This window comes from Arthrobacter sp. TMN-49 (assembly GCF_054511095.1).
Genome location: NZ_JBTNDH010000017.1, coordinates 1 through 89,494 on the forward strand (window position 1 = coordinate 1; position 89,494 = coordinate 89,494).

The following is an 89,494-nucleotide window of genomic DNA, read 5'->3' on the forward strand; positions in this document are numbered from 1 at the left end:
CTTGGCCACGGGAGTGCTCACGTCCCTGGGTGGGTGCGTTGAGGGGGTAGGTTTCGATCCCGACACTGTGGATCAGCTTTCGGGTGCGGTCCTGATAGATGTCATTGCTGTCCTGGAGGAAGCCAAGAATGCCATGGCTGCCGCCCAAGCCCACGCGCAGACGCTGTTTGTTGCCCAGCAGCGCCTTGACCAGGCTCGTGCAGGAGTTCCCAAGGACAAACTGGGCCGCGGTATTGCCCATCAGCTGGCCCTGGCCCGCCATGAATCTCCCCACCGTGGCCGCCAGCTAGGTGAGTTCTCTGAAGTGTTGGTGCGCGAAATGCCGTACACCATGAGGGCCTTCGCCCAGGGGCGGATCAGCGAGTACAAGGCCGGAATCATTGCCAGGGAAACAGTTTTCCTTTCCCTAGCGGACAGAGCCCACGTGGATCAGTCCATCTGCGCGGACCCGGACACTGTCGGGCTCCTGGGTAATAGGGAACTGGGCGCCGCAGCAAAAAAGGCCGCCTACACCCTGGATCCTGAAGCCTTTGTCAAGCGCCATGAGAAGGCTGTGGGGGACAGGTACGTCTCGCTCCGGCCGGCCGCCGACGGCATGACCTACCTGAGCGCACTGATACCGCTGAAACAAGGGGTGCGTATTCTGGCCACCCTGACCAGGGTTTCCGACAGCCTCAAAGCATCCGGTGATGAACGGGGCAAGGGACAAATCATGGCTGATGCGCTCATGCACCGCCTGCTCCAGCATGCCCCGTGCGATGACGGTGCCGGTACGCTCGGTGACCACCGGGGCGTGCCGGTAGGAGACAAAGCAGTCACCCAGGCACGTTTACAGGCCGCAGATCCACGGGGCAGCACACCCAACCAGTCGTTGTGCACCACGGTCGATGAGGCCAACATATCCCTGGAACTGGTCATGACCGACAGATCACTTTTTGGCAGTGCCAACGAACCAGCCGTGCTCGTTGGCTACGACCCCATTCCTGCACCCCTTGCACGCAGCATGATTCTTGGTGATCGCGGATCCACGCCGGAAGTGTGGCTCAAGAGGCTATTCACGCATCCGGACACCAACCAGCTGCTGGCCATGGATTCCCACGCCAGATTCTTCCCGGAGGGCATGAAGGAGTTCCTTCGACTCCAAGACCAACACTGCCAAACACCGTATTGCGACGCACCCATACGCGAATACGACCACATCAAAGCCTACGCGGCCGGCGGCACCACATCCCTGAACAACGGCCAAGGCCTGTGCTCGGACTGCAACCAAGCCAAGGAAGCACCAGGCTGGACCTCCACCAAAGACACCAAGGCAACAGCCCCCGGCCAAGGCCCTCCAATCACCGAAATCACAACACCAACAGGCCACCGATACATCTCCACAGCACCCCCACTACCAGGCCCCCAACCACGCCACAACAAACACCAGCACTAACTCACCCCCGTCGGGTGGCTCGCAGGACCTCGTCGTGGATGGTGATGGATTCGCCGTCGTGTCCTGCCGCACTGCGTGGACGCGATTCGGCAACCACCACGTCCCACTGTGTGGGGTCCAGGGAGTCAGCGATCTCCCGGGCCGTGAAGAACATGTCCTTGCCTAGGGCCCTGTGGGCGCCGGCTTCAATGTCCGACGGTGCGTGCCCCACGATGATGAGCGTCCCACCGTGGGCAACAGCTTCGTCCAGCCGGGCGAACAACGTTTCCCGATCCGGGCGCGGCAGGTGCATGAATTGGGCCGAGACCAGATCGAAGGAGGCGGCCGGAGGGGCCCACGCCAGCAAGTCGTGTTGCTCCCAGGTGACGGCTCCGGCCAATTCCAGCTCGGCAGCGTGGGCAGCGGCCCGCTGCAGCGCCACAGTGGAGATGTCCACACCCGTCACGTGCCAGCCCTGATGGGCCAGCCACATGGAGTCGGCACCTTCACCGCAACCAACGTCAAGTGCTTTCCTGGGCTGCTGTGGCGAACCGGAATTGAGAGCGGCAGCTTCGGCCACAAGTTGCGGATTGGGGTTTCCGCTCCAGATCTTGCCGCTGTTTCCGTAGCGCTCGTTCCAGTAAGTTTCATCAAAGATTGTGGTCATGCGTTCAGGCTATACCCGATGCCAACCCACGATGAGAACAGCTGTGCCCGGCACGACGGTTCAGGGTGCCCACCAGTGAGCCGTTGAATTCGCTCCCGCGTAGATGAACCAGTCCGGGGCAGCTCGGCCATGACTTCGACCCGGCAACGCCGCCCAGGCCCACCTTAAACGTCGGAAGAAACCTCGTAAATGGACAGCCGCTAGGGCGTGAGTGCGGCACGTTCGTCATCGCGTGGTGCGAAGACGACGGGGTTGCTTTCGCCGTCGAACGTTTTGACGGGCCGCCGAGTGTCCCAGGACTGCCAGCCCGGGCTGCCCGAGACGGCGAAGTCCACCCACGCCTTGTGCATTTCGGTGGCGAGGCACTGCGGGGCCGTGTGCCCTGCCAGCCCCAGCGAATCGGCGGAGCCCAGGTCATCGAAGACAAATCCAAGGTCCACGGCATGTGCGGCTCGCAGATACTCCACGGGGCTCTGCCAGGCGAATTCGTAGACGAAGGTGGGTGCTGTGGCGTTCAGGCGAGCATCGGCGAGCTGGTTCACTGGCACGCGCAACAGCTTGTCAGTGGCCAGGGCGCCAAGGATTTCACCTGTGATTGAGTATGGGCGGTTGCGTTTGAATAGCTTGACGGCCGCGGCTGAGATACCAACTTTGCGCCGTGCAAGGGCCAGATGCAGGCCCTTGAGTTTCATGACCAGGCCGGTGGGAACTAGCCAGAGCCGGGCCTCGTCGGTGGTTGTTCCGATGAGCAAGGGGATTTCCGCACCGGCCCCGGAGCACAAGGCGTCGAACGGGTTTGTGGGCACCAGGACGGGGTCCAGGGCCACGGCGAACCCGGCACCGCCGGTGATGGGAGTCGAAGCCGCCGTGACGCGTGCTTGGGCGGCGAGAAGTTCGGCAGGGGTGTGCCGGGAAAAGTCCTCGACGGTGGCGGAAATCTTCAGGTCCTTGGCGATCTTACGGGTGATCTGCCCGGCCTTCACCTCGGCTTGCGCCGTCAGTGGCCCGCTTTGAATGATGGCCCGGCTCAACAGTGACGACGCCTGTGGATGCGCCAACAGGGCCGCCACCGTGTTGCCGCCAGCCGACTGGCCAAAAACTGTCACCCGCTCGGGGTCGCCACCAAAAGCGGCGATCTCGGCCTGCACCCAACGCAGTGCCGCAAGCTGATCCGCCAACCCCAAGTTCAGGGGTGCGCCCTCAAGAACGGAGAATCCCTCGGCACCGAGCCGGTAATTCGGGGCCACATACACCACACCGTCCCGGGCGAAAGAGCCGCCCCGATACCCGGCCAAGGCGTTGGAGCCATGGTGCAACGACCCGCCGTGAAGCCAGACCATGACCGGTAAAAGATCGGTTCCACGCCGGGCCGGGGCTGCGATGTTGAGGTTCAAGTAGTCATCGCCTGGGATGGTCACGGTGGGCAGAATCCTGGCCATGGCACCGGCGTACGGGTTTTGCGGCGCCGTGGGCCCCAACTCCGTGGCCTCGCGCACACCGGCCCACGGCGCCATTGGTGCGGGCGGGGCAAACCGCAGCGGGCCCGTTGGCGCACTTGCGTAGGGGATGCCCAAATAGTATTCGACGCCGTGACTGAGTGTTCCGCGCACCTCACCGCAGCAGGTGGAGACTGTGGGGGATTCGGCATCGAGATTTATCACAAGAAACTCCTCATTCTGCGGCAATCAGCACAAGGTGATTGTCCTGATTGTGATGATCACTGTACAGGGGCGTTGTGAGTGACCTGAACTTACTGGGGGAGGTTTTTCGTGTGCCTGATCAGGCGCTGATACCAGTAGTAGGAGTCCTTGGGGGTGCGTTGCTGGGTTTCGTAATCAACATGCACCAGTCCGAACCGCTGGGAGAAACCCGCTGCCCACTCAAAGTTATCCAGCAAGGACCAATGGAAGTAGCCCCTGACGTCTACCCCGGCATCCATGGCGGCTTTGAGTGCGTGGAGGTGCCCCAGGGTGTAGTCGATCCGGCGCTGGTCCGGCACCCGTCCTTTGCGATCCGGGCCGTCATTGATGGCAGCACCGTTCTCGGTGATGTAGATGGGCGGCAAGGCGTCTCCATAGCGTTCCTTGAAACTGAGCAGCAGTTCGGTGAACGCCCCGGGCACCACCGGCCAGTCAAAGTCGGTGCGGGGGTAGCCTGACAACTCCCGCAGTGAGAACGGCAGGGATGCGTCCAGTGCGTGCCCGTCAATCAGCGCCGCCTGCGCCGCCACGGGCGCACCAACAAGTGTGGGGTTGTAGGAGTTGATGCCGTACCAGTCAAGGGGTGTTGCAATGATGGCCAGGTCACCCGCCGGAATCGGCGGCAGGAAGGGCGTCAGCTCTTCGGGGTAGGCGCCTGTGAGGATCGGGTCGGCAAAGAACCAGTTGGCAATGTTGTCGTAGAGCCCGGCGGCCCGCAGATCCTGGTCCTGCTCACTGGCCGCCCACGTCGCGGCGTGGTTGTTGGCGATGCCAATATTCTGCGCACCGGCGGAACGTAGTGCCTGCACGCCCAGGCCGTGGGCCAGCAATAAGTTGTGCGCGGCGGGTAACGCGTCAAAGCCCAGCGAAAGCCCCGGTGCCTGGATGCCTGCCCCGTAACCGAGCATGGTCAGGACCACCGGTTCGTTGATGGTGATCCATCGGGTAATCCTGTCGGCGAAGTGCTGCCCCACCATCTGGGCGTAGTCGGCAAATCGGGCCGCGGTGTCTCGATTGAGCCAGCCGCCTGCAAGTTCAAGGTCAAGCGGGGTGTCCCAATGAAACAAGGTGGGGGTGGGGGCGATACCCGCCGCCAACAATCCGTCAATCAGCCTGTCATAGAAGGCAACGCCGGCCGGGTTCACTGCCCCGGAACCGCCAGGTTGGATCCGGGACCAGGAGAAACTAAAACGGTATGCGTCAACACCGAGCTCCTTCATGAGATCGGTGTCTTCTTGGTAGCGGTGGTAGTGGTCGCAGGCAACGTTTCCGGTGTCGCCGTTGACGATTCGGCCAGGTTCTGCCACGAACGCATCCCAGCTCGAGGGGCCCCGGCCGCCGTCGTTCACGGCGCCCTCAATTTGGTAGGCGGCGGTGGCGACACCCCACACAAAACCGGGCGGAAAGTTCGGAAACGTGAGCTTGTCCATGGAAACCTTTCATTGACGCCGTGGGCATGAGCCTCATGGATGAAAGGGTGGAAGTCAAGGTTTTTGTGCCGCCGAGGCTGCCCTACAGATTGAAACTGGTGCGGATGGCCAAATGGTCGCTGGCCCCGGCGGGCAACACGGAGTTGGCGGTGACAGTCATGCCACGGTGCAGAATGTGGTCCGGCCGGGTGAGCGGCAGTGGCGACGCCGGCCACGTGAATCCGGCCAAACCGCCGTCTTGTGCGGGCTCACTGAGCTGGCGGGTTAGGGCGGAAAAATACCTGTCGGTTGACGTTGCGTTAAAATCACCCACCGCGATGACGTTCTCGCTAGGGTCCTCGGCTATGGTCTGGGCGAGGGTGGCCAGCATGGTGTCCCTGTCGGAATGCTCCCATGGCCGTGCCGATGCCGCGTGCACCACGTAAATGCGGACAAGACCTGTGGGCGTGTCAAGATCAGCCGACAGTGCCCGGTTCCAGCCCAGGCCCAGGGCCTGCGGTGTGGCGTTAAGAATTGGGTAGTTGCTCCACAACCCAACCGTGCCAATGCTGTAGGAAAACTCGTAGTGGGGGTTGAGCGCGGCGTCCACGGAGCCCCGGGACGTGCCGTCGATCTCCTGCAGGGCAACGACCTGGGCGCCGGTGGCAGCAAGGCTCTTCGCCGAATCGCCTGCAGTCCCCGATTCGGCCCGCACATTTTGGCTGACCACCGTCAGCGACGTTTCTGACAGTGCCGGAGCGGACCAGGCCAGCGGCACCATCCCCGGGGCGAAGACCAACACCCAGACGACTGCCGGGACCAGGACCGCCACGGCTAGCTGTTTGCGGCGCCCGGCGAGAGCCAGGAGCCCCAACACTGGAACCAGGGCGCCAAACCAGATCAAGCCCGAGTCCACCAGGAGCCCCAGACCGGCAATGTCCGGAAGCCAGGAGTGGGCCAACAAGACAAACGTGACGGCCAGGGACCCGAACACCACAATAAAGCTGCGCACCGGGCGGGGCTTGGCCCTGCGTGCCGGGTTTGGTTGTTGGTGGAGTGTCGCCATCACAGCAACGGTGTCACGGATTGGTGAGCGAAAGCTGAGAGAGCTGGCGGCTCACGGTGGGCCGTGCACCTGGCGCCGGTAGCTGCTGGGAGTGAATCCGAGGAATCGTTGGAAGTCATTGGCCAAGTGTGCTTGGTCGGCATAGCCAAGATCCGCAGCGATCTGGGCCAGGTCGGCACCGGGATTGACTCGTGCCGTGTCAGCAGCCTCTTGGAGACGACGTCGTCGAATCAAAGCGGAGGGGCTAAGCCCAACGTACTTCTTGGCCAACCGTTGTAAGGTCCGGGGCGAGACGGCCAGCAGTTGTGCTGCGTCCTCGACCCGAACCACCTCCGGCGACGAAGCGAAAACATCCATCATGGAATTGGCCGACAAAGCCTCGGCGGAGACCGGGGGAATGACTTCGATGAGCCACGCCGTGAAAGCGTTCACTGCGTCGGCCCGGCGTTTGGTGGGGTCTGTGCCACCCATAGCCGCAACCACAGACGACTGCAAAGCCGGGAAGTCAAAAGCCACCTCGAGGTCACGAAGGCTCTCTGGGTTCGTGGTGAATGCGGGGATCGCGGCTGGCCGCAACAGTGCTCCCACAGCCCAGCCTTGGCCTGTGAGGTCGCGGTGCGAGGTGCGGGTGGTCGGGCCGGAGAAATCAACAGCGTGGGACTGCACCACAAGGTTCGATGCGGGGAACGCTATCAACTGCTGACGCGAGGAGCGGCCGGGATCGAGGTCCCATTCCGGGATCCAAAACCATTGCACCAGGTCCTTGACGGACTCTGGTGCGGGCAGACGATGAAATGTTGGCAGCCGGGTGGGGTACAGGATGCCTTTGAAATGACTTGCCATCCGATGAGTCTACTTTTGCGGGCTGTCGCGAATCTACAAGCTTTAGCATCTTGGCCTGAGTAGTGTCACCTTTATGACTGAAAACAAGAGCCCAGACCTGACCGCTGCAGCCGATGGCGCATTTACCAACAATGGGATGCCACACGGTTTCACGTCCCTGACACCCTTCCTTTCCATCCCGGGAGCCAAGGACGCGCTCGCATTCTATGAAGAAGTATTTGGCGCCCGTCCATCGGGTGTCACCGAGTTCGACGGCGTGGTGGTGCACGCCGAGCTCGACTTTGGCCAAGGCCGCCTGCAGATCGGGGAACCGAACCCTAGCTACCATCTGGTGCCAGCCCCCGACGGCGACGACGACTGCTATTCGATGGGTTTCTACTGCCCTGACGTTGACTCCCTTGTGCAACGCGCGGAGCAGGCCGGGGCAGTGATCCGGGAGCCTGTGACCAGCTTTGTCTCCGGTGACCGCTACGCGAGCATCCGGGACCCCTTCGGTGTCCGTTGGTCCATCATGACGCGGGTGCAGGACCTCTCCGAGGCTGAAAGCGCACAGCGGGTTGCAGAGTGGGCTGCCACGAACATGTAACCCGGGGGTGCCGCGGACTACGCCGTTAAGAGTACTCAGGTACTAGTCGGGGAACTTGGGCTTCAAATATCGAGTACTAACCACTCGGGTCGCCCTCCGTGGCAACAGCCTAGTTTTGAGGTAGCACACACTGGTGTGTCGGCATTCGCAAGGATGCCCGAGCCCGATTGACTGGACGGTGGAGACGGTGGAAGCTGGGGTGCACAATGCCTCACTCGTCTGACGATGGATCTTGATTCACTGAATGTCCCGGCCAGAATGCACAGACCAAGGCGGTCGAAGACCGTCGGTCCGTTGATATGGAAACAGAGTTCAGAACGAATAAGGAGTCATGGACATGAAGAAATTGTTGGCAGCCGGCGCCGTTGCCGGTCTTCTCTTGGTGGGCGGTGCCGCATCTGCAACTGCCTCTCCGCCGCCGGATCACCAGGTCACCTACTGCCATGCAACGGGAAGCGCAAGCAACCCGTTCGTGGTCATCACCACGGACGAGCTCGCTGTCGTCAGGGGACACCAGAACCACCAGGATTTCGAGGATGTCATCCCTGCCTTTGACTGGGCGCTGCCCAATTCCAGTGGTCACTTTGATGGCCTGAACTGGTGGCCCGGAGCCGGGAACTTCATCGCGAACGGCTGCGTTAGCAGCGGGCCATACAGCTAAACGGGCCCTGACTGCACTGCCACGCTCTCGGGCATGTGCAATGGCAGTTTGGCCGCAATGGCAAAAAAGAATCACCCCGGTCCGAAGACCGGGGTGATTCTCTTGTGTTCCCACATGTTGTGGGAACGATGTCTGGCGACATCACTTTTGTGCCCTCGATAGGATTCGAACCTACGACCTTCCGCTCCGGAGGCGGACGCTCTATCCCCTGAGCTACGAAGGCGCGGCAACCGTGGCTGCCAAAGGGAACGAGAAAGAGCTTAGCAGGTGCAGGGCGCCCAATGTAAAACCGGGGACACTGCGGCACTGAGCACGTGGCAAACATCATCCATTGGCCCGCAGGGAAACACCGTCAGGACCTTCAATCTGGGAGTAACGTTGGGGCAATGGTGAACACATGGTAGGCAAATTGCGGCCCTCCGCATGGATCGTCGCGGCGGCCATAATCCTGACGGCTTTGACGCTGAGATCCGCTGTGACGGTGGTGCCGCCGCTCATTACCAGCATCAACAACGACCTCCCGCTCAGCGCCACCTCGATCGGCATCCTGGGTATGCTTCCCACAGCGGCGTTCGGGCTTTTCGGCTTTCTGACCCCCTATGTGATCCGCTGGGCCTCCCTGGAAAAGCTCATCATCCTGTCCATTCTGGTGGGGATCGTGGGTCAGATTGCCCGGGTCTTGGCACCCAACACTCCACTCTTTTTGGTCTTTTCGGTGATTGCCTTTGGCGGCCTGGGCGCCGGCAATGTGCTCCTGCCGCCACTGGTCAAGAAGTACTTCCCCGCGAAGGTGGGCCTCATGACGGCCCTCTACGTGACAGCACTTTCGCTCGGCACGGCCATTCCGGCACAACTCGCGGTCCCCATCGCCGACGCAAGCAACTGGCAGTTGTCGCTCGCCGCCTGGGCCGGGATCAGCACCATCGCCCTCATCCCGTGGCTTGTGGCCATCATCGCCCCGCGCACGACGGCGAATCCAGCCCCGCCCGCCGCCGGCCTGTCTGACCTGGTGATCCAGTCAGCCTCAAGCGGAGCCGGCCCAGCGGGTGGATCACCGGCCAGGGCGCCGAAAATGAACCTGTGGCGCTCACCCACCGCCTGGGGACTGACCCTCATGTTTGGCTGCACCTCGCTGAACACTTACGCGATGTTCGCCTGGTTGCCAGCCATCCTGACAGAGGCTGGACTGGACAGGGGAGCGGCCGGTTCCATGCTGGCACTCTTTGCGGCCCTTGGCTTGCCGCTGAGTCTTGCCATTCCTCTCATCGCAGCCAAGATGCGCAATCCATTCCCGGCTGTTTTGGTGATGCTTGGCTGCTTCATCGCCGGGTATCTGGGGCTGCTGCTCTCGCCGGCGTCGGGCACCTGGATTTGGGTGTCGCTGGCCGGTTTGGGCCCCGGCACGTTCCCGTTGTCGCTGCTGCTGATCAATCACCGCACCCGCACGCAGCTCGGCGCCGGGGCGCTCTCAGGATTTAGTCAGGGGATGGGCTACACGTTCGCGTGCACCGGTCCGCTGTTCTTTGGCCTGCTCCACCAGTGGACCGGCTCGTGGACAGTGCCGTTCATCTTCTTGTTCGCCACCTTGTTGCTGCTCGGTGCTGGAGCGTACGTCATCTGCCGGCCCAGGATGCTCGAGGACGACTTCGCCCCGGCGGCGTAGCTAGTCCGCAGCAGATTTGCCCCGTTTTCGAGGCGCGGGGGCCGCTGTGGTCATCGGATGCTGGCCCACCACGGGCGAATGTCCGGAGCGGCCCCCCGAGCGGCCCTGGGCGTCCGGAGCGGCCCCCGGCACACTTACTGCTCGGCGGAATGATGTGCTCGGCCAGCCATCATGTGGCCCAGAATGCCGCGGATTGGGGCGGGTGCGGGCGGAACCGTACACTTAGGTACGTGACTCCTGAAGAACTTTCTGCCGCCATTACCACCTGCCTCAAAGAAGCCGTCGACGCCGGTGAACTCACGGTTCCCGCCGAGGCTCTACCCACGGAAGTCAAGGTGGAGCGGCCCAAAAGCCGCGAGCACGGCGACTGGGCCACCAACATTGCCCTTCAGCTGGCCAAGCCAGCGGGAATGCCGCCGCGCAAAATCGCCGAACTGCTCAGCACGCGCCTGGCCCAAATCCCCGGCGTTTTACGGGTTGACATTGCCGGTCCCGGCTTCTTGAACATCGTCCTTGACGCGGCCGCCGCCGGTGAACTGGCCAAGGCAATCGTTGACGCCGGTGAGTCCTTCGGCACCACCACGGCCATGGCCGGCACCAAGATCAACCTTGAATTTGTCTCCGCGAACCCCACCGGACCCATTCACCTGGGCGGCACCCGCTGGGCAGCCGTGGGCGATTCCCTGGCCCGCATTTTCCAGTCACAGGGCGCAGACGTCACCCGTGAGTACTACTTCAACGACCACGGCAACCAGATTGACAAGTTTGCCCGCTCCCTGCTGGCCAGCGCCCAGGGCGAGCCCGCGCCGGAGGACGGCTACGGTGGGGACTACATTGAGGACATCGCCAAGGCTGTCGTGGCGAACAACCCCGGCATTCTGGACGCCCAGGACCCGCAGGAAGAATTCCGCGCACAGGGTGTGGAGCTCATGTTTGCCGCCATCCGCGCCTCGCTGCACGAATTTGGTGTGGACTTTGATGTGTACTTCCACGAAAACTCCCTGTTCGAGGACGGCGCCGTGGAGAAGCTGCTCGATCAGCTCAAGGGCTCCGGCAACATGTACCTCAAGGACGGTGCCTGGTGGCTGAACTCCACCGACTACGGCGACGACAAGGACCGTGTAGTCATCAAGAGCGACGGCAACGCAGCCTACATCGCCGGGGACATCGCCTACTTCAAGAACAAGCGCGACCGCGGCTTTGACCTGTGCATTTACATGCTTGGTGCCGACCACCACGGCTACGTGGCCCGGCTGAAGGCGGCGGCGGCAGCCATGGGCGAGGACGCCAACCGTGTTGAGGTCCTCATCGGCCAGATGGTGAACCTGGTCCAGGACGGCAAGCCCGTGCGCATGTCCAAGCGGGCCGGCACCGTGGTCACCATGGAAGACCTCGTTGAAGTTGTTGGCACTGACGCTGCACGTTACTCGCTGGCCAGATTCTCCAGTGACTCCAACATTGACATCGACCTGGACGTGTTGACGAAAAAGTCCAACGAGAACCCCGTGTTCTACGTGCAGTACGCCCATGCCCGGACCCGCGCGGTGGGCCGCAACGCCGAAGCCGCAGGCGTGGAACGCGCCGCCTTCGACGCCGCAGCCCTGACGCACGCCACGGAGTCCGAGCTGCTGGCAGTTCTGGGCCAGTACCCGGGCGTGCTCAGCCAGGCTGCCTCCTTCCGTGAACCGCACCGTGTGGCCCGCCACCTAGAAGTCATCGCCGGCGCCTACCACCGCTGGTATGACGCCTGCCGCGTGACCCCCATGGGCGAGGAGGCCATTACTGACACGAACCGCACCCGCCTGTGGCTCAACGACGCCGTGGGTCAGGTGCTGGCCAACGGACTGTCCCTGTTGGGTGTCTCAGCTCCGGAACGGATGTAGGCAATGACTGACACCACGCAGCAGATTCCCGGCGCCGAGCTGGCCCCCGCGTGGCTGCCCGCAGCCGGTGACGTCAATGCGCTGCTGCCTGCCTTGTGGGCGCACGACGTCGAACGCGGACAAGGCGGGGAAGTCACCGTCGGCGGCATCCCGGTGAGCGAATTGAAGGCACGGTTCGGCACACCGCTGTTCGTCATGAGCGAGGACGACTTCCGGGCCCGGGCCAGGACGTTCAAGGACGCCTTTGACGAGGCGTTTGCGGACCTTTGTGGCGGCGTGGACGTGTACTACGCGGGCAAAGCCTTCCTGAGCACCGATGTGGCCCGCTGGGTTGACTCCGAGGGTCTGCGCCTGGACACCTGCTCCGGCGGCGAGCTGGCGGTGGCCCAGCGCGCCGGTTTGAAGGGTGAAAACATTGGTTTGCATGGCAATAACAAGTCAAGCGCCGAGATCAACCGTGCCCTGGACATGGGGCTGGGCCGCATTGTTGTGGACAGCCTGCATGAGCTCGCACGGGTTGCCGAGCTAGCAGCGGCACGGAACACCCAAGCCAACGTCTTGTTGCGCCTGACGCCGGGCGTGCACGCCCACACGCACGAATCCATTGCCACAGCCCACGAGGACCAAAAGTTCGGCCTGAGTTTTATTGCCGAGGACCCGGACGCACCCGGGATGAGTGCCGCCGAGGCCGCCGCGAAGCTTGCTGTGGAGGCGGAGAGCATCAACTTTCTGGGCTTCCACGCCCACATCGGTTCGCAGATCTTTGAGGCCGAGGGCTTTGAAATTGCTGCCCGCAAGCTGTTGGCGTTCACCCATGAAATCCAGACCAAGTACAGCATCACGCTGCCTGAATTGGATCTGGGTGGCGGGTACGGCATCGCCTACACGGCAGTTGACACCCCCCGTCCGGCCGCCGAGGTTGCCCAGGCCATGGCCGCCGTCGTCCGCGAAACATGTGCACAGCTGGGCATGAGCTGCCCGCGCCTGTCCATTGAGCCGGGCCGCGCCATTGTAGGCAGCACCACCTTCACCCTGTATGAGACCGGCACGCTGAAAACCGTGCAGGTTGAGGTGGACGGCCAAGAAGATGTGACGGCGCCGCGCCGCTATGTTTCGGTCGATGGTGGCATGAGTGACAACGCCCGTCCGGTGCTTTATGACGCTGATTATTCGGCAGTTGTGGCCAATCGGGCCTCCGCAGCGACTCCCGCTTTGTCCCGAGTAGTGGGCAAACATTGCGAGAGTGGTGACATTGTTGTTAGAGATGTATATCTGCCCAATGACGTGGCGGCCGGTGATCTGCTTGCAGTTCCCGGAACGGGTGCGTACTGCTGGGCATTGGCCAGCAACTATAACTATGTGCCCCGTCCGCCCGTCGTCGCCGTCAAAAACGGCACCGCACGCTTGATGGTGCGGGGCGAAACCGAAGCTGATTTGCTGGCACGCGATTTAGGGGCCTAGAGAGACTTTGACTGAGCGCAACACTGTGGACACTGACGTGTCCGCCAATATCAAGACCCTGAAAGTGGCGCTCCTTGGCGCCGGGAATGTGGGCTCGCAGGTGGCCCGCATTTTGCTGGCCGACGCCGACGCCTTGGCTGCCCGAACAGGTGCCCGTTTGGAGCTGGTGGGCATCGCCGTGCGGAACGTTGATGCCCCCCGTGAGGTTGAGCTGCCCCGTCAGCTGTTCACCACCGACGCGTCGGCGTTGGTGCGCGGAGCCGACATTGTCATCGAGCTCATGGGCGGCCTGGAGCCGGCCCGCACGCTGATTCTGGAAGCCATTGAGCACGGCGCCACAGTTGTCACCGGCAACAAGGCGCTGCTGGCGGTAGACGGCCCCACCCTGTATGAGAAGGCCGACGCCGCAGGTGTGCAGCTTTCCTTCGAGGCGGCCGTGGCTGGCGCCATCCCCATTCTGCGCCCCATCAATGACAGCCTGGCCGGGGACAAGATCACCCGCATCATGGGCATTGTCAATGGCACCACCAACTACATCCTGGACGCCATGGATTCCACCGGCGCCCAATTTGCCGACGCCCTGGCCGAGGCCACCCGGCTCGGCTATGCCGAAGCTGACCCCACGGCCGACATTGAGGGCCACGACGCCGCCGCCAAGGGAGCCATTTTGGCGTCGTTGGCCTTCCACACCCGCTTTGCGCTGGAAGATGTTCACTGCCAGGGCATCACCGAGGTGACGGCTGCCGACATTGCAGCGGCCAAGGACTCCGGCTATGTCATCAAGCTCCTGGCGATTGCCGAGAAGCTTGGCAGCGGTGTCAGCGTGCGCGTGCACCCGACGCTGATTCCCCGCGAGCACCCGCTCGGTGCCGTGCGTGGCGCCTTCAACGCTGTGTTTGTTGAGGCTGAGTCTGCCGGTGAATTGATGTTCTACGGCCGCGGCGCCGGGGGAACCCCCACAGCGTCGGCCATCATGGGCGATGTTGTCTCGGCCGCCCGCCGCATGGTCTTGGGCGGCCCGGGCCGCACCGAATCCACCATTGAAGTGTTGGAGGTGCTCCCGATCGAGGCCGTCTCCACCCAGTATTACATTGGCCTGGACGCGGCCGACCAGCCAGGTGTGCTGGCGAAGATTTCGGCGCTCTTTGCCCAAAATGGTGTCTCCATTGAGACCATGCGGCAAACAGTGCACAGCGAACGCGATGAGCAGGACGGGCCCGGCTCGGCCGAGCTGCGCATCGTCACGCACCGTGCCAGTGAGGCTGCCCTGTCAGCAACTGTTGAGGCCATCAAGGGTCTTGACATCATTAATTCCGTAACAAGTGTCTTGAGGGTGGAGGGAGTCTAATGGCTCACCAGTGGCGCGGAGTAGTCCGCGAATATGCAGAGCGTTTGCCGGTCACGGCAGAAACCAAAATCATCACCCTGGGTGAAGGTGGCACACCGTTGGTGTTCGCCCGGCACCTTTCGGAGCTGACAGGGTCCACGGTCTACCTGAAGGTGGAGGGCATGAACCCCACCGGTTCCTTCAAGGACCGCGGCATGACCATGGCCATGACGGCGGCCGTGGCGGCCGGCGCCAAGGCTGTGGTGTGCGCCTCCACCGGCAACACCTCGGCATCCGCTGCAGCCTACGCCAAGGCTGCCGGACTCACCTGCGCGGTGTTGGTGCCGGAAGGCAAAATCTCCATGGGCAAGCTCAGCCAGGCTGTGGCGCACGGCGCCACCATCTTGCAAGTTGACGGGAACTTTGACAACTGCCTCGATGTTGCCCGCAAACTGGCCGACTCCTACCCGGTGTTCCTGGTGAACTCGGTCAACCCTGCACGCATTGAGGGCCAGAAGACGGGCGCCTTTGAAGTCGTTGACGCCCTGGGCGACGCACCGGACTACCATGTGCTGCCCGTCGGCAACGCAGGCAACATCAGCGCCTACTGGAGGGGCTACCGGGAATACTGCGCACCGTACGAGTCGGCGGAAAACGGCACACTGCCTGCAGTCTCCACACACACCCCCATCATGTGGGGCTTCCAGGCTGCGGGCGCCGCGCCGTTCGTTGCCGGCCACCCCATCACCGAACCGGACACCATCGCCACGGCCATCCGCATTGGCAACCCGGCGTCCTGGGACATGGCCATTGCGGCCCGCGACGAGTCCGGCGGTCTCATCGAAGCCGTGAGCGATGACGAAATCCTGGCCGCCCACCGCTGGCTTTCAGCCAAGGAAGGCGTCTTCGTGGAGCCGGGCTCGGCAGCCGGTGTGGCGGGCTTGATCAAGAAGCACGCAGCGGGCGAGGTGCCGGCAGGGAAAACGTTTGTCATCACCGTCACCGGCCACGGCCTGAAGGACCCCGACTGGGCCCTGAAGAACGCCGACGGCAGTTCCGTCACCCCCACCTCGGTGGCCTTTGACGTCGTCACGGTAGCCAACGCACTGGGTCTGACGGACTAGGCGCACACCATGGCAGCCCCGCTTCTGAAAACTCCTCTGCAAGGGTCCACGGCGACCGTGCGCGTCCCCGGCACCAGCGCAAATCTTGGCCCCGGCTTTGATTCGCTGGGCTTGGCGGTGTCCCTGTATGACACCTTAAGCATCACCGTGCTGGCGACGCCGGAACTGGAGTTTGAGCTGAGCGGGGAAGGGGTGGAGCAGCTACCCCTGGACGCCAGCCACCTGGTGGTTAAGACCTTGGACATTGCCTGGGCTCGCCTGGGCTACAGCCGTGGTGGGGTGCGCGTGGCGGCGAACAACGTACTCCCACACGGCCGTGGCCTTGGCTCCTCGGCATCGGCCATCGTGGCAGCCATCATGGCGGCCAACGCCTTGGTCGCTCCGGCCGATCAACAAGACGCCGCATGGGTTTTGCAATTGGCGTCCGAGCTGGAGGGCCACCCGGACAATGTGGCTCCGGCGATCTTCGGTGCCGTTGCGCTCTCATGGCAGGAAGGCACAGGATTTGCCAGCGCCAAGCTCACGCCGTCGGGCCGTGTGATTCCCGTGGCTGCCATTCCCGATGTGGAATTGAATACGGCACGTGCCCGCGGCATGCTGCCAGCCACCGTGCCGCACGCAGATGCCGCAGCGAATGCGGGCCGGGCAGCGCTGTTGATGCACGCTTTAAGCGCCGAACCGCGGTTCCTGCTCGCCGGCACCCGGGACTATCTGCACCAGGACTACCGCGCCGAGGCCATGCCCGGCAGTGCCGCGCTGGTGGCGCAATTGCGTGAGGAGGGCCATGCTGCCTTCATTTCAGGTGCCGGACCAACCGTGATGACACTCGCCAATGGCGTCGATGAAGCCGAGCAGATAGTGCGCCGCATCACAGAACTGGGCGCAAACGCGTCCATGCCAGCGGTTTCCGGCGTGTCTTGGCGTGTTCTTCGGCTCCAGGTGGACCTTGAAGGTGCTAAAGTGGAAGTGCATCCCAGCTCATAAACACCTTCCCCAGGTAGCTTTCAATTAGCTATTGTGGAAATGAAATATGTTTATTGGCCTTTGGTGCCGCTCTTACGGCCCGCGTTATCTTGCGCGGTGCCTGCTGGATTGGGCAACGGTAGCCGCCGAAGCGATCCAGAGAATCACACCATTTGAGATTTGATTCAAAGAGTGAATTTCACCATTCCATTTCACCCCTTGCTTTGTGGGGAAACGGAATGGAACCTCAGATTTTTCCCTGTGAGCCTGTGCGGCAACAACAGAGGAATCTGTCACTAATCATCGCGGCCCCAATAATTGGGCCCGCCATCGAGGGGGAAGGATCCTTCGTGACCGAAACCATTACTTCAGCCGCTGCTCCCACAGCTGCTGATGCGGACACCACAACGCAAGCACCTGCCAAGTCCGCCGGACTGGCCGGGCTGAAGCTGGCCCAGTTGCAGGTTCTGGCTGGCCAGTTAGGTATCACTGGCGGTTCCAGGATGCGCAAGGGCGATCTTGTTGAGGCCATTTCAGCTCACCAGCGCGGCTCATCCGTTGCCGACCGGCAGGGTCGGAGCGCAAAAGCTCCCGCAGCGTCGGCACCGGCCAAGACGGCCGAGCCCGTTGCCGAGGCCAAGGTAGCTGCCGAGGCCAACGCTGGTGCCACGGATGCCCCCGAGCGTCCCGCCCGTGGCCGCGGCCGCACCCGCCGTGCCGCCAGCAGCGACGGCATCATCACCACTGACGTCAGCGCCCAGGCCGGCGTGGTTGCCCAGGCCCCGGCCGCCGTCGAGCTGCCTGAGCCCGCCGTTTCCGAGAACGACGGCGAGAACCGCCGCCCGACGCGCACTCGCAACCGCCGTGCCCAAGGTGGCGGACGCCAGCAGGACGGCGCCACCGAGGCTGCTCCCGCCGTCGAATCCGCTCCGGTCGAGACCACCGAGGCCGAGAACGCCCCCGGCGAAAACGCTGAAGGCAACGATCGCAACCAGCGCACCCAGCGCAACAACAACGATCGGGGCCAGCGGAATCAGCGCAACTCCGGTGACCGCAATGCTGCGGAGCGCACCACCGGAGATCGCAACACCAGCGATCGCAACGCCAGCACCGACGACGAAGACGGCTCGCGCAACAACCGCAACCGCCGCAACCGTCGTGACCGCAACGTCAACGACTCTTCCGAGCGTAACGACCGCAACGACCGCGGTGGCAACAACAGGGGCAACGATCGCAACGACCGTTTCCGCGACAGGAATGAGCGTCGCCGCGGCCGCAACGCTGGTCCCGACTTCGATGACACCGAGGTCACCGAGGATGACGTGCTGCTGCCCGTCGCCGGTATCTTGGACATCCTGGAAAACTACGCCTTTGTGCGTACCTCCGGCTACCTGCCCGGCTCCAACGATGTTTACGTTTCCTTGTCACAGGTCAAGAAGTACAACCTGCGCAAGGGTGATGCGGTGGTTGGTGCCATCCGTGCACCGCGCGAAGGCGAAGATCGCAGCCAGGCGCAGACCGCGCGCCAGAAGTTCAACGCCCTGGTGCGCGTCACCAGTGTCAACGGCAAGAGCCCGGACGAGCTTAAGGACCGTGTTGAGTTCTCCAAGCTGGTGCCGCTGTACCCCTCCGAGCGGTTGCGCCTGGAAACCGATCCCAAGAAGATCGGCCCCCGCGTCATCGACTTGGTGGCTCCCATCGGCAAGGGCCAGCGCGGTTTGATCGTGTCCCCGCCCAAGGCCGGTAAGACACTGATCCTGCAGTCGATTGCCAACGCCATCACGATCAACAATCCTGAGGTTCACCTCATGATGGTTCTTGTTGACGAGCGTCCCGAAGAAGTCACCGACATGCAGCGCACCGTCAAGGGAGAGGTTATTGCCTCCACCTTCGACCGCCCCGCCGATGACCACACCCAGGTTGCCGAGCTGTCCATTGAGCGCGCCAAGCGCTTGGTGGAAATGGGCATGGACGTTGTTGTTCTCCTGGACTCCATGACCCGTTTGGGCCGTGCCTACAACAACTCCGCCCCGTCCTCCGGACGTATCCTCTCCGGTGGTGTGGATTCAGCGGCCCTGTACCCGCCCAAGCGTTTCTTCGGTGCTGCCCGCAACATTGAAAACGGCGGCTCACTGACCATCTTGGCCACGGCACTGGTGGAAACCGGTTCCAAGGCTGATGAGGTCATCTTCGAGGAGTTCAAGGGCACGGGCAACATGGAACTGCGCCTGTCCCGCCAGCTGGCTGACAAGCGCATCTTCCCGGCCGTGGACGTCAACGCCTCCGGTACTCGTCGCGAAGAGAACCTGCTCTCCCCGGAAGAGGTCAAGATCATGTGGCGCCTGCGCCGCGTACTCTCCGGCCTGGAAATGCAGCAGTCGCTTGAACTGCTCACCTCCAAGATCCGTGAAACAGGCTCCAACGTCGAGTTCCTCATGCAGATCCAGAAAACAACTCTGGGCTCCAAGGCCGAACAAGACAAATAGCTACTCACACTAATCCGCCTTCGTGATGATGGGGGCCCGCCGCTGTGCTGGCGCCCATCATCACCTCGGGCGGATTAGTGCGTTAACTGCCATTGCGTGATGGCACCGCCAGCGGACCATCTTGAAGTTATTAGACTTGACTCATGTCGAGAGAGGTTTTGAAATGTTTGAATCAATCCATGGGCTCCTAGATGAGCACGCCGAGTTGCAGATGCGCCTCAGCGAGCCCGAGGTGCACGCCGATCAGTCACTGGCACGTAAGCTGGGGCGCCGCTATGCGGAACTGAGCAACGTGGTCGAAGGCTACCACCAGGTTGAGTCAATCAGTGATGACCTTGAGGCTGCCAAGGAAATGGCCGCCGAGGACGCGGAGTTTGCCGCCGAAGTGCCCGTTTTGGAACAACAACTGGCGGCCGCGCAGGAGAAACTGCGCCGCCTGTTGATCCCGCGTGATCCGGACGACGCCCGCGACGTCATCCTTGAAGTGAAGGCCGGTGAGGGTGGCGATGAGGCCGCCTTGTTCGCTGCCGACCTGGTGCGCATGTACACCCGCTACGCCGAAAACCGTGGCTGGAAGACGGAGATCATCTCGGCCACCCATTCGGATCTTGGCGGCTACAAGGACATTTCCATCGCCGTCAAGGGCCGTTCCAACGACCCGGCGGAAGGTGTTTTTGCCCGCCTGAAGTTTGAAGGCGGGGTGCACCGTGTGCAGCGCGTGCCGGCCACCGAGTCTCAGGGACGCATCCACACCTCAGCAGCAGGTGTTTTGGTGCTGCCGGAAGTTGATGAGCCCGAAGAGGTGGACATCAACCAAAACGACCTCAAGATTGACGTTTACCGTTCCTCCGGCCCCGGTGGCCAGTCGGTTAACACCACCGACTCCGCCGTACGTATCACGCACTTGCCCACGGGCATTGTGGTTGCCATGCAGAACGAGAAGTCACAGTTGCAGAACCGTGAAGCCGGCATGCGCGTGCTGCGGGCCCGCATCCTGGCCCACCAGCAGGCCATCATCGACGCCGAGAACTCAGCCGTGCGCAAGTCGCAGATTCGCACCATGGACAGGTCGGAGCGCATCCGCACGTACAACTACCCGGAAAACCGGATCGCCGACCACCGCACCGGATACAAGGCCTACAACCTGGACGCCGTCATGAACGGTGACTTGGAAGCTGTTGTTCAGTCGGCCATTGTGATGGATGAACAAGCCCGGTTGGATGCTCTGGGTGACCAGTAGCCTCGCTGACGCTGTTGCGAGTGCGACGGCGGCCCTCGCGGCCGCCGGCGTGCCCTCACCGGCCGTTGACGCCCAGCTGTTGGCCGCGCACCTTCTCGGTGTGAGCCGGGGTGAGGTGGCGGCCATGTTATTTGGCACAGCTGTAGCACCTGACGGGTATGCGGGGCTGGTGGCGCGGCGTGCCGCGCGTGAACCCCTGCAGCACATCACGGGCATCGCCTACTTTAGGCACCTTGAACTGGCCGTGGGCAAGGGCGTGTTCGTGCCGCGGCCGGAGACCGAATCGGTGGTTCAAGTGGCCCTCGACGTATTAGCACAGCTGCGCCAAGAAAGCGGTGTCGAGGCTGAACTTCTCGCCGTGGACCTTGGCACGGGATCCGGTGCGATCGCCGGGGCTCTGGCCACGGAATCGGCGGGAACCACCGTGTACGCCGTCGAACTTAGCGATGACGCTTATCCGTGGGCTGCGAAGAACTTGGCCAACACCGGCGCCACCTTGGTCCACGGTGACATGTGCGACGCTTTGGCCGAACTGGATGGCAGCGTTGATGTGGTGGTGTCCAATCCGCCGTATATTCCAGCCGATGCCATCCCGCGGGATCTCGAAGTTCGCCTGCACGATCCGCAGATGGCGCTTTACGGTGGGGGAGCGGACGGCATGGAAATGCCCAGGGCTGCCGCGGCCGCTGCAGCCCGGCTACTGCGTCCGGGTGGGTTCTTCGTCATGGAGCATGCAGAGGTGCAGGCTGCGCAAATGGCGGAGTTGTTTGAACGCAGCGGCCATTGGGACAAGGTGCGCACACACCTGGATTTGACCGGGCGGGACCGGGCCACCAGCGGCTATCGGCGCGAGAATATTGCGCGCTAACTTCATGATTGGCAGTTCGCGTTCAAATCTTTGGGCGCCGTGATGAAAGAATGAACTTGTGAGTACCACATCTTATGACTGCACCAATGATGAGCAACGCGCGCAGGGTCTGGCCCACGCACAGAAAGCCATCGCCGCCAAGCAAGTAATCGTCCTGCCCACGGACACTGTCTACGGCGTGGCCGCCGACGCGTTCTCTCCGCAGGCTGTGGCCACCTTGCTGGCTGCCAAGGGCCGCGGGCGCAACATGCCACCTCCTGTGTTGATGCCGCGCATAGGCACCATGGAGGGCCTGGCCACGGAGATTCCCGACGATGCCCGCAAGCTGGCGGAAAAGTACTGGCCAGGTCCGCTGACCTTGATTTTCCATGCCCAGCCTTCATTGACGTGGGACCTGGGTGACACCGTGGGAACCGTGGCCTTGCGGGTCCCCGATGACCAGCTGGCTCTTGATCTGCTGACGCTCACCGGTCCCCTTGCCGTATCAAGCGCCAATCGGACGGGGCAGCCGGCGGCGCAGACGGCCGACGCGGCCCGCAGCCAACTGGCCGAATCAGTGGAAGTGTACTTGGAAGGCGGCGTCAGGCCGTTGGCGGGAGCCGACCCCGTCCCCTCCACCATTGTTGACGCCACGGGCGTGCGCCTGCGGGTGGTCCGGGAGGGTGCCATTACCCTGGCCGAGATTCAAAGGATTGTGCCCAGCGCGTTGGGCTCCGAACCGGAACCCGAGATGTGGTCCCCGCCGAGCCTGGCCAAGGACGAACCGGTCCCGGCCGAAGCCGAAGAAGCCGACGCCGAAACAGCTGATGAAACCGACACGGTTATCGACCTGAGCAAGCCCGAGACCGAAACTGCGGCGGCATCAGACGCCGCCGTCGAGTCTGACACTGGTGTTGTGGCAGAAACCTCGGCAGAATCCGTGGATCTGGACAAGAAGGATCCTGAGACCACGGCTTAGGCACCAACTCTTGCGGTGACTGGACAGATAATGCCGCTTTGCCACTGGCAAAGCGGCATTATCTGTCCAGTCAGGGTTGTGTTTCCTTAGCCGAGTTGGACGTGCTCGCCCCGTTCGGTTTCCGGCCCGTCCTGGCCCTCGCCCAGCGATTCCCACATGGCCAGGTGGGCCATGAAGTGTTCGGGTACGGCGCCGTGCCAGTGCCAAACGCCCGGGGGTGTAGCCGGTGTCGCCCTGGCGCATTTCAACGATCTCCCCGCCGCGGGACTCGACAAGCCCCGTCCCGTCAGTGACATGGAGCGTCTGGCCGTTGGCATGGCGGTGCCATGCTGTGTGGGCGCCCGGAGCGAAGCGAACCAGGTTTACGCGCAGCCGGGAAGGGAACTCGCGGACCTCGGATCTTGGTCCACGGGCACAACCGTATGTCAGGACTGTGAATTGTGGCAGGCGCTGTTGGTACCTGTTGCGCTGAGTGCGCATTGGGCCGAGCGTTACAGGGTCAGGCTGACGCTTTCCAGCAGTGGCCCGATGGTGGCTGTGGGAACCAACCCCACCTGCTCTGCCCAGCCGGGCGTTTGCGCCTGGCCCAACCACATGAGTTCCACCCGGCGAAGGGGACCGTGCAGGCGTTCGCCCAGGAGTGCCGACACAAAATAACCTGAGGCCAGAAGTGGCCGGCACAGCCAGGCCGGAACCACCATGGGTGCCTGTCCGCCGGCGGCGGCAAGGACGTCAGTGACGGAAAGCCCCTCCCACGGCTGCAGCACAACTGCCGGAACGGGGCCCGGGAATGCGCCGGTCTCCACGACAAACCACGCTAGGGCGTCAATGGAGCTCACGGGCGTGGGGGCCGTTCCGGGGGAGGCCACCGAGGCAAGGGGTGAGGCAGCAATTTTGGCCAGCGACAAAGTCGTGGCCCGGCTCGGTCCCTGCACGGAGGTGGCCCGAATAGTTACCACGGTCAGGGTTGCTGCGCCGGATTGCGCAGAGTCGTCAGCGAGTACTTCCAGAACTTCCTCGCCAAGTGCCTTGGTACGTGAGTACGCCGAGAACGGTGCCCTGTCTGGTGTTTCGTCAATCACCCGGCGATGACCCTGAACGGAGGCGCTGCTCAGATGCACCAGGCGTTTCACCCCGGCCGCTTGTGCCGCCACAGCAAGGACGGCAGGCAGGAGAGCGTTGGCCCCTGTCAGGGACGCAGATCCGGGGTCGCCGGGAGTTGCGAGTCCTGCGGCATTGATGAGGACATCTACGCCGGCCAGTGCGTCAAGCAGGGCGGCATAGTCCGTGCCAGCCACCCCGGAGGTGACGGGCGAGGCGGCGAACTGGCGCGCCTGCTGGGCGAGGTCCTGTGCAGTGGTTGCAACGCTGCTCAGTCGTGGCGCGGCAAGAATGCCCACCTCCAGGCCGCGGTCGCGGAGCTCGCCAACCACTGCCCTGCCCACAAAGCCGGAGGCTCCCACCACCAGCCAGCGCAGCCCTGGTGCATCACCGCTCACGGGAGTTCACCGCCGCTGTGGCGTTGCGCCAACACGGGCATCGGGTCAAAGTCTGTTGCGGCGAGAATCCTTCTGGACTCCAGCCAGCCTTGCCAGAGCTTGCCGCCGCCACGCAGGGTCCTTTCCACAGCTATCAAGCGCAGGACCTCCTTGGCGGCCGTCAGGGCGGTGCCCAGAGCGAAGCCAACGGTGTTGAAGCGGCCGTGGACGCGCAGGTATTGCCCCACGAGCCCCCGGTTGCGCATGACGTAGTAGCGGCTCAGATCGGAGGAGTCATTGAGGTGCCGGATGCCCAGATCCACGCTGCGCTGGGCGCGTGCCTTGTGCAGCACAAACTCGTTGACGTACCGCACGGGCCGTTGGCGGGAAATCAACCAACCATAGGTGGTGTCATCCCAATTGAGGAAGAAGCGTGGGTCGGGCAGGCCAACGGCCCGCACGGCGTCGGCGTGCACCAGCATGCCCTCGAAGCAGCCCACATTGGTGGCAAATTCGTTGGAGTGCCTAAAAACGTCCCCGCGCACGGGCAACGGGAAGCCCAGGAAGGTGCTGAAGTTGTGCTGCCAATAAAACGGCGCCCCCGATGCGTCGTAGCGTCGCCCGATGATGGCGTCGTATTTCTCCATCCACGGGGCGAAGGCGCCGATCGCGCCGGGAACTGTGGTGACGTCGTCGTCCATGAGCCACATCCATTGGGCGCCCTCGGCCAGGGCGCGCTCCACACCGGCACAGAAACCGCCCGAGCCGCCCGAATTCACGCCCAGCTCGTGATGAATCACGGTGATGGGCGGCGTCAGGGCGGCAAAGTGCGCGCCGGCCTGCTCAATGACCGACACTGTGCCGTCAGTGCTGGCGTTATTGACAACAATCACGCCATCCGGGGCCGGATCCAGGACGGCAATCGAGGACAAAAGATCGGCAAGGTAGTCCGCACGGTTATACGTGGTGATGACAATGAAAAACTGTTCCCGCCGGCTCAAACTCAAAACGTCTGATCCTTCACGGGGCCAAACTTTGCTCCACGCAGCCCGGCCCCGTACGTGCTGGCCCATTTCGCCAGACCCTTGAAGTCGCCCTTCTTGAGGAAGAACAGCGGATAGCCGACGGCGTCGGCCACCAAGGAGCGCACGCGGCGGTGCTTGCGCGTGAGGAAGCCGCGGTTGCGGTAGTAGTAAAAGCGTTTGAACGGTGTCTCCGGCACCAACACGTGCAGGCGGTCGCCCAGGACCTCCTGCACCTCGCCCCAGCCGGCCGGATGCGTCAGGGCCACGGAGGTGACGGTGCCAAACTTCACCTTGGCTTCGCGAAGGCGCAGCATAAAGTCTGTCTCATCGCCGCGGATGAACAGGCGCAAATCGGGCAGCCCCACTTTGAAGAAGACATCGCTGCGGATCAGGGCGCCGTTGAAGAACTGGCCAACGTTGTCAATGAAGCCCAGCGGCTCCACCACCGCGCGGTCATGCGTCAGGTGGCCCTCAATACGGAACGGAAAAGATAACTTGGTGGGCTCGCCGGGAGCCACAATCAGGGGCACCACCACCTCAAGATCCCGGGCCTTGGCCGCGGCCAACAGCGTGGCCAGACAGGCGGGATCTTCGGGATGGGCGTCGTCGTCCATGATCCACACCCACTCGGCACCGGAGGCGATCGCGTTCAAGATGGCCAGCGAGAACCCGCCGGCACCACCCAAATTGGCCAGCGAACGCACATAGTTGACAGGAGCTGGTGCCTCGGCGGCAATGTGGCCCACGGGCTGGGTGCCGGAATCAATCAAGGCAATGGCGTGTGGCGTGTGGGTTTGCTGTGAAAGGGCCCCCAACAATGTGCGTACGTCATCGGGCCGGTCAAAGGTGACGGCGGCGACGGCTACGGTATCGGTCAAGGAGGGTCCTCTCGGGCGGTGCTCGCGGCGATACGCGGCATCCGGCACGGCTAAACAGTGAGTAATCATCGGAAGGCATTACTATTCTTGTGTAGCCTCCACTTTAGTACAGTCACCATCTTGTGAGCTGTTGCGCCGTGGACAAGAGGGCCTTAGTCAGCAAGAACCGGGCAGAATACGGAAACACGAATCACGTTGAATACCTCCAGCACGCAGGCAGGCGGGAAGCCCGCAGTCACTTCCGGGGACGGTGAACGTAAACCGCGTTTGTGGCTTTGGTCACAGGCAATTCTCGATTCCCTCGCGTGGGCGGTGGCCCTCTTTCTGGCTGTTCTGCTGCGCTACGAGCTTGATATAGCCCTCATTAACTTTGTTGGCCTGGCCGCACTGATAGCTGTTGCTGTTGCCACGCAGCTCATTGCCGGCTGGTACATGGCCCTGTACCGGGGCCGGTACACCTTTGGCAGCATCCACGAGGCCCGGGTGCTCATCGCCGTGACGTTGATAGTGGGCGTTGTCACCAGTGTGGTCCTGTCACTTTTCATCAACGAACTCCACATTGCCCGTTCAGTGGCCATCATTGCCTTCCCGTTCGCGGCCCTGTCCATGGCGGCCGTGCGGTACGCCAAGCGGCTCTATGTTGAGGGCAAACCGATCTTTGGTGAAGAAGCCCAAAGGACACTCATCTACGGTGCAGGTTTTCTCGGCAACTCCTTGGTGACGCGCATGGTCCAAGACCCGGAATCACCCTATGTCCCGGTGGGTCTCATCGACGACGATGCCGCCAAGAAGCACCTGCGCCTGAGCTCGGTGGGTGTTTTGGGCGGTGGGCGTGAGCTCCCGGACATCATCAGGCGCACCAAGTCCACGGTGGTGGTCCTTGCCGTGGCGCACATCAGTGCCAAGCGTATCCGCGAGATTTCAGACAGTGTGGCGGGCCTGGGCGTGAAGGTCCTGGTGCTCCCGCCGCTGCAGGAGATGCTCAGCAGCAACGCCAATCGCGACAACAAGGGCGGGCTGACTGATTTCCGTGAGATAGACGTTGCCGACCTCATTGGCCGCACCCCTGTGGAAACCCAGGTGGCGGAGATTGCCGGCTACATCAAGGGCAAGCGGGTGCTTGTCACGGGCGCCGGCGGCTCCATCGGCTCCGAATTGTGCCGCCAGCTGCACAATTTTGAGCCGGCCGAACTCATCATGCTGGACCGTGACGAATCAGGTCTTCAGCACACGCAAATGTCCATTGTGGGCCATGGCCTGCTGCAGGATGCGAACATTGTTTTGGCTGACATCAGGGACGCTGATTCGCTGAACGAAATTTTCACCCAACGCCGCCCCGAGGTGGTGTTCCACGCCGCAGCCCTCAAACACGCCCCGTTGTTGCAGATGTACCCCAAGGAGGGTTGGCAGACCAACGTTCTGGGCTCCCTGAACGTGCTCCAGGCCGCCCGCAGTGTTGACGTTGAAACGTTCGTCAATATTTCCACCGACAAGGCCGCCAGCCCCACCACCGCCTTGGGCCATTCCAAACGCGCAGCCGAGAAACTCACCGCCTGGATGGCCGGGGAGACCGGCAAACGCTATGTTTCGGTGCGTTTTGGCAATGTGATTGGCAGCCGCGGCTCCATGCTGCCGTTGTTCACTGACCAGATCAACAACGGCGGTCCCGTCACTGTCACCCACCCGGAGGTGACGCGTTTCTTTATGACCATCCCCGAAGCGTGCCAACTGGTGATCCAGGCCGGTGCTATCGGCCATGGCGGTGACGTCCTGATCCTGGACATGGGGGAGCCGGTGCGCATCATGGATGTTGCCGAACGCATGATCGCCATGTCGGGGCGGGACATCAAGATCAAGATCACCGGCCTGCGCCCCTCGGAGAAACTGCACGAACAGTTGACGGGTGAGGATGAAGTTCAAGATCCTGACGGGCACAAGAAGATTTCGCACACCCAGGCCCGGCCCCTGAACCCTGCCGAGCTGGATCTGGCGCTGTGGCTGCAGCGGTGCCGTGATGAGGCGGGCGATGACGCCCCCAGCATTGATGACTCCGACGGCGACGTTGCGGCGGGAGCGTAATGGAACTCTGGGCTTTTCTAACAGTCGGCGCCCTCGCGTTGGTCCTGGCCGTGCTCCTGCCGCTGGTGGTTCGCCCACTCCTGGCCAAGGCGGGCGTCCTTGACGTCCCCAACGCGCGCTCCTCGCACCAGATTCCCACGATCCGCGGCATGGGAATTACGACGGCGGTCGCGTTGCCTGCCGCCGTGCTCGTGGCAATCTTCCTGCCCCAGTCCGGAAATACACGCCAAGGCGCACTGACGCTTGTGGTCATTCTGGCGCTCATGCTGGCCGCGGCAGCCATTGGCTGGTTGGAGGATATCCGCGGCTTGAGCGTGAAAGTCCGGGCCAGCTTGCAGCTCCTTGTGGGCGGCGCGGCGACGGCGGCCGTGGCCATTATTGATCCGGGTCAGCAACAGCTCTGGCTCATTCCGGCCGGCGCCATTGCCGTTGCCGCCTACATCAACGTGGCCAATTTTATGGACGGCGTCAACGGAATCTCCGGGATGCACGGCCTGCTGGTGGGTGGCCTGTACGCCTACGCCGGCTACGCCACGAACCATGCCTGGCTTGTCTATGTGGGCATTGCCATCGCCATGGCTTTTGCCGGCTTCCTGCCCTGGAACCTTGGCCGCAACAATGTGTTCTTAGGCGATGTGGGCAGCTACTTGCTCGGCGCCTCCATAGCTGTCACAGCCATGTGCGCCTTCCTTGCCGGCGTTCCGGTGGAGTATGTTTTCTCCCCGGTACTGATCTATCTGACGGATACCTTTGTGACGTTCCTGCGCAGGCTGCTGGCCGGGGAGCGGTGGTATGTGGCGCACCGTGAACATGTCTACCAGCGCCTGACAATTGTTGGGCTCAGTCACCGTGCGGCAACTGCTGTGGTGTCCCTGGCAACGCTGTTGGTGAGTGTTCTGGGCATTGTTGCGGCCCAGGGCGGGGAACTTGTCCAGCTCCTGGCCACGGCTGCCGGGTTCGTGATTGTGCTGGCCTATTTGCGCTCCCCAACGCTGTTTCAGAGCTACCTTCGACGACGCGTCCAACGCAGCCGCTAAACTTGGGCGACCCGCGCGTCGTCATGAACTTCTATCTCGTGTAGAATTCCCTACGGCGACAACCACCCAATCTTCCCCACCTTGGAGTTCCCATGAAGGACAAAAACGCCCAACATGGCGCTGCGCGAGGTCATGTTGTGGCCTCCGGTCCCACTGCGAGCCCCAGTTGGAACATCCTGAAAAGATGCCTGCTGGTGGGTGGGATGGCACTTGCGGTCATGGTGGTTGTGGCGTTCTTCTTCACCGACACTCACGGCGTACTGAGCGTGCTGTTTGGCTCGCTGCTGGTCATGGCCTTCTTTGGGCTGAGCCTGTTAGTGGGCCACCTTGTCAGCAGGCGGATGCCGTCAGCTGTCATGGGCGTGTTTGTCATGACGTACTTTGTCAAGGTTGTGGGTTTCGCAGCAGTGCTTTTTGCTCTCGGCACCCCCACCTGGCTGAACAAGCCCTGGTTCGCGGCAGCCGCCGTCGTCAGTGTCTTGTTGTGGCAGGCCACCGAGGTGGTCATCTTCAGCAAGCAGCGTTTCTTGTTCTTTGACGAACCGGCAGCGGTGGATCCGCAGGACAAAAACGATGCAAAGGATCTTCCACATGGCGAATAAGAACCCGGCCGACCACGAGCCACACCACGCGGTTGTCCCACCCAAGTCTGATGCCGCAAAGCTGGACTACACCTACATTATTGGCGGAATCCTGCTCTGGGGTTTGATAGGGTGGGGATTGGATAATTTGTTGCATACTGGTTGGATTCTGTTCGCTGCCCTACCTGTTGGGGCGGTGTGCGGATATTTTCTGGCCCGGCATCATCAAAGGCATGGTCGCCGCGATGATACGCCGCAACAATGACTCCCACCATCAGACTTTCTCACGGTGCTGACCATCTCTTGATGGGCCGCCACACTTGCCCTATGACCGAAACTGCAGAGAGGACAGCGCGTTGACCGCGTTTGCGCTTCCGATGGCCTCGAATGACGGTGGCTTCATCCCACCGACGATTAGTGACACCCACCTCCCAGACATCCTTCCCTGGATGGCCGAATACGGCACTGGGTTTGGCAAGCAGATGGTAATGATCATCTTGTCGGTGGTGCTGATCACTTGGTTCTTTATGGCCGCGATCCGAAACCCGAAACTGGTTCCGGGTCGAGTCCAATACTTCGCCGAAGGCTTCTACAGCTTCGCGCGCAACACAGTTGGCCGGGACATCATGGGTGAGAAGAACTTCCGCCCCTGGGTACCGTTGCTCTTCTCCGTGTTCATGTTCGTGCTGCTGAACAACCTCTTTGGTGCTATTCCGTTCTTGCAGCTACCGTCCTTCTCCCACGCCGGCAGTGCTTATGCAATTGCTTTGATCATCTACTTCACGTGGATTGGTGTTGGCGTGCAGAAGCACGGTATCCGGTTCTTCAAGCTGGCAGTTGTTCCCGCCGGTGTTCCCGGCTGGATCCTGCCGCTGCTGGTGCCGTTGGAAATCATTTCCAACTTCATTGTTCGCCCGCTGACGCACTCCTTGCGTTTGATGGCGACAATGCTTGCGGGTCACATGATTGTGGTCCTCGCAGCTAGCGGTGCACGGTACTTGATCACGGAACAAGACAACCTCCTGCTCAACGGCACCGGCGTTGCGGTGATCCTCGGTTTTGTGGCCATGTATGGCTTGGAACTGTTGATCATGGTGCTGCAGGCGTTTGTGTTTACCCTGCTGACAGCTATCTACATCCAGGGCAGCCTGGAAGCTGACGCACACTAATTTTTCCTCGCATCACCATAGTTTTTCTCGAATAAAGAATCACCTCACAACCTGCCGGCACAATGCCGGTATCTTGAAAGGAACGAAATGGAACTCCACGGCTCGCTCAACATGATTGGCTACGGCCTGGCAGCAATTGGCTCGGCTATTGGTGTGGGTATGATCTTCGCCGCCTACATCAACGGTGTAGCTCGCCAGCCGGAAGCCCAGCGCATCCTGCAGCCCATCGCTCTGCTTGGCTTCGCCCTTGCAGAAGCACTGGCCATCCTTGGTTTGGTCTTCGCCTTCGTCGTTGGCGTCTAGTCCAAAGACTTGTGGGTCTTTTTCAAACGAGGCCCGTTGTTCATGGACGAATATCAGATTAAGGATTAGTGAGAAATGATTACCGCAGAAGTAATCCTCGCTGCTAGTGAGGGTGCAAACCCACTCCTGCCTAACCCGTGGGAAATTCTAGTCACGGCTGTCGCTTTCGCTGTCCTGCTCTTCGTGGTGAAGAAATTCATCGCCCCCACCTTTGAGAAGTCATACACGGATCGTGTAGAAGCCATCGAGGGCGGGATTGAGAAGGCAGAAGAGGCTCAGGCCGAAGCTAACGCCCTCTTGGAGCAGTACAAAGCGCAACTGCTGGACGCTCGCACGGAAGCTAACAGCATCCGCGAGAGTGCCCGCACAGAAGGCGCACAGATCCTGGCCGACTTGAAGGCGAAGGCTGCAGAGGAATCTGCACGCATCACCGCTCAGGCCCAGGTTCAGATCGAATCCGAGCGTGTTGCCGCGGTGAACTCCCTCCGTAGTGAGGTTGGCACACTGGCAACACAGCTGGCAGGCAAAATCGTGGGCGAAGCCCTTAACGATGATGCGCGTTCCAACCGTGTGGTTGAGCGCTTCCTGACCGATCTGGAAAACCAGGCGAACGCGGGTGTGTCGAAGTAATGGCAGGTGTATCGAGCAAGTCATTGGCAGCGGCTTTGGAGTCGTTGGAACCCAAGCTTGCCACTGCGTCGATCGCATTGGCTCAGGACCTCTTTTCCATCTTGGAGCTCCTTGACAGCAACGCCGGCCTACGCCGCGCCCTGACTGATCCCACTCGTGAGAGCGCGGATAAGGCAGCACTCGTTGCCAAGCTCCTGGCAGGCAAGGTGAGTCCGGAGGCACAGCACGTGTTCCTGGAACTTGTTGCCTCACGATGGAGCTCGGCACGTGACCTTGGCGATGCACTAGAAGTCTTGGCAGCAACGTCGGCGATTGCGGTTGCTGAAGGTCAAGGTGACGGCTCTGCCAACCTGGACAAGCTTGAAGAGGAACTCTTCACGTTTATCCGAGTTGTTGGGTCCAGTCATGATCTGCAGCGTGCGTTGGACGACACGCAAGCCACAGGATCGGCAAAGGGCGCCTTGGCGCTTCGCGTTGTTCCGGCGGCAAGTGGCGTCTCCGCGCTGTTGATCCGCCAGGCCGTAGTAGCCCCTCGCGGGCTCAAGCCCACGGCCTTGGTGCAACGTTTCGTGGAATTGGTTGCCAAACGCCAGCAGCGTTGGATTGCCTACGTCAGTGTCACTCGTGAACTGAACGTTGAGCAGTTGACCCGACTGCAGGCCGGTTTGAACAATCTCTATGGTCGCGAATTGAAGATCAATGTCAATATCGACCCGACATTAGTCGGCGGAATCAAGGTTGTTGTGGGGGATGAGGTTGTTGACGCAACCGCAGCCACCCGACTTGCCGAACTTCGCCGCCGGTTGGCAGTCTAAGGAACTTTTCGTTTCTTAGTAGCCAGTCCACAACAGACTGAATCAAACATTTAGGCTACCGCCGCCCACAATTTATGCGGCGGTATCCACAACTTAGGAGAGCAGGGACTGCAGATGGCCGACTTGACCATCAATGCCGACGACGTCCGCAATGCCTTGAATGAGTTCGCAGCGTCCTATGAACCGGGCAACGCAGAGCGCGTCGAGGTTGGCCGCGTCACCACGGCAAGTGACGGCATTGCCAAGGTAGAGGGACTTCCCTCTGTCATGGCCAACGAGCTGCTTCGTTTCGAAGACGGCACACTGGGCTTGGCCCAGAACCTGGACACACGCGAGATCGGCGTGGTTGTCCTTGGCGACTTCGCCGGCATCGCCGAAGGTCAGCAAGTCCACCGTACCGGGGAGATCCTCTCCGTGCCGGTTGGCGATAACTTCCTTGGCCGCGTCGTTGACCCCTTGGGTCAGCCGATTGATGACCTGGGCGAGATCGAATCCGAAGGCCGCCGCGCCTTGGAACTTCAGGCACCTGGTGTTACCGAGCGCAAGTCGGTTCACGAACCGCTGCAGACCGGTTTGAAGGCCATTGACGCCATGATCCCGATCGGCCGTGGCCAGCGTCAGCTGATCATTGGTGACCGTCAGACAGGCAAGACGGCTTTGGCCGTTGACGCCATCATCAACCAGAAGGCCAACTGGGCTTCCGGAGATGTCAAGAAGCAGGTTCGTTGCGTTTACGTAGCAATCGGCCAGAAGGCATCCACGATCGCTGCTGTTCGCCAGACCCTGGCTGACCACGGCGCGTTGGAGTACACCACCATTGTGGCTTCTCCGGCATCTGACCCGGCCGGTTTCAAGTACTTGGCACCGTACACCGGTTCGGCCATTGGCCAGCACTGGATGTACGCCGGCAAGCATGTTCTGATCGTCTTTGATGATCTGTCCAAGCAGGCTGAAGCCTACCGCGCAGTTTCACTGCTGCTGCGTCGCCCACCGGGACGCGAAGCCTACCCCGGTGACGTGTTCTACTTGCACTCCCGCCTTCTGGAACGTTGTGCCAAGCTCTCTGACGAGCTCGGCGCAGGTTCAATGACCGGCTTGCCGATCATTGAAACCAAGGCGAATGACGTTTCGGCCTACATTCCGACAAACGTTATTTCCATCACCGATGGCCAGATCTTCTTGCAGTCTGACCTCTTCAACGCCAACCAGCGTCCCGCTGTTGACGTGGGTATCTCCGTATCCCGCGTGGGTGGTTCGGCACAGGTCAAGGCCATGAAGAAGGTTGCCGGTACTTTGAAGCTGGAACTGGCTCAGTACCGTGACATGCAGGCTTTCGCCATGTTCGCCTCCGACTTGGATGCTGCTACCAAGCAGCAGCTGACCCGTGGTGCACGCCTGATGGAACTGCTCAAGCAGGGTCAGTACGCACCGTTCCCGGTCGAGAACCAGGTTGTTTCCATCTGGATGGGCACCACCGGCCACTTGGACAACGTCCCGGTGGAGGATGTTCTCCGCTTCGAGACCGAGTTCCTTGACTACCTGCGTCACCGCACGTCGATCCTGACCACGTTGGCTGAAACCAACCTGCTGGAACCCTCGACTGTTGACGCGCTCAAGTCCAATATTGACGCCTTCAAGAAGGGCTTCTTTGCGGAGGGCGATGACCACTTGGTTGGCGCCGGCCACGAAGAGTTCGGTGCTCTTGCCGCCGAGGACGTTGACCAGGAAAAGATCGTCAAGCAGAAACGCTGACACCATCTTTGATTTGGGTTGTTGGCCCTTAACGGGCCAACAACCCAAACAAGGATAAGGAAAGGACAAACATGGGAGCCCAGATACGGGTTTACCGCCAGAAGATCTCATCGACCACGTCGATGCAAAAGATCTTCAAGGCGATGGAACTTATCGCTGCGTCCCGCATTGGAAAGGCACGTGTACGTGTCGCGGCATCCTTGCCGTACTCCAATGCGATCACCCGTGCCGTTTCTGCCGTTGCGTCCCAGTCCGAGGTCGACCACCCGCTGACAACCGAGCCGGATCAGATCCGCCGGGCCGCAGTATTGGTGATGACTTCCGACCGTGGTCTTGCCGGTTCCTACTCCGCCAGCGTTATGAAGCAGGCAGAGCACCTCATCGAATTGCTGCACGGAGAAGGCAAGGACGTCTCGACCTATTTGGTCGGCCGCAAGGCACAGGCATACTTTGACTTCCGAGGTCGCGATTACGCCAAGGTGTGGACCGGTGGAACGGACGCCCCGGAATTTGAAACTGCACGTGAACTGCGCGTCGCCCTGCTACAGGACTTCGCAACAGACTTTGAAGTGGGTGGTGTGGATGAAATCCACGTCGTTTACACCCAGTTCAAGTCAATGATTCTTCAGGAGCCGACAGTAATTCGTCTGCTGCCGCTGGAAGTTGTTGAGGAAGAAGTTGAATCCTCGGATGACCTGTTGCCGCTGTACGAGTTCGAGCCGCAGGCTGAAGACGTCCTGGACGCCTTGTTGCCGCGGTACATCGAATCACGGATCTTCTCGGCATTGTTGCAGGCCGCAGCTTCCGAGCTCGCGGCACGTCAGCGGGCCATGAAGTCCGCAGGTGATAACGCCAGCGATCTGATCAAGAAGTACACGCGTCTTCGTAACAACGCCCGTCAGGCTGAGGTTACGCAGGAGCTCTCCGAGATTGTTGCGGGCGCTGATGCGCTCAACGCGTCTTAGTAGCCCAATTCATACTTATTCAATGCCATCTACACAAGTGAAGTGAGAGAGATGACTGCCCAACTTAACGAGCAGGGAACCGCAGCGAAGGCCGGTGCCACAGGCCGCATTGCGCGCGTCATCGGCCCGGTTGTCGACGTCGAATTCCCGGCTGACGGCATTCCCGCCATTTACAATGCACTCACCACCGAGATCACTCTCAACGGTGAGACCAAAACCATCACCTTCGAAACCAGCCAGCACCTTGGCGACGGCCTCATTCGCGCCATCTCCTTGCAGGCTACCGACGGACTTGTCCGCGGTACCAGCGTGCAGGACTTGGGATCACCCATCACCGTGCCTGTTGGCGACGGCGTCAAGGGTCATATCTTCAACGTTTTGGGCGAACCCCTGGACGTGAAGGAATCGGAGCTTAACATCTCCGAGCGCTGGCCCATCCACCGCAAGCCCCCGCCCTTTGCCAGCCTCGAGGGCTCCACGGAGATGCTCGAGACAGGTATCAAGTCCATTGACTTGCTCACCCCGTACATCAAGGGTGGAAAGATTGGTCTGTTCGGTGGTGCCGGTGTCGGCAAGACCGTGTTGATCCAGGAAATGATCACCCGTGTGGCACGTAACTTCGGTGGTACTTCGGTATTCGCCGGTGTGGGCGAGCGTACCCGTGAAGGTAATGACCTGTGGGTTGAAATGGAAGAAGCAGGTGTTCTTAAGGACACCGCGCTGGTCTTTGGCCAGATGGATGAGCCGCCGGGAACGCGTCTGCGCGTCGCCCTGTCAGCCCTGACCATGGCCGAGTACTTCCGCGACGTGCAGAACCAGGACGTGTTGCTCTTCATCGACAACATCTTCCGTTTCACACAGGCCGGTTCCGAAGTTTCCACGCTGTTGGGCCGTATGCCTTCAGCCGTGGGTTACCAGCCCAACCTTGCCGATGAGATGGGTCTCCTCCAGGAGCGCATCACCTCGACCAAGGGCCACTCCATCACGTCAATGCAGGCCGTTTACGTGCCCGCTGATGACTACACGGACCCGGCCCCGGCCGCAACGTTCGCCCACTTGGATGCGACCACGGAACTTTCCCGTGAAATTGCTTCTCGTGGACTGTACCCGGCCATCGATCCGCTGACGTCCACGTCACGAATCCTTGACCCGCAGTACGTCGGTCAGGCTCACTACGACACGGCTGTCCGCGTCAAGCAGATCCTGCAGAAGAACAAGGAACTCCAGGACATCATCGCGATCCTCGGTATCGACGAGCTCGGTGAAGAAGACAAGATCGTTGTCTCGCGTGCTCGCCGTATCCAGCAGTTCCTCTCGCAGAACACCTACACGGCCAAGCAGTTCACGGGCGTCGAAGGCTCCACGGTTTCCATTGCGGACACCATTGAAGGCTTCACCGCCATCTGCGACGGCGACGTTGACCACATTGCCGAGCAGGCGTTCTTCAACATCGGTGGCATGGATGATGTTGAGCGTCAGTGGGCTGCAATCCAGGAATCGACGAAGTAATCATGGCTAACCTCGAAGTTGAAATCGTAGCGGCTGACCACGCTGTGTGGTCAGGCGCAGCGACCCTTGTCAAGGGGTTTACCAGCGAGGGCGAGATCGGGATTCTTCCCGGCCACTCCCCGTTGCTCGCGGTTTTGGCGCCGGGCTTGCTGGAGATCGCACCAGAGAACGGCAGCCGTTTCACGGTGGACGTTGATGGCGGCTTCTTCTCCGTTGACAGCAACCGGGTCGTGATCGTTGCTGATGGTGCTCGTCTCCACGAGGGTACCGCAGCAAACGCAGGGATTCGCTAGCAATCAATTGATGAACGAACTAGGTTTTGCGTTCATCGCTCTAGCAGGAGTCTTTCTGCTAGTTGTTATTTCACTGTGTCTGTTCGGGGTGCGCCGCGTAGTTTTGCGGCGCACCTGGGGCACAGTGGACTCCTCCATTTCCACAGCGAACAATCGCTGGGCAATGGGGGTTTGTCGTTACCAGGAGTCGGACCTTGAGTGGGTTCGGCTTCTGTCGTTAAGTCCCCTCCCGGCCAAAACCATGCAACGCAACAAGATTGTGTTGCTGGGCCGCCGCGGGCCCACGGAAAGCGAGCTGACGCGCGTCCCACCGGGAGTTGTCGTGGTCATGCTCAACTATGAGGGCAAGGAAGTGCTGCTGGCCATGAAGTTTGCCGCCTATGCAGGCCTGTCCTCCTGGCTGGAAGCCGGCCCCCAGCCAGGCTCCGGTCGCTTGCCCTAACTGACGCTAGGGAGATATCGGCCGCGGTGGTGCGTAGCAGGCTCGCAAGTACGCGGCAGCGGCTCGAAGCACCTGCGGCCTGCTCAAGAACTGCACGTAGTCGCCCTGGTTGACGGCCACTGCTGAGGCAAATTGCTGCGCGTCCGCGGCAATGGACTCCCCGTATTCCACCCACTGGAGTGTCTGGTCTAACGAGGTACGCGTCCAGCGCTGGCTCAGTTTCTGGATCACCTTGAACGCGGGGTTGGTCTCCGCGGCGCCGTCGCTGCCGCCGTCGCTTGGCCTGGCCGGCGGTGCAATCGAATCCAGCACCAGCTCGCAGCCCTGTTCTTCAATGACTTCCTTGGTGGCTTGCTTCAGGTCCGCAAAAAAGCTCGCAGGGGAGTTCGGCGGGGCAGCGTTCTCGGCCAAACGGCGCGCAGCGACGGTGGCTTCTGCTCGGGCGACGGCGACGCTGGCATCCAGTTCCGTCGTGGTGAGGGTGGCAAGAAGAGTGTCGCTGCTGCGGTAGAGGCTGACCCGGAGAGCTTGCTCATCCGCTGTCAACACGGTCTCCGGGAGATCCACGACCCGTTTCCGATACTTCAGAAAGTCATCCAGCTGCACCGAGGACGACTTGGTCAATACCTCGAACTCCTTGAGCGCAACATTTCCTGCCTGCTTCGCTCCGCAGGAGAGAGTGCCCAAGCACAGAACCGTCACCGCGACACTGCTAACGAGCATCCTGATTCGCATGGCACACCTCACTGCGGTATTCCCCGAGCAATGACGTAGCAAGTCTATTCCGCCGCAGCGGTTGGCGCCATGGCCGCGAGAGCCGCCATGACAGCGCCGGGAACTGGTCCTACCCGAACCGCACGATGGTTGGTATGCTCGGCCGTATGAGAAGGCGCGTCCTTGTCCCGGTGGTGCTGGTCATGGCGACTGTTGTGGCTGCTGTTGGACTGTACTTTTTCCAGCCGTGGCGGATCTTCACCAGCTCGACGGTGACGGAGGGCATACCGACCGCCGCGCCGCCCACCGCGGCGGCATCTGCGCAGGCCACCGAGCAGACCTCGGAGCAGCCCACCGCGGCGGTTCCTCAAGAGTTGGCCATGGGCACACTCATCAGCCATGAACATGCCAGCTCGGGCACCGTGCGGATTCTTGAACTGCCCGACGGCAGACGGATCCTGCGGCTCGAGGGCCTTGACACCTCCGACGGCCCGGACCTGAGAGTTTGGCTCAGCGACGCCCCCGTCATTGAGGGAACGTCAGGTTGGCGTGTCTTCGATGACGGGGCGTATCTGGACTTGGGAGCGCTCAAGGCCAACAAGGGCGATCAGAATTACGAGATCCCGCCCGGCGCGGAGCTGGCCGACTATAGCTCGGTCAGTATTTGGTGCGCGCGGTTCACTGTCTCCTTCGCCGCGGCAGAACTAAGACTGTAGATAAGAAACAGCCCCCGGGCTCACGCCGGGGGCTGTTTCTTATCTGAACTTTTGGGGCACGAAACGTTAGATGATTGTGACGCCCGTGGCCTGCGGGCCCTTGGTGCCTTGGCCGACCTCAAATTCGACGCGAGCATTTTCATCCAAGGTTTTGAAGCCGCCGCTTTGGATTTCCGAGTAGTGGACAAACACATCCGCCTCGGCGTTATCCGGGGTGATGAAGCCGAAGCCCTTTTCAGCGTTGAACCACTTGACGGTACCCTGTGCCATACTTTTCTCCTTGTGATAACAGCGCATATGTACTGCGCTGTGTATTGCCTAGCCGTTGGCATCTTGAGATTCTAGAGGCCGAACCCAGCATGACATGAGTCACATGCCAGGTCAATGAGGTGCACCAAAGAGACGTGTTTATTAACTAGTTCAGCCACTGACCGGCACGCATGACGCGTTGGAGCGCCAACTCGGAATCAACTATCAAGAAATCCGCCCGCAAGCCCCGGCGCAGCGAGCCAACCTCGTCGGTGAGTCCCAGCACCCCGGCCGGGACCACTGTGGCAGATTTGAGGGCGTCGGTGAATTTAACCCCCGCCGCTGTGGTCAGGCGCACCACCTCAAGCAAGGTGGCCGTGCCGCCGGCAATGGAGCCGGTGGCGTCAAGGGTTGCCACCCCGTCGGTGACGCTCACCGGGGACGGGCCCAGCATGTACTGGCCATCGGCCAACCCCGCCGCGGCCATCGAATCGGTGACCAACACAATGTTGGCGGCCCCTACCAGCTCAAAAACTGTCCTGACTGTTTCGGGGTCCAAATGCGTGTTGTCGGCAATAAGTTCAATAGCTGCATCGCCGGCCTTGGCGATGCGCAAACAGGCGGCCACGGGGCCGGGGGAGCGGTGGTGCATTGGAGGCATGCCGTTGAAGAGGTGAGTCACCGTGGGGCGGCCGGAAACGCCGTCGAACCCGGTGGAATCCAGGCCTTCACGGGCCTGCTCCAGCGAGTCTGCAGCAGTTGCGGTGTCGCAATCGGTGTGACCCAAAGACGGGGTGATGCCATGGCTTGTCATCAGGTCAACCAGTTCGGGCGCACCCGGAAGTTCGGGTGCGTACGTCATGGTGATGATGGTGCCGCGGCCGGCCTCGATCAGCTCCGACATGACCTCCAGATCCGGTTCCAGCAAGAAGGCCGGGTTCTGTGCGCCACAGCGTGCGTGGGAGAGGAAGGGGCCCTCCAAATGGATGCCCGCCAACAACCCCTCATCCGTCATGTCGGCGTAAATGCCAATGCCCTTGATGAGGTCCGCCGGGGCCGCCGTCACCATGCTGGCCAGCAACGTGGTGGTCCCTGAACGGTGCAGGAAATCCACGGCAATACGGGCCGAATCCTCGTTGCCGCTGGGGAAGTCGCCGCCGTTGCCGCCGTGGTTGTGGATGTCGATGAGGCCGGGAATGATGAGCTGGCCGGCCGAGAGGGAAATGATGTTGGCGGCGTCCAGCGAGTCCTGAGTGAAATCGGGCTCATCGAAATGGTCAGCCCGTCCGGCGTACACAATCCTGTCGCCAGCGATGGCGAGCAATCCACCTTCAATGAGGCCGTGGTCTGTCACGACGGCACCTTGGATGAGATATTTGGTGGACACGGGTGCGGGATCGGGAGCAGTCATGGAACAAGTCTAGTCAGGATGAGCGAAGGCTCGCTTAGAACAGCCGTGACGCGCTGTCATCTACCCCGCGCATCGCGTCGTAATCAAGGGTCTTGCATTCAATACCCCTGTCGCCGGCCAGCGTTTTTGCCTGCGGCTTGATTTGTTGGGCGGCAAAAATACCGCGCACCGGAGCAAGCAGCGGGTCGCGGTTGAGCAGTTCCAAATACCTGGTGAGCTGCTCAACGCCGTCAATGTCGCCGCGGCGTTTGAGCTCGATGGCCACAGTGGCCCCGTTGGCGTCCCTGGCCAGAATATCGACGGGACCGATGGCCGTGAAATATTCGCGGCGAATCAAGGTGAAACCGTCACCCAGCAGCCCAATTTGTTCAGCCAGCAGGCGCTGCAGATCGGCTTCAACGCCGTCCTTGATCAGGCCCGGATCCACGCCAAGGTCATGGCAGGAGTCGCTGATGTGCTCGTGGATGTTGATGATGAGCCTGTCGTCAGTCTTACTTGACTGCACGATCCACTGATCGATCACGCCGTTCTCAAGGTCGACGTCGTCCGGGGTGAGCGTCCGCATGGTGGCGGGCGGGCTCATCCAGTTCAACGGCTTGTAGGAGCCGCCGTCCGAGTGCACCAGAACGGAGCCGTCGGCCTTGACCAGCAAGAGCCGAACGGCGAGGGGAAGATGGGCTTTGAGGCGTCCGACGTAGTCGACGGAGCACTTGGCAATCACTAAACGCACGCCCCCCACTGTAGCCGCTCGGCGTGGCACATGAGGGGCTGCGCTCGCTTCGCGCTCGCTTCGCCCGTGCGGCACAATGGAAACATGCCCCGCTCAAACCGTCCGCGCCGTCGTTCCGCTGCTCCCAAGGGTTCGCCGGAGCATGAGGAGCCGGATCTCGACAGGGCGCGGATGGGTGTGCCGTCCCGCGAGTCGGCGCCCGACGGGCAGTGGGCCGTGCGCTCCATCACAGCCAGCAATGCGCAAAAGGTGTACACGTGCCCGGGCTGCCACCGTGCAGTCCCGGCGGGCGTGGCACACCTGGTGGTGTGGCAGGAGGACGCCATGTTTGGCGCGGAGGCGGGCTTGCGTGATCGCCGGCACTGGCACAGCAACTGCTGGCGCGGGCGCAGTTACCGGTACAGATAGGCCGGTAGGCTAGAGGACATGGTTTTTGACCCCGCAACCCAAGACGTAGTTGATGTCCGCGCCGGCACCATTTTGCCCGCCGTCAGGGAAAACATTGAGCTGAGAACGGCCGACGGTTTGACCCTGGTGGGGGAGCTGGCGTTGCCGGCCGACGGCGTGGTGAAGGCGACGCTGATCACTCTCCATCCGCTGCCCACACACGGCGGCTTCATGGACTCGCACGTCTTCAAGAAGGCCTCCTACCGTCTGCCGGCCATGACAGGAATTGCCGTGCTGCGATTCAACACCCGGGGCACCTCCTCGCCGCGGGGCACCAGCGACGGGGCCTTCGAGGAGGGTCTGGGGGAACGGTTGGACGTCGAGGCAGCCCTCAGGTTTGCCGTTGACCGTGGACTGCCCCACCGCTGGCTGGTCGGGTGGTCCTTCGGCACGGAACTGGTGTTGAAGTACGGCGCCGTGGCTCCCGTGGCGGAGTCCATTGAGGGTGCCGTGCTCCTTTCGCCGCCGCTGCACAGGGCCACGGCTGCTGACCTGGGCGCCTGGGCCAGCTACGGCAAACCCCTGCGGGTGCTGGTGCCTGAATTTGATGACTACCTGCAGCCCGTGGCTGCCGCAGCGCGCTTCGCCGTGATTCCTCAGGCGCAGCTGGTGGCTGTTGACGGAGCCAAGCACCTCTGGGTGGGGGAGAAGTACGCTGCACGGGCCTTGACTGAAATAGCGTCGGCAGTTTTGGGCCACCCGGTGGAGCTGCCGGCCCAATGGCCTGCTGCTGTGGCGTCGCTTCCGGCCTAGGCGTTGGCATGCGGCCACGGGCAGCTCTGGACGCGGGGGCCGTTGTGGACATTCGAGGATGGCCGACCATGGGCGAATGTCCACATCGGCCCCCGCACCTGCCGGTACGGGGGCCGATGACCACTTTGGCCCCGGGAGGCGGGGGTGTGGGTGGCTAGTTCTTGTCCTGACGGGCAATGAAGACTTCGCGCACCAGCAGCATGACCGCCGCAGCTGTGGGGATGGCTATCAACGCACCCAGCACGCCCAACAAGCTGCCACCGGCGATGACTGAAATAACAGCCACTGCACCGGGGACGGCCACGGCTTTTTGCATGATGCGAGGGGAGATGAAGTACGCCTCAAACTGCAGATACGCCAGGTAGCAGATGGCATAGATGAGTGCCACTTGCCAGCCGCCCGTCAAGCTCACGGCAATGACCACCACCGCAGCGATCATGCCACCCACCAGCGGAATGAAAGCCAGCAGTGCCACCACAAAGGTCAGCAGGATGCTGAACGGCACGTTTAAAATGGTCATGATGATGAACGCGAAGCTGGCGTTGAGAACAGCAACACAAACTTGGCCAATGACGTAGTTGCCCACGCCGCGAGTGATTTCTTCGCTCAACTCTTCAACACGTGCCCGGCGCGAGCGTGGTGCCAAACGGTAACCCCACTTCTTGATCCCGGGCAGCGACGCCAGGAAGTACAGGCTCAATACCAACACGATCAACGTGCCAAAAAGTGCGTTGGCAATGGTGGTGCCCACACCGACCACGCCGCCGAAGATTCCGCCCACAGCCTGGGCGTCCTGGAAGAACTTGGCAACCTGGTCGTTGATGGTGTCCAGTACGTGGTACTGGACATCGAGTTGTTTAAAGAAGTCCGAATTCAAGAAGTCCTTGGTCCAGACCGGAGCCTTGTTCACCAGCTGGGTTGTCTGCTCAATGATGGTGGGAATCAGCGTGGCGAAGAAAATGGCCACAAGTCCCAGCAGAGCGCCCAGGACCAGGACTATGCCCAACGGGCGCGGCACTCCGCGCCGTTCCAGCCAACGGACCACAGGGTCCAGCCCCAGCGCAATGAAGAGGGCTGTCACTATCCACAGCAGCAACGACTCAGTGTTCTCCAGCATGTAGCTCAGGAACAAGGCGATGCCCACACCAACGGTGCCCATGAAGCCAAAGTAGATGGGATGGCGAAAAAGACTCGAGCCGGGCGCCGCATCGATGATGGCCTGGGTCGCCACGGCCTGCTCCTCCTGGCTTGTCTCAGCTGGCAGGTCAAAGCGCACCCGAGGCTGGGCGCCCGGAATCGGCTGAAGCACCTTTTTAGCCACCCAGGCCCGCCACCCTGTGGGGTGGGCCGTGCCATGGCCTGCCCCGGCCGCCGCCGCAGCAGCCACGGGGGCAGGGGGGAGCGACTGGTCCTGCGCATCGTTGGGCGCCGTCCGGGAGGTGCCGGAATCGGACTTTTCCGGCACCGCAGGGTCGGGGTGGGCTTGTGAAGAATTGGCCGCGTCTTCAGGGACGGGGCCACTTGCGCTTGATTCGGAGGACGAACTCACGGGTATTGCCTTTGCATCCAGGATTTTTTGCGGATGATTGGCTCCGCACCACAATTGTGACTAGACAGTACCAGCGCAGCCCGGCTGCGCCAGCATGCCACGGGTGTACCAACGTGAGATTGGTCAAATGGGAATGCCCTAAAGATAACGGTTCGGTTACCCTTGAAGTAACGATCACAGTAGTGTTCCGCCGATGTTAGGTAAGTTCTTGCGTTCAAAAATTGCAATTGTCCTGGCTATTTTGGGTTTGTTGGTGTTGGGTTCCGGGATTGGCCAGCGCACCATCTGGCTCCCTCCTGCCACGCTCACAGCGACCACAGCAGCTGATGTGAGCGCTGCGCCGCTGACAGTGATCAGCCCAGAGATGCTCAAATCCCGTGACGGCAAATTCACCCTCACCGTTAAAAGTGACGGCCCCATCCAGCTTGCTGTTGCGCGTGAGCGCGACATCATCGGCTGGATCGGCGATGCCGCCTATACGCAGGTGGAGGGCGCCAATGACGATTTCACGGCCCTGAGCGCACAGAGCAAGACCGGTGCCGCCACTGTTCCCAATCCGGCCGGTTCGGATATGTGGGTCAGCGAGGAAAAGGCCACCGGCGAGTTGACTTACACCTGGCAGGCCCCCGGTCATGGTGACTGGGCGTTGTTGCTCTCCTCCGACGGCAAGGCGCCCGCTCCGACAAATATTGCCATGACGGTTGACAATCAGGCCGGAACCCCTTGGGCCGTCCCACTGATGATCATCGGCTCGGCCATGCTGACAGTAGCTGCCTTGCTGTTCCTGGTGGCACCACGCAAGCCCAAGAGCGGCGTGCCAGCCCCTGCTGGCCGACGCTCAGCAGGCAAGGCCCCCGCCGATCCCGGCACGGGTGCCCTGGAAGTTGACAAGCTCGTGGCAGCCCGTGAGGCAGCCTCCCTGGCCGAGGCCAAGAAGGCCGAGCGGCCGGTTGAAGGCACCCGGAGCAGCGATGAGAAGACCCCGCCCGCTTTTGTCAGTGACGCCACCTCGGCCCTGCCGGCCCTCCTTCAGCCGCCCGCCGCCCAGGACGCCGCCGCGGACCAGGAGACCACCGTGGACGCCGGGCTCGAGCACGACCGGCACGGCAACGACGACAAGAACGGTACCGGGCGCGACGGTTCGGACGACGACTTCGCCCAGGGCCCCGGCAGTGATGACGATTCGGGTAGTGGCGAAGCAGACCCGACCACCGACGCTGCAGGGACGCCGGCCAAACCCGGTGCCACGCGGCAAGCCAAGAAGGACGCCAGGAAGAAGGGCAAGACTGACTTCAACGCCACCCCGGCTCCAACACCTACCACGCTCAGGAAAACCATGAACCACAAGTCCCGTTGGGGCGCGGCACTGGCAGTGGTCTTGGTGGCGGGCAGTGTTGGCCCGGCCGTTGCAGAAGATGCCACCAGCACGCCGCCCGCCAGCAGTGCAGCACCGAGTGCTGCCGCAAACGCCCCGGGCGTGCCGTCGCTGCTGGACAGTCAGGTTCAGCGCATCACCGCCTCTGTGGCCACTGTTGTGGCCTCCGGGGACAACGCCAAGAACGCCAAGGAATTGGAGTCCCGGGTCACCGGCATGGCGCTGGAAACGCGCACAGCCAACTACAAGATTCGCTCCAAGGTTGCCAAGCACGCCGCACCTGAACCCGTCAACGCAACACAGTTGCTGGCCAAGGTAGTCACCACCACCGAGGCTTGGCCCCGGACAGCGATGTTTGTCACCAAGGGTCAGAACAATGCGCTGCCGCAGTTGCTGACCTTGGTGCAGCAAGGCCCCCGGGATAACTACAAGCTGATCAAGGCCACACCCTTGTTGCCGGGCCAGACTTTCCCCACAGTGGATAAGGAAGGCACCAAGGAAGTAGCCGTGGGTGAGAGTGAGGGCCTGAAAATGAGCCCCACCGACGCCATCGCAGCCCTGAGCGACCGGTTGACCAAGGCCGACAGCAAGTTCAAGGATTCCTTCGACGACAGCGTCTACATCACCAGCGTGCTTGATGCACAGAAGAAGATCGTGTCCGACACCAAGGATGCCACCAACGTCTTCAGCCATACGGCCGACACCAAGACAACTGTTGCCATGCGCACTGCCGACGGCGGCGCCATGGTGGTGGTGGGCTACACCTTCGGTATTGATGCAACGTCCAAGGAAGATGCAACACTCACCGTGCCCGCCGACGCTGCCGTGTTCACCGGTGGGACCACAACCACCAAGGGCTTCTCCTTGAGCTACGCCGAACCTGTTGTCATGTACATCCCGCCGGCCTCCGACGACGGAAAGATCACCCTGCTTTCGGCCACCCGGGAACTTGTGGGCGGGAAGTTTAAGTAACCCAATAATTTCACCCGTGGCGAGATCACCCAAAAGCCGCGGGCCAGCACAGTTAGAGTGAATTCATGAGTCAAACTAGCCCCATGGCACCCAACGGAGCCCCCGGGATCAACCTCCGCGGCGCCGTCGACCTTTCAGCCTTGAAGAACCGGGCCACAGCTGCCCCGTCAACGGCATCGCCCTACGCTGTTGATGTCAACGAGCAAAGCTTCCAGGAACTTGTCCAGCTTTCCTCCAAGGTGCCCGTGGTGGTGCTGCTGGGATCGGCCCGCTCACATCAGTCCTCGGTGGTGGCGGGCGTGCTGGAAGAACTGGTGAACGAGTACGGCGGACAGCTTGCCTTGGGGCGGGTGGATGTGGATTCCAGCGCCCAGATTGCGCAGGCGTTTGGGGTCACGGCGGTTCCCACAGTTGTGGCCTTGATCAAGGGGCAGCCGGTGCCCATGTTTGAGGGCGAGTTGGCGGCGGAGCAGATCAAGGAGTTCTTTACCGAGCTCCTGAAGGTGGCTGCCAGCAACGGGGTCACAGGCAATTTGGGTGGTGCCCAGGAGCCGGAGACCACGCAGGAGCCGGAGTTGCCGCCGCTTCACCAGGCCGCCCGCGACGCCATCGACAGCGGTGACCTGGCGCTGGCCCAGGCCAGTTATGAGAAGGCGCTGGCGGAAATGCCATCCGACGCCGGTGCGAAGGCTGGTTTGGCGCAGGTGCAGCTCATGCGCCGCACGGCCGAACTGAATGTTGTGGACGCCGAGGATTTGCGGGCTCGTGCGGCCCGGGACCCGCACGATCTTCAGGCAGCCCTGGCGGTGGCCGATCTGGATGTGACAGGTGGTCACGTGGAGGATGCGTTTGTACGGATTGTGAAATTCATTGGCACAAACTTTGGGCCCGAACGGGACACGGCCAGGGTGCGGTTGTTGGAACTCTATGACGCCATTGGTGTCGGTGACCCCCGCGTTTCCGCCTCGCGTCAGGCCCTGGCCCGCGCCTTGTTCTAAAGCGCCAGCATTTCTGGCGGCTTCCCCGGCCGGGCGTACCGGGGACCAATCTCATCCTTTGGGATGCCTGGCTCACCCCGTAGTCGTTGTTAGGGTGTGCCTATGAACAACTCACAAGAGCAGGCAGTAGACACGGGGCCGCCAACGGCACTGTCCATCCGTGGCTTGACGAAGCGCTTTGGCAACAAGGTGGCCGTCGACGGAATAGATCTTGACGTCCCCGTCGGGTCCTTTTACGGACTGGTGGGACCCAACGGTGCCGGCAAAACAACCTCCTTGTCCATGGCCACTGGCTTGTTGCGTCCGGATGCCGGGCAGGTCTGGGTGCACGGGGTGGACGTGTGGCGCCATCCGTTGAAGTCCAAACGCCTCATGGGTTTGTTACCCGACGGCGTGCGGCTCTTTGACAGGCTGAGCGGTGAACAGCTTGTCAGCTACGCCGGGTTGTTGCGCGGCATGGACAAGGACACTGTGGCCTCCCGCGTCAAGGACCTGCTGTCGGCCCTCGACCTGAGCAAGGATGCCGGGACCTTGGTGGTGGACTATTCCGCGGGCATGACCAAGAAGATTGCCTTGGCGGCGGCGCTGATCCATGCCCCGAAACTGCTGGTGCTCGATGAGCCCTTTGAATCCGTGGACCCGGTGTCCGCAGCAAACATCCGCGACATTTTGCACGACTATGTTGTTTCCGGCGGCACCGTCATCGTCTCCAGCCATGTCATGGACTTGGTGCAACGCATGTGTGACCACGTTGCCGTGATTGCAGGCGGCCGTGTTCTTGCCGCCGGCACGGTGGATGAGGTGCGCGGCAGCCAAAGTTTGGAAGAGAAGTTCGTGGAGCTCGTGGGCGGACGCAAGGAGAATACGGGGCTGGCATGGTTGCGCACCTCGTAAGCCTGAAGCTGGCACTGCTGCGAAACTCGCTCAAACGCAGCCCCTGGCAAGTGGTGGGTTTGATTATTGGCGGGCTCTACGGCCTTGGCATGCTGGCCATGGTCCTGGTTGGTCTGGCCGCCTTGGGCGCGGGCGAGTCGGAGCTCGTTGGCACAGTGGTGACGCTTTCCGGAGCGGCACTGGTGCTTGGCTGGTTGATCATTCCCGTGGTCGCGGCGGGGCTTGATATGACGCTTGACCCGGCACGGTTCACCACCTATGCCATCCCGATGAAGTCAATGCTCACGGGCCTGTTGCTGGCGAGCTTTATTGGCATTCCCGGCGCTGTCACCATCCTCGCCTCGCTGGGGACAGCCATTTCGTGGTGGCGTCACCCCCTAGCCGCCCTGGTGGCATTGCTGTGCGGCGTGCTGGGTGCCGTGACGTGCATTGTGGCCTCGCGGGCCATCACGGCCGCCAGCACCAGCCTGGCTTCCTCGCGTCGCTTTAAGGATGCCAGCGGCGTTGTGGTGTTGCTTCCGCTGATGTTCATGGGGCCCATCCTCAATGGTGTGAGCTCAGGAGTCAGTGACTTCAAGGAGTACCTGCCGGCGTTGGCGCAGACGCTCTCCTGGACTCCCTTGGGTGCCGTTTGGTCGGTGCCCGCTGCCGTTGCCGGCGGTTCCTATGGTGCCGCCGGGCTGAAGCTGCTCATCGCCGTGGCGAGCATCGCCGCCCTGACCTGGATTTGGCAGGCCTGCCTGGGCAGGGCACTGGTCACTCCCGCCTTCGCCGGCGGTGGGCGCCGGGCAGGGGGGAAGCTGGGCTTCTTCAATTGGTTCCCGGCCACTCCCACAGGAGCCATCGCGGCACGCTGCCTCACGTACTGGTTCCGGGACCCGCGCTACAGCGCAGGCCTGCTCATGGCACCGTTGCTGCCGTTGGTGTTTGTTGTTGCGGGGATGCAGGTGGCCACCGAAACAGGGGATACCCAATCGCTGGGGATTGCGTTGGGACTGAGTGGGGCCCTTGCGGCGTTTCTGGTGGTGTGGTCCATCAGTGCAGATATTTCCTACGACAACACAGCCTTCGCCTTGCACATCGCCACAGCAGTCTCGGGGAAAGCTGACAGGACCGGGCGCGCTGTGGCTGCGGCCGTCCTGGCACTGCCGTTGGGCGTTTTATACGCGGCGATAGGTGCCGTGCTGGCCCATGACGTGGGCCAGCTGCTGGCAACGGTGGGTCTGGTGCTGGGAGTTGTGGGTTCCGGGCTTGGCCTGGCCAGTGTGTTCTCGGCCCGCTTTACCTTGAATGTGCCCTTGCCCGGTGAGAGCCCCATGAAGAGCAGGCCCGGCGGTGGATTGTCCTCAGTCCTGATTCAATTGGCCGGTTTTGTTGGCTTGGGCGTCCTGGTACTGCCCGAACTCATCCTTGCCATGGTGGCTTTAGCCACGGGGCAAATGCTCTACGCCTGGCTGGCCCTGGTGGTGGGCGTCGTCCTCGGCGCTGTGTTTTTGCTCGTGGGAATTCGCCAGGGGGCTGTCACCTTCAATCAACGGGCCCCCGAGTTGTTGCTTACCGTGTCGGTGGAGCGTTAACGGAACATCAGCAGAAATCGCTAAGGTTAGTGACATCACATCGGCGATATCTGGGAATTGCACAGGCACTTGCGTGTCGTGAAAGGAAGCGTGTTTCATGGAGGTCATTATCCTCCCCAGCCGTAAAGAAATTGGCGCCCTGGCAGCGGATGCCATCGAGGCCTTGATTCGGCAGAAGCCCACAGCCGTTCTTGGCCTGGCGACGGGATCCTCACCGCTGCCAATCTACGACGAGTTGGCCCGCCGCCACGACGTAGACGGGCTGAACTTCGAGCAGGTCAGCGGTTTTGCCTTGGATGAGTATGTTGGCCTGCCCATTGGCCACTACGAGTCCTACCGCGAAGTGATCCGCCGCGAGTTCACCAACCGGGTGGATGTTTCCACCGACAACGTGCACGGCCCGGACGGTGCCGCGGAGGACCTCGCCGCTGCCTGCCAGAACTATGAGGCCGCCATCAAGGCCGCCGGCGGAATTGACCTGCAGATCCTCGGTGTTGGCACCAACGGTCACATTGGTTTCAACGAGCCGGGTTCGTCGCTGGCCTCGCGCACCCGCATCAAGACGCTGGCCGAACAGACTCGCGCGGACAATGCGCGCTTTTTCGACAGCATCGCCGAGGTTCCCCACCACGTGGTCACCCAGGGCTTGGGCACCATCATGGATGCGCGACACCTGGTCCTGGTGGCCTTTGGCGCAGGCAAGGCGGGGGCCGTCCGCGACTTCGTCGAAGGCCCCGTCTCGGCGTCCTGTCCGGCGTCGATCCTGCAATTCCACCCCCGCGCCACGGTCATCATTGACGAGGCTGCGGCATCAAAGCTCGCCGGCGCGGCCACCTACCGCCACGCCTTTGACAACAAGCCGATTTGGCAGGGCGTCTAACAAGCTGCGGGGCCCGCACGCCAGGGGCCCCGCAGCAGCTCTCCTGCCGGGGGAATCGGAAGTTAGTCACATCACCAGCTTGGGGCCTCGGTGAGTCGCGAACGCGAAGCCGCTAGAATGGTTTCATGAGTTTGCCTCCAGACCCCCTCGAAAACCACCCCATGGGAAATCCTGAGCGCGGCGGTGGTTCCACCGCCGTGATCGAGCGTCAGGAATTGCGCCAGGAAGTAGAACCCGGCGACAGCGAGCGGTTCTCGCACTATGTTCGCAAGGAAAAGATCATGGAATCGGCCATGACAGGCGAGCCAGTCGTGGCCCTGTGCGGCAAGGTCTGGACCCCTGGCCGGGATCCGCACAAGTTTCCTGTCTGCCCCGACTGCAAAGCCATTTACGATGGTTTGATGCCCGAGGGCGGCAACGGCAAGGGCAAAGGCCCCAAGGAACCCAAGAAGTAGCTGGGTTTCACCCCAATGATTTGAGACGGCCCCTGGCCGTTGTTTTACCGTGCCCGGTTCCGGGCACGGGGTACAGCACGAGGTGACAAGGATGGCGGAGATTTCGTGACGGAGACATTGTTTGGTGGCCCGTCGCTGCCTCCGGCCTACCCTGAGCGTGCCGCCTGGGGAACAGCCCAAAAACTTCGAGCCTGGCAGAGCGAAGCCATGGAGAAGTACTTTGTGGGGAACCCCAAGGACTTCCTTGCCGTGGCTACACCGGGCGCCGGCAAGACCACCTTTGCCTTGCACGTTGCCACCGAACTCATGGCCCGTGGCACCATCAACAGGGTCACGATCGTCACCCCAACCGACCACCTCAAACGCCAGTGGGCGGATGCGGCGGCCAAGGTGGGCATAGCGATTGACCCGAACTTTAAGAACGCCGACGGCCGGCACGGCAAGGGCTTTGTTGGCGTCGCCGTAACGTACGCGCAGGTGGCCAGCAAGCCCATGCTGCACAGGGCCAAGACCGAGGGCGCACGGACGCTTGTCATCATGGATGAGATCCACCACGGCGGCGACGCGCTGAGCTGGGGCGACGGCATCCGTGAGGCTTTTGACCCGGCCGCCCGCCGCCTAGCCCTGACGGGAACGCCGTTCCGCTCCGACACGGCAGCGATTCCCTTTGTGGAATACGCCGAGGACCGCGACGGGATCCGCCGGTCCAAGGCCGACTACACCTACGGCTACGGCGAAGCGCTCAAGGACCATGTTGTTCGCCCGGTCATGTTCATGGCATATTCGGGCCAGATGCGCTGGCGGACGAGTGCCGGCGAGGAGATGGCTGCGACGCTGGGGGAGGCCGTCACCAAGGACGTCACCTCCCAGGCTTGGCGCACGGCACTGAACCCGGCGGGGGAGTGGATTCCGGCCGTGTTGGCGGCGGCGGACAAACGTCTCACCGAGGTGCGCCGTGCAGTGCCCGACGCCGGTGGCCTGGTCATTGCCACCGACCACGAGGACGCCCGCGCCTATGCCGCCCAGCTGAAGAAGATCACGGGGGACTCACCCACAGTTATTTTGTCCGACGACGCCAAGGCTTCGGATAAGATCGACGCGTTTTCTGCCGGCGAGAAGCGTTGGATGGTCGCCGTGCGGATGGTCTCCGAAGGTGTTGATGTGCCCCGCCTTGCCGTGGGCGTCTACGCTACCTCCACGGCAACACCCTTGTTCTTTGCCCAGGCCGTGGGCCGCTTTGTGCGTGCCCGCAAGAGGGGGGAAACGGCGTCGATCTTCCTGCCCTCGGTGCCGAACCTGATGGAACTGGCCAACCAGCTGGAGCTGGAACGCGACCACGCCCTGGACCGCCCGGACAAGGACCCTGACGGTTTCATCGAAGAAGATGCCGAAATGGAGGAGGCCAACCGCGAGGAGAAGGCCTCCGACACCCTGGAGAAGTTTAAGTTTGAGGCGCTGGAATCCCAGGCGTCCTTTGACCGGGTCTTGTTCGACGGCGGCGAGTTCGGCACCGGCGGGGCCATTGGCAGCGAGGACGAACTGGACTTCCTGGGCATCCCGGGCCTGTTGGATGCCGAGCAGATGGGTGTCCTGCTGCGCCAACGCCAGGCGGACCAGCAAAGCCGACGACGCCGGAGCTCCCCGAGCGCGGCGGAGCCGGAAGCCCCGCCGCTGATCGATCACAGGATGCTGATGGAGCTGCGCAACGAACTGGCCAAAAACGTCTCAGCGTGGAGTGCCCGCTCCGGGATGCCGCACGGCATGGTCCACAGCGAGCTGCGCCGCATCTGTGGCGGACCGGCCGTGGCCCAGGCCAACGAATCCCAGTTGCAGACGCGGATGAAGAAGCTCCAGGACTGGTTCATCGGCCGCAAATAGATCTGACCCGCAGAAAACGCCGAAAATTCACGATTTGGAGGTGATTCTCGCCGTTTTCTGCGGGTCAGTTCTTGGGCCCACGCGCCCGAGGGGTCCCCAGCCGAGCTTGCGAGGCTGGGGAGGGCGTGGGGACTACTTGACTTCCACGCCCGCGTCTTGGAGTTCCTCCAACGCTGCTTCGCTGGCGTCCTCGTCCACGCCGGCGATGTAGTCGCGCAGCACAGTGGTGTTGTAGCCGGCGTTGACCGCATCTAGTGCCGTGGCCCGGACGCAGTGGTCGGTGGCGAGGCCCACAATGACCACGTCCTGGACGTCGTTCTCGCGCAGCCAGTCATCCAGGCTCAGGGGGGACTCGGCGTCCTCATCGGCGGACTCGTGGGCTTCACGTTCGCCCACGGCAACCTCATCTTCGGGGGCGAGGAGGCCGTCGAAGCCCGAGTAGGAGGCGTCGAACTTGCCCTTGCGGAAGTAGGCGTCAATGTCCTCGGTGTCCAGGTTGCGGTGCAGGGCGGCACCCTTGGATCCCGCGACGCAGTGGACGGGCCAGCTGGTACGGAAGTCAGGGGTATCCGAGAAGTGGCTGCCCGGATCCACATGCCAGTCCTGGGTGGCGACGATGAAGTCAAAGTCGGGTGCGTCGGCGATCAGTTCGGTGATCTCGCTGGCAACATCAGCCCCGCCAGTCACGGCAAGTGAGCCACCTTCGCAAAAATCGTTCTGGACATCAATAATAATCAGGGCCTTGGCCATGAGTAACTCCTTTAGTTCTTTGCGGTTGTTGCTTGTTCGTATTCGGTGGGGATGACTGCATCCCCGCGCTGGAGCCGGCGGGCAGCTCCTGGCAATTCAGCCATGGACGCTGCGTGGCGGGCTGTGGCTCGCACCACACCCTCGGCGCCTGTCCACCCGGGCGTGAGGACGCCGTCGCGCACGAACCGGGCCAGCAAGGGCCTGTCGTTGCTGTCGGCCGCCGGCTCGTGGCCAATGCCCACAATTTCCGCTGTGGCGATGCCGGCGCCGTTCAGGCGGCGCGTGGCGTACTTTTTCCCGCCCACGCTGGCCTTGTTCTTGGCAGCCTTGGCGACAGCGACAAACTCGCCGTCGTCACCTTCGCGGGAGACAAGTTTGTACACCATGGAGGCTGTGGGGGCGCCGGAACCAGTCACCAGGGACGTCCCGACGCCGTATGAATCCACGGGGGCGGCGGCCAGGGCGGCAATGGCGAACTCGTCAAGGTCGCTGGTCACAGTGATGCGGGTGCTCGTGTTCCCGAGTGAATCCAACAGGGCCCTGACGTCACGCGCCTGGGCCAGCAGGTCCCCGGAATCCAGCCGGACGCCGCCCAGGGCGGGGCCCGCAATGGCGACAGCCTTGCGGACGGCTGCTTCGACGTCGTACGTGTCAACCAGCAGCGTGGTGCCGGCGCCCAGGGAACCGATTTGGGCCCGGAAAGCTGCCTCCTCGGAGTCGTGCAGGAGGGTGAAGGAATGGGCGGCCGTGCCCTGTGTCAGGACGCCGTAACGCAACCCGCACTCAAGGTTGGAGGTGCTGTGGAAACCGGCGATCACGGCCGCACGGGAGGCAGCAACAGCCGATTCCTCCTGCGTGCGCCGCGAACCCATCTCAATGCACGGACGGGCGCCGGCAGCACCTATCATCCGGGACGCGGCGGAGGCGATGGCCGAGTCGTGGTTGAGCACCGAGAGCACATACGTCTCCAGGATGCAGGCCTCGGCAAACGTGGATTCAATGGTCAGAATGGGCGAATTGGGGAAGTACAGTTCGCCCTCTGCGTAACCGTAGATGTCCCCGGAGAACTTGAAATCAGCCAGCCAGGCGAGGGTTTCGTCGTTGACAACGTTGTTTTTGGCCAGGAAATTCAGCTCGTCGGGGCCAAAGCGGAAATGCTCCAAACCTTCCAGGAGGCGCCCCGTGCCGCCTACAACGCCGTAGCGGCGGCCATCGGGCAGGCGCCGGGCAAAGGCCTCAAACACGCTGCGGCGATGCGCGGCGCCGGAGTGCAACGCTGCCTGCAGCATTGTCAGCTCATAGTGATCAGTAAACAATGATGTGCGGGGGTGGCCCCAGTTTGATGGCGTAGTCACGGAATTTACTTTAGTGCGGCAACACTAGAATGGACACATGAGTGTCAGCACAGCCCCGGAAACAGTCCGGGAAGTCTCGACCAGCGAACTCATCTCCGCGGACATTCCGTGGGAATTGATCGTGTGGAACGACCCGGTTAATTTGATGAGCTACGTCAGTTACGTCTTCCAAAGTTATTTTGGCTATTCAGAGGCGAAGGCGGCGAAATTAATGCTCCAAGTTCATACGGAGGGCAAATCCGCCGTGGCCCATGGAGCAAAGGAAAAAATGGAAGCACACGCTGTTGCCATGCACGGATTCGGCTTGTGGGCGACGGTTCAGTTGGGCGGCAACCGTGGCTAAGGCCTTCTCCGCCGGGCGCCGCGGCATTACCGGATACCTGGAACCGGCCGAACGCGATCTGTTGCGCAAACTTTTTGCCGACATCATCACCATGCTCGAGCCCGACTCGCCGGCCCACGAGGACCCGCTCGCGGCCCTGATTGGCCTTGACATGGATGTGGTGGTGCCGGCCGATCCAGCCCTCCTGCGCTTGCTGCCCGATGCCGTAACGGACGACGACGACGGGGCCCTTGAGTTCCGCCAGCTCACCGAGCGTTCGCTGCGGGAAACCAAAATCGGGGCGTTGCGCGCAGCCTCAATGGCTTTGGACTCCGAGAAGCTGGTGTTGGATCCCGACGCGGCCAAACTGTGGGCCATGGCCCTGAACGACATCCGGCTGGTACTGGCCGAAAGGCTCGGTATCCGTGACGAGGCCGACGCCGAGCGGGTCCATGAGGTGCAGGACTGGGGTGACGCCGAGGATGTGGACAGCTACCTGAGCCTTGTCTACAACTTTGTCTCCTGGCTCCAGGAGAGCCTTGTCCAAGCCATGCTGGTAACACTGCAACGCGCCAAGTAGCTGTGTCGTTGGCCGCAATAGCCACAGCTGAGCCGGCAAACAAACTATTGTTGGGACGATCATGAGCACACAACAAAGAACAGCCCCAACGGCAGCCGCCGGCGCCACTGGGGCGCAAGGCACGCTGTCCGAGCGGGCCATCGGCATTTTTGATTCCGGCGTGGGCGGACTGACAGTGGCGCGGGCCGTGATTGACCAGTTGCCCAACGAATCCATCATGTATGTTGGCGACACGGCCAACGGCCCCTATGGTCCGCTGCCCATCGCCGAAGTCCGCGCCAATGCGCTCGGTATTATGGATGAGCTGGTTGACTCCGGCGTTAAATTGCTGGTCATCGCGTGCAATTCAGCGTCGGCGGCAGTGCTGCGGGATGCCCGGGAACGCTACACGGCCCGCTACGGGATCCCCGTCATCGAAGTGATTCAGCCGGCCGTTCGACGCGCCGTGGCAGCTACTCGCAGCGGTAGGGTCGGCGTCATCGGCACCGTGGCAACGGTTGGTTCGCGAGCCTATGAAGACACCTTCGCGGCAGCCCCCGACCTAAGCATCACCTCCGCGGCGTGCCCGGATTTTGTGCGCTTTGTGGAGTCGGGCATCACCGCCGGTGCCGAGTTGCTCACGACCGCCGAGGAGTACCTGGCCCCGCTGAAGGCAGCCCAGGTGGACACCTTGGTCCTGGGCTGCACGCACTACCCGCTGCTGACGGGTGTCATCTCCTACGTGATGGGCGACTCTGTCACCCTGGTTTCCAGCGCCGAGGAAACAGCAAAAGATGTGTACAAGGCCCTGGTCAGCCACGATTTGGAACGCGGGTCGAAGCAGCCGCCCACCCACAATTTCCTGTCCACCGGTGACGCGGCCGGCTTCGGCGTGCTGGCCAGACGATTCCTGGGCCCGGAAGTGCGTGGCGTGGAACAGGTCAGTCATGTGGCCGCCCATTACCCCACGGGGTCCCTGGCCCGCATCACCCCCGACATGCTCGCCGCAGCCCGCAAGGATGCCGGCGGCCCGGCGGTCACACACGTCTCCAATTTTGTTTTGGCCGATTCGATGGGCAGACTTGCTAGTCCGGGAACAGTTGCGGGGGAGCACACATGAAGTTGACGATCGTTGGATGCAGCGGGTCTTTCCCCGGTCCGGCGTCGCCCGCGTCCTGCTACTTACTGACAGCGCACGACGGCGTGAGGCCCTGGCGAGTACTGATCGACCTGGGCAGCGGGGCCTTGGGGGCGGCGCAAAAGTACATGGATTTGGAAGACATTGACGCCATCTTCCTGAGTCACCTCCACCCCGATCACTGCATGGATCTGTGTGGTTTGCACGTAGCTGTCCGGTGGAGCCCCAATGGCTGGAACCGTGAGCGGATCTCCGTGTGGGGTCCTGCTGAAACGGCTGACCGGCTGGCCACCGCCTACGGACTCGATCTTGATCCGGGCATGCATGGGGAGTTTGACTTCCAGAATTGGCGCGAGCGCGAGGCTGTCACGGTGGGTCCCTTCACGGTGACGCCCTACGCTGTGAACCACCCGGTCCCGGAAGCCTATGCGCTGCGGGTCGAGGTCACAGAGTACGATGGCACCGGCCTTGACCGTACGGCCGTCATGACATATTCCGGGGACACCGACAGCTGCCAGGGCTTGGAAGATGCGGCCCGGGACGCGAACCTGTTCCTGTGTGAGGCAGCCTTTCAGGAGGGCCGCGACGATGCCATCAAGGACGTCCACCTCACCGGAAAGCGCGCCGGCGAGGCGGCAGCCCGGGCCAACGTCAAGCGGCTGCTGCTGACCCATATTCCCGTCTGGACAGACACCAACACGGTGGTGGCAGAGGCCAAGGACGTGTATGTCGGCGACGTTTCCGCGGCCGTGGCGGGCGTGCACTACACCATCTAGTTTTTTGCTGTGTTCGGCGCCAATATCGTCCCAAAGGAGCATCCTTTTTAGATACTCTTCCGGTTAGGCTCGACTCAAGACGCGACGGACAACACCGTCGAACATGAGCAGAAAAAGGATGCCAGCCATGAGTGAATTGCCGCGCTACACCCCAGAACCTGAAGCCTTCGTGCCCGCGCAGGCGCCCACAGTCCCGCCGATCATGAACACCATCTTCTTCATGCTCCTGGGTGCGGCAGTGCTGCACATCGTGGCGACCATTTTTAGTGTCATGAGTGTTACCTCGCCGACGTTCCGAGCAGACATCGAGCGTCAGTTTCAGGCTCAGAACGTCCCGGGAATCACCCCCGAGATGATTGACACAACCGTCATGTTCACCTTGTTAACCTCCCTTGCCCTTGGCCTTGTTGGCGTCATTGTGTACGTAGTGATTGGCCTGTTCATCAAGATGGGGATGGGCTGGGCACGCATTGTGGGTGTCGTATTGGCAGCCTTGTCATTGGGTCAGTTTGTTGGCTTGACCATGCCCGGCGGGATCGCCACCATCTTGCAGGTGCTGCTCGGCATTGTGGCCATGGTTCTATGCTTCACCGGTCCGGGCGCTGCCTTCTTCACGGAGAAGAAGAACTACAAGCTGGCGAGCAAGACCCGCTAACTTGGGGCTTTCCCGTCCGGCCGGCACCTCGAGGTGGCTTCCATCACCGGCTGGCAGTTGTCACCAATGCTGACCTTGGCTGCGAGATGCATGGTTGCACGCAGCATTCTGCGGCTAAGGTCAGCACTCGATGCCGCTCGCCGCGCTTGTGGCCGCTCGGGCGCTAGCGCCGTCGCACCCTCCCAAACCTCGCTTCGCTCGGCCCGGGTCCCTCGGGCGCTAGCGCCGTCGCACCCTCCCAAACCTCGCTTCGCTCGGCCCGGGTCCCTCGGGCGCTAGGCTTGTCACCATGACATCCACTGAAACTGTTTCCTTGCGCTCTGACGGGCGCAGCAATGACCAACTCCGCGACATCACCATCACCCGCGGCTGGTCCAAGCAGGCCGAAGGCTCGGCCCTGATCGAATTCGGCAACACCCGGGTACTCTGCACAGCATCGCTGACCCCGGGCGTTCCGCGCTGGCTCAAGGGCGAAGGCAGCGGCTGGGTCACGGCCGAATACGCCATGCTGCCGCGGGCCACCAACACCCGAAATTCCCGCGAATCCGTCAAGGGCAAGATCGGTGGACGCACCCACGAGATCTCCCGCCTGATCGGGCGTTCACTGCGTTCGATCATCGACACCAAGGCCCTGGGCGAAAACACCATCGTGCTGGACTGTGACGTCCTGCAGGCCGACGGCGGCACCCGCACGGCAGCCATCACCGGCGCCTACGTGGCCCTGGCCGACGCCATCGCGTACGCCAAGGAAAACAAGCTGATCGCCAAGAACGCCCAGCCGCTCATCGACACTGTGTCGGCGATTTCCGTTGGCATCATCGACGGCGTCCCCATGCTTGATCTGCCGTACGTCGAAGACGTGCGCGCGGAGACAGACATGAACGTTGTTGTCACAGGCTCCGGCAAGTTCGTCGAGGTCCAGGGCACTGCCGAGGGTGCGCCGTTTGACCGCGACGAACTCAACCAACTGCTGGACCTTGCCCTCATTGGTACCACCGAGCTGACACGCATTCAGCGCGAAACCCTCGGCCTGTGATGAGCTCACCCAAACTGGTTTTGGCCACCCACAACCAGGGCAAGCTGCGCGAACTGCGCGAACTGTTGCGCGGCCAGGTGCCGGGTTTGGATGTTGACACTGACGTGGTCGACGCCGGGGCCATCCACGCCCCGGATGTGGCCGAAACTGGTGTCACGTTCGCACAGAACGCCTTGCTGAAGGCGCGCGCCGTGGCACAGTTCAGTGGAGCCCTGGCCATCGCCGACGACTCCGGGCTGGCCGTTGATGTGCTCGGTGGCGCGCCCGGGATCTTTTCCGCCCGCTGGGCCGGGACGCACGGCGATGACACGGCAAACCTCAACCTGCTACTGGCCCAGCTCTCCGACATTGCCCCCGAGCACCGCGGCGCACGTTTTGTGTGTGCTGCCGCATTGGCAAGTCCCGACGGCAGTGCAGACCTCGTCGAGGAGGGGACCCTGGCCGGGACCTTGCTGAGCGGCCCTCGTGGCGAGGGCGGATTCGGCTACGACCCCATCTTGCAACCCCACGGCCTGGACAAGTCCTGCGCGGAGCTGACAGGTGCGCAGAAGAACGCTATCAGTCACCGCGGCAACGCGTTCCGTGCTCTGCTGCCACACATTGTCAAGGCGCTCGCCTAGCCCAGTCCCGCTTAAGACGCGCTCGTGAGGGCAAACAAAAGGCGACCCCCGGCACCTAGGCCGGGGGTCGCCGTCGTACGTGGTGCTAAGCCTTCTTGGCCTTGCGGCTGTTCAGAAGTGCCTTGGTGCCTTCGATGACCATCGGCAGCACCGAGACGAACACGATCGCCAGGAAGATGATGTCAATGTTCTCCCCGACCCAGGCGTACTGGCCGAGCCAGAAGCCCAGGAAGGTCACACCGACGCCCCACAGGGCCGCGCCGATCAAGTTGAAGAGGATGAAGGTGCGGTAACGCATCTTGGCGACCCCGGCGATCACGGGGACAAAGGTGCGCACGATCGGCACGAAACGGGCCAGGACGACGGCGCGGCCGCCAAAGCGCTCAAAGAATTCGTGCGCCCGGGTCACATAGCTTTGCTTGAAGAGGCGCGAATCGGGCCGCTTGAAGATGGCCGGTCCAGCCTTGTTGCCGATGAGATAGCCGACCTGGTCGCCAAGGAATGCCGCCGCAAAGATGCACATGGCAAAGAACGGCAGTGAGACGTCCAGGGCTCCGGTGGCCACCAAGAGGCCCGCGGTGAACAGCAAGGAGTCACCGGGCAAAAAGAATCCCACCAGCAGGCCCGTTTCGGCAAACACGATGCCGCACACCAGCAGCACGATCCACGGCGCCAGGGCAGGATCGCGCAAGAAGACGTCCGGGTTGAGCCAGTCGGGTAAGAAGCCCAGCATCGGGGCGGGGCCGCGGCCCAGCATCGCGGGCAGGGCAAAGTCACTCAAGGCAGAAATGATCACAGCTCAAGGTTACGGCACCTCGCTGAGGGAAACCTCCATGCGAAAAGCCTTGACAAACCCCGGCCAGGTTATAGGGGTAGTTACATGAGTAATGAACCAATGGGGCCGCTGGCCGGTGATCGATGACAGCAAGCCGATCTTCTTGCAGATTGCTCAGATGATCGAAAACGACATTGTGGAGCGAGTCCTTGCCGAAGAGGTCCAGGTCCCGTCCACGAATGAGTTCGCGGCCTTCCACAGGATCAACCCGGCCACGGCGGCCAAGGGCGTCAACCGCCTGGTCGACGACGGGATCCTTTATAAGAAACGAGGAATTGGCATGTTTGTCGCCGCCGGAACCCCCGCCGTGTTGATGACCCGGCGCCGTGAAGAATTTTACGAACGGTTTGTCCGCCCCTTGGCCAGTGAGGCGCGCAAGTTGGGGATCGACGGCGGTCAGCTGGCGGAAATGCTGGCCCGGGACCCGGGCGCAGGAGCAGAAAAGACCAGAGCCAATGCGAAAGAAGGCGCGTTATGAGCACACCCGTTGTTCAGGTGAAGGACCTTCGCCGGCGCTTCCGTGACGTCCAAGCCCTTGACGGTGTCAGCCTCAGTATGGAGCAGGACAAGATCTACGGACTGTTGGGCCGCAACGGTGCCGGCAAAACAACCCTCATGTCCATCCTGACGGCTCAAGGCTTTGCCAGCGGCGGATCCGTCAGGGTCTTCGACGAGCACCCCTAAGAAAACGAAAAAGTGCTCAGCCGGATTTGCTTCATCCGCGAATCGCAAAAGTACCCGGATGACTTCAAACCGGTGCACGCCTTCAAGGCGGCGGCGTTGTTCTACAAGAACTGGGACAACACGCTGGCCCCGCAATTGGCCAAGGACTTCGCGCTGAGCTGACGTTTTTCGACGAACCGTATCCGGGGCTGGACGCCGTGGCCCGGCAACTGTTCTACGACAGGCTGCTAGCCGATTATGCGGAGTTCCCGCGCACAATAATCTTGTCCTCGCCCCTGTTTGATGAGGTGGCCAATCTGCTAGAACACGTCATCATCATCGACAACGGCCGCATCCTCATCGACGACGACGCCGAGAACATCCGCGGATCGGCTGTCAACATTGCCGGCACCAGCGCCCGCGTCGAAGCCGCCGGCCGCCGGATCCTGCACAGGGAGAGCATCGGGGCGTTGCTGCCCCTCTCCCTTGACGGTGCCCTGACAGCCGCCGAGCGCCGCGAAGCCCAGGAGCTTGGCCTGGAATTGGGCCCGGTGTCACTACAGCAGTTTGTGATCAGAAAAACACTCGAGGCCGGTACCGCCCCGCAGGCTCCGCCGCCGACTCGCCGACGCAGGCCACAGGGAACACCAGGACAGGAGTATCACGATGAACCGCGCACTAGGAGTTGCCAAAATGCAGCTCATCAACAAATGGACGTTCCTGGGCATACCGGCGGTGATCATTGCCGGATCGTTCCTGCTCAGCATGGTCATTTGGGTCCTGATCCCCGACTCTGTAGGGGTGAAATACTCCGGCGCCGGGCAAGCTGTATGTGGTTCTGGGGTTCATCGAGAGCGCCACCAACGGCTGGAATGTGCAGGGCCGCATGTTCGCCCTCTCCTGGGTGGCCGAGCGATCCTGGTTTATCCAGTGGTTCTTTTACTTCATCATGATGTTCTAGTTCCTGCTGGGCTTCTGGTCCGCCACCGTCTACAAGCGCTGGCAGGCAACAGGGACGCTTGTCATGTGCCTGTCCCTGGCGGTGCTGCTGGTGGGTGCGATCGCGCTCATCACGGTGCAGGGCTGGTGGCCGGCCGTGGGGGCGTGGGCCATCACGCTGACACCGGCGAGCATTGGGCTGCTGGTTTTGGCCCTGGTACTGATGCCAGGCGTTGGCGCCTACCTGACCCTGCGCCGGGCCACACCCTAGCGAAGTCTTTTCAGGTGAGCCCGACGCCGGAGGGAGAGTTCCGGCGTCGGGCCCGCCTTTGCGTGCGGGCCGGGCAGGAGATGCGCGCAGAGTCCGGGGCGAGGGGTAGCCTTGAGAGGTGCCACTGGACTTTACTGCCATCGATTTTGAAACTGCCAACGGATTTAGGGGATCGCCCTGCTCCGTGGGTCTGTCAAGGGTCCGTGGCGGGGTGATTGTTGAGGAAGGCTACTGGCTCATGCGCCCACCGGTTGGGCATGATCACTTCGACTCCCGCAACATCACCATTCACGGGATCACCCCGGACGACGTCGCCACTGCGCCGCGTTTCCGTGAGGTCTTCCCTGCTGTGCTGGACTTTATTGGCCACGACGCCCTGGTGGCGCACAACGCCGCGTTTGACATGGGCGTGATCCGTTCGGCGTCGGAGGTCTCCGGCATGGCCTCGCAAGCTTTTGACTATGCGTGCACTGTGGTCCTCTCCCGGAAGAACTATTCCCTCCCGTCGTATTCGCTGCCGTTCGTGGCCGAGGAAGCCGGCGTGCCGCTGCGCAACCACCACGACGCCACCGAGGATGCGCGGGCCTGCGCCGGCATCATGGTGGACATTGCCGCCAAACATGGCGCCGGCAGTGTCCGGGACGTTTTTACCGCCATGAAGCTTGCCATGCCGCACGTTGACGCCTATGACCCGGCACGGGATGAGATGTCCAAGGCCACCCGCTCGGCCTTGGAGAAGATGGCCGACATGAAGGCGGGACGGACCGACGGAACCGCCCGCGGTGGCCGTTCCAGCTGGTCCACCGAAGGCCCCAACCCGGTGCCGAACGAGCACGCCGATATTTCCCACCCCCTGTACGGGCAGACGCTGGTCTTCACGGGAGACCTGAGTGTGGGGCGCCCCGAGGCGAAGTTGCGGGCCGCTGTGTACGGTGCCCAATGCGCCAGCAATGTGACGCTTAAAACCACCGTGCTGGTGGTGGGCAGCGGCTTCACTGCCACCGATCTGCGCAGCGGCCGGCTCACCTCCAAAGCGCAGCGGGTGCTGGAACTACAGCGCCGCGGTCAGGGCATCGAGGTGCTGTCCGAGGGCGAATTCATGCAGATGATCGGCTAAACCCGCTCGCCGGCGGTGCCGTAACGGCGTGCTTGCCCACTGGTGCGCACGGCGCGGCTGCGCCTAGGATGCTTCCATGGACCATCCGCGAATGTACGACGACGATGATCCGCTCCTGCTCCGGCTGCGGGCCCTGTGCCTGGCCTTCCCGGAGGCCACCGAGAAGGAGATTTTCGGCAGGCCAACGTTTAGGTGCGGCAAAATCTTTGCGTACTACGGCCAGGGCCAAAGCGGGAACCCTCGCCCGGCCTCCATCGCGGTGCTCCCCGAACCGGACGAACGTGAGGCGCTGCTGGCAGATTCGCGATTCTATCTTCCCGCCTACATTGGCCCGTACGGCTGGGTTGGCTTGGATCTCGACCTGGCCACGCCGGATTGGCAGGAAATTGCTGAGCTGCTGGACAGCTCCTACCGCCGGATTGCGCCGGCAAAATGCCTGGCGATACTGGAGCGCGACGGGTCGCCGGCGGACCGCCGGCACTAGCTACCAGTTGCCCCCGGCTGTCACACGGGGCAACAATGCTGTCTTTGAGGGGGCCCGGAGTTCTACTGTGGGGACATGACCCAGCTAGCGAGGACCCAACCGGCGGCAGACTTTGTGCAGCTTTCCCGGCCCAGTGCGCTGAAGCGGTTCTTCGCCTTCCCCAACCCGGTGAACGAATACGCTGCGCGTTTCACCGCCGGGATAGTTGTGGTGTTGGCGCTGGCGGCTGTGGTCGGCTCACTGGTGTGGTTGGTGGGACTCATCGCAGCAGGTTTCGTGTTGCGCGTGGCTTTCGGTCCGCGCATTTCCCCGGCCGCCCTGCTGTCCGTGAAGGTGCTGGCCCCACGCCTGGGCGCACCCAAACTGGTGCCGGGCCCGCCCAAGCGCTTTGCGCAGGGGATGGGCGCCGTTTTGTCCATTGCCGCGTTCGTCCTGCTCCTGAGCGGTGCGGCACTCATTGGCTGGTTGCTCATTGTTGTGTTGCTGATGGCTGCGTCGCTGGAGGCGTTAATCGGCCTGTGCCTTGGCTGTGTGATCTTTGGCTGGCTCGCCCGGCGCGGACTCATCCCGGCCGGAATCTGTGCCGAATGCGCCAACGTCACCCGGCGCAGCAGCTAAGCGCGCCCGAACCCAGTCATTCCCCTGTCGTGAGAGCGATGAACTCCGCGCCCAGATGCCGAATCAGCGCAGGCGCCTCAGCCAGCGTCAGCCACGACGGCGGCAGGGCAGCCTCCCCGTACAACGCGCCAAGGATGTTCCCGGCAATGGAACCGGTGGAGTCGCTGTCACCACTGTGGTTCACGGCCAATCGCAGCGCCGCCAAGAAGTGCTCAACGGGCGACGCCGCTGGTGCGGCGGTGGCCAGCACGGCGTAGAGGGCAACTGCCAGGGCCTCCTCCGCCACCCAGCCCAAGCCCAGCGCAGCGGTGAGCGCGTCACCGACAAGGGGTTCGCCGTCGTGCGCTGACAAGGTGAGCGCCGCGTCGAGGCGGGCCATGAGATCGGCGTCGGGGGAGGCCTCGGCAGCCGCACGGTCCCTGGCAGACTCGGCCGCGGCCCGGAGCGGAACACCACCGACCACCAGCTCATGGACGAGCCAGCTAAACGCCCCTGAGCTCTGGCGTGCGGAAGGGTGTCCGTGGGTCAGGGACGCGGCGTCGGCACTCATTTTATAGACGGTTTCGGATTCGATGTTGGGCAGCAGGCCGTAGGGTGCCGAACGCATCACCGTCCCGCAGCCCTTTGAATCAAGGTTCACAGGGCGGAAAGCCGTGCCCATCTCGCCCGTGGCGAGGCCACTCAGGCAGGCGTTTCCCGGGTGGCGCTGGTGGTGCAGCACGCTCTGGGCATCAATCCAGCGCGGCGCCTGCTCGGGGGCGTGCTCCGCGCCCGGGACGCCCTGAGTCTTGAACCAGCGCAGATACGCCAGCCACTGGCAGGCGTTGATGTCGGCGCCCACCCCGCTGTTGGCCCATTCCAAGACATCCAGCAAACCATCCAGGGTGTACAGGGTCATCTGGGTGTCGTCGGAAAAATGCGCGGGGCCCCGGGCCTGGGACAGATCCACCAAACCGGAGGGGCCGTACCTGGCCGTGATCTGCGCCAGCGAATCAAATTCCACCAGGTAGCCGAAGGCGTCACCCAGCGCACCTCCCATGAGTGTTCCCTGGACGCGGCTGGCAAAGCTGGCCGCTGGTTCACCGGGGGGCTGCGCTGCAATAGTCATGCCACCAATTTACCGTTCCTCGCCCGGACATCTGTGCCCAGTAGACTCGTAACTGAACAACCACCCCACACGGATGAGGAGACCCATGGGCGAGCCTGCTTGGCGCCGGACCGGGAAAACGCCCGACTACAGGTTTACCCTGGCCAACGAGCGGACCTTCCTGGCCTGGGTGCGCACAGCCCTGGCCCTGCTGGCAGGCGCCGTGGCCCTTGACCAGCTCGCCCCCGAGATTGCGCCGCCACTGGTTCGGATCATCTTGTGCATGGTGCTGGCCCTGATCGGTGCTGTCCTTGCCGTGGTGAGTTACCGGCGCTGGGCGCATCAGGAACAAGCAATGCGCCATGATCAGGAGCTGCCGCACTCCTGGCTCATGCTGGGCATGACGATTGTTGTCTCCCTGGCCGCCATCGTTTTTGCCGTGCTGATTCTGGTCCGGCCCTAATTTGGCCGCCTCGCCCGTGCACCTCAGGGATCCCGGGCTGCAACCGGAACGAACGGCGCTTGCCTGGCGGCGCACTGTCCTAAGCTCAGTCATCGCCACGATTTTCATTTGGCGGGGCTGGATTCAGGCGCTCACCGGCTCGCAAACGGCCGCCGAGAGTGCTGCCCTGATCCATCCCGGCCATTCGGGCCATGTCATTGGCCTGGGCATCTGCGCCATGGTGGCGTGCCTGACAACCATCATTTTGGTGCTGTGCTCCGTGAGCCGGATTCGCCTGCTGCATGCTGGCGTGGGAGTGTTGGAAAACAGCTCCCACATGGCCGTACCGACTCTTATGGTACGCACAGCATCGGCCGCTATAGTTGCTCTGGCTGTTGCCACCATGAGTGCGCTGGCCTTGGGGATCTAGTCCCCGCCATGGCCTGAGGGGGCTTGCCCCTGCGGGCTGATTTGTCTCCTACTTTTCCTACCAAAGGATCTCAACTCCATGACTATTTCCGGAACGGCCCCGGCGCATGCCTATCCGCTCAGTACCCGCGTTGCCATTGAGGGGCTGGGCAGCTTCTTCATTGTGTTTGCCGGTCTGGCCACCTCGTTGTTTAGCCCGGCAGGGTCCGGCTCGACTGTGGGGTTTGCGTACGGACTTGCCATGGTGGCTGTGGTGATTTCCTTCGGGCACATCTCCAACGGCTATTTCAACCCGGCGTTCTCACTGGGTATGGCCGTTGCTGGCCGTTTGAAGTACTCAGCCATGGCCCTGTACATGGCGGCCCAGACGCTGGGTGCCTTGCTGGCAGCTGTGGTCCTGCTCGCCCTGATCAAGGTCATGCCTGCCGGTGCCACCACCGAAACGCCGCAGCTTTTTGCCGCCCTGGCCACCGGTTTTGACGCGCATTCCCCGTCTCAGGTGCCCATGATTGGTGTGCTGATCGTGGAAATCGTTGTTGTTGCCGTGCTGACAGCGTTGATTCTGGGCATCACCTCCGCCCGCAATTCCACAGCGCTTGGCCCCATCGGTATTGGCCTGGGCTTTGCTGTCGCCGTTGGCATCACCATGCCCTTGAGCAACGGGTCCCTGAACCCCGCCCGCGCCGCCTCGGTGGTGCTCCTGGCCGATTCCTGGGCTGCCAGCCAGCTGTGGCTGTTCTGGCTGGCCCCGCTCTTCGGTGCAGCCCTTGCCGCAGCTATCTTCCGCTCCTTCGCCCCCGCCGTGTCCCTGAGTCAGGCTGATCAGGATGTTCTTGCGGACGACGCCGTCGCCCCCGCAGCGGATGACGCCGCCGATGATTCTTCCCAGGCTCTGGCAACGGAAGAAAGCGCGGAGGCTCTGCCGACGCCCGTGCCGGCGTCCGGCGCTGAGAAGACTGAGAAGGCCGACGGCGTCAAGAGCAGCGGCAGTGACGATGCCCAAGAGTTCTTCGACGGCCCCAAGAAGTAGCCGCCCTTTTTTCAACTGACCCGCAGAAAACGCCGAAAATCAACGTTTTTTCTTGATTTTTCGGCGTTTTCTGCGGGTCAGTTCGTTGGGGGAGAGGGTTGAGTCCATTGCTTGGCAGTCAGACAGCCACAACAATGGTCAACGAGGACGCCTGGACGGCTGGCCGACAATCAGGAAATGTCCGTGCCCTCCTATAGCGTGGAACCATGAAGTTACTTCACACCTCAGACTGGCATTTGGGCAGGTCCTTTCACGGCGTCGGCACTCTCGCCGCGCAACGTCGTTTTGCCGACCAGCTTCTGGAAACAGTCACCGCGGAAAACGTTGACGTGGTCCTGGTTGCCGGCGACGTCTATGACCGGGCGCTGCCCAATGTCGATGTAGTCAAGCTCTTTGATGACATTTTGGCGCGGTTGACCGGCGCCGGAGTGAAGGTGGTCATCACCAGCGGAAACCACGATTCCGCCACCCGCCTGGGCTTTGCCGGGCGCATCATGGAGGCGGCCGGAGTGCACTTGCGCACCCGGATCGCAGACCTGGACACCCCCGTGGTGCTGCCGCTGACAGCCGACGACGACGGCCCGCTGCTTGCCATCTACGGCATCCCGTACCTTGAGCCCCGCATGGTCGCGGATGAACTCGGCGTGGAACCGGCCAGCCACTTCACCGTGACTGAGGCAGCGGCGGCCAGGATTCGTGCGGACCTGGCCACGCGTGCCGAGGACAGCCAGGCCGTGGTGCTGGCCCACACCTTTGCCAGTGGCGGGATCACCTCGGCCAGCGAACGGGACCTGGCCATCGGTGGAGTCGGTGCCGTGCCCGTGGACCTTTTTGAGGACTTTAGCTACTCGGCCCTGGGGCACTTGCACGGGCGGCAACAGCTGCGCCACAACGTGCGGTATTCCGGCTCCCCGCTGCCCTATTCCTTCTCTGAGGCCAACCACACCAAGGGTGCCTGGCTCGTGGAGGTCACCGCGAACGGGCTGGGGGAGGTACGCGCCATTGATTGGCCGGCCGAAAAGGAGTTGGCCCTGCTGCGCGGAAAACTCCTGGACCTTCTCGCAGATCCGCAGTGGGACCTGGCCGAAGGGCGCTACTGCCAAATCACGCTGACGGACGATGACCGCCCGGCCAATGCCATGGAGCGGCTGCGTGTCCGCTTCCCGGACACCCTGGTGCTGCTGTTCGAGCCGGAGAACATGCGCGACGGAGCCGGGAGCACCTACAGCCAACGCGTTTCCGGTGCCGTCGATGAGCTTGACCTGTGCTGCGGGTTCCTGGACCATGTGCGCCAGCGCCCCGCCACTGAGCCTGAGACAGCTGTTCTCCGTGAGGCACTGGCCGCAGTTCACGCAGAGGCGGCCGCACGATGAGAATCCACCGGCTCGAAATACAGGCCTTTGGCCCCTTCGCCGGCCGCGAAGTTGTTGACTTTGACCTGCTGGGCTCCCAGGGGCTGTTCTTGCTCAACGGTTCCACCGGCGCCGGCAAAACAAGCGTCCTGGATGCCATCGCCTACGCACTTTACGGTCAGGTGCCCGGGGCGAGGCAGGGCTCGGTCCGGCGGTTACGCAGCCACCATGCCGCGCCCGGTCTGGGACCGGAGGTGGTGTGTGAGTTCACCGCGGGAGGTCGCCGCCTGGAAGTGACACGCAGCCCCGAATGGCTGCGACCGCTCAAGCGCGGCACGGGCACCACCCGCGAGAATGCCAGCACAGCCTTGCGGGAACGGGTCGACGGCACCTGGGTGGTCATGTCGCAACGCAACGACGAGGCCGCCAGCGAGATCCAGCAGCTGCTGGGCATGAACATGGCGCAATTCACCAAGGTGGTGCTGTTGGCGCAGGGCGAGTTTGCCGCGTTCCTGCGCGCCGACGCAAAAGACCGCCAGGAACTATTGGAGAAACTCTTCGGGACAGAGGTCTACAAGGACCTGGAAAACCAATTGGCCGCGACCGCCAGGGAAGCACAGGCAGGTGTTGCCGCCGGTGTCGCCGAGCTGGCGGGGCTGGAACAACTGGCCAGGAGCCAGGCCGCAGGCGTCCTGCCGCCAGCCGTCCAGCCCGCCGACGCGCCCGCTGACGCGCCGGCCGCAGGTGCGGAGTCTCCGGGACCGGATTCCACCGGAGCCGGGCTCTTTGCCTGGCTGGAAGGGGAACTAGCCGCCACCGTGGCCCAGTCACTAGCCGACCGCGAGCAGTTCCGCGGCCTCGCCGAGGAGGGGCAGCGGTACTTGCGCTCAGCCCAGGAACGCCGCAGCCGGCACGAGGCCCTGGCGGCAGCGTTGCTGGAACGGACACGGCTTGCGGGGCTGGCCCCGCAAGCCGCCGCCTGGGACGCCCAGTTGGGCCGGCACCACAAAGCCGAGGTCCTGGCCGGAAGCGTCAAATCCAACGACGCTGCCGCGCAGGAACTCGTCCAGGCGGAGTCGGACGCCAGTGCATCCCTGGCCGATTTTTCCCGGGACACGCTGGCTGCCCGGACCGCCAGTGAGGTGGCGGGAAAGCAGTGGCTGGAGGCACCGGGGGAGCTGCTTGACATTGCCGTCCTGGAATCCGTGGACAAGGTGCTCAACGGACAGACAGCCACTGTAGCCCAAGCCCTGCCGCAGGAGCATCGGCTCTCGGCAGTGGAATCGGAACAGTCCCGCGGCCAGGAGCAGATGGCAGCCGCACGGCAGGACGTTGCGTCACACCAATTGGCGGAGACCACGGGCCAAGACCAGATGGCGGAGCTCAAGGCAAAGCTGGGGGCACTGCGCGCAGAGGCCGTACCTGTCGATCAGGCACGGCAACAGCTCACCGAGGCCGCCGCCCTGCTCTCGAACATTGAGGCCCACGCGGCGCAAGAGGTGGTGGTGCATCAGCTGCAGGCGGTGGACCTGGCGGCCCGCGAGAACGCCGTCACGGCGCGGCAAGGCTGGTTGGACGCCGTGGAGCGGCGCCTGACGTTGGCGGCGGGGGAACTGGCTGCCGAACTCGTGGACGGTGAGCCGTGCATGGTGTGCGGCAGTTCGGTCCACCCAGCCCCTTCGCTGCTTGCCGGCTCCGGCGCGGACGCTGTTCGAGCCGAGAAGAGGGCCAAGGACACGCTCTCGTCGCTGGAAAAGGACGCCGCAGATGCGGGCGCCGAACTAGTCCGGGCACAACAGGGCCTTGCCGTCCTTGTTGAGCGCGGTGGCGATGGAGTGCCGCAGGACGCTGCCGCCGCGCTCGAACGGGCCACGTCCGCCATGGCGGCTGCCACCGAGGCAGCCGGAGCGCTCAAGACGTGGGAGGCGGACGCGGAACAGCTGGAGCAGGACATGGCCACGTCGCGGGCCCTGTTGCTTGCAGCCAGGGAATCGGTGGCTTCGCTGGGCGCGGCGAACGCTGCTTTGGCCAAGGAAAGCACCCAGTTGTCGGCAGGACTTGAGGAGGCCAGGGCAGGCTATGGGACCCTTGACCTCAGGCGGGATGCCATTGCCACGGCGCTGGCGAGCACCAGCGGCGCCTTGACCGCAATGCGGCGCCGGATCACCGCTGTGGCAGCGCGGGACACCGCAGCCGCCGCCCTGCAGGAGGCCATGGCCGGCAGCGACGACTTTGCCACGTCCACGGAAGTCCTGGACAGCCTCATGGGCGCCCCAGCCGTGGCAGCGACCAAGGCCCAGCTGGAAAACCATGCAAGGGCGCAGACGCTCCTTGCTGCCCAGCTGGAATCGGCGGACGTGCGCACCGCCGCGGAAGAGGCCGGGCAGGGCCTGATGGCGCCGGACCCCGGGACCCTGACGGACCTTGAACAAACGCTGAAGGAGCGCACGAAGGCGCTGGAGGAGGCCGTGCTGCGATGTTCCCTGGCGGAAAACGCCCTGGCACGGGTTTCGGCCACGCACGCCGAGCATGCATCCGCGGAAACGGCCGTGGCGCCGCTGCGGGAACGCGCGGCAAGGGTGGCGGCATTGGCCGATGCCGCACGCGGCGGGGGCGAGAACCAGTTGAAGATGACCCTGACCAGCTATGTCCTGGCGGCCCGCCTGGAACAAGTCGCCGCTGCCGCCTCGGTGCGGCTTTCCACCATGAGCGGGGACAGGTATTCCCTGACGCACACCGATGCCAGGGCCGGCGGCAACAAGAAATCGGGTCTGGGGTTGGCGGTGGTGGATGGCTGGACACAGCTGAGCCGGGACACCGCCACACTGTCCGGCGGGGAATCGTTCATGGCCTCCCTGTCCCTGGCGCTGGGGCTGGCAGACGTGGTCCAGCAGGAATCCGGCGGACTCGACATTGAAACCTTGTTTGTCGACGAGGGGTTTGGCTCCCTGGATGAGGAATCGCTGGACCAGGTCATGGATGCGCTGGAAGGGCTGCGCGACGGCGGGCGCATGGTGGGTCTTGTCAGTCACGTGGCGGAGATGAAGACGCGCATCCCCTTGCATTTGCACGTCCTGAAGGGCCGCACCGGTTCCACCCTTACGGTAGGGGAGTCCGCCTAGTTCCGGTCCGGCCCGAACCGCACTAGACTGGAAACGTATTTGGGTTCGGTGTGCCGGGTGGGGGGACGGTGCACGCATACTTTGAGCTGACCGGATACACATGACTTCCTCACTTCCCAGTCTCCCGGGCCCCATGGCCGTCCCCGACCCGCCCGCCCGCCCGACCGCTGACAAGGGCACCAGCCGGTATGGCATGCTGCCCCGGTTGGCCGGGAAAAGCTACATCCCGCTGGGCCTGTTTGCCCGCGTACCGCTGGCCATGCTCACCATTGGTGTCCTGACCCTGGTCACGGCCGTCAGTGCTTCCTATGCGATTGGCGGTTACGCCGCCGGTGCCGTGGGTGTTGGTGCGGCCATTGGCGCTCCTTTGGTGGGGTATCTCGCCGACCGGTTCGGCCAAAAACGGGTCCTGCTGGTCTCCGCTGTGTCAAACGCGGTGCTGGTGTGCGCCGTCGTCGCCATGGCGTACAGCATTGGCGAATTCACCGTTGCCGCCACCGTGGCCATGCTGGGCATCGCGCTGCTGGCCGGTGCCAGCTCACCCCAAGTGGGGCCGTTGTCGCGGGTGCGGTGGATGGCCCTGAGCAAGAAGCTGCCCAAGAATCAGCAAGGCCCCGTGGTGGACACGGCACTCTCGCTGGAAGGCACCGCCGACGAGGTGACGTTTGTGCTGGGCCCGGCCCTGGTCGGCCTGCTGGCATCGCTGGTGGCCCCCTGGCTGCCGCTGGTCCTGGCCGCCGCCATGACGGTGACCCTGGTGACCTTGTTTGCCATCCACCCCACCCAGGCCGCCGTCGGAGCCCGCCAAAACTCAGTCACCGGCAATGCCGGATACGTCCCCGCCGAACCCATCAAGTGGCTGCGCGTCGCCGTCCCGGTGCTGGGTATGGTCTGCATGGGGACGTTCTTCGGATCCTCCCAGACCGCCTTGACGGCATTTACCGGGGTTCACGGTTCCGTGGACCAGGCCGGGCTCATGTACGCCGTCATGGGTGCCAGCTCGGCCGTGGCGGCACTGTCGGTGGCCTACTGGCCAGTTGCCTTCAGCCACGCCTGGCGCTGGGTGCTCACGGCAGGGTTGATGGCCGGCGGGACGCTCGCGTTCTTGCTGCCGGAATCCTTGGGCGCCATGATCATCGTCTTGTTGCTGGTGGGCATACCCGTTGGCCCCACCATGGTCACCATCTTCAGCGTGGGAAGCGTCATCGCCCCGCCGCAGTGGATGGGCACCGTCATGACCGCCCTGGCCAGCGGCATTGTGGCAGGCACGGCACTGGGATCCTCGATCGCCGGTTCGCTGGCCCAAACAGTGGGCTACCACACGGCGTTCATGGTGCCCATTGTTGCCGCCAGCGCGCTTTTGGCGCTCGGCTTCGTTGCCGCCATGCTGCTGCGCCGGTCCGCCGCAAATCCGCCGCAGGCCTAGACGGCCGGCCAGCCGTTTAGTGATCGGCGATGTCCCTGCTGGCTAGCGCCGCTGCCACGAGGGCGTCATCTAGCTGGTCAAAGCGCAGGTATGCCTCACTGACGGCATGCATGGCGGGCCAGGGCTGCAGGCACGTCATCCCGTCCGCCAGTGCAGCCAGCTGCTTGCACGTGCTGGCCGGAGCGGCCGGAAGGCACACCTGGATGCTTCCGGCACTCTCCCGGCGCAGCACCTCCACGGCCGCCCGGAGGGTTGCGCCGGTGGCTGCCCCGTCGTCGCACAGCAAGATGGTGCGTCCGACGACGGCGGGTTGGGGTCCGGTGACATAGCGGGCCTGCCGGCGCGCAAGTTCTGCGCGCTCGGCGGCATCGACCCGGTCGAGATCGGCGCTGTTGTAGCCGTTGCGGTGTAGGTACTCCAAGGTGGCCGGCAGGTGGATGGCCGAGGTGAGGGCACCGTAGCGCGCCAGCGCGCCAAACGCAGTCTCGGGCGATCCCGGCACGCCCAGCTTCCTGACCACCATGACGTCCCAGGGCAGGGCCAAGGCCGTGGCGACAGCGTGGCCCACGGGGACGCCGCCGCGGGCAAGAGCCAGCACCAGGGTCTCCGGTGACCGCCGGAAGGACACCAGTTTTCGCGCCAGACGGCGGCCGGCGTCGTCCCTGTCGGTGAAGGGGAACCACGGGCGGGTTTCGCTGGAAACTCCCATGCTTTCAGTATGCTCCGGCCGGCGTGGCCGCGCCACAGCTTGGCCGGAACAGCTAGGCCAGGAAGGCGATGGCGGCATCCTTGAAGTCCCGCGAGGTCACGGCATTGTTGTGGGAGCGCCCGGGGATGAGATGTTGCTGCGCCCGGCCGCTGAGCCCGGCCAGCAGATCCATGCTGTTGGCGCGCTCGTCCTGATCGCCCGCCACCAGCAGGATGGGCATCTTGGGGACGGCGTCGGCCGGTTCGAAGGGTTCCAGCTTGATGGCCTGGATCAACGCCAGCAGGGCAAAGATGTCATTGCTGGGAATGAGCTGGGCCATCTCCAGCAGCCAGCGGGTGGAGGCGTCGGCAATGGGGGTGCCGTCATTGAGGAACTTTTGTGCCCCGTCAAGGTCGAATTCGGCCAAGGGGTCCTTCGGGCTCGGGCCGCCCAGGACCATCTTGCGCACCAGCTCCGGCTGGGTGGCCCCAAACTCCCACGCCAACCGAGAGCCAAGGGAGTAGCCGATCAAGTCCACGCCGGAGCCGGGGTCGTCCGCGTGCAGCGGCCGCACGCCCTGGTCGATGAGGATTTGGAGCAGGTCGGCACGGATTTTCCCGGGCGTGTACGAATCAAGGTCGTAGGGGGCTGTGCTGTGCCCGTGGCCGGGCAGATCAACGGACAGGACGCGTCGCCCGGCCCTGTTCAGCGCCGCAACCCAGCCGCTTTTGACCCAGTTCAACTCGATGGAGGAGGCAAAACCGTGGATGAGGAAGACAGGCGGCAAGGCAGCCGGTGAGTCGGCATCAAAAACAGCCACGTTCAGCCCGGCGTTGGCGCCTTCCACTGAATGTGAGGCGCTGGGGGTGGAGTGTTTGTCTTGGACAGTCATGACTGAACCTTCCATGTTGTGGGAGTCAGCACTGGTGCATCCTTGCCATAGGAAGTCATGGCCCTACCTTCCTGCGGTGGCCCGCGCCGCCGTCGTACGTCCACCCTAGCGCGTTCCGGCGCGGCGCTGGAGGCGTTGGGCCAGTGCGCACACAATGGCGATGCCGGCCACGAGTGAGAACGTGCCGAACAGCTGCCCCCGGCTGGCCTCCCCAATGAACCCCACAGCAAAGATGGCGGCGAGCAGCACCAGCCCGAAGATGGTCAGCGCGGGAAAGGCCTTCATGCGCAGGGGCAGGACCGTGCCGTCGCGGTCGGCGCGCCGCCGCAGGATCAGTTGCGAGACCAGGGCGATGCCCCACACGATCAGGCAGGTGGACCCCACCAGGTTCAGCAAGGCGTCAAGGACTCTCGTTGGGAACAGCAGTTCCAGGATCACCGCGGCGAAACCGAAGCTGACCGAAACCGCGACGGCGGCCAGGGGCACCTGGTGAGGGGTGGTGCGGGCAAAGATGCGGGGCGCCTCGCCACGGTCGGCCAGGGAGTAGATCATGCGGGAGGCGCCGTAGAGGTTGGCGTTCAGGGCCGAGAGCAGGGCTGCCACGGCCACCAGGGTGATGGCCGTTCCGGCCCATTCAATCCCGGCGATGTTCAGCACGGCGGCGAAGGGGGAGCTGAGATCCGGTGAATTCCAGGGCAGCACTGCCGCGATGACAAAGATGGAGCCAATGTAGAACACCAGGATGCGCCACACCACTGTGCGCACAGCAATGGCGACGCTGCGCTGCGGGTCAGCCGTCTCCGCGGCGGCGACAGCAACGATTTCCGTGCCGCCAAAGGCAAAGACGACGACAAAGAGGCCGGTGGCTATTCCTGACAGGCCGTTCGGGGCAAAACCGCCGTGGTTGACCAGGTTGCCCAGCCCCGGTGACGTTGTCCCGGGCAGCCAGCCCAGCAGGAGCAGCGCGCCAAAGACCAAGAACAAGACAATGGCGCCGACCTTCAGCAAGGCAAACCAAAACTCAAACTCGCCGTAGTTTTTGACGGTGGTCAGGTTGATCGCCGTGAAGGCGACCATAAAAATCAAGGTCAGGCCCCAGACGGGGATGACGGGCCAAACACTGACCAGCAGGGCAGCTGCCCCCAGGGCTTCGGCGGCAATGACCACCACCAACTGCAGCCACCACAACCAGCCCACCGTTGACCCGGCCACCGGACCCATGGCCTTTTGGGCGTACACGGAGAAAGCGCCGGAGTTGGGGTTGGCGGCAGCCATTTCACCCAGGGCCCACATGACCAGGATGATCAAGGTGCCCGCGGCAAGGTAGGAGATGAGGACGGCGGGCCCGGCCTCGGCCAGGCCCTTCCCCGAGCCGAGGAACAAGCCCGCCCCGATGGCGCTGCCGAGCCCCATCATGGTCAGTTGGCGCTGCTTGAGGGAGTGCCCCAATCCACCCGTCGACGGTGCTTTGCTGGTGACTGCTGGTGATAGGGAACTCATGGAGGGAAATGCCTTCTTCGTGGTGCGGGCCGGTGGGGGCTGGGTCGGGGTGCGGCGTGTTCCCCCACACGCATTATCCACCACGGTCCGCGGGGGCCCAAAGCGGGGCTGTGCGGACCACAGTGCCGCGGTGCCTAGGGGGATGACCAGCGGTGATGATGTCCCGCGGATGCACCAGGGCCATCGCCAGCCGCCCTAATGCGTTGGCGGCGACTTGGTGGTTGCTTGACAGCCCCTGGGGGTCCGGCCTGGGGCAACGCTGGCGAAAAATTTGTTCAAGCACGGGATCGGGCGTAGAATCAGTTTTAGTCAAGGTGACTTTAACTAATATTGCGGGGTGAGCTGCCATGGAAGGGCTAGCCTTTGTCAGCGCCGCCAATGTCAGCGAACGGCTGGCCGAACCGCCCGCCCTGGCGATCTCCACTGTCATCTTTGCCCTGCGGCCCAGCGGGGACGGCGAGCGCGCCACGCTGTGGCTACCGCTGGTCCGGCGCATCCGTGAACCGTTCAGGGGCCTGTGGGCTCTGCCGGGCGGCCCACTGACCCAGGCCGAGTCGCTGCAGGACACGGCGGCCCGGAACCTTGCCGACACCACGGGCCTGGCGCCGCAGTACCTGGAACAGTTGTATGCCTTTGGCGGGCTGCACCGCTCACCGAGCCAGCGCGTGGTCTCCATTGTTTACTGGGCCATGGTGCAGGCCGAGGAAGCCACCATGACCCACGAGTCGGAGAATGTGCGCTGGTTCAAGGCCGACGGACTGATGGATCTTGCCTTCGACCACAACCAGATTGTCGACTACGCGCTCTGGCGCCTGCGGAACAAGATGACCTACGGTTCAATCGCCTATCACCTGTTGGGGGAGACCTTTACCCTGGCCCAGGTGCGCGAGGTGTATGAGGCGGTGTTGGACCGCACCATCGATCCGGCAAATTTCCGCCGCCAGCTCAAGCATGCCCAACATATTGAGGCGACCGAGGAGTTCCGCCAAGGCGGCAAGCACCGCCCGCCACGACTGTACCGCTACACGGGAAGCACGGCACCGGACGCTCCGGCCCCGGCCTCCTGACCCTCCCGCCGCCCACTTTTCTTCCACCCCTGCCATATCTACGGAGCACGCCATGTCATCGGTCAACACCACCATCCAGCTCATCACCCGTGAGGAAGCAGAACGTGCGGGGAAGGCTGGCCGCGAGCAGTCCAGCTGCAGCACCGAACTGTCCAAGGGCCCGTGGGAATTTGACCTGGCCGAGGCGCTCGCCGGCACACCCGGCTACGGCCCCGGCGCCTCCAATGAGGACGCCGCCCCCGTGGAGACGCCGCGCCAGGGCCAGCTTCCCCAGGAGTACAAGGACGCCTCCGACGCCGAACTTGAGGCGCGCATCCTTGCAGCCAAGGCCGAACTGGGCGACCGCGTGGTGGTGCTCGGTCACTTTTACCAACGCGATGAGGTGGTTCAATTTGCCGACTTTGTGGGGGACTCCTTCCAGCTGGCCAATGCCGCCAAGACACGCAGTGAGGCCGAAGCAATTGTGTTCTGCGGTGTTCACTTCATGGCCGAGACGGCCGACATGCTCTCGGGCAGCCACCAATCGGTCATCCTGCCCAACCTTGCCGCGGGGTGCTCCATGGCAGACATGGCTGACTTGCCCTCCGTGGAGGCCTGCTGGGCGCAGCTGGTGGAGCTTTACGGCACCGAGCCCGACGCCGACGGCCGGGTTCCTGTCATCCCCGTCACCTACATGAATTCCTCCGCCGCGTTGAAGGCGTTCTGCGGGGAGCACGGTGGCATTGTGTGCACCTCATCCAACGCCGCAACGGTGCTGGAATGGGCTTTTGCGCGCGGCCAGCGGGTGCTGTTCTTCCCGGACCAGCACCTGGGCCGCAACACGGCCAAGGCCATGGGGGTTGCGCTGGAGAACATGCCGCTGTGGAATCCGTGCATGCCCTTGGGTGGCAACACCGAACAGGTCATGGAGGACGCCAAGGTGGTGCTGTGGCAGGGATTCTGTTCAGTCCACAAGCGTTTTACCGTGGCGCAGATTGAACAGGCCCGGATCGATTTCCCCGGCGTACGGGTGGTGGTGCATCCGGAATGCCCCATGGAGGTTGTGGACGCCGCCGACGAGGCCGGCTCCACGGACTACATTCTCAAGGCCATCCAGGGCGCCCCTGCTGGCAGCACCTTTGCCATCGGCACCGAGATCAACATGGTCAACAGGCTGGCCGCGCAGTACCCGCAACACACCATCTTCTGCCTTGACCCGGTGATTTGCCCGTGTTCGACCATGTACCGGATCCACCCGGGATACCTGGCCTGGGTCCTGGAGGGGCTGCTGCGCGGTGAGGTGCTCAACCAGATCACAGTTCCCGAAGCCACAGCCGTCAACGCCCGCATTGCCCTGGAACGGATGTTGGCGGCCAAGCCCAGCCAGGCCCGGCCGACGGCGCCATTGTCATGACAGCGGGCAACTCGCACCTGGTGGTGGTGGGCAGTGGCATAGCCGGCCTGTTCAGTGCACTGCTCGCTGCCGAGGCCGGGCTGCGGGTGACACTGTTGAGCAAGGGCAAGCTGGCCCAAAGCAACACGCACGTCGCCCAGGGCGGGATTTGTGCAGTCCTTGCCCCGGGCGAGGCGGCCCCCGGGGATAGCGTTGCCGCGCACATTGCCGACACCCTCGAGGCAGGAGCCGGGCAGTGCGACCCTGCGGCTGTACGGATCCTGTGCAGCGAGGCCGCGGCGGACATTGCCGCGCTGGAGCGTTTTGGCGTGGTGTTTGACAGTGAGCCGGGCACCGGGCGCCGGGCCCTGGGCCTTGAAGGGGCGCACTCAGCGGCCCGCATCCTCCATGCCGGTGGTGACGCCACCGGGGCAGCCATGGCCGACGGGTTGATCCAAGCCGTCCGCGATGCCGCCGCACTGGGCACCCTGACCATTGAAGAAGATACCTTCGTGGCGGACCTGCTGCTGCGCCAAGGCACCGTGGCAGGTGTCCTCTTCCACCGCGCACACGACGGCGGGGAGCCATCGACCCTGCAGGCAGACGCAGTTCTGCTGGCTACCGGCGGGGCCGGTCAGCTTTTCGAGTTCACGACCAACCCGGAGGTGGCCACCGCCGACGGCGTGGCTGTGGCGTGGCGCGCCGGTGCAGTGCTGGCGGACCTGGAGTACTTTCAGTTCCATCCGACAGCTCTGGCGGTTGGCAAGAACTTCTTGATCTCCGAGGCTGTGCGGGGAGCCGGAGCGGTTTTGCGTGACGCCGCCGGCACAGCCTTCATGCACAGCTATCACCCCGACGGCGAGCTGGCGCCCCGTGATGTGGTCTCGCGCAGCATTGCCGCCCACCTGGCCGGCGATCCGGCAGCTACGGGGCGAACAGTTTTCCTTGACGCCACAGCCGTGGAAAAGCTCCACGGCGTCGGGTACCTCGGCAGGCGATTCCCCACGATTGACGCCATGACCCGTGAACTGGGCTTTGACTGGTCGCGGGAATGGCTGCCCGTGACCCCCGCGGCGCACTATTGGATGGGCGGCGTGGCCACCAACCTCAACGCCCAAACCTCGCTACCGGGACTGTACGCCGCCGGTGAGGTGGCCTGTACGGGAGTGCACGGTGCCAACCGTCTCGCCTCCAACTCCCTGCTCGAGGGGCTCGTCTTTGGTCGTCGAGCCGTCGCGGCGATCCTGGCTGCAACGCAAGACGCCGCAACGCTCAGCCCGGAAACGCAGCCCGCCACGGTTCCGAACGCGGCCACCTGGACGGAGCATCACCTCACGGCCACGATGCGCCCGGGCGTTCCTGCCCTCCCAGCCGCCACGATGCCACCACCCCCTGATGCGGAGCCCTTTAGCCGCCAGGGCCTGCGCAGGCTCATGAGCGGCCATGTTGGGGTGGTCCGGGACGAGCACGGTCTGCGCCACGCCCAAGCCGTCCTCGCCCACTGGCGCTCGCAGCTGGCTCACGAAGGTGCGGGGCGAACAAGCAAGGAAACCGCCGAATCGGCAAACCTGCTGCAGGTCGCAGAACTGCTGGTCCACGCAGCCCTGGCCCGGCAGGAATCAGTGGGCGCGCATTTCCGCAGCGATTACCCCGGCAGCAACAATCACGCCACCCGCTCTTCCTCCTCCTGGATTGACCCCCACCTCTTCCCCGGTGCGGAACAAACCACCAGCCTTACCGAACTTGAAAGCGAAACAGTATGAACGCGTTCGAAGTAGTCCCGCCAGCCGGCGTTGCAACAGCTGCGGCGATGCTGCCAACCCTGCCCGCAACAGCCGTGGCGACCATCCTGCGCGCGGCCTTTATTGAGGATGCCCCGTATGGCGACATCACCTCCGCCACGCTGCTGCCGGCCACGGCCACGGCCACGGCCTGGCTGGTTGCGCGGGAAGCTGGCATCTTTTCCGGCGGCGAGGTGTTCGCGGCCGCCATGGTCATGGCGGATCCGCACGCAGTGGTTGAGCAGCTCATAGCCGATGGTCAACGCTTTGAGGCGGGCACCCGGATCATGCGTGTCACCGGCTTGGCGCGCGGCGTGCTGACCGCTGAGCGCATCGCCCTGAACCTGACCCAGCGCATGAGCGCCATCGCCACGCAGACGGCGGAGTATGCGGCCTTGCTCGAAGGCACCAAGGCCCGGGTGACGGATACCCGCAAGACCACCCCGGGGTTGCGCGTGCTCGAACGCTACGCAGTGCGGTGCGGGGGCGGACACAACCACCGGTTCTCACTCTCGGATGCTGTGCTGGCCAAGGACAACCACCTGGCGGTCTTGACGGGCGGGGACGTTGGCAAGTTGGGTGCGGCGTTGGCCGGGGTGCGGGCACAATTACCGCACACGGTCCACTTTGAGGTAGAGGTGGACAGCCTTGAACAGATCGAACCGGTCCTGGCAGCCGGGGTGGACACCATCATGCTGGACAACTTCAGCAACGAGCAGCTGATGGTGGGTGTTGCCATGGTCAATGGCCGTGCCCTGGTGGAAGCCAGCGGCAACGTCAACCTTGGCACCATCGCCGCGATCGCCCACACCGGCGTGGACATCATCTCCGTTGGCGCGCTTACCCACAGCGTCCGGGCACTGGACCTTGGCCTGGACATCGCCATCGAGGCCTGAGCCATGATCTTCTTGGACGCCGCAGCCACCACACCCGTCCGGCGCGAGGTCATTGAGGCGATGTTCCCGTTTCTCACCAACCAGTTTGGCAACCCCTCCAGCCACCACGGGCTGGGGGAGCTGGCAGCAAACGCCCTGGCCGGCGCCAGGGCGCAATGCGCTGATGTGCTGGGCTGCCACGCCGAAGAACTGATCTTCACCTCCGGGGGCACCGAGGCGGACAACCTGGCGCTCAAGGGCATCGCGGTGGCGCGGCGGGCCGCCGATCCTGCCCGCACCAGGGTGGTCATCAGCGCCATGGAACACCCCGCCATTGCCGACTCCGCCGACTATTTGCGCCGGGTTCACGGTTTTGTGGTGGACGAGGTACCCGTGGGCCCGGAGGGCCTGGTGGCTCCTGCCCAGTTCGCCCAGATGCTGGGTGAGGATGTGGCAGTGGTGTCGGTCATGTACGCCAACAACGAGGTGGGCACCGTCCAAGACATTGCCGCGTTGGCGGGAATTGCCCACCGTTGCGGCATACCGTTCCACAGTGATGGCGTTCAAGCGGCCGGCTGGCTCGACCTTGACGTCAACCGCTTGGGTGTTGACGCGTTGAGCATTTCCGGGCACAAGCTGGGGGCCCCCAAGGGTGTGGGCTTGCTGTATCTGAGGGGATCGGTGCCGCTGGAACCCTTGATCCATGGTGGGGGACAGGAGCGCGGCACCCGCTCGGGCACCGAAAACGTGGCGTTTGCCGTGGCACTGGCCACCGCGCTGCGGCTCGCCGAGGCCGGCCGGGCAGACGCTGCGGCCCGCGTGGTTGCCCTCCGCGACGGTTTCATCGACACCGTGTTGGCGCGGATTCCCACGGCCCTGCTGACGGGGCACCGCAGCCGCCGCCTGCCCGGCGTGGCGTCCTTTTGCTTTCCGGGAACTAGCGGAGAGTCGCTGCTGTTGGAACTGGAGCGCCACTCCATCCTGTGCTCCTCCGGATCGGCCTGCGCGGCCGGCTCCGATGAGCCCTCAGCTGTCCTGACGGCCATGGGTGTGGAACGCGCCGTGGCGCAGACGGCGTTGCGGTTCAGCTTCGGTGCGGACGTTGCCGAGGATGATTTGGCCCGGGCCGCCAATGAATTGGTGGCTGCCGTGGGCCGGGTTGGCCAGCTGGGACGCTGACGCACCACAGCTGCGGCACCGGCGTTAATTACGGCACAAAATTGGCACTAATTAGCAGGCGGAGTTTGGGCGTACGGTAGGAACAAATCAGGCCACGCACGGCCTGGTCAATTCACGCAAGGAGAGCAACATGACTGCCACCGTACCTGTCACCGAATGCGCCGTGGAAAACTGCTCCTTCAATGATCACACGCATTGTGGGGCCGCAGGCATCACCATCGGCGGCAACGCCGACCACGCCCTGTGCGCCACCTTCATTGACACGGGTGTCCATGGCGGACTGCCGAAGGTTCTGGCCTCCGTGGGAGCCTGCCAGCGCACCGAGTGCATCCACAACGATCACCTCATGTGCGGTGCCGACTCGGTCCGGGTGGGCCCCGGCGCCGACAACGCGGACTGCCTGACCTACCAGCACGAGCAGTAGCGCAGCGGCATCGGCTCGTCCCCGGCCATCACGCCAGCGCGGGGCGACGCAGCCTGCGGAAAATCCAGTACCGCATCATCAGGAAGCGGGTGACGGCCGAGGCAACATTCCCGGCAACAATCACGGCCAACGCCACAACGAGGGAGGCGTTGGGTGAGGCGTTGTGCAGAACCCATAAACTGCCGCTGGTGAAGATGAGCGCCAAAACCATCACCCAGAGCCCGCGCCGTTGGTCGCGCCACCACAGCGCCCGGTCGCGGACGCCAAAACTGAATCTCCGGTTCAGATCTGTGTTGAGTACCGAACACAGGATCAGGGAGATTGCGTTGGCCCATTGAAGGCCCAGCACGGGGCGCAGGCTGGCAAAAATGGTCATCGAAATAACTGTGCAAATAACGGCGACCACCGCAAAACTGCGCAACTGCGTGGCCAGCACGGGATGGCGTTGCCACCACTGCCGGCGCACAGCAAATACCCCGCTGGATGCTGCGCTGAGCGCAGGATCCCCGGGGGATGGTTCGGTGGCCGCTTCTGTTGTCATGGGTAACCAATACTGCCAGCAGTTCATGGCAGCTGCCAACCCGCCCCACACCATGCGGGCCCCGTGGCGGACTAGACGCCCGCCACGACAGGGTTGCGGAGTTCGCCAATGCCACCAACACGGCAGATGACGTCATCGCCGGGGCTGAGCTGGCGGCATTCGCCCGGGAATCCCGTCAGGATCACGTCCCCGGGCAGCAGGGTCATGAAGCCGCTCAGGTACACCAGAATTTCCGCCACGCCCCAGCCCAAATCGGCGCTGGAGGCGGGGGCCAGCTCGGTGCCGTTGTGCACAATGCTGATGGGCACGCCGTCGTCCGCCAGGCCAACAACAATCCACGGGCCCAGGGGAGTGAACGTGTCCGGGCTCTTGGCGCTGATCCACAGCCGATCGCTCTTTTGGGCGTCACGGGCTGAGACGTCATTGCCGATGGTGAAGCCAAGGATGGCGTGGCGGGCGTTCTCCACTGTCAGGTTTCGTGCAGCCCGGCCCATGACAACGCTCAGTTCGGCCTCCGGGTCAACGCGGCCCACGGTGGGGCTGAGCTTGATGGCGTCGCCGGGGCCCACAACGGAGCTGGCCGCCTTGTGGAAGGCCTGCGGGGGCAGGGCACGGCCGGGCGCACCCGTGTTGTGTGCCATACCCAAAACATTGGCGGGGGCGCAGGGGGCCAGGAAGGTGAACTGGTCTTGGGAAAGTGTTGCACCCACCACCCACCCGTCGCGGGCGGCACTGTTTTGATTGGCGGCAGAGGTGGGGAACGGGGATTCCACGCACTGCCAGAGGCGGCCCTCGGGGCTGTCAAAACGGGTGGCGTTGTTGCGCACAAAGAACTGCTCGGGCAACGGCGCCGCCGCTGCGTCGTGGGGGCGGACACGGGCCAGGCGGTACGGGGCAACAGTCATCCGGACATCCTATCTTCAGGGGATGTTTCATGAGTGCCGCCCGTCACTCGTGGCCAGGATGCACGCCGGTGCGCCGTATGACGCAGTGCCAACGTGCTCTCCCAGCCCGGTGGCATAGAATCCGTGTCATGCCCAAAGGAACAGCAATCAATCGTGCCATGGCTGCAGCGTTGAGCGTTGGTGCCGCAGGTGCTGCGGCAGTCATGGCGGCGCGGGCGTACCGGGCCGGGGCCAACACCCCTGTCGGAGACTATGGTTCGGCCGCGCAGCCTGCGGGCATTGGCGCCGATTATGCCCAACGGGCAGCCGAGCAGCTCAGCGAGTTGATCAGCTACCGGACAGTGTTCTCACGCTTTCGCGACAGGATTGAGCTGGAACAGTTCACCGGGTTCATCGAGGCCCTGGAACGGTTGTATCCGGGCGTCCATGCTGCTCTTACTCGGGAGTGTGTCAACGGTCACGCGTTGCTGTTCAAGTGGGCCGGCACCCGGGCCGACGCCGGTGCCAAGCCCACAGTCTTGCTGGCCCACTACGACGTCGTGCCGGTGGATGCGCGCGATGACTGGACCCATCCGGGGTTCTCCGGCCATCAGGACGGTGAGTTCGTGTGGGGGCGCGGTGCACTGGATGACAAGGGTGCGGTGGTGGTGCTCCTGGCGGCCCTTGAATCCCTGATCGCGGAGGGTTTCCGGCCCGGGCACGATCTTTATGTGTCCCTGGGCAACAATGAGGAAACGGCAGGGGACAGCGCCGCGGCGGCCGCGGAGCTGCTGGCCCGCCGCGGTGTGGCGCCGTGGCTGGTCCTGGATGAGGGCGGTGCCGTGGCGCAGGACGCGTTCCCGGGCATGAACGCACCGGCAGCCGTCATTGGGGTGGCCGAAAAAGGCGTTGTGGACTTAGAAATCCTCACCCGCAGTGCCGGCGGGCATGCGTCCACGCCACCGCGCATGGGCGCCACCGCCAGACTGGCGCAGGCAATCGTGGCGTTGGAGGAGACCCCGTTTCCGGCCTCGATGCCAGAACCGATTGCCGAGATGCTGCGCAGGGTGGGCCATCACAGCGGATTTGCCCTGCGGCTCGTGACGGCCAATATGTGGGCCTTCAAGCCGCTCGTCACACAACTGTTGGGCGTGGTGGGTGATGAAACCCGGGCGCTCACCCGCACCACCGTCGCTGTCACCATGCTTGAGGGCAGCAAGGCGGCCAATGTGCTGGCGGCCACGGCCCGCGCCAATGCCAATATCCGCATAGCTGTGGGGGAGAGCGTTGACTCGGTGGTGGAGGCTGTGCGGGTCATTATTGACGACCCCCAGGTGCAGCTGACTGTGCGTTCGGGGCACAATCCCTCGCCGATTTCCGCGTTCGACAACGAACAATTCGCCCTGCTGAGCCGGGCCGTGGCCGAGTCCTACCCGGACGCTGTCGTGACGCCGTACATCCAGACCGGTGCCACCGACTCACGGTTCTTCACCACCATCTGCCCGGCGGTCTACAGATTCTCCCCGCTGCTGATGGACGCCGCCGACAGGGCCAGTTTGCATGCTGTCAATGAAAAGGTTCGGATCAGCTCGCTGGGCGCAGGTGTGGTGTTTTATCGCGAGCTGGTGCAGGGCCTGGCCCGCGTCGGCCCGCCCGCACGCTTGTGAGGGCCGAACACCACAGCCCCGGCGTGTCAACCGCTGGCACGCAACCGTGCAACGCTTTCCGGCGATAGCATGTGCAACAAGGACTGGGTCAGCAGCGAGGAAAAGGGCGGCGCATGAAAATGCAGTCAAGGCAGAATCTGGCCACGGGCATCACAGTATTGTTCGCCGGGCTGGCCCTGGCGGGCTGTGGTGTCTCCCTCGGTGTGCCGGAAACGGCATCGGCGCCGGCACCCAGCCCAAGCGCCAGCACCGAAGCTGTGCCCACGCCGTCGGCCGTCAGCAGCGCAAAACCCACCGCCACGGCGTCCCAGAGCCCCACCGCGCCGGCAGCCGCCGCCGAGTGGAAGAACTTCACCGACGCGGGGAAAACGGTGAGCTTCGCGGTACCTCAGGACTGGAGCGTGCAAACTCTGCCGTCGCCGGGCGCCGGTGCCGTGCACCTGGAGGTGAAGGACCCTGCCGGAACTGTCATGGCCACCTTGAACACTCACATCTCGGGGCTCGGCGGTGCCTGCGAGCCCTCCGCAAACCGGCCCTACACGGTGCTGGCCAGCATCCCGCTGGCGATTCCCTCGGACAACACAGCCCCCGCCGCCGTGGAGCCGCGTTACGTTTACCGGGTGATCCAAGGTGCCAACAACTTTTATGCCTCCTATGGCATCACCGACCAGTCGGCCGGCCCCGATGGCAAGGCCTGCCTGGTGTACAACACGGTGAATTCGCGGCAGCTCGGTGTCTACATGTTCGGCGATGTCCTGCAATTCACGAGTGCGCTGGATGGCTCGCCCGGTTTGCGGGCCTTTGCCACCATCGCCGATGCCCAGGCCTATATGCGCAGCACCGAATACCAGAACATTCAAAAGATGGTCACATCCCTCAAAGCCCTCGGTTAGCGTTCAGCCACCGATTCGCGCAGCCTGGTGGTCAGCTCCAGCAGGGTGCGCATCTCCTCATCGCTGAGCGCCGTCTCCATGACGTCCAGAATGTTGTGCACATGGGCCCGGCCCACTTCCTTTTGCAGGGCCGTGCCGGCCTCGGTCAGGCCAATCAACACCCCGCGCTTGTCATCCTGGGCTGTTTTGCGCTGGATCAATCCCCGCGCCTCCAGCCTGTCGACCATCCGGGAAATGCTGGGCTGGGTCAACAGCACGTTGTCGTTGAGCTCGTTCAGGCGCAGCCATCCCGAGGGGCACCGGGACAGGTTGAAGAGCACGTCATATTCGCGGCTGCCCACCTTCTTGAAATTCGGTTCCTTGTGCAGTTCGCGCATGACGGCCACCTGCGAACGCAACAGCGATTCCCAGGCGTCAGTTGCGAGGCGGCGGTGTGCTGCGGCAGACATGTTATTTCACCCCTGATGAGCTGGTGGCGGCGCCTTCGACGGCGGCACTTTCGGTAACGCCTTCGGCAGCGGCGCGGGCTGCGTCACGGCGAGCCTCAAAGGTGGGTGGGTCGGGGATGTGCGCCGGGCGGTTGGCAGCAAATTCCTTGCGCAGGGTTGGCAGGACGTCGGAGCCAAACAGGTCAAGCTGCTCAAGAACTGTCTTCAGCGGCAAACCGGCATGGTCCACCAGGAACAGCTGGCGCTGGTAGTCGCCGTAGTAGTCGCGGAAGGCAAGGGTCTTTTCAATCAACTCCGCCGGGCTGCCCACCGTCAACGGGGTCTGGGCGGTGAAGTCCTCCATGGACGGCCCGTGGCCGTAGACAGGTGCATTGTCAAAGTAGGGCCGGAACTCCTTCACGGCGTCCTGGGAGTTGGGCCGGATGAAGAACTGCCCGCCCAGGCCAACGATGGCCTGGTCAGCCTGCCCGTGGCCGTAGTGTTCGTAGCGCTCGCGGTACAGTCCAATGAGCTGCTGGTAGTGCTCCTTGGGCCAGAAAATGTTGTTGGCGAAGAAGCCGTCACCGTAGTAGGCGGCAATTTCGGCAACTTGTGGCGTGCGGATGGAGCCGTGCCACACGAAGGGGGCAACGCCGTCGAGCGGGCGGGGCGTGGCGGTGAAGCCGCGCAGGGGAGTGCGGAACTTTCCCTCCCAGTTCACCACGTCTTCATCCCACAGGCGGCGCAACAGGGCATAATTTTCAACTGTCAGTTCAACACTGTCCTGCTGGTTCTTGCCAAACCACGGGTAAACGGGGCCCGTATTGCCGCGGCCCAGCACCAGGTCCACGCGTCCTTCGGCAAGGTGCTGGAGCGTGGCGAAGTCCTCGGCGATCTTCACTGGATCGTTGGTGGTGATCAGTGTGGTGGTGGTGGAGAGAATGATCTTCGCGGTTTGCGCGGCGATATAGCCCAGAATGGTGGTGGGGGAGCTGGGGTAGAACGGCGGGTTGTGGTGCTCGCCCGTGGCAAAGACGTCCATGCCCACATCTTCTGCGTGCTTGGCAATGGTGGTGATGGCCTTCAGCCGCTCATGTTCGGTGGGAGTGCGGCCGGTAGTTGGATCCAGGGTGACGTCGCCTACGCTGAATATGCCGAACTGCATGATGTGCTCCTTTGAATCCCCGGGATCACCGAGATATATATGCGTTTGTATCTAATATAGGGCTCAACCCCACGGGGCGTCAAAATGTTCCCGCTCCTAGGAATCTGTGTGGCAGTTGTTGGACCGATTCTTGAATTTTAGGGGTGGTTGCAACACTGGGTGGTTAGCTTGGTATCAGTAGATCACGGAATACTTCGGCTGGTGTTTTCCAGCCGAGTGACTTGCGGGGGCGTGCGTTG

Annotated in this window: 88 protein-coding genes, 1 tRNA gene and 1 pseudogene; 64 read left to right on the forward strand and 26 right to left on the reverse strand. The window is 63.1% G+C overall.

The window, feature by feature from the left end:
• Positions 1-1,435, forward strand: a 1,435-nt coding sequence (locus tag ACX80E_RS09480) for an HNH endonuclease (protein ID WP_459301667.1), incomplete at its 5' end; no start/stop codon positions are given.
• 1 nt (position 1,436) lies between these two features.
• Here ACX80E_RS09480 and ACX80E_RS09485 read toward each other — a convergent pair.
• From ACX80E_RS09485 to ACX80E_RS09505, 5 genes are all read right to left on the reverse strand, one after another.
• On the reverse strand, positions 1,437-2,081 hold the full coding sequence (locus ACX80E_RS09485) for a class I SAM-dependent methyltransferase (RefSeq protein WP_459301668.1): 645 nt from the start codon (positions 2,079-2,081) through the stop codon (positions 1,437-1,439).
• Between the two features lie 200 nt (positions 2,082-2,281).
• A complete protein-coding gene (locus ACX80E_RS09490) occupies positions 2,282-3,742 on the reverse strand; it encodes a carboxylesterase/lipase family protein (RefSeq protein ID WP_459301669.1) in 1,461 nt (486 codons plus the stop codon).
• 89 nt (positions 3,743-3,831) lie between these two features.
• Positions 3,832-5,211: a GH1 family beta-glucosidase gene (locus ACX80E_RS09495; protein ID WP_459301670.1), complete on the reverse strand. Its 1,380-nt coding sequence runs from the start codon at positions 5,209-5,211 to the stop codon at positions 3,832-3,834.
• 82 nt (positions 5,212-5,293) lie between these two features.
• Complete coding sequence (locus ACX80E_RS09500) at positions 5,294-6,256, reverse strand: endonuclease/exonuclease/phosphatase family protein (protein ID WP_459301671.1); 963 nt, start codon at positions 6,254-6,256, stop codon at positions 5,294-5,296.
• A gap of 51 nt (positions 6,257-6,307) precedes the next feature.
• Positions 6,308-7,099 (reverse strand): helix-turn-helix domain-containing protein, encoded by a 792-nt coding sequence (locus ACX80E_RS09505; protein ID WP_459301672.1) that lies wholly within the window; start codon positions 7,097-7,099, stop codon positions 6,308-6,310.
• 73 nt (positions 7,100-7,172) lie between these two features.
• Here ACX80E_RS09505 and ACX80E_RS09510 point away from each other — a divergent pair, with 73 nt between their 5' ends.
• Together ACX80E_RS09510 and ACX80E_RS09515 are read left to right on the forward strand one after the other, a co-directional pair.
• On the forward strand, positions 7,173-7,685 hold the full coding sequence (locus ACX80E_RS09510) for a VOC family protein (RefSeq protein ID WP_459301673.1): 513 nt from the start codon (positions 7,173-7,175) through the stop codon (positions 7,683-7,685).
• A gap of 331 nt (positions 7,686-8,016) precedes the next feature.
• The gene (locus ACX80E_RS09515; RefSeq protein WP_459301674.1) at positions 8,017-8,346 is read left to right on the forward strand and encodes a hypothetical protein; all 330 of its coding nucleotides are present in this window, start codon (positions 8,017-8,019) and stop codon (positions 8,344-8,346) included.
• Between the two features lie 150 nt (positions 8,347-8,496).
• Here the strand turns inward: ACX80E_RS09515 and ACX80E_RS09520 are convergent.
• A tRNA-Arg gene (locus ACX80E_RS09520) sits at positions 8,497-8,569 on the reverse strand.
• Positions 8,570-8,743: 174 nt separating this feature from the next.
• Here ACX80E_RS09520 and ACX80E_RS09525 point away from each other — a divergent pair.
• The 10 genes from ACX80E_RS09525 (at position 8,744) to ACX80E_RS09570 (ending at position 22,319) form a co-directional block, all read left to right on the forward strand.
• Positions 8,744-10,009, forward strand: a complete 1,266-nt coding sequence (locus ACX80E_RS09525; RefSeq protein WP_459301675.1) for an MFS transporter — start codon at positions 8,744-8,746, stop codon at positions 10,007-10,009.
• A gap of 230 nt (positions 10,010-10,239) precedes the next feature.
• A complete protein-coding gene (gene argS / locus ACX80E_RS09530; RefSeq protein WP_459301676.1) occupies positions 10,240-11,892 on the forward strand; it encodes an arginine--tRNA ligase in 1,653 nt (550 codons plus the stop codon).
• A gap of 3 nt (positions 11,893-11,895) precedes the next feature.
• The gene (gene lysA / locus ACX80E_RS09535; protein WP_459301677.1) at positions 11,896-13,353 is read left to right on the forward strand and encodes a diaminopimelate decarboxylase; all 1,458 of its coding nucleotides are present in this window, start codon (positions 11,896-11,898) and stop codon (positions 13,351-13,353) included.
• A gap of 49 nt (positions 13,354-13,402) precedes the next feature.
• Positions 13,403-14,701: a homoserine dehydrogenase gene (locus tag ACX80E_RS09540; RefSeq protein WP_459301749.1), complete on the forward strand. Its 1,299-nt coding sequence runs from the start codon at positions 13,403-13,405 to the stop codon at positions 14,699-14,701.
• The gene (gene thrC, locus ACX80E_RS09545; protein ID WP_459301678.1) at positions 14,701-15,804 is read left to right on the forward strand and encodes a threonine synthase; all 1,104 of its coding nucleotides are present in this window, start codon (positions 14,701-14,703) and stop codon (positions 15,802-15,804) included. The genes ACX80E_RS09540 and thrC overlap by 1 nt, the downstream gene beginning before the upstream one ends.
• Before the next feature lie 9 nt (positions 15,805-15,813).
• Positions 15,814-16,788, forward strand: coding sequence for a homoserine kinase (thrB, locus tag ACX80E_RS09550; protein ID WP_459301679.1), 975 nt, complete (start codon positions 15,814-15,816; stop codon positions 16,786-16,788).
• Between the two features lie 329 nt (positions 16,789-17,117).
• Positions 17,118-19,253, forward strand: coding sequence for a transcription termination factor Rho (gene rho / locus ACX80E_RS09555; protein WP_459301680.1), 2,136 nt, complete (start codon positions 17,118-17,120; stop codon positions 19,251-19,253).
• 163 nt (positions 19,254-19,416) lie between these two features.
• Entirely contained in the window at positions 19,417-20,493 is a 1,077-nt protein-coding gene (gene prfA, locus ACX80E_RS09560; protein WP_459301681.1) for a peptide chain release factor 1, read from the forward strand.
• The gene (gene prmC, locus ACX80E_RS09565; RefSeq protein ID WP_459301682.1) at positions 20,483-21,361 is read left to right on the forward strand and encodes a peptide chain release factor N(5)-glutamine methyltransferase; all 879 of its coding nucleotides are present in this window, start codon (positions 20,483-20,485) and stop codon (positions 21,359-21,361) included. Before prfA ends, prmC begins: the two co-directional genes overlap by 11 nt.
• 58 nt (positions 21,362-21,419) lie before the next feature.
• Positions 21,420-22,319 (forward strand): L-threonylcarbamoyladenylate synthase, encoded by a 900-nt coding sequence (locus ACX80E_RS09570; RefSeq protein ID WP_459301683.1) that lies wholly within the window; start codon positions 21,420-21,422, stop codon positions 22,317-22,319.
• Here ACX80E_RS09570 and ACX80E_RS09575 read toward each other — a convergent pair.
• From ACX80E_RS09575 to ACX80E_RS09590, 4 genes are read right to left on the reverse strand one after another with little or no spacing between them, the layout of a single operon-like run.
• Positions 22,224-22,799, reverse strand: coding sequence for a cupin domain-containing protein (locus ACX80E_RS09575; RefSeq protein ID WP_459301684.1), 576 nt, complete (start codon positions 22,797-22,799; stop codon positions 22,224-22,226). The two genes, ACX80E_RS09570 and ACX80E_RS09575, sit on opposite strands and share 96 nt — an antisense overlap.
• Positions 22,800-22,810: 11 nt before the next feature.
• A complete protein-coding gene (locus tag ACX80E_RS09580; RefSeq protein ID WP_459301685.1) occupies positions 22,811-23,818 on the reverse strand; it encodes an NAD-dependent epimerase/dehydratase family protein in 1,008 nt (335 codons plus the stop codon).
• Positions 23,815-24,804 (reverse strand): glycosyltransferase, encoded by a 990-nt coding sequence (locus ACX80E_RS09585; protein ID WP_459301686.1) that lies wholly within the window; start codon positions 24,802-24,804, stop codon positions 23,815-23,817. Before ACX80E_RS09585 ends, ACX80E_RS09580 begins: the two co-directional genes overlap by 4 nt.
• On the reverse strand, positions 24,801-25,700 hold the full coding sequence (locus ACX80E_RS09590; RefSeq protein ID WP_459301687.1) for a glycosyltransferase family 2 protein: 900 nt from the start codon (positions 25,698-25,700) through the stop codon (positions 24,801-24,803). Before ACX80E_RS09590 ends, ACX80E_RS09585 begins: the two co-directional genes overlap by 4 nt.
• 267 nt (positions 25,701-25,967) lie before the next feature.
• Here ACX80E_RS09590 and ACX80E_RS09595 point away from each other — a divergent pair, with 267 nt between their 5' ends.
• The 13 genes from ACX80E_RS09595 to ACX80E_RS09655 all read left to right on the forward strand — a co-directional run bounded on the left by ACX80E_RS09595 (position 25,968) and on the right by ACX80E_RS09655 (position 37,275).
• Complete coding sequence (locus tag ACX80E_RS09595) at positions 25,968-27,779, forward strand: polysaccharide biosynthesis protein (protein ID WP_459301688.1); 1,812 nt, start codon at positions 25,968-25,970, stop codon at positions 27,777-27,779.
• Entirely contained in the window at positions 27,779-28,816 is a 1,038-nt protein-coding gene (locus tag ACX80E_RS09600) for an MraY family glycosyltransferase (protein WP_459301689.1), read from the forward strand. The genes ACX80E_RS09595 and ACX80E_RS09600 overlap by 1 nt, the downstream gene beginning before the upstream one ends.
• Before the next feature lie 92 nt (positions 28,817-28,908).
• Positions 28,909-29,418: a hypothetical protein gene (locus tag ACX80E_RS09605; protein WP_459301690.1), complete on the forward strand. Its 510-nt coding sequence runs from the start codon at positions 28,909-28,911 to the stop codon at positions 29,416-29,418.
• Positions 29,408-29,662 carry a hypothetical protein gene (locus ACX80E_RS09610; RefSeq protein ID WP_459301691.1) on the forward strand — a complete coding sequence of 85 codons (255 nt, stop codon included), beginning with the start codon at positions 29,408-29,410 and terminating at the stop codon, positions 29,660-29,662. Before ACX80E_RS09605 ends, ACX80E_RS09610 begins: the two co-directional genes overlap by 11 nt.
• A 91-nt stretch (positions 29,663-29,753) precedes the next feature.
• A complete protein-coding gene (atpB, locus tag ACX80E_RS09615; RefSeq protein ID WP_459301692.1) occupies positions 29,754-30,566 on the forward strand; it encodes a F0F1 ATP synthase subunit A in 813 nt (270 codons plus the stop codon).
• Positions 30,567-30,653: 87 nt separating this feature from the next.
• On the forward strand, positions 30,654-30,869 hold the full coding sequence (locus ACX80E_RS09620) for an ATP synthase F0 subunit C (RefSeq protein ID WP_038463392.1): 216 nt from the start codon (positions 30,654-30,656) through the stop codon (positions 30,867-30,869).
• Positions 30,870-30,944: 75 nt separating this feature from the next.
• Positions 30,945-31,499, forward strand: coding sequence for a F0F1 ATP synthase subunit B (locus ACX80E_RS09625; RefSeq protein WP_459301693.1), 555 nt, complete (start codon positions 30,945-30,947; stop codon positions 31,497-31,499).
• Complete coding sequence (locus tag ACX80E_RS09630) at positions 31,499-32,314, forward strand: F0F1 ATP synthase subunit delta (RefSeq protein ID WP_459301694.1); 816 nt, start codon at positions 31,499-31,501, stop codon at positions 32,312-32,314. The genes ACX80E_RS09625 and ACX80E_RS09630 overlap by 1 nt, the downstream gene beginning before the upstream one ends.
• A gap of 114 nt (positions 32,315-32,428) precedes the next feature.
• A complete protein-coding gene (gene atpA / locus ACX80E_RS09635) occupies positions 32,429-34,066 on the forward strand; it encodes a F0F1 ATP synthase subunit alpha (RefSeq protein WP_459301695.1) in 1,638 nt (545 codons plus the stop codon).
• Positions 34,067-34,137: 71 nt separating this feature from the next.
• Positions 34,138-35,031, forward strand: coding sequence for a F0F1 ATP synthase subunit gamma (locus ACX80E_RS09640; RefSeq protein WP_459301696.1), 894 nt, complete (start codon positions 34,138-34,140; stop codon positions 35,029-35,031).
• Positions 35,032-35,082: 51 nt separating this feature from the next.
• Positions 35,083-36,540, forward strand: coding sequence for a F0F1 ATP synthase subunit beta (atpD, locus tag ACX80E_RS09645; protein WP_459301697.1), 1,458 nt, complete (start codon positions 35,083-35,085; stop codon positions 36,538-36,540).
• A gap of 2 nt (positions 36,541-36,542) precedes the next feature.
• On the forward strand, positions 36,543-36,833 hold the full coding sequence (locus ACX80E_RS09650) for a F0F1 ATP synthase subunit epsilon (protein WP_459301698.1): 291 nt from the start codon (positions 36,543-36,545) through the stop codon (positions 36,831-36,833).
• Between the two features lie 10 nt (positions 36,834-36,843).
• Positions 36,844-37,275: a DUF2550 domain-containing protein gene (locus tag ACX80E_RS09655; protein WP_459301699.1), complete on the forward strand. Its 432-nt coding sequence runs from the start codon at positions 36,844-36,846 to the stop codon at positions 37,273-37,275.
• A 6-nt stretch (positions 37,276-37,281) separates the two neighbouring features.
• Here the strand turns inward: ACX80E_RS09655 and ACX80E_RS09660 are convergent, their stop codons facing one another.
• Positions 37,282-38,010 (reverse strand): hypothetical protein, encoded by a 729-nt coding sequence (locus tag ACX80E_RS09660; RefSeq protein WP_459301700.1) that lies wholly within the window; start codon positions 38,008-38,010, stop codon positions 37,282-37,284.
• Positions 38,011-38,156: 146 nt separating this feature from the next.
• On the opposite strand from ACX80E_RS09660, the gene ACX80E_RS09665 reads away from it, so the two are divergent.
• Entirely contained in the window at positions 38,157-38,705 is a 549-nt protein-coding gene (locus tag ACX80E_RS09665; RefSeq protein WP_459301701.1) for a DM13 domain-containing protein, read from the forward strand.
• Positions 38,706-38,771: 66 nt separating this feature from the next.
• Here ACX80E_RS09665 and ACX80E_RS09670 read toward each other — a convergent pair whose 3' ends face one another.
• The 3 genes from ACX80E_RS09670 to nucS form a co-directional block, all read right to left on the reverse strand.
• The gene (locus ACX80E_RS09670) at positions 38,772-38,975 is read right to left on the reverse strand and encodes a cold-shock protein (RefSeq protein WP_459301702.1); all 204 of its coding nucleotides are present in this window, start codon (positions 38,973-38,975) and stop codon (positions 38,772-38,774) included.
• Between the two features lie 145 nt (positions 38,976-39,120).
• A complete protein-coding gene (locus ACX80E_RS09675; protein WP_459301703.1) occupies positions 39,121-40,365 on the reverse strand; it encodes an N-acetylglucosamine-6-phosphate deacetylase in 1,245 nt (414 codons plus the stop codon).
• Between the two features lie 34 nt (positions 40,366-40,399).
• Positions 40,400-41,095, reverse strand: a complete 696-nt coding sequence (nucS, locus tag ACX80E_RS09680) for an endonuclease NucS (RefSeq protein WP_459301704.1) — start codon at positions 41,093-41,095, stop codon at positions 40,400-40,402.
• Positions 41,096-41,179: 84 nt separating this feature from the next.
• Here nucS and ACX80E_RS09685 point away from each other — a divergent pair, with 84 nt between their 5' ends.
• Complete coding sequence (locus ACX80E_RS09685; protein ID WP_459301705.1) at positions 41,180-41,503, forward strand: hypothetical protein; 324 nt, start codon at positions 41,180-41,182, stop codon at positions 41,501-41,503.
• Positions 41,504-41,521: 18 nt separating this feature from the next.
• Complete coding sequence (locus ACX80E_RS09690; protein ID WP_459301706.1) at positions 41,522-42,295, forward strand: alpha/beta hydrolase; 774 nt, start codon at positions 41,522-41,524, stop codon at positions 42,293-42,295.
• A 154-nt stretch (positions 42,296-42,449) separates the two neighbouring features.
• Here the strand turns inward: ACX80E_RS09690 and ACX80E_RS09695 are convergent, their stop codons facing one another.
• Positions 42,450-43,760, reverse strand: a complete 1,311-nt coding sequence (locus ACX80E_RS09695) for an AI-2E family transporter (protein WP_459301750.1) — start codon at positions 43,758-43,760, stop codon at positions 42,450-42,452.
• Positions 43,761-44,037: 277 nt separating this feature from the next.
• Here ACX80E_RS09695 and ACX80E_RS09700 point away from each other — a divergent pair, with 277 nt between their 5' ends.
• The 7 genes from ACX80E_RS09700 (at position 44,038) to ACX80E_RS09730 (ending at position 52,873) form a co-directional block, all read left to right on the forward strand.
• Complete coding sequence (locus tag ACX80E_RS09700; protein WP_459301707.1) at positions 44,038-46,191, forward strand: hypothetical protein; 2,154 nt, start codon at positions 44,038-44,040, stop codon at positions 46,189-46,191.
• 65 nt (positions 46,192-46,256) lie between these two features.
• A complete protein-coding gene (locus ACX80E_RS09705; RefSeq protein ID WP_459301708.1) occupies positions 46,257-47,189 on the forward strand; it encodes a co-chaperone YbbN in 933 nt (310 codons plus the stop codon).
• 102 nt (positions 47,190-47,291) lie between these two features.
• Positions 47,292-48,083, forward strand: a complete 792-nt coding sequence (locus ACX80E_RS09710; RefSeq protein ID WP_459301709.1) for an ABC transporter ATP-binding protein — start codon at positions 47,292-47,294, stop codon at positions 48,081-48,083.
• On the forward strand, positions 48,065-49,660 hold the full coding sequence (locus ACX80E_RS09715) for a transporter (protein ID WP_459301710.1): 1,596 nt from the start codon (positions 48,065-48,067) through the stop codon (positions 49,658-49,660). Before ACX80E_RS09710 ends, ACX80E_RS09715 begins: the two co-directional genes overlap by 19 nt.
• A gap of 97 nt (positions 49,661-49,757) precedes the next feature.
• Positions 49,758-50,540 (forward strand): glucosamine-6-phosphate deaminase, encoded by a 783-nt coding sequence (nagB, locus tag ACX80E_RS09720; protein ID WP_459301711.1) that lies wholly within the window; start codon positions 49,758-49,760, stop codon positions 50,538-50,540.
• A gap of 125 nt (positions 50,541-50,665) precedes the next feature.
• The gene (locus tag ACX80E_RS09725; RefSeq protein WP_459301712.1) at positions 50,666-50,995 is read left to right on the forward strand and encodes a DUF3039 domain-containing protein; all 330 of its coding nucleotides are present in this window, start codon (positions 50,666-50,668) and stop codon (positions 50,993-50,995) included.
• A 105-nt stretch (positions 50,996-51,100) separates the two neighbouring features.
• The gene (locus tag ACX80E_RS09730; protein WP_459301713.1) at positions 51,101-52,873 is read left to right on the forward strand and encodes a DEAD/DEAH box helicase; all 1,773 of its coding nucleotides are present in this window, start codon (positions 51,101-51,103) and stop codon (positions 52,871-52,873) included.
• 132 nt (positions 52,874-53,005) lie between these two features.
• On the opposite strand, the gene ACX80E_RS09735 is transcribed toward ACX80E_RS09730, so the two are convergent.
• Together ACX80E_RS09735 and ACX80E_RS09740 are read right to left on the reverse strand one after the other, a co-directional pair.
• Positions 53,006-53,623, reverse strand: coding sequence for an isochorismatase family protein (locus ACX80E_RS09735; protein ID WP_459301714.1), 618 nt, complete (start codon positions 53,621-53,623; stop codon positions 53,006-53,008).
• 11 nt (positions 53,624-53,634) lie between these two features.
• Positions 53,635-54,939 carry a nicotinate phosphoribosyltransferase gene (locus tag ACX80E_RS09740; protein ID WP_459301751.1) on the reverse strand — a complete coding sequence of 435 codons (1,305 nt, stop codon included), beginning with the start codon at positions 54,937-54,939 and terminating at the stop codon, positions 53,635-53,637.
• Positions 54,940-55,015: 76 nt separating this feature from the next.
• Between ACX80E_RS09740 and clpS the strand changes: the two genes are divergently transcribed.
• From clpS to rdgB, 7 genes are all read left to right on the forward strand, one after another.
• Positions 55,016-55,321, forward strand: coding sequence for an ATP-dependent Clp protease adapter ClpS (gene clpS / locus ACX80E_RS09745; RefSeq protein ID WP_459301715.1), 306 nt, complete (start codon positions 55,016-55,018; stop codon positions 55,319-55,321).
• Positions 55,314-55,880 (forward strand): DUF2017 domain-containing protein, encoded by a 567-nt coding sequence (locus ACX80E_RS09750; RefSeq protein ID WP_459301716.1) that lies wholly within the window; start codon positions 55,314-55,316, stop codon positions 55,878-55,880. The genes clpS and ACX80E_RS09750 overlap by 8 nt, the downstream gene beginning before the upstream one ends.
• 61 nt (positions 55,881-55,941) lie before the next feature.
• On the forward strand, positions 55,942-56,979 hold the full coding sequence (gene murI, locus ACX80E_RS09755) for a glutamate racemase (RefSeq protein ID WP_459301717.1): 1,038 nt from the start codon (positions 55,942-55,944) through the stop codon (positions 56,977-56,979).
• A complete protein-coding gene (locus tag ACX80E_RS09760; RefSeq protein WP_459301718.1) occupies positions 56,976-57,773 on the forward strand; it encodes an MBL fold metallo-hydrolase in 798 nt (265 codons plus the stop codon). The genes murI and ACX80E_RS09760 overlap by 4 nt, the downstream gene beginning before the upstream one ends.
• A 127-nt stretch (positions 57,774-57,900) precedes the next feature.
• Complete coding sequence (locus ACX80E_RS09765; protein ID WP_459301719.1) at positions 57,901-58,428, forward strand: hypothetical protein; 528 nt, start codon at positions 57,901-57,903, stop codon at positions 58,426-58,428.
• Positions 58,429-58,717: 289 nt separating this feature from the next.
• Complete coding sequence (rph, locus tag ACX80E_RS09770; RefSeq protein ID WP_459301720.1) at positions 58,718-59,464, forward strand: ribonuclease PH; 747 nt, start codon at positions 58,718-58,720, stop codon at positions 59,462-59,464.
• Positions 59,464-60,084 carry an RdgB/HAM1 family non-canonical purine NTP pyrophosphatase gene (gene rdgB, locus ACX80E_RS09775; protein ID WP_459301721.1) on the forward strand — a complete coding sequence of 207 codons (621 nt, stop codon included), beginning with the start codon at positions 59,464-59,466 and terminating at the stop codon, positions 60,082-60,084. The genes rph and rdgB overlap by 1 nt, the downstream gene beginning before the upstream one ends.
• An 85-nt stretch (positions 60,085-60,169) precedes the next feature.
• Here the strand turns inward: rdgB and ACX80E_RS09780 are convergent, their stop codons facing one another.
• Positions 60,170-60,865, reverse strand: a complete 696-nt coding sequence (locus tag ACX80E_RS09780; protein WP_459301752.1) for a VTT domain-containing protein — start codon at positions 60,863-60,865, stop codon at positions 60,170-60,172.
• Positions 60,866-60,971: 106 nt separating this feature from the next.
• Between ACX80E_RS09780 and ACX80E_RS09785 the strand changes: the two genes are divergently transcribed.
• The 7 genes and pseudogenes from ACX80E_RS09785 to ACX80E_RS09815 all read left to right on the forward strand — a co-directional run bounded on the left by ACX80E_RS09785 (position 60,972) and on the right by ACX80E_RS09815 (position 65,011).
• Complete coding sequence (locus ACX80E_RS09785) at positions 60,972-61,397, forward strand: GntR family transcriptional regulator (protein WP_459301722.1); 426 nt, start codon at positions 60,972-60,974, stop codon at positions 61,395-61,397.
• Positions 61,394-62,187: pseudogene (locus ACX80E_RS09790) on the forward strand (ATP-binding cassette domain-containing protein); the annotation flags it as partial. The gene ACX80E_RS09785 and the pseudogene ACX80E_RS09790, both read left to right, overlap by 4 nt.
• A gap of 227 nt (positions 62,188-62,414) precedes the next feature.
• Complete coding sequence (locus ACX80E_RS09795; RefSeq protein WP_459301753.1) at positions 62,415-62,543, forward strand: hypothetical protein; 129 nt, start codon at positions 62,415-62,417, stop codon at positions 62,541-62,543.
• A gap of 63 nt (positions 62,544-62,606) precedes the next feature.
• Entirely contained in the window at positions 62,607-62,792 is a 186-nt protein-coding gene (locus ACX80E_RS09800) for a hypothetical protein (RefSeq protein WP_459301723.1), read from the forward strand.
• A 118-nt stretch (positions 62,793-62,910) separates the two neighbouring features.
• Positions 62,911-63,909 (forward strand): 3'-5' exonuclease, encoded by a 999-nt coding sequence (locus ACX80E_RS09805; protein WP_459301724.1) that lies wholly within the window; start codon positions 62,911-62,913, stop codon positions 63,907-63,909.
• Between the two features lie 76 nt (positions 63,910-63,985).
• Positions 63,986-64,393: an MmcQ/YjbR family DNA-binding protein gene (locus ACX80E_RS09810; RefSeq protein ID WP_459301725.1), complete on the forward strand. Its 408-nt coding sequence runs from the start codon at positions 63,986-63,988 to the stop codon at positions 64,391-64,393.
• Between the two features lie 75 nt (positions 64,394-64,468).
• Positions 64,469-65,011, forward strand: coding sequence for a DUF4395 domain-containing protein (locus ACX80E_RS09815; RefSeq protein ID WP_459301726.1), 543 nt, complete (start codon positions 64,469-64,471; stop codon positions 65,009-65,011).
• Positions 65,012-65,027: 16 nt separating this feature from the next.
• On the opposite strand, the gene ACX80E_RS09820 is transcribed toward ACX80E_RS09815, so the two are convergent.
• Positions 65,028-66,119, reverse strand: a complete 1,092-nt coding sequence (locus ACX80E_RS09820) for an ADP-ribosylglycohydrolase family protein (RefSeq protein WP_459301727.1) — start codon at positions 66,117-66,119, stop codon at positions 65,028-65,030.
• 85 nt (positions 66,120-66,204) lie between these two features.
• Here ACX80E_RS09820 and ACX80E_RS09825 point away from each other — a divergent pair, with 85 nt between their 5' ends.
• The 6 genes from ACX80E_RS09825 (at position 66,205) to ACX80E_RS09850 (ending at position 73,899) form a co-directional block, all read left to right on the forward strand.
• The gene (locus ACX80E_RS09825; RefSeq protein ID WP_459301728.1) at positions 66,205-66,561 is read left to right on the forward strand and encodes a YidH family protein; all 357 of its coding nucleotides are present in this window, start codon (positions 66,205-66,207) and stop codon (positions 66,559-66,561) included.
• A 16-nt stretch (positions 66,562-66,577) separates the two neighbouring features.
• On the forward strand, positions 66,578-66,970 hold the full coding sequence (locus tag ACX80E_RS09830; protein ID WP_459301729.1) for a DUF202 domain-containing protein: 393 nt from the start codon (positions 66,578-66,580) through the stop codon (positions 66,968-66,970).
• Positions 66,971-67,048: 78 nt separating this feature from the next.
• Entirely contained in the window at positions 67,049-67,999 is a 951-nt protein-coding gene (locus tag ACX80E_RS09835) for an aquaporin (protein WP_459301730.1), read from the forward strand.
• A 206-nt stretch (positions 68,000-68,205) separates the two neighbouring features.
• A complete protein-coding gene (locus tag ACX80E_RS09840; RefSeq protein WP_459301731.1) occupies positions 68,206-69,372 on the forward strand; it encodes an exonuclease SbcCD subunit D in 1,167 nt (388 codons plus the stop codon).
• Positions 69,369-72,473: an AAA family ATPase gene (locus ACX80E_RS09845; RefSeq protein WP_459301732.1), complete on the forward strand. Its 3,105-nt coding sequence runs from the start codon at positions 69,369-69,371 to the stop codon at positions 72,471-72,473. The genes ACX80E_RS09840 and ACX80E_RS09845 overlap by 4 nt, the downstream gene beginning before the upstream one ends.
• A gap of 100 nt (positions 72,474-72,573) precedes the next feature.
• The gene (locus ACX80E_RS09850; RefSeq protein WP_459301733.1) at positions 72,574-73,899 is read left to right on the forward strand and encodes an MFS transporter; all 1,326 of its coding nucleotides are present in this window, start codon (positions 72,574-72,576) and stop codon (positions 73,897-73,899) included.
• A 16-nt stretch (positions 73,900-73,915) separates the two neighbouring features.
• Here the strand turns inward: ACX80E_RS09850 and ACX80E_RS09855 are convergent, their stop codons facing one another.
• The 3 genes from ACX80E_RS09855 to ACX80E_RS09865 all read right to left on the reverse strand — a co-directional run bounded on the left by ACX80E_RS09855 (position 73,916) and on the right by ACX80E_RS09865 (position 76,979).
• Positions 73,916-74,608, reverse strand: coding sequence for a phosphoribosyltransferase (locus ACX80E_RS09855; RefSeq protein ID WP_459301734.1), 693 nt, complete (start codon positions 74,606-74,608; stop codon positions 73,916-73,918).
• A gap of 52 nt (positions 74,609-74,660) precedes the next feature.
• Entirely contained in the window at positions 74,661-75,479 is an 819-nt protein-coding gene (locus ACX80E_RS09860; protein WP_459301735.1) for an alpha/beta fold hydrolase, read from the reverse strand.
• Positions 75,480-75,584: 105 nt separating this feature from the next.
• Complete coding sequence (locus ACX80E_RS09865; protein WP_459301736.1) at positions 75,585-76,979, reverse strand: amino acid permease; 1,395 nt, start codon at positions 76,977-76,979, stop codon at positions 75,585-75,587.
• 347 nt (positions 76,980-77,326) lie between these two features.
• Between ACX80E_RS09865 and ACX80E_RS09870 the strand changes: the two genes are divergently transcribed.
• From ACX80E_RS09870 to ACX80E_RS09895, 6 genes are all read left to right on the forward strand, one after another.
• Entirely contained in the window at positions 77,327-78,046 is a 720-nt protein-coding gene (locus tag ACX80E_RS09870) for an NUDIX hydrolase (protein ID WP_459301737.1), read from the forward strand.
• A 52-nt stretch (positions 78,047-78,098) separates the two neighbouring features.
• On the forward strand, positions 78,099-79,439 hold the full coding sequence (gene nadA, locus ACX80E_RS09875) for a quinolinate synthase NadA (protein ID WP_459301738.1): 1,341 nt from the start codon (positions 78,099-78,101) through the stop codon (positions 79,437-79,439).
• Positions 79,436-81,181: an L-aspartate oxidase gene (locus ACX80E_RS09880; protein WP_459301739.1), complete on the forward strand. Its 1,746-nt coding sequence runs from the start codon at positions 79,436-79,438 to the stop codon at positions 81,179-81,181. The genes nadA and ACX80E_RS09880 overlap by 4 nt, the downstream gene beginning before the upstream one ends.
• Positions 81,178-82,095 (forward strand): carboxylating nicotinate-nucleotide diphosphorylase, encoded by a 918-nt coding sequence (gene nadC / locus ACX80E_RS09885; RefSeq protein ID WP_459301740.1) that lies wholly within the window; start codon positions 81,178-81,180, stop codon positions 82,093-82,095. Before ACX80E_RS09880 ends, nadC begins: the two co-directional genes overlap by 4 nt.
• A gap of 3 nt (positions 82,096-82,098) precedes the next feature.
• A complete protein-coding gene (locus ACX80E_RS09890) occupies positions 82,099-83,253 on the forward strand; it encodes a cysteine desulfurase family protein (RefSeq protein WP_459301741.1) in 1,155 nt (384 codons plus the stop codon).
• A 130-nt stretch (positions 83,254-83,383) separates the two neighbouring features.
• Positions 83,384-83,677 (forward strand): DUF1540 domain-containing protein, encoded by a 294-nt coding sequence (locus tag ACX80E_RS09895; RefSeq protein ID WP_459301742.1) that lies wholly within the window; start codon positions 83,384-83,386, stop codon positions 83,675-83,677.
• Positions 83,678-83,705: 28 nt separating this feature from the next.
• Here the strand turns inward: ACX80E_RS09895 and ACX80E_RS09900 are convergent, their stop codons facing one another.
• Positions 83,706-84,218, reverse strand: a complete 513-nt coding sequence (locus ACX80E_RS09900; RefSeq protein WP_459301743.1) for a GtrA family protein — start codon at positions 84,216-84,218, stop codon at positions 83,706-83,708.
• A gap of 71 nt (positions 84,219-84,289) precedes the next feature.
• Positions 84,290-85,123 (reverse strand): fumarylacetoacetate hydrolase family protein, encoded by an 834-nt coding sequence (locus tag ACX80E_RS09905; RefSeq protein ID WP_459301744.1) that lies wholly within the window; start codon positions 85,121-85,123, stop codon positions 84,290-84,292.
• 128 nt (positions 85,124-85,251) lie between these two features.
• Between ACX80E_RS09905 and ACX80E_RS09910 the strand changes: the two genes are divergently transcribed.
• Together ACX80E_RS09910 and ACX80E_RS09915 are read left to right on the forward strand one after the other, a co-directional pair.
• On the forward strand, positions 85,252-86,769 hold the full coding sequence (locus tag ACX80E_RS09910; protein WP_459301745.1) for a M20/M25/M40 family metallo-hydrolase: 1,518 nt from the start codon (positions 85,252-85,254) through the stop codon (positions 86,767-86,769).
• A 113-nt stretch (positions 86,770-86,882) separates the two neighbouring features.
• Positions 86,883-87,662 (forward strand): hypothetical protein, encoded by a 780-nt coding sequence (locus ACX80E_RS09915; protein ID WP_459301746.1) that lies wholly within the window; start codon positions 86,883-86,885, stop codon positions 87,660-87,662.
• On the opposite strand, the gene ACX80E_RS09920 is transcribed toward ACX80E_RS09915, so the two are convergent.
• Both ACX80E_RS09920 and ACX80E_RS09925 read right to left on the reverse strand, forming a co-directional pair.
• The gene (locus tag ACX80E_RS09920) at positions 87,659-88,111 is read right to left on the reverse strand and encodes a MarR family winged helix-turn-helix transcriptional regulator (protein WP_459301747.1); all 453 of its coding nucleotides are present in this window, start codon (positions 88,109-88,111) and stop codon (positions 87,659-87,661) included. The two genes, ACX80E_RS09915 and ACX80E_RS09920, sit on opposite strands and share 4 nt — an antisense overlap.
• 1 nt (position 88,112) lies before the next feature.
• Entirely contained in the window at positions 88,113-89,255 is a 1,143-nt protein-coding gene (locus ACX80E_RS09925) for an LLM class flavin-dependent oxidoreductase (protein WP_459301748.1), read from the reverse strand.
• Between the last annotated feature and the right edge of the window lie 239 nt (positions 89,256-89,494).

Coding starts and splice junctions, on each gene's coding strand:
- ACX80E_RS09600 (WP_459301689.1), top strand. CDS start 27,779: ATGGAACTCTGGGCTTTTCTAACAGTCGGCGCCCTCGCGTTGGTCCTG.
- ACX80E_RS09575 (WP_459301684.1), bottom strand. CDS start 22,799: ATGCGCACTCAGCGCAACAGGTACCAACAGCGCCTGCCACAATTCACA.
- ACX80E_RS09685 (WP_459301705.1), top strand. CDS start 41,180: ATGCCCCGCTCAAACCGTCCGCGCCGTCGTTCCGCTGCTCCCAAGGGT.
- atpD (WP_459301697.1), top strand. CDS start 35,083: ATGACTGCCCAACTTAACGAGCAGGGAACCGCAGCGAAGGCCGGTGCC.
- ACX80E_RS09845 (WP_459301732.1), top strand. CDS start 69,369: ATGAGAATCCACCGGCTCGAAATACAGGCCTTTGGCCCCTTCGCCGGC.
- rdgB (WP_459301721.1), top strand. CDS start 59,464: ATGAGCTCACCCAAACTGGTTTTGGCCACCCACAACCAGGGCAAGCTG.
- prfA (WP_459301681.1), top strand. CDS start 19,417: ATGTTTGAATCAATCCATGGGCTCCTAGATGAGCACGCCGAGTTGCAG.
- ACX80E_RS09800 (WP_459301723.1), top strand. CDS start 62,607: ATGTGCCTGTCCCTGGCGGTGCTGCTGGTGGGTGCGATCGCGCTCATC.
- ACX80E_RS09510 (WP_459301673.1), top strand. CDS start 7,173: ATGACTGAAAACAAGAGCCCAGACCTGACCGCTGCAGCCGATGGCGCA.
- ACX80E_RS09630 (WP_459301694.1), top strand. CDS start 31,499: ATGGCAGGTGTATCGAGCAAGTCATTGGCAGCGGCTTTGGAGTCGTTG.
- ACX80E_RS09815 (WP_459301726.1), top strand. CDS start 64,469: ATGACCCAGCTAGCGAGGACCCAACCGGCGGCAGACTTTGTGCAGCTT.
- ACX80E_RS09725 (WP_459301712.1), top strand. CDS start 50,666: ATGAGTTTGCCTCCAGACCCCCTCGAAAACCACCCCATGGGAAATCCT.
- ACX80E_RS09870 (WP_459301737.1), top strand. CDS start 77,327: ATGGAAGGGCTAGCCTTTGTCAGCGCCGCCAATGTCAGCGAACGGCTG.
- ACX80E_RS09610 (WP_459301691.1), top strand. CDS start 29,408: ATGGCGAATAAGAACCCGGCCGACCACGAGCCACACCACGCGGTTGTC.
- ACX80E_RS09820 (WP_459301727.1), bottom strand. CDS start 66,119: ATGACTATTGCAGCGCAGCCCCCCGGTGAACCAGCGGCCAGCTTTGCC.
- ACX80E_RS09840 (WP_459301731.1), top strand. CDS start 68,206: ATGAAGTTACTTCACACCTCAGACTGGCATTTGGGCAGGTCCTTTCAC.
- ACX80E_RS09625 (WP_459301693.1), top strand. CDS start 30,945: ATGATTACCGCAGAAGTAATCCTCGCTGCTAGTGAGGGTGCAAACCCA.
- atpA (WP_459301695.1), top strand. CDS start 32,429: ATGGCCGACTTGACCATCAATGCCGACGACGTCCGCAATGCCTTGAAT.
- ACX80E_RS09850 (WP_459301733.1), top strand. CDS start 72,574: ATGACTTCCTCACTTCCCAGTCTCCCGGGCCCCATGGCCGTCCCCGAC.
- ACX80E_RS09485 (WP_459301668.1), bottom strand. CDS start 2,081: ATGACCACAATCTTTGATGAAACTTACTGGAACGAGCGCTACGGAAAC.
- ACX80E_RS09910 (WP_459301745.1), top strand. CDS start 85,252: ATGCCCAAAGGAACAGCAATCAATCGTGCCATGGCTGCAGCGTTGAGC.
- lysA (WP_459301677.1), top strand. CDS start 11,896: ATGACTGACACCACGCAGCAGATTCCCGGCGCCGAGCTGGCCCCCGCG.
- ACX80E_RS09865 (WP_459301736.1), bottom strand. CDS start 76,979: ATGAGTTCCCTATCACCAGCAGTCACCAGCAAAGCACCGTCGACGGGT.
- murI (WP_459301717.1), top strand. CDS start 55,942: ATGAGCACACAACAAAGAACAGCCCCAACGGCAGCCGCCGGCGCCACT.
- thrC (WP_459301678.1), top strand. CDS start 14,701: ATGGCTCACCAGTGGCGCGGAGTAGTCCGCGAATATGCAGAGCGTTTG.
- ACX80E_RS09785 (WP_459301722.1), top strand. CDS start 60,972: ATGAACCAATGGGGCCGCTGGCCGGTGATCGATGACAGCAAGCCGATC.
- ACX80E_RS09925 (WP_459301748.1), bottom strand. CDS start 89,255: ATGCAGTTCGGCATATTCAGCGTAGGCGACGTCACCCTGGATCCAACT.
- ACX80E_RS09890 (WP_459301741.1), top strand. CDS start 82,099: ATGATCTTCTTGGACGCCGCAGCCACCACACCCGTCCGGCGCGAGGTC.
- ACX80E_RS09835 (WP_459301730.1), top strand. CDS start 67,049: ATGACTATTTCCGGAACGGCCCCGGCGCATGCCTATCCGCTCAGTACC.
- ACX80E_RS09670 (WP_459301702.1), bottom strand. CDS start 38,975: ATGGCACAGGGTACCGTCAAGTGGTTCAACGCTGAAAAGGGCTTCGGC.
- ACX80E_RS09500 (WP_459301671.1), bottom strand. CDS start 6,256: ATGGCGACACTCCACCAACAACCAAACCCGGCACGCAGGGCCAAGCCC.
- ACX80E_RS09620 (WP_038463392.1), top strand. CDS start 30,654: ATGGAACTCCACGGCTCGCTCAACATGATTGGCTACGGCCTGGCAGCA.
- ACX80E_RS09825 (WP_459301728.1), top strand. CDS start 66,205: ATGGGCGAGCCTGCTTGGCGCCGGACCGGGAAAACGCCCGACTACAGG.
- rph (WP_459301720.1), top strand. CDS start 58,718: ATGACATCCACTGAAACTGTTTCCTTGCGCTCTGACGGGCGCAGCAAT.
- nagB (WP_459301711.1), top strand. CDS start 49,758: ATGGAGGTCATTATCCTCCCCAGCCGTAAAGAAATTGGCGCCCTGGCA.
- thrB (WP_459301679.1), top strand. CDS start 15,814: ATGGCAGCCCCGCTTCTGAAAACTCCTCTGCAAGGGTCCACGGCGACC.
- ACX80E_RS09905 (WP_459301744.1), bottom strand. CDS start 85,123: ATGACTGTTGCCCCGTACCGCCTGGCCCGTGTCCGCCCCCACGACGCA.
- ACX80E_RS09760 (WP_459301718.1), top strand. CDS start 56,976: ATGAAGTTGACGATCGTTGGATGCAGCGGGTCTTTCCCCGGTCCGGCG.
- ACX80E_RS09605 (WP_459301690.1), top strand. CDS start 28,909: ATGAAGGACAAAAACGCCCAACATGGCGCTGCGCGAGGTCATGTTGTG.
- ACX80E_RS09880 (WP_459301739.1), top strand. CDS start 79,436: ATGACAGCGGGCAACTCGCACCTGGTGGTGGTGGGCAGTGGCATAGCC.
- ACX80E_RS09895 (WP_459301742.1), top strand. CDS start 83,384: ATGACTGCCACCGTACCTGTCACCGAATGCGCCGTGGAAAACTGCTCC.
- ACX80E_RS09765 (WP_459301719.1), top strand. CDS start 57,901: ATGAGTGAATTGCCGCGCTACACCCCAGAACCTGAAGCCTTCGTGCCC.
- ACX80E_RS09505 (WP_459301672.1), bottom strand. CDS start 7,099: ATGGCAAGTCATTTCAAAGGCATCCTGTACCCCACCCGGCTGCCAACA.
- ACX80E_RS09655 (WP_459301699.1), top strand. CDS start 36,844: ATGAACGAACTAGGTTTTGCGTTCATCGCTCTAGCAGGAGTCTTTCTG.
- nadA (WP_459301738.1), top strand. CDS start 78,099: ATGTCATCGGTCAACACCACCATCCAGCTCATCACCCGTGAGGAAGCA.
- ACX80E_RS09690 (WP_459301706.1), top strand. CDS start 41,522: ATGGTTTTTGACCCCGCAACCCAAGACGTAGTTGATGTCCGCGCCGGC.
- nadC (WP_459301740.1), top strand. CDS start 81,178: ATGAACGCGTTCGAAGTAGTCCCGCCAGCCGGCGTTGCAACAGCTGCG.
- ACX80E_RS09705 (WP_459301708.1), top strand. CDS start 46,257: ATGAGTCAAACTAGCCCCATGGCACCCAACGGAGCCCCCGGGATCAAC.
- ACX80E_RS09855 (WP_459301734.1), bottom strand. CDS start 74,608: ATGGGAGTTTCCAGCGAAACCCGCCCGTGGTTCCCCTTCACCGACAGG.
- ACX80E_RS09920 (WP_459301747.1), bottom strand. CDS start 88,111: ATGTCTGCCGCAGCACACCGCCGCCTCGCAACTGACGCCTGGGAATCG.
- ACX80E_RS09665 (WP_459301701.1), top strand. CDS start 38,157: ATGAGAAGGCGCGTCCTTGTCCCGGTGGTGCTGGTCATGGCGACTGTT.
- ACX80E_RS09735 (WP_459301714.1), bottom strand. CDS start 53,623: ATGGCCAAGGCCCTGATTATTATTGATGTCCAGAACGATTTTTGCGAA.
- ACX80E_RS09900 (WP_459301743.1), bottom strand. CDS start 84,218: ATGACAACAGAAGCGGCCACCGAACCATCCCCCGGGGATCCTGCGCTC.
- ACX80E_RS09515 (WP_459301674.1), top strand. CDS start 8,017: ATGGACATGAAGAAATTGTTGGCAGCCGGCGCCGTTGCCGGTCTTCTC.
- ACX80E_RS09700 (WP_459301707.1), top strand. CDS start 44,038: ATGTTAGGTAAGTTCTTGCGTTCAAAAATTGCAATTGTCCTGGCTATT.
- ACX80E_RS09650 (WP_459301698.1), top strand. CDS start 36,543: ATGGCTAACCTCGAAGTTGAAATCGTAGCGGCTGACCACGCTGTGTGG.
- ACX80E_RS09525 (WP_459301675.1), top strand. CDS start 8,744: ATGGTAGGCAAATTGCGGCCCTCCGCATGGATCGTCGCGGCGGCCATA.
- ACX80E_RS09810 (WP_459301725.1), top strand. CDS start 63,986: ATGGACCATCCGCGAATGTACGACGACGATGATCCGCTCCTGCTCCGG.
- ACX80E_RS09710 (WP_459301709.1), top strand. CDS start 47,292: ATGAACAACTCACAAGAGCAGGCAGTAGACACGGGGCCGCCAACGGCA.
- ACX80E_RS09660 (WP_459301700.1), bottom strand. CDS start 38,010: ATGCGAATCAGGATGCTCGTTAGCAGTGTCGCGGTGACGGTTCTGTGC.
- ACX80E_RS09715 (WP_459301710.1), top strand. CDS start 48,065: ATGGTTGCGCACCTCGTAAGCCTGAAGCTGGCACTGCTGCGAAACTCG.
- ACX80E_RS09495 (WP_459301670.1), bottom strand. CDS start 5,211: ATGGACAAGCTCACGTTTCCGAACTTTCCGCCCGGTTTTGTGTGGGGT.
- ACX80E_RS09675 (WP_459301703.1), bottom strand. CDS start 40,365: ATGACTGCTCCCGATCCCGCACCCGTGTCCACCAAATATCTCATCCAA.
- ACX80E_RS09915 (WP_459301746.1), top strand. CDS start 86,883: ATGAAAATGCAGTCAAGGCAGAATCTGGCCACGGGCATCACAGTATTG.
- ACX80E_RS09640 (WP_459301696.1), top strand. CDS start 34,138: ATGGGAGCCCAGATACGGGTTTACCGCCAGAAGATCTCATCGACCACG.
- clpS (WP_459301715.1), top strand. CDS start 55,016: ATGAGTGTCAGCACAGCCCCGGAAACAGTCCGGGAAGTCTCGACCAGC.
- ACX80E_RS09860 (WP_459301735.1), bottom strand. CDS start 75,479: ATGACTGTCCAAGACAAACACTCCACCCCCAGCGCCTCACATTCAGTG.